This window comes from Shewanella amazonensis SB2B, from assembly GCF_000015245.1.
GTDB lineage: Bacteria > Pseudomonadota > Gammaproteobacteria > Enterobacterales > Shewanellaceae > Shewanella > Shewanella amazonensis.
Map to the genome: position 1 here is coordinate 2,284,798 of NC_008700.1, position 115,343 is coordinate 2,400,140.

The 115,343-nt window shown below is 52.2% G+C and carries 100 protein-coding genes and 1 tRNA gene (2 of these 101 only partly in view); 53 read left to right on the forward strand and 48 right to left on the reverse strand.

Going from position 1 to position 115,343, the window contains the following annotated elements; genetic code table 11:
• From SAMA_RS09800 to SAMA_RS09830, 6 genes are all read left to right on the forward strand, one after another.
• Positions 1-1,977: the 3' portion of a ligand-binding sensor domain-containing protein gene (locus SAMA_RS09800; RefSeq protein WP_011759985.1), read on the forward strand. The gene continues 1,164 nt to the left of window position 1, outside the view; only the last 1,977 of its 3,141 coding nucleotides appear in the window; its start codon lies beyond the left edge, outside the window; the stop codon is at positions 1,975-1,977.
• On the forward strand, positions 1,967-2,614 hold the full coding sequence (locus SAMA_RS09805; protein WP_011759986.1) for a response regulator: 648 nt from the start codon (positions 1,967-1,969) through the stop codon (positions 2,612-2,614). Before SAMA_RS09800 ends, SAMA_RS09805 begins: the two co-directional genes overlap by 11 nt.
• Positions 2,615-3,218: 604 nt before the next feature.
• Positions 3,219-3,839 carry a hypothetical protein gene (locus SAMA_RS09810; protein WP_011759987.1) on the forward strand — a complete coding sequence of 207 codons (621 nt, stop codon included), beginning with the start codon at positions 3,219-3,221 and terminating at the stop codon, positions 3,837-3,839.
• The gene (locus SAMA_RS09815) at positions 3,839-6,286 is read left to right on the forward strand and encodes a zinc metalloprotease (protein WP_011759988.1); all 2,448 of its coding nucleotides are present in this window, start codon (positions 3,839-3,841) and stop codon (positions 6,284-6,286) included. The genes SAMA_RS09810 and SAMA_RS09815 overlap by 1 nt, the downstream gene beginning before the upstream one ends.
• A gap of 194 nt (positions 6,287-6,480) precedes the next feature.
• On the forward strand, positions 6,481-8,304 hold the full coding sequence (locus tag SAMA_RS09820; RefSeq protein ID WP_011759989.1) for a S8 family serine peptidase: 1,824 nt from the start codon (positions 6,481-6,483) through the stop codon (positions 8,302-8,304).
• 123 nt (positions 8,305-8,427) lie between these two features.
• Positions 8,428-9,584 (forward strand): IS3-like element ISSham2 family transposase gene (locus SAMA_RS09830; RefSeq protein ID WP_086015248.1). Its coding sequence is split into 2 segments (ribosomal slippage): positions 8,428-8,665 and positions 8,665-9,584, totalling 1,158 coding nucleotides; the frame shifts between segments, so codons are not numbered across the junction.
• Positions 9,585-9,732: 148 nt separating this feature from the next.
• Here SAMA_RS09830 and SAMA_RS09835 read toward each other — a convergent pair.
• From SAMA_RS09835 to dnaQ, 3 genes are all read right to left on the reverse strand, one after another.
• Positions 9,733-9,809, reverse strand: a tRNA-Asp gene (locus SAMA_RS09835).
• Positions 9,810-9,922: 113 nt separating this feature from the next.
• Positions 9,923-11,164: a TIGR03503 family protein gene (locus SAMA_RS09840; RefSeq protein WP_232280547.1), complete on the reverse strand. Its 1,242-nt coding sequence runs from the start codon at positions 11,162-11,164 to the stop codon at positions 9,923-9,925.
• 59 nt (positions 11,165-11,223) lie between these two features.
• Positions 11,224-11,952 carry a DNA polymerase III subunit epsilon gene (gene dnaQ / locus SAMA_RS09845; RefSeq protein ID WP_011759993.1) on the reverse strand — a complete coding sequence of 243 codons (729 nt, stop codon included), beginning with the start codon at positions 11,950-11,952 and terminating at the stop codon, positions 11,224-11,226.
• Between the two features lie 71 nt (positions 11,953-12,023).
• Between dnaQ and rnhA the strand changes: the two genes are divergently transcribed.
• A complete protein-coding gene (gene rnhA, locus SAMA_RS09850; RefSeq protein WP_011759994.1) occupies positions 12,024-12,494 on the forward strand; it encodes a ribonuclease HI in 471 nt (156 codons plus the stop codon).
• 41 nt (positions 12,495-12,535) lie between these two features.
• Here the strand turns inward: rnhA and SAMA_RS09855 are convergent, their stop codons facing one another.
• Positions 12,536-13,444, reverse strand: a complete 909-nt coding sequence (locus tag SAMA_RS09855; RefSeq protein ID WP_011759995.1) for a LysR substrate-binding domain-containing protein — start codon at positions 13,442-13,444, stop codon at positions 12,536-12,538.
• Positions 13,441-14,163, reverse strand: coding sequence for a class I SAM-dependent methyltransferase (locus tag SAMA_RS09860; RefSeq protein ID WP_011759996.1), 723 nt, complete (start codon positions 14,161-14,163; stop codon positions 13,441-13,443). The genes SAMA_RS09855 and SAMA_RS09860 overlap by 4 nt, the downstream gene beginning before the upstream one ends.
• A 182-nt stretch (positions 14,164-14,345) precedes the next feature.
• Here SAMA_RS09860 and gloB point away from each other — a divergent pair, with 182 nt between their 5' ends.
• Together gloB and SAMA_RS09870 are read left to right on the forward strand one after the other, a co-directional pair.
• Entirely contained in the window at positions 14,346-15,122 is a 777-nt protein-coding gene (gene gloB / locus SAMA_RS09865; protein ID WP_011759997.1) for a hydroxyacylglutathione hydrolase, read from the forward strand.
• 132 nt (positions 15,123-15,254) lie between these two features.
• Positions 15,255-16,742: a lytic transglycosylase gene (locus tag SAMA_RS09870; protein ID WP_011759998.1), complete on the forward strand. Its 1,488-nt coding sequence runs from the start codon at positions 15,255-15,257 to the stop codon at positions 16,740-16,742.
• Positions 16,743-17,220: 478 nt separating this feature from the next.
• Here the strand turns inward: SAMA_RS09870 and SAMA_RS19150 are convergent, their stop codons facing one another.
• The 3 genes from SAMA_RS19150 to SAMA_RS09885 are packed head-to-tail and all read right to left on the reverse strand — an operon-like array spanning position 17,221 to position 20,066.
• The gene (locus SAMA_RS19150) at positions 17,221-17,748 is read right to left on the reverse strand and encodes a BsuPI-related putative proteinase inhibitor (RefSeq protein WP_011759999.1); all 528 of its coding nucleotides are present in this window, start codon (positions 17,746-17,748) and stop codon (positions 17,221-17,223) included.
• Positions 17,745-19,559 carry an AsmA family protein gene (locus SAMA_RS09880; RefSeq protein WP_011760000.1) on the reverse strand — a complete coding sequence of 605 codons (1,815 nt, stop codon included), beginning with the start codon at positions 19,557-19,559 and terminating at the stop codon, positions 17,745-17,747. Before SAMA_RS09880 ends, SAMA_RS19150 begins: the two co-directional genes overlap by 4 nt.
• Before the next feature lie 12 nt (positions 19,560-19,571).
• Positions 19,572-20,066, reverse strand: coding sequence for a putative 4-hydroxy-4-methyl-2-oxoglutarate aldolase (locus tag SAMA_RS09885; RefSeq protein ID WP_011760001.1), 495 nt, complete (start codon positions 20,064-20,066; stop codon positions 19,572-19,574).
• A gap of 174 nt (positions 20,067-20,240) precedes the next feature.
• Between SAMA_RS09885 and SAMA_RS09890 the strand changes: the two genes are divergently transcribed.
• The 3 genes from SAMA_RS09890 (at position 20,241) to SAMA_RS09900 (ending at position 23,340) form a co-directional block, all read left to right on the forward strand.
• Entirely contained in the window at positions 20,241-20,561 is a 321-nt protein-coding gene (locus tag SAMA_RS09890; protein ID WP_011760002.1) for a hypothetical protein, read from the forward strand.
• A 476-nt stretch (positions 20,562-21,037) separates the two neighbouring features.
• Positions 21,038-22,024: an ABC transporter substrate-binding protein gene (locus SAMA_RS09895; RefSeq protein WP_011760003.1), complete on the forward strand. Its 987-nt coding sequence runs from the start codon at positions 21,038-21,040 to the stop codon at positions 22,022-22,024.
• Between the two features lie 8 nt (positions 22,025-22,032).
• Positions 22,033-23,340, forward strand: coding sequence for a GGDEF domain-containing protein (locus tag SAMA_RS09900; protein WP_011760004.1), 1,308 nt, complete (start codon positions 22,033-22,035; stop codon positions 23,338-23,340).
• On the opposite strand, the gene msrQ is transcribed toward SAMA_RS09900, so the two are convergent.
• Both msrQ and msrP read right to left on the reverse strand, forming a co-directional pair.
• The gene (gene msrQ, locus SAMA_RS09905) at positions 23,293-23,919 is read right to left on the reverse strand and encodes a protein-methionine-sulfoxide reductase heme-binding subunit MsrQ (protein WP_011760005.1); all 627 of its coding nucleotides are present in this window, start codon (positions 23,917-23,919) and stop codon (positions 23,293-23,295) included. The two genes, SAMA_RS09900 and msrQ, sit on opposite strands and share 48 nt — an antisense overlap.
• On the reverse strand, positions 23,919-24,938 hold the full coding sequence (gene msrP, locus SAMA_RS09910) for a protein-methionine-sulfoxide reductase catalytic subunit MsrP (protein WP_041409806.1): 1,020 nt from the start codon (positions 24,936-24,938) through the stop codon (positions 23,919-23,921). Before msrP ends, msrQ begins: the two co-directional genes overlap by 1 nt.
• Positions 24,939-25,112: 174 nt before the next feature.
• Between msrP and rmuC the strand changes: the two genes are divergently transcribed.
• From rmuC to SAMA_RS09965, 11 genes are all read left to right on the forward strand, one after another.
• Entirely contained in the window at positions 25,113-26,675 is a 1,563-nt protein-coding gene (gene rmuC, locus SAMA_RS09915; RefSeq protein WP_011760007.1) for a DNA recombination protein RmuC, read from the forward strand.
• A 19-nt stretch (positions 26,676-26,694) separates the two neighbouring features.
• Positions 26,695-28,611, forward strand: a complete 1,917-nt coding sequence (locus tag SAMA_RS09920; protein ID WP_011760008.1) for a transglycosylase SLT domain-containing protein — start codon at positions 26,695-26,697, stop codon at positions 28,609-28,611.
• 227 nt (positions 28,612-28,838) lie between these two features.
• A complete protein-coding gene (locus SAMA_RS09925; protein WP_011760009.1) occupies positions 28,839-29,627 on the forward strand; it encodes an EAL domain-containing protein in 789 nt (262 codons plus the stop codon).
• Positions 29,628-29,659: 32 nt separating this feature from the next.
• Positions 29,660-30,589 carry an AAA family ATPase gene (locus SAMA_RS09930; RefSeq protein WP_011760010.1) on the forward strand — a complete coding sequence of 310 codons (930 nt, stop codon included), beginning with the start codon at positions 29,660-29,662 and terminating at the stop codon, positions 30,587-30,589.
• Entirely contained in the window at positions 30,589-31,617 is a 1,029-nt protein-coding gene (locus tag SAMA_RS09935; RefSeq protein WP_011760011.1) for a DUF58 domain-containing protein, read from the forward strand. Before SAMA_RS09930 ends, SAMA_RS09935 begins: the two co-directional genes overlap by 1 nt.
• Positions 31,618-33,687, forward strand: coding sequence for a transglutaminase TgpA family protein (locus SAMA_RS09940; RefSeq protein ID WP_011760012.1), 2,070 nt, complete (start codon positions 31,618-31,620; stop codon positions 33,685-33,687).
• Positions 33,688-33,779: 92 nt separating this feature from the next.
• On the forward strand, positions 33,780-37,271 hold the full coding sequence (gene recC, locus SAMA_RS09945) for an exodeoxyribonuclease V subunit gamma (RefSeq protein WP_011760013.1): 3,492 nt from the start codon (positions 33,780-33,782) through the stop codon (positions 37,269-37,271).
• 1 nt (position 37,272) lies between these two features.
• Entirely contained in the window at positions 37,273-40,947 is a 3,675-nt protein-coding gene (gene recB / locus SAMA_RS09950; protein ID WP_011760014.1) for an exodeoxyribonuclease V subunit beta, read from the forward strand.
• Entirely contained in the window at positions 40,944-42,839 is a 1,896-nt protein-coding gene (recD, locus tag SAMA_RS09955; RefSeq protein ID WP_011760015.1) for an exodeoxyribonuclease V subunit alpha, read from the forward strand. The genes recB and recD overlap by 4 nt, the downstream gene beginning before the upstream one ends.
• Before the next feature lie 99 nt (positions 42,840-42,938).
• Positions 42,939-43,949, forward strand: coding sequence for a D-alanine--D-alanine ligase (locus SAMA_RS09960; RefSeq protein WP_011760016.1), 1,011 nt, complete (start codon positions 42,939-42,941; stop codon positions 43,947-43,949).
• A 256-nt stretch (positions 43,950-44,205) separates the two neighbouring features.
• Complete coding sequence (locus tag SAMA_RS09965) at positions 44,206-45,927, forward strand: AMP-binding protein (protein WP_011760017.1); 1,722 nt, start codon at positions 44,206-44,208, stop codon at positions 45,925-45,927.
• A gap of 91 nt (positions 45,928-46,018) precedes the next feature.
• On the opposite strand, the gene SAMA_RS09970 is transcribed toward SAMA_RS09965, so the two are convergent.
• From SAMA_RS09970 to dapA, 4 genes are all read right to left on the reverse strand, one after another.
• Positions 46,019-49,123, reverse strand: a complete 3,105-nt coding sequence (locus SAMA_RS09970; RefSeq protein ID WP_011760018.1) for an efflux RND transporter permease subunit — start codon at positions 49,121-49,123, stop codon at positions 46,019-46,021.
• The gene (locus SAMA_RS09975) at positions 49,120-50,205 is read right to left on the reverse strand and encodes an efflux RND transporter periplasmic adaptor subunit (RefSeq protein WP_011760019.1); all 1,086 of its coding nucleotides are present in this window, start codon (positions 50,203-50,205) and stop codon (positions 49,120-49,122) included. Before SAMA_RS09975 ends, SAMA_RS09970 begins: the two co-directional genes overlap by 4 nt.
• Positions 50,206-50,590: 385 nt before the next feature.
• Entirely contained in the window at positions 50,591-51,655 is a 1,065-nt protein-coding gene (bamC, locus tag SAMA_RS09980) for an outer membrane protein assembly factor BamC (RefSeq protein ID WP_011760020.1), read from the reverse strand.
• A gap of 42 nt (positions 51,656-51,697) precedes the next feature.
• Entirely contained in the window at positions 51,698-52,579 is an 882-nt protein-coding gene (gene dapA, locus SAMA_RS09985; RefSeq protein ID WP_011760021.1) for a 4-hydroxy-tetrahydrodipicolinate synthase, read from the reverse strand.
• Between the two features lie 172 nt (positions 52,580-52,751).
• Here dapA and SAMA_RS09990 point away from each other — a divergent pair, with 172 nt between their 5' ends.
• Together SAMA_RS09990 and bcp are read left to right on the forward strand one after the other, a co-directional pair.
• Positions 52,752-53,279 carry a glycine cleavage system protein R gene (locus tag SAMA_RS09990; protein WP_011760022.1) on the forward strand — a complete coding sequence of 176 codons (528 nt, stop codon included), beginning with the start codon at positions 52,752-52,754 and terminating at the stop codon, positions 53,277-53,279.
• Positions 53,280-53,305: 26 nt separating this feature from the next.
• Positions 53,306-53,770, forward strand: coding sequence for a thioredoxin-dependent thiol peroxidase (bcp, locus tag SAMA_RS09995; protein WP_011760023.1), 465 nt, complete (start codon positions 53,306-53,308; stop codon positions 53,768-53,770).
• Between the two features lie 99 nt (positions 53,771-53,869).
• Here the strand turns inward: bcp and SAMA_RS10000 are convergent, their stop codons facing one another.
• Together SAMA_RS10000 and SAMA_RS10005 are read right to left on the reverse strand one after the other, a co-directional pair.
• Positions 53,870-54,988, reverse strand: coding sequence for an AI-2E family transporter (locus tag SAMA_RS10000; protein ID WP_011760024.1), 1,119 nt, complete (start codon positions 54,986-54,988; stop codon positions 53,870-53,872).
• A gap of 57 nt (positions 54,989-55,045) precedes the next feature.
• Positions 55,046-55,276: a sulfurtransferase TusA family protein gene (locus SAMA_RS10005; protein ID WP_011760025.1), complete on the reverse strand. Its 231-nt coding sequence runs from the start codon at positions 55,274-55,276 to the stop codon at positions 55,046-55,048.
• Between the two features lie 103 nt (positions 55,277-55,379).
• On the opposite strand from SAMA_RS10005, the gene bepA reads away from it, so the two are divergent.
• From bepA to SAMA_RS10020, 3 genes are all read left to right on the forward strand, one after another.
• Complete coding sequence (bepA, locus tag SAMA_RS10010) at positions 55,380-56,849, forward strand: beta-barrel assembly-enhancing protease (protein ID WP_011760026.1); 1,470 nt, start codon at positions 55,380-55,382, stop codon at positions 56,847-56,849.
• Positions 56,850-56,941: 92 nt separating this feature from the next.
• Entirely contained in the window at positions 56,942-57,292 is a 351-nt protein-coding gene (gene arsC, locus SAMA_RS10015) for an arsenate reductase (glutaredoxin) (RefSeq protein ID WP_011760027.1), read from the forward strand.
• 8 nt (positions 57,293-57,300) lie between these two features.
• Positions 57,301-57,693 carry a DUF2069 domain-containing protein gene (locus SAMA_RS10020; RefSeq protein WP_011760028.1) on the forward strand — a complete coding sequence of 131 codons (393 nt, stop codon included), beginning with the start codon at positions 57,301-57,303 and terminating at the stop codon, positions 57,691-57,693.
• 164 nt (positions 57,694-57,857) lie between these two features.
• Here the strand turns inward: SAMA_RS10020 and hda are convergent, their stop codons facing one another.
• Positions 57,858-58,568: a DnaA inactivator Hda gene (gene hda / locus SAMA_RS10025; protein WP_041409807.1), complete on the reverse strand. Its 711-nt coding sequence runs from the start codon at positions 58,566-58,568 to the stop codon at positions 57,858-57,860.
• An 87-nt stretch (positions 58,569-58,655) separates the two neighbouring features.
• A complete protein-coding gene (locus tag SAMA_RS10030) occupies positions 58,656-59,810 on the reverse strand; it encodes a DUF2066 domain-containing protein (protein ID WP_011760030.1) in 1,155 nt (384 codons plus the stop codon).
• Positions 59,811-60,017: 207 nt separating this feature from the next.
• On the opposite strand from SAMA_RS10030, the gene SAMA_RS10035 reads away from it, so the two are divergent.
• A complete protein-coding gene (locus SAMA_RS10035) occupies positions 60,018-61,247 on the forward strand; it encodes a uracil-xanthine permease family protein (protein ID WP_011760031.1) in 1,230 nt (409 codons plus the stop codon).
• A 111-nt stretch (positions 61,248-61,358) separates the two neighbouring features.
• Here SAMA_RS10035 and grxD read toward each other — a convergent pair whose 3' ends face one another.
• Positions 61,359-61,691, reverse strand: a complete 333-nt coding sequence (grxD, locus tag SAMA_RS10040) for a Grx4 family monothiol glutaredoxin (protein WP_011760032.1) — start codon at positions 61,689-61,691, stop codon at positions 61,359-61,361.
• A gap of 242 nt (positions 61,692-61,933) precedes the next feature.
• Here grxD and sodB point away from each other — a divergent pair, with 242 nt between their 5' ends.
• The 4 genes from sodB to SAMA_RS10060 all read left to right on the forward strand — a co-directional run bounded on the left by sodB (position 61,934) and on the right by SAMA_RS10060 (position 67,562).
• A complete protein-coding gene (gene sodB / locus SAMA_RS10045; protein WP_011760033.1) occupies positions 61,934-62,518 on the forward strand; it encodes a superoxide dismutase [Fe] in 585 nt (194 codons plus the stop codon).
• 253 nt (positions 62,519-62,771) lie between these two features.
• Positions 62,772-64,706 (forward strand): PrkA family serine protein kinase, encoded by a 1,935-nt coding sequence (locus tag SAMA_RS10050; protein ID WP_011760034.1) that lies wholly within the window; start codon positions 62,772-62,774, stop codon positions 64,704-64,706.
• Positions 64,707-64,757: 51 nt separating this feature from the next.
• Positions 64,758-66,029, forward strand: coding sequence for a YeaH/YhbH family protein (locus SAMA_RS10055; protein WP_011760035.1), 1,272 nt, complete (start codon positions 64,758-64,760; stop codon positions 66,027-66,029).
• A 9-nt stretch (positions 66,030-66,038) separates the two neighbouring features.
• The gene (locus SAMA_RS10060; protein ID WP_011760036.1) at positions 66,039-67,562 is read left to right on the forward strand and encodes a SpoVR family protein; all 1,524 of its coding nucleotides are present in this window, start codon (positions 66,039-66,041) and stop codon (positions 67,560-67,562) included.
• 44 nt (positions 67,563-67,606) lie between these two features.
• On the opposite strand, the gene fadR is transcribed toward SAMA_RS10060, so the two are convergent.
• A complete protein-coding gene (gene fadR, locus SAMA_RS10065) occupies positions 67,607-68,329 on the reverse strand; it encodes a fatty acid metabolism transcriptional regulator FadR (RefSeq protein WP_011760037.1) in 723 nt (240 codons plus the stop codon).
• A 307-nt stretch (positions 68,330-68,636) separates the two neighbouring features.
• Here fadR and nhaB point away from each other — a divergent pair, with 307 nt between their 5' ends.
• Positions 68,637-70,223 (forward strand): sodium/proton antiporter NhaB, encoded by a 1,587-nt coding sequence (gene nhaB, locus SAMA_RS10070; RefSeq protein WP_011760038.1) that lies wholly within the window; start codon positions 68,637-68,639, stop codon positions 70,221-70,223.
• A 100-nt stretch (positions 70,224-70,323) separates the two neighbouring features.
• Positions 70,324-70,833 carry a disulfide bond formation protein DsbB gene (gene dsbB / locus SAMA_RS10075; RefSeq protein WP_011760039.1) on the forward strand — a complete coding sequence of 170 codons (510 nt, stop codon included), beginning with the start codon at positions 70,324-70,326 and terminating at the stop codon, positions 70,831-70,833.
• A gap of 75 nt (positions 70,834-70,908) precedes the next feature.
• On the opposite strand, the gene SAMA_RS10080 is transcribed toward dsbB, so the two are convergent.
• From SAMA_RS10080 to SAMA_RS10090, 3 genes are read right to left on the reverse strand one after another with little or no spacing between them, the layout of a single operon-like run.
• Positions 70,909-71,349: a YcgN family cysteine cluster protein gene (locus SAMA_RS10080; RefSeq protein ID WP_011760040.1), complete on the reverse strand. Its 441-nt coding sequence runs from the start codon at positions 71,347-71,349 to the stop codon at positions 70,909-70,911.
• Positions 71,350-71,393: 44 nt separating this feature from the next.
• Complete coding sequence (locus SAMA_RS10085) at positions 71,394-72,389, reverse strand: lytic murein transglycosylase (RefSeq protein WP_011760041.1); 996 nt, start codon at positions 72,387-72,389, stop codon at positions 71,394-71,396.
• 39 nt (positions 72,390-72,428) lie between these two features.
• Complete coding sequence (locus SAMA_RS10090) at positions 72,429-72,707, reverse strand: YcgL domain-containing protein (RefSeq protein ID WP_011760042.1); 279 nt, start codon at positions 72,705-72,707, stop codon at positions 72,429-72,431.
• A 122-nt stretch (positions 72,708-72,829) separates the two neighbouring features.
• Between SAMA_RS10090 and minC the strand changes: the two genes are divergently transcribed.
• Genes minC through minE form a run of 3 tightly spaced genes read left to right on the forward strand, consistent with a single transcriptional unit; the run spans position 72,830 to position 74,603 of the window.
• Entirely contained in the window at positions 72,830-73,504 is a 675-nt protein-coding gene (gene minC / locus SAMA_RS10095) for a septum site-determining protein MinC (protein ID WP_011760043.1), read from the forward strand.
• A 29-nt stretch (positions 73,505-73,533) separates the two neighbouring features.
• On the forward strand, positions 73,534-74,343 hold the full coding sequence (gene minD, locus SAMA_RS10100) for a septum site-determining protein MinD (protein ID WP_011760044.1): 810 nt from the start codon (positions 73,534-73,536) through the stop codon (positions 74,341-74,343).
• A gap of 2 nt (positions 74,344-74,345) precedes the next feature.
• Entirely contained in the window at positions 74,346-74,603 is a 258-nt protein-coding gene (gene minE, locus SAMA_RS10105; protein ID WP_011760045.1) for a cell division topological specificity factor MinE, read from the forward strand.
• Positions 74,604-74,816: 213 nt separating this feature from the next.
• Here the strand turns inward: minE and rnd are convergent, their stop codons facing one another.
• From rnd to SAMA_RS10145, 8 genes are all read right to left on the reverse strand, one after another.
• The gene (rnd, locus tag SAMA_RS10110; RefSeq protein ID WP_011760046.1) at positions 74,817-75,932 is read right to left on the reverse strand and encodes a ribonuclease D; all 1,116 of its coding nucleotides are present in this window, start codon (positions 75,930-75,932) and stop codon (positions 74,817-74,819) included.
• Between the two features lie 61 nt (positions 75,933-75,993).
• Positions 75,994-77,670, reverse strand: a complete 1,677-nt coding sequence (gene fadD / locus SAMA_RS10115) for a long-chain-fatty-acid--CoA ligase FadD (protein ID WP_011760047.1) — start codon at positions 77,668-77,670, stop codon at positions 75,994-75,996.
• A gap of 172 nt (positions 77,671-77,842) precedes the next feature.
• The gene (locus SAMA_RS10120) at positions 77,843-78,778 is read right to left on the reverse strand and encodes an alpha/beta fold hydrolase (RefSeq protein ID WP_011760048.1); all 936 of its coding nucleotides are present in this window, start codon (positions 78,776-78,778) and stop codon (positions 77,843-77,845) included.
• Between the two features lie 170 nt (positions 78,779-78,948).
• Complete coding sequence (locus SAMA_RS10125; RefSeq protein WP_041410337.1) at positions 78,949-79,761, reverse strand: class I SAM-dependent methyltransferase; 813 nt, start codon at positions 79,759-79,761, stop codon at positions 78,949-78,951.
• Between the two features lie 81 nt (positions 79,762-79,842).
• A complete protein-coding gene (locus SAMA_RS10130) occupies positions 79,843-80,553 on the reverse strand; it encodes a M50 family metallopeptidase (protein ID WP_011760050.1) in 711 nt (236 codons plus the stop codon).
• Positions 80,546-80,839 (reverse strand): hypothetical protein, encoded by a 294-nt coding sequence (locus SAMA_RS10135; RefSeq protein WP_011760051.1) that lies wholly within the window; start codon positions 80,837-80,839, stop codon positions 80,546-80,548. The genes SAMA_RS10130 and SAMA_RS10135 overlap by 8 nt, the downstream gene beginning before the upstream one ends.
• Before the next feature lie 17 nt (positions 80,840-80,856).
• Positions 80,857-81,567: a tRNA (adenosine(37)-N6)-threonylcarbamoyltransferase complex dimerization subunit type 1 TsaB gene (tsaB, locus tag SAMA_RS10140; protein ID WP_011760052.1), complete on the reverse strand. Its 711-nt coding sequence runs from the start codon at positions 81,565-81,567 to the stop codon at positions 80,857-80,859.
• 118 nt (positions 81,568-81,685) lie between these two features.
• On the reverse strand, positions 81,686-83,683 hold the full coding sequence (locus tag SAMA_RS10145; RefSeq protein WP_011760053.1) for an ATP-dependent DNA helicase: 1,998 nt from the start codon (positions 83,681-83,683) through the stop codon (positions 81,686-81,688).
• A gap of 460 nt (positions 83,684-84,143) precedes the next feature.
• Between SAMA_RS10145 and hisG the strand changes: the two genes are divergently transcribed.
• From hisG to hisIE, 8 genes are read left to right on the forward strand one after another with little or no spacing between them, the layout of a single operon-like run.
• Positions 84,144-85,037, forward strand: a complete 894-nt coding sequence (gene hisG / locus SAMA_RS10150) for an ATP phosphoribosyltransferase (RefSeq protein ID WP_011760054.1) — start codon at positions 84,144-84,146, stop codon at positions 85,035-85,037.
• A gap of 3 nt (positions 85,038-85,040) precedes the next feature.
• The gene (gene hisD, locus SAMA_RS10155; protein WP_011760055.1) at positions 85,041-86,348 is read left to right on the forward strand and encodes a histidinol dehydrogenase; all 1,308 of its coding nucleotides are present in this window, start codon (positions 85,041-85,043) and stop codon (positions 86,346-86,348) included.
• On the forward strand, positions 86,345-87,433 hold the full coding sequence (gene hisC / locus SAMA_RS10160) for a histidinol-phosphate transaminase (RefSeq protein ID WP_011760056.1): 1,089 nt from the start codon (positions 86,345-86,347) through the stop codon (positions 87,431-87,433). The genes hisD and hisC overlap by 4 nt, the downstream gene beginning before the upstream one ends.
• Positions 87,434-87,452: 19 nt before the next feature.
• Positions 87,453-88,520, forward strand: a complete 1,068-nt coding sequence (hisB, locus tag SAMA_RS10165; protein WP_011760057.1) for a bifunctional histidinol-phosphatase/imidazoleglycerol-phosphate dehydratase HisB — start codon at positions 87,453-87,455, stop codon at positions 88,518-88,520.
• Positions 88,520-89,233: an imidazole glycerol phosphate synthase subunit HisH gene (gene hisH / locus SAMA_RS10170; RefSeq protein ID WP_011760058.1), complete on the forward strand. Its 714-nt coding sequence runs from the start codon at positions 88,520-88,522 to the stop codon at positions 89,231-89,233. The genes hisB and hisH overlap by 1 nt, the downstream gene beginning before the upstream one ends.
• The gene (gene hisA, locus SAMA_RS10175; protein ID WP_011760059.1) at positions 89,230-89,967 is read left to right on the forward strand and encodes a 1-(5-phosphoribosyl)-5-[(5-phosphoribosylamino)methylideneamino]imidazole-4-carboxamide isomerase; all 738 of its coding nucleotides are present in this window, start codon (positions 89,230-89,232) and stop codon (positions 89,965-89,967) included. The genes hisH and hisA overlap by 4 nt, the downstream gene beginning before the upstream one ends.
• On the forward strand, positions 89,949-90,728 hold the full coding sequence (hisF, locus tag SAMA_RS10180) for an imidazole glycerol phosphate synthase subunit HisF (protein ID WP_011760060.1): 780 nt from the start codon (positions 89,949-89,951) through the stop codon (positions 90,726-90,728). The genes hisA and hisF overlap by 19 nt, the downstream gene beginning before the upstream one ends.
• A gap of 6 nt (positions 90,729-90,734) precedes the next feature.
• Positions 90,735-91,361 (forward strand): bifunctional phosphoribosyl-AMP cyclohydrolase/phosphoribosyl-ATP diphosphatase HisIE, encoded by a 627-nt coding sequence (gene hisIE / locus SAMA_RS10185; RefSeq protein WP_011760061.1) that lies wholly within the window; start codon positions 90,735-90,737, stop codon positions 91,359-91,361.
• 117 nt (positions 91,362-91,478) lie between these two features.
• Here the strand turns inward: hisIE and SAMA_RS10190 are convergent, their stop codons facing one another.
• From SAMA_RS10190 to pheS, 5 genes are all read right to left on the reverse strand, one after another.
• The gene (locus tag SAMA_RS10190; RefSeq protein ID WP_011760062.1) at positions 91,479-92,462 is read right to left on the reverse strand and encodes a GGDEF domain-containing protein; all 984 of its coding nucleotides are present in this window, start codon (positions 92,460-92,462) and stop codon (positions 91,479-91,481) included.
• Between the two features lie 56 nt (positions 92,463-92,518).
• Positions 92,519-93,445 carry a lauroyl-Kdo(2)-lipid IV(A) myristoyltransferase gene (gene lpxM / locus SAMA_RS10195; protein WP_011760063.1) on the reverse strand — a complete coding sequence of 309 codons (927 nt, stop codon included), beginning with the start codon at positions 93,443-93,445 and terminating at the stop codon, positions 92,519-92,521.
• Positions 93,446-93,526: 81 nt separating this feature from the next.
• A complete protein-coding gene (gene ihfA / locus SAMA_RS10200) occupies positions 93,527-93,823 on the reverse strand; it encodes an integration host factor subunit alpha (protein ID WP_011760064.1) in 297 nt (98 codons plus the stop codon).
• Between the two features lie 3 nt (positions 93,824-93,826).
• The gene (gene pheT / locus SAMA_RS10205; RefSeq protein ID WP_011760065.1) at positions 93,827-96,214 is read right to left on the reverse strand and encodes a phenylalanine--tRNA ligase subunit beta; all 2,388 of its coding nucleotides are present in this window, start codon (positions 96,212-96,214) and stop codon (positions 93,827-93,829) included.
• Between the two features lie 15 nt (positions 96,215-96,229).
• Complete coding sequence (gene pheS, locus SAMA_RS10210; RefSeq protein ID WP_011760066.1) at positions 96,230-97,213, reverse strand: phenylalanine--tRNA ligase subunit alpha; 984 nt, start codon at positions 97,211-97,213, stop codon at positions 96,230-96,232.
• Positions 97,214-97,632: 419 nt separating this feature from the next.
• Here pheS and SAMA_RS10215 point away from each other — a divergent pair, with 419 nt between their 5' ends.
• Together SAMA_RS10215 and SAMA_RS10220 are read left to right on the forward strand one after the other, a co-directional pair.
• The gene (locus tag SAMA_RS10215) at positions 97,633-99,147 is read left to right on the forward strand and encodes a methyl-accepting chemotaxis protein (protein WP_011760067.1); all 1,515 of its coding nucleotides are present in this window, start codon (positions 97,633-97,635) and stop codon (positions 99,145-99,147) included.
• 117 nt (positions 99,148-99,264) lie between these two features.
• Positions 99,265-101,814 (forward strand): PAS domain-containing protein, encoded by a 2,550-nt coding sequence (locus SAMA_RS10220; RefSeq protein ID WP_011760068.1) that lies wholly within the window; start codon positions 99,265-99,267, stop codon positions 101,812-101,814.
• Here SAMA_RS10220 and SAMA_RS10225 read toward each other — a convergent pair.
• From SAMA_RS10225 to SAMA_RS10240, 4 genes are all read right to left on the reverse strand, one after another.
• Positions 101,811-102,680, reverse strand: a complete 870-nt coding sequence (locus SAMA_RS10225) for a putative ATP-dependent zinc protease (RefSeq protein ID WP_011760069.1) — start codon at positions 102,678-102,680, stop codon at positions 101,811-101,813. The two genes, SAMA_RS10220 and SAMA_RS10225, sit on opposite strands and share 4 nt — an antisense overlap.
• Positions 102,681-102,784: 104 nt before the next feature.
• A complete protein-coding gene (locus SAMA_RS10230; RefSeq protein ID WP_011760070.1) occupies positions 102,785-103,153 on the reverse strand; it encodes a SpoIIAA family protein in 369 nt (122 codons plus the stop codon).
• A gap of 35 nt (positions 103,154-103,188) precedes the next feature.
• Entirely contained in the window at positions 103,189-103,539 is a 351-nt protein-coding gene (locus SAMA_RS10235) for a DUF3802 family protein (RefSeq protein WP_011760071.1), read from the reverse strand.
• 93 nt (positions 103,540-103,632) lie between these two features.
• Positions 103,633-104,208, reverse strand: coding sequence for a YceI family protein (locus tag SAMA_RS10240; protein ID WP_011760072.1), 576 nt, complete (start codon positions 104,206-104,208; stop codon positions 103,633-103,635).
• Positions 104,209-104,391: 183 nt separating this feature from the next.
• Between SAMA_RS10240 and SAMA_RS10245 the strand changes: the two genes are divergently transcribed.
• Positions 104,392-104,604 (forward strand): cold-shock protein, encoded by a 213-nt coding sequence (locus tag SAMA_RS10245; RefSeq protein ID WP_011760073.1) that lies wholly within the window; start codon positions 104,392-104,394, stop codon positions 104,602-104,604.
• On the opposite strand, the gene pdxH is transcribed toward SAMA_RS10245, so the two are convergent.
• From pdxH to SAMA_RS19690, 5 genes are all read right to left on the reverse strand, one after another.
• Positions 104,605-105,243: a pyridoxamine 5'-phosphate oxidase gene (pdxH, locus tag SAMA_RS10250; protein WP_011760074.1), complete on the reverse strand. Its 639-nt coding sequence runs from the start codon at positions 105,241-105,243 to the stop codon at positions 104,605-104,607.
• Positions 105,244-105,521: 278 nt separating this feature from the next.
• The gene (locus tag SAMA_RS10255) at positions 105,522-106,451 is read right to left on the reverse strand and encodes an adenosylmethionine decarboxylase (RefSeq protein WP_011760075.1); all 930 of its coding nucleotides are present in this window, start codon (positions 106,449-106,451) and stop codon (positions 105,522-105,524) included.
• 73 nt (positions 106,452-106,524) lie between these two features.
• Positions 106,525-108,435 carry a biosynthetic arginine decarboxylase gene (speA, locus tag SAMA_RS10260; protein ID WP_011760076.1) on the reverse strand — a complete coding sequence of 637 codons (1,911 nt, stop codon included), beginning with the start codon at positions 108,433-108,435 and terminating at the stop codon, positions 106,525-106,527.
• 28 nt (positions 108,436-108,463) lie between these two features.
• The gene (gene speE / locus SAMA_RS10265) at positions 108,464-109,339 is read right to left on the reverse strand and encodes a polyamine aminopropyltransferase (protein ID WP_011760077.1); all 876 of its coding nucleotides are present in this window, start codon (positions 109,337-109,339) and stop codon (positions 108,464-108,466) included.
• Positions 109,340-109,444: 105 nt separating this feature from the next.
• Positions 109,445-109,588, reverse strand: coding sequence for a hypothetical protein (locus SAMA_RS19690; RefSeq protein ID WP_011760078.1), 144 nt, complete (start codon positions 109,586-109,588; stop codon positions 109,445-109,447).
• A 500-nt stretch (positions 109,589-110,088) separates the two neighbouring features.
• On the opposite strand from SAMA_RS19690, the gene SAMA_RS10270 reads away from it, so the two are divergent.
• The 4 genes from SAMA_RS10270 to SAMA_RS10285 all read left to right on the forward strand — a co-directional run bounded on the left by SAMA_RS10270 (position 110,089) and on the right by SAMA_RS10285 (position 113,438).
• Positions 110,089-110,919 carry a CvfB family protein gene (locus SAMA_RS10270; protein WP_011760079.1) on the forward strand — a complete coding sequence of 277 codons (831 nt, stop codon included), beginning with the start codon at positions 110,089-110,091 and terminating at the stop codon, positions 110,917-110,919.
• Positions 110,920-111,041: 122 nt separating this feature from the next.
• Positions 111,042-111,674, forward strand: coding sequence for a YceH family protein (locus tag SAMA_RS10275; RefSeq protein WP_011760080.1), 633 nt, complete (start codon positions 111,042-111,044; stop codon positions 111,672-111,674).
• Between the two features lie 22 nt (positions 111,675-111,696).
• Positions 111,697-112,536, forward strand: a complete 840-nt coding sequence (locus tag SAMA_RS10280) for an ABC transporter permease subunit (RefSeq protein WP_011760081.1) — start codon at positions 111,697-111,699, stop codon at positions 112,534-112,536.
• The gene (locus tag SAMA_RS10285; protein WP_011760082.1) at positions 112,533-113,438 is read left to right on the forward strand and encodes an ABC transporter ATP-binding protein; all 906 of its coding nucleotides are present in this window, start codon (positions 112,533-112,535) and stop codon (positions 113,436-113,438) included. The genes SAMA_RS10280 and SAMA_RS10285 overlap by 4 nt, the downstream gene beginning before the upstream one ends.
• Positions 113,439-113,918: 480 nt before the next feature.
• Here SAMA_RS10285 and SAMA_RS10290 read toward each other — a convergent pair whose 3' ends face one another.
• From SAMA_RS10290 to SAMA_RS10300, 3 genes are all read right to left on the reverse strand, one after another.
• Positions 113,919-114,128 (reverse strand): cold-shock protein, encoded by a 210-nt coding sequence (locus tag SAMA_RS10290; protein WP_011760083.1) that lies wholly within the window; start codon positions 114,126-114,128, stop codon positions 113,919-113,921.
• Positions 114,129-114,415: 287 nt separating this feature from the next.
• Entirely contained in the window at positions 114,416-115,255 is an 840-nt protein-coding gene (gene rlmA / locus SAMA_RS10295; RefSeq protein ID WP_011760084.1) for a 23S rRNA (guanine(745)-N(1))-methyltransferase, read from the reverse strand.
• Positions 115,255-115,343, reverse strand: the 3' portion of a protein-coding gene (locus SAMA_RS10300; protein ID WP_011760085.1) for a hypothetical protein. 814 nt of this gene lie beyond the right edge of the window; 89 of the gene's 903 nt are visible here — the last part of the coding sequence; its start codon lies off the right edge, out of view; it ends in the stop codon at positions 115,255-115,257. The genes rlmA and SAMA_RS10300 overlap by 1 nt, the downstream gene beginning before the upstream one ends.

A 115,343-nucleotide genomic window follows, 5' to 3' on the forward strand; every position in this document is an offset into this window, starting at 1 on the left:
AGTACATCAGCCAATAACATTAATGGCGTGCTGAGCATTGCTTCCTTTGGAGCGGACGAGCTACTGGTTGGAACATCGGAAGGCTTATGGCATCTGATTGGCAATGGCACGGTGAAAGCGCATTTTTCTCACCAGCCTGAAGAGACGGGCTCAATTGGCAAGGGCTTTGTTAGAGTGCTGCAACCCGATGACAGTGGCGATGTCTGGGTCGGCATCGGAGGTGATGGCCTATACAAATACCATCCCGACAGCGGAACATTCAGTTCATATACGCACGACCCTTCAGTACCGGATTCCCTGAGTGGAAATTACATCACCTCACTTCTGATAGATGGTCCTTACCTTTGGGTGGGCACCCGCTCAAATGGCTTGAATCTCTGCCAGAAAGACAGCATGTCCTGTCAGCGTCTTCAGGTACATAACAGTGGGTTAAACCACTTTTACATCTCCGATATCGCAAAGGACGACCTGGGTAATATTTGGGTTGGTACCGATGGCGGCGGTTTACACAAGGCTGAATTCCACCGGACTGGTGTCAAGACAGAAGTTCGTATCACGCCAGAGCCGGGATTGGCTGCAGACTCGATTAAATCCATTTTACCGGGAGCATCAGGCGAAGTTTGGTTTACAACAAGTGATGGACTATTCAGCTATCACTCAAACCAAAAGCGCTTTCACAAGGCAACAGACAGGGTACTGAACGGCCTGGGTGGATTTTCGCAACGTTCTCGAGCAAGCACTGGCGAGTTCAACCTGCTTGGCACCAATAATGGTGTGTATCTCTTTTCGTCGATATCCAACGTCGAGCCCGAGACCCAATTCCCTGTCCGATTCACTCAGATTGTATCTGATAGCCTGGCAAACCCAATTTTAAACACTGCAATTCAAGACCCTTTCCAAATGTCGGTCCCCTGGGGTGGCTGGCTGAATGTGGAGTTTGCCCTGCTGGACTTTGGCTCATCGGCTCATAGCTATCAATATCGCATGTCTTCTGAGAGCCAATGGATATCGCTGAATAACATGCACCATTTGAATTTCTATAAGCTCGATCCAGGTGTACACCGTCTTGAAGTGCGGGGAAGAGGCATAAACCAGGCATGGAGCCAACCGGCAACACTGCACCTCACAGTGATCCCCCCCTGGTGGCGAAATACCACCTACATCGGCTTATTACTGGTGTGCATCGCATTAGTGGCGGTGAGTTATCACAGGTTTCGGATGGCAAGATGGGAAAGATATACCCGTCATCTCAATGCGCTGAAAGAAGAGAAGCTCGCTGTGATTGAAAAGCTCAGGCAAAACGAACAACATCTGAAATCCGCGTTTGAAGGAATGCGTAATCTGGCCACCCGCCTGCAATATGCCAAGGAAGAAGAGCGTAAATCCATTTCCCGGGAACTTCATGATCAATTCGGTCAATCACTCACTGCCACTCAGATAAGCCTGCAACTGTTCCGGCGCCAACACCCCGGTGACCCGAAACTGATAGATACCTGTATTACGACTATCCAGGCCATGATTAAGCAGGTACGCGCAATCTCGTTCGATTTACGTCCCAGTCTTCTGGACGACGTTGGTTTGGTTGCAGGTCTTCACCACCAGCTCAATAAGATGTCATCGTCATTGACGCACCCCATTATCTTTAATGCAGACACAGATATACCTGAACTTAGCCCCGAGCTGACCATTACTCTATTCAGGGTAATTCAGGAGTCAGTCACCAATGCCATTCGCCATGCAAATGCCACGCGAATTGAAGTAAAGCTTTACCCAGACGGTGACAAGATCAAGGCCGAGGTTTCTGATAACGGCGTTGGCTTCGAACCCGGTGGCATTTCCGCTAAAGTCAGCAAAGGTGGCCATTTGGGCCTATTGGGTATTGAGGAGCGGGTAAAGTCCCAAAACGGTAATTTGAATATCAAAGCCATTCCCCATGGCGGAGTCTCCATTTCAGTTGAGTTTCCTTATGAAAAGTAACAATAGCGTCGTATTGGTAGATGATCATGAACTGGTTCGCGCTGGAATACGCACCTTATTACATACCATTGACTCAATCGAAGTGATTGGTGAATGTGGGGATGGCCTCGAGGCAGTGGCATTGGTAAGGCGGCTTAAGCCCAAGCTGCTGGTATTGGACATCTCGATTAAAAGCTTAAGTGGAATGGAAGTTGTCAAACTGATTTCAAACCAGGCAATACCGGTAAAGATCTTAATTCTTTCCATGCACAATAACGTCGAATATGTGGCCAAATGCTTAAAAAACGGGGCACATGGTTATCTCTTAAAAGATGCTGCGGTCGATGAGCTTGAGCCGGCTATCACAAACGTCCTGCTGGGCCACAGCTACATCAGCAAAGAAATTGATATCAGCCTCCTGGAGCAATTACTGTCTACCAATCAATCGGCTCCATCCCTGCTTGAACTCTTAACCAACAGGCAAAAGCAAATCCTTCAGCTCATAGCTGAAGGTTATTCCACACGACAAATTGCCGAGTCTATCAGTGTCAGTATCAAGACGGTCGAGACACACAGGGCCCACATAATGGCAAGATTACAAATTTTTGATATTGCGGGACTGGTACGATTTGCGTTACAAGAAAAACTTATCCCCTGAAACGACAACATGCTTAACATCAAGCGTGTTATGTAAATGAATAATAATACCTTTCGCTAACTCCCATTGCCGGTTGGGTGTGTTGCAGTGAACCTCATGGGTGCTATTTTTTGCAGTGCTTATCCTATGCTACAACCTACATCGGCGATACACTGTGTAACAAATGAAAAACAACTTCAAAACACTTTAAGTTGTTGATAAATATGAATAGAACTCACGACCAGCAGGAAATCAAAAAAGATATAAATCCTGAATGCTAGCGAAAAAACAGTCTCACTATCTAACAATGACATCATCTTAAGTGTTTTTATACATCAACAAAAGAAATCACACCTTTAAAGAAATTCGCAAAACCAATACACTGACCTAAACAAGCCTAATTAATCAGCAAAATAATTCACAACATCCCCACTTAATCAGGCATATCATCTGCCTGGTAGAGATTACACTTAAGAGCATCAAACGCCAATTCTATCTCCCCTAACGTTTAATAATCAAAAAATCAGGGATTCCCTGATATATGCCAAAAGTCCGAATTGCTAGCTTGAAACCATGGTAGTACCCCCTACCAAAGCTCAAGTCATAAAAACAATTAGGATACTTCATGAAATTCAAACCCTACCTGTTGGCGCTGCTCCCAGCGCTGGTGTTGCTTGGCTCGCCGGCTCAAGCAGCAAAACTTAAACCACAAAATTTGAAACAACTTATCAGTGAATCCGAAAGCATTCTGTCCGGGCAGGTTCAATCTGTCACAGACGGAATTTCGAACCAGGGTGTTCCCTACACAGAGGTCACAATCAAGGTGAATAACGCGGCCAAAGGCCAGCATGAGAAAAACTCCATCTACACATTTCGTCAATTTGGATTAACCAAACCCAGGGCCAATGCAAACGGCACCAAGCTGCTGGCCGTATCGCCAGAGGGCTTTCCCCGCTGGAATGCCAATGAAACTGTCATTGTATTCATGCACAAAGCAGCAAAGCTGACTGGACTGCGTACCACTGCGGGTATGGCTAACGGTAAGTTCGTGGTTCAGGGCGGCAAAGTCAGCAACGAATTCAATAACTTTGGCGTGTTCAATGACATTGAATTTGCTCAGGGCCTGTTGTCCGAGTCAGAAAACACCATGCTGAAAACGACCGGTGCCTTTAGTGCGACAGACTTTATGAGCCTGGTTGGAAAAGCGGTTTCAGAGCAATGGATCAGCAATGGGAAGATGAAATAATGAAACTCAATAAATTTACTGTTGCAATACTTGGCATGCTGAGTGCGGGCTCCGCACTGGCCGCTGGCCCACTGCTCACGTCGGATGACACCAATCCCAAGCCCTATGTCTGGGACACGTCAAAAGGGTCGATTCCCGTTTATGTCGATGGCGGCGCCGCGTTTACCTACGATTACGATGGCAGCGTGTTTTTGTCTATCGATCGCGCCAGAGAGATTACCCAATTTGCCTTTGATCAGTGGAACAACGTAGAAACATCCACGTTCCGGGCTGATATTGCAGGCACAATTCAGGACAAAACCGGCATCGCCGATGTAACAGGTGCCAATGCCGCTGAAATCTATACCAAGCAAAATGGTTATGGCTTCTGGGTACTGTATGACACAGACGGCAGTATCCTCGAAGACTTTTTCGGGGTACCGAAAAGTGCCGTACTGGGTATCGCCTTCCCAGAAATTGCCGATGAAAACAACGTGATTATCGAAGCCACCGCGGTACTTAACGGTTGGAACGTCTACGTTAACGATACCGAAGGCAACCAGGTAGCCGGTGTGTTTACCCATGAATTTGGCCATGCGATTAACCTGTCACACTCCCAGACCAATGGCCAATTGGGTTACATCAGCAACACCTTTGAGCCTCTCTACCCCGGCGTTGCCGGTTGCGGTGTAGAGCCGATACACGCCTATAACTGGCCGGATTGGTATGCCCCAACCAATCCTGCAGATCCCGAGATCATTGAAACCATGTTCCCCTTTATCAGCCACAACGGCGCTGGCGGAACAGCCCAAAGCACGGTCAATGTGCTGGATGACAAAGTCTCAATTTCCAATCTCTATCCAACCGATGCCTACAAAACCGGCTTTGGCGCAATCGAAGGCAAACTTCGTCTCAAGGATGGCCAGACCGAATACAGTGGCGTCAATATCATTGCCCGTAACCTCAGCGATCCGCTGATGGATGCGGTGTCCGCTCAGTCGGGTTATCTGACTCAGGGGAAGGTGGGCCCCGATGGCTATTTCAAAATCAACGGCCTGACTCCTGGACAAAGCTATGTGCTTTACACCGAAGAGATCCAGGTTGGCGGATATCCAACCCGTCAGATGCCCATCGTCTCGGTGGCCGAATACTGGAATGAGAATGAGGGAAGCGATCCAGTCACTGATAATCAGTGTGATTTCACCCCGATTGTTGCCGAAGCCGGCAAAACCAAGCAGGCCGATCTCACCTTTAACGGCTATGACGACGGCATCAACTTCCGCCCCATCGTCAACGCATTCCTGACGGATCTTGCCAAAAATGGCCGCTCTTCCATGGGTACCATCATGGGGTATGGCTTTACCTGGAATGAGACCAAGGGCTTTGAAATGCTGCCCGATTATGTCACGGCTGAGACAGGTCGCATGAACCGCAACGGCAGCAAAATTCTTGTGAATGCAGATCAGGATCGCAACGGCGTCAGCGCCCCGGCAATCTGGTCTGATTCCAAAGGCGTGATGCCTCTGGGCGACTTCACCGGTAACAGCTGTGGCGGTGGCACGCAACATGGTACCGAAGCGGCTTCCGCGTGGGATATTGACGACGCCGGTAATACGGTTGTGGGCTTGGCTTACAAGGATGTCGACGGCAATGGCATGTGCTACGAGTACGACAAAGGCGAGCTGGTTCCTTTCATCTGGACACCGAAAGCTGGCATGCATGAGCTGGACACCCAGGATGTTGACTGGAACATCAACTCCTGGGTACGAGCCCATGCCATTTCAGGTAATGGCGAAGTGGCTCTGGGATCACTCGATGGCTGGGAAGCGGTCGCTTGGGTAAATGAAGGGAAAATGATCAACCTTTACCAAAAGGCCGGTGCAACTGAAGCGAACGCCGCATCTTACGATGGCAAAACCATCGCTCTGGCGACTGAAGCAGGCAATGTACTGCTTTGGGATCACAGCAAACCCGACAGCAATGCCTTCACCGATATTGGTGGTCTGAAATGGTGTGAAGATGTGCCCTTTGTACTCTGGGGTCAGAATGCCTGCGACGAAATGGGTGCTGAATGGGTTCACAGTATTTTTGGTGAATTCGCAGGTTTGATCCCATTCGATATGAGTGACAACGGCGATGTCATCATAGGTCGCGCAGGTGACTTCTGGGCGGGCTTTGTTGGCGCTATCTACATCAAAGAGCTCGGCTGGATGACGCTGGATAACTTCTTCGCCAAACAGGGCGTGATGGAAGCGCTCAACTCCTCAATGAATAACCCACTGTCCATCAGCGCTTCTGGCAGCAAAATGGTGGGGGGTATCGCTGGTGCCATGATCTCATACCATGTTGATATGACAGAGGTTTATGTCTGTGAAAACGGTAACTCAATCAAGACAGGCTTCCCCAATGGTCTGATAAACAAAGTGAAATCCGGTGCTCAGTTCGGTCGCTGTGAACACTTGAATTAATAGCAGGTGTGGAGAGGCGCTAATGCAGGCGCTCTCCTTTTCACAAGACTTAAATCCAGAGGGCCATGTCAGTTGGCACTGAACATGGCCAGACATTTCAGGAAATCGCAGTGTCAGAGCAACAGCCGATGGAATTGACTACAAATGCGTTGCGCAACTGGCCTGCTATTTACCAACAACTTTCAGGAACACAAATGAAAACAGTGAATAAAACCCTATTAGCACTGGGTATTGGTATGGCCATGGCCGCCAATGCCGCCGATGACAGATACGTTATTCAGGTAGATGCCGGGCATAAAGGCGTGGTGAAGGCCCTCGCCAAACAACTGGGCGGTAAAATTCACGCCGAGGGCAATCGCTTTTTCTCAGCCACCTTCAGCGGCAAAGATCTTGCGACCGTAAAAGGGTTATTGAACAACCCACACATTCAACTCATCGAAGAAGATGCCAAACGGGAACTGATGGGCTACAGCGACGATGTGGGCGATCCGCGCAATACACAAATCACCCCTTATGCAGTCTATCAATCTCAGGCTAATCAACTCACGCTCCAGGCAAACTCAGGCGTCAAAGTCTGTGTAATTGACTCAGGGCTCGATCGTTCAAACCCCGACTTCCTATGGCAAAACATCACGGGTGACAACGACCCCGGCACCGGCAATTGGGATCAAAATGGTGGCCCCCACGGCACCCACGTTGCCGGCACCATAGGTGCAGCCGATAACGGCTTTGGCGTGGTTGGCATGGCGCCGGGTGTCGACATGCACATCATCAAGGTATTTAACGCCAATGGCTGGGGCTATTCATCCGATCTTGCACTTGCCACCGAGAAGTGTGCTGCAGCAGGGGCAAACATCATCAATATGAGTCTGGGTGGTGGACGTCCCAACAGTACAGAAGAGAATGCCTTCAAGGAGTTCACCAAAAATGGCGGCCTGGTGATTGCAGCAGCAGGTAACGACGGTAACAACGTCAGAACCTACCCGGCTGGCTATGAGTCAGTCATGATGATTGGCGCCAACAATGCCAATGATGCAATCGCGGACTTTTCCCAGTTTCCTGCCTGCACCATTATCTACTCAGGTAAGGGCAACAAGAATAATCAGCAGATTATTGATACCACCTGCGTGGAAGTCACCGCAGGGGGCGTTGATACCCTGTCCACCTACCCTGCCGATATGGCGGTAGCGTCGGTATTAAACGCTGATGGTCAGGTACTTGGCTCTACCGGAATGGGCTACGCTGAACAAGGCAATGTCACCGGCAGCGGCTATTACATGGGCCTTGGCAAGGCAATAGATTCAGGCGCCGACGGAAAGGTCTGCCTGATTGATAGAGGCGAAATATCTTTTAATGACAAAGTCATGAATTGCCAAGCCTCCGGTGGTATTGCTGCCGTTATCATCAATAACGTTGCGGGTATGCTGTATGGCACCTTGGGCGCCGACACCACAACCGGTATTCCGGCCGTTGGCGCCACACTGGAAGACCGCAGTGCTATCCTGGCTGCAACCTCAGTTGGCGTAGAGATCAGTAGCTCAGATTATGGCTTTATGAGCGGAACCTCCATGGCGACCCCAGCCGTGAGTGGTTTGGCAGCCTTATTGTGGTCGAACCATCCAGAATGCAGTGGCAATGACATTCGCGCAGCGCTTAAAGCAACAGCCTTTGATGCCGGCGCCACCGGGAGGGATGACTACTTTGGTTATGGCATCGTCAAAGTGGCCGACGCCCATCAATACCTGTTGAGCAACCACTGCAGTGCCAAACCCATGGTAGACATCCAACTCACCACGGCTACGTACTCAGGCAAACGCGGAGAACAGGTTGAACTTAATTGGTCGGGCGCCTCAACCCGCAAGGTCAATGTGTTTCGTAATGGCGTGGTAATTACCGCCACTGCCAACGATGGTAACTTTGTTGATACGCTCAACAACCCTTATGGCATCTACACTTACCAAATCTGTGAAGATGGCACCGCGAACTGCTCTGACATTTCAAGCGTGACATTCAACTAACTGCTAAGCCGTATTAAAAGAGCGCCTGAAGGCGCTCTTTTTGTTAATGATACAACGTTATGAATCGCCACTGATTTCCTAGACACCTTTGAGTTAGATAGACTAGCGAAAAAAGAGGTGTCCATGAGCCATAAACGTTACCCCGAACAATTCAAAATCGAAGCAGTTAAACAAGTCACTGTTGCCGGCCATTCTGTTGCTGACGTTGCTCAGCGTTTAGGTACTACCACCCACAGTCTTTATGCCTGGATTAAGCGCTATGGCCCTGATTCTGAGGAACACCTTCAGCAGTCTGCTGAGTCCGCCGAAATTCGACGACTACAAAAAGAGCTTAAGCGCGTTACTGAAGAACGTGACCTGTTAAAAAAAGCCGCGGCGTACTTCGCAAGCCACCCCGAGTAAGATACGCCTTTATCCAAGAGCATCATCACAGCCACTCTGTGCGGCAACTGTGTCAGCTGTTTGATGTTCATCCGAGCGGGTATTACGCGTGGAGAAGTTGCGCCAAGTCGAAGCGACAACGCGATAATGAACGACTTACAGGCCAACTCAAACAATGTTGGCTTGAGTCTGGTGGCGTCTATGGATATCGCAAACTCCATCGAGATCTACGTGATCTTGGTGAGCAATGCGGTATTAATCGCGTATATCGCCTGATGCAGCGAGCAGGATTGCGAGCACAAGTTGGTTATCGCAAGCCTAGAGCTCGTAGTGGTGAGCCGCATGTTGTAACGCCAAATCGTTTAGAACGGCAATTTAACCCCTTAGCGCCAAACCAAGCGTGGGTGACGGATATTACGTACATCAAAACGCATGAAGGTTGGCTCTATCTTGGCGCAGTGATGGACTTGTTCTCACGTCACATTATTGGTTGGTCAATGGGCAGTCGAATCACCAAAGAACTTGCGTTAGATGCCTTATTGATGGCGGTTTGGCGTCGTAAACCTGATGGAAATGTCCTGGTTCACTCAGATCAAGGAAGCCAATACACGAGCCATGATTGGAATGAATTTCTAAGCGCTCATGGTTTGGAAGGTAGCATGAGCCGTCGGGGCAACTGCCATGATAACGCAGTAGCGGAGAGTTTCTTTCAACTGCTGAAACGTGAACGAATTAGGCGAAAAATCTATGCGACTAGGAACGAGGCAAAGATGGATGTGTTTAATTATATTGAGATGTTTTACAACCCGAAACGACAGCATAGTTCCAATGATGGGCTATCACCGTTAGAGTATGAGCGTAAGTATTTTAATGAGGCTAAAAGTCGTCTAGTGAAGTAGTGGCGATTCCCCCCCTCAAGTAATGCACCTCGGCCACAATCTGCCTTGGGTCAGAGAAAGGTCACGGTCACAAACCGCGATATGAGGAAGTGGAAAGCATAAAAATCAAAAAGCCCAAGCTATTTAAAAGCCTGGGCTTGATGAATGTTGGCGGAGCGGACGGGACTCGAACCCGCGACCCCCGGCGTGACAGGCCGGTATTCTAACCAACTGAACTACCGCTCCCCAATTGATGCGCGCATCATACCCGCAACATTTTGTTTGGGTCAATGGCTTTATATTTGATAACAGAACGTTAGCTTAAATTTTAAACAGTCTTTTAGGTGCAGCGCACTCTGCTAATCATCAGGCAACGTCAGGTCGATATCATCCAGAGTTTCTTTCATGGATTTCGATGATTTGTCCTGATTGGCGGCATCCAGAGCCGCGGCTTCAAGGGCCTTTTTCAAGGCCTGACGCTTACGCCAGAAGATAATGGCAACTATGCCAAGCAGCAGCAACACCAGATTAACACCAATGAGGACCATCATGGCACTTTCTTTGGCTTTGGCCTCTTCAGCTGCTGCAATTGCTGCTTCGCGCTCTGCTATCTCCTCCGGACTGGGCGGTGGCGCAGGTGGTTCGATAAGGTTGAAAAATTTTTCCGGCAAACTCAGGACAATTTCGCGGCCGGTCACAGTGGTCGAGAACGCTTCCCCTTTGATGCGGTAACTACCGAACTCATGGACTTCAGGAAGCACAAATTCATTCTGCCCTTCTGTCAGTCCGGAAAAGGTGATTGGTAACTGGAGTCCTGCCGGGCCAACCAATTCCAGTTCCAGGTGAGTTTCTGCCAGTTGCAATGCTTCAGCATCGATGCTGACGCTCATACGATAAGGTGATGTGAGCGGGTCGTCCGGCTCAATAAGCTGAAGATTGATGGGATGCCTGGAGAGAATAACCGCCATCTCTTCTTCACGGTCGAATACATTGTTGCGGGCCTGAACGGTAAATTTGTAATGGCCCCAGGGTTGATTCAGGTTAATGGTGCCGGTAAAGATGCCGTCATCGGGTCGTTCATCCAGGCCTTCACCGTCATCTTTATAGCTGCCCACGGTCACTGTACCGGCCGCAAAGTTTTCATCCCCTGGCTGATGATCGCTCACAAAGCGGGCCACCCACTCTACCAGATAGTCCAAACCCGGCATTCTGAGCCGCTGTTCATCTCCCATGAGTCTGGCGGTAATTTTGATGCGCTCTCCCTGAAACAAGGGCTGGGGCAAAGGGTCTATTTCCACCGAGAGCTTACTTAACATGTGCAGCGTTGAGCCCTTGGACACCTTGCCTACCAACTGCCAGGGACCGGGCTGGGGATTTTCGATGGAAATGATGTCACCCGTCACCCCATCGGTCCATTTAACCGTTTCTGGGTGTCTGGAGGCATACCATTTGCTGCCATCCGGCAACACGACCACCACGGGTGCACTGCCGTAGTCACGCTGAATAACCAGCGTCAGGCTCTCCACCATATGGTCGATGCGAAAACGATTTTTAAGCTCCCGCGCCTGCTCTTTGGGCACGACGCCAGCAAGCACGGGCATGGCCTGCAAACAGACCAGCGCAAACAACAATAACAGTTGCAAGGCTTTCAACAAGGTGATTATCCCCGCCAGAGGCATTTGCCCGATTTGCCTACCAAATCAAGCCGTTTTTCATGATTACCCAGTTCATCGGCCGTGGCTCGGACAACTTTAAGGCTTGGGCGATTGGAATCCAGGCGAATGATCCCGCCCTGCTCCTGAGAGCCTTCATCGGCGTGCAAATTAAATTTGGTCTGGCCGCCTGTCATCACCAGATAGACATCGGCCAGGATCTCGGCGTCGAGCAAAGCGCCGTGGTAAGTACGGCGGGTATTGTCTATGCCATATCGTTTACAGAGCGCATCGAGGTTGTTTTTCTGCCCGGGGTGCAAAAACTTGGCAATGGCAAGGGAGTCAAGCACGGTGCAGATGTCTTCAACCTTGGGTCCCTGAGGCACCAACATCGAAAACTCGTGGTTGATAAAGCTCATATCGAACGACGCATTATGCGCCACCAACTCGGCCCCGCGGATAAAATCCAGAAATCCGCCAACAATCTCATGGAATCGGGGTTCACCGGCAACCCTGTCGTTGGTAATGCCGTGTACCGCAATGGCTTCTTCATCAATCGCCTGGCCGGGATTGATATATTGATGGAAGGTGCGTCCGGTTAAGCGACGGTTTACCACTTCCACACAGCCAATTTCAATGATCCTGTGCCCGAGGTACACCGCACCGGCGCCCTGATTCATACCTGTGGTTTCGGTATCGAGGATGATCTGCCTTTCGGCATTTGAAATGATATTCATAGGTAATTCTGGCCTTTAGGAGGCAAAAAACGGTTATACTCGCCGGGAATTCTGACTATGGTAACAACTTGATGAGCGAACTGAAACAGATCCGTATCTACACCGACGGTTCCTGTCTGGGTAACCCCGGTCCCGGTGGATACGGCGTGGTCATGATCTATAAGCAGCACCGCAAAGAACTCGCGGATGGCTTTGCCCTGACAACCAATAACCGTATGGAGCTGCTGGCCCCCATAGTGGCATTGGAAAGCCTTAAGGAACCCTGCGATGTGATCCTGACCAGTGACAGCCAATATATGCGTCAGGGCATTACCGAATGGATCCATGGCTGGAAGAAAAAGGGCTGGGTGACTGCCAGTAAAACGCCGGTCAAGAATGTGGATCTGTGGCAACGCCTCGATGCCGCAGCCGCCAAGCACAAGGTGGATTGGCGCTGGGTGAAAGGCCATGCGGGCCACGCCGAAAACGAACGCTGTGACACTCTTGCCCGTGAAGCGGCCGAAGCAAAACCGACTCAAATTGATAAGGGCTATCAGCCCTGACAACCACTGGCATCATCCAGAGGCGATGCGGCGTATCGCCGCTAGACTACCGGCCTTTCCTGAATATTGAAAAAGTTCTGACAAAACTGCACAAACGCATTGGCAAGTGCCGTTGATTGCCGGCTTTTGTGGCGGATAAGAAAGAATGGCCGGGTAATGGAAAGGCCGGTCACTTCAATCAGGGCGAGCTCACGGCGGGCAAGTTCCCGCTCAAGTGCCAATTCAGATAACACGCCAAGCCCTGCCCCCTGTTTTACCGCGAGTTTGATGGCATCAGCGGTTGAAAAACAAAACCGCGCCTCGGGATGCAGCCCGAGTGCATGGGCTGCGTTGACAAAATGTTCCCGCGTACCAGAGCCCTCTTCCCTCAGCACCCAGTATTGCTGCCTGACCTCATCGACCGAGACCTTTCGCCCTGCCAACGGGTGGGCCGGATGACAAAAAACACACAAATGGTCTTGATGCCAGGCGCGGACATCCAGTCTGCGATCCACACAGTGGCCTTCAATAAAGCCAAGCTCCACCTCAAAGTTAGCCACCTGTTCGATAACCGCAGAGGTATTGTGAATAGACACGTCCACCAGAGCATCCAGATGCTGCTGACCGAACGCCACCGCGGCCTTGGCCAGCAGAAAATTGCCAATAGTGGTACTGGCACCGACTTTAAGCTCACCGGCCAACACTGCGCCGCTGGCATTAAACAGGGCTTCAACTTTGGATGCCTGAGCCAACAGCTCGGTGGCAAGAGGCAGCAGCTGTGCGCCCTGAGCATTAAGTCGCAGCCGATTGCCAACACGTTCAAAGAGTCGCACTGACAGTTGCTTTTCAAGCTCTGCGAGAGCCATTGAGGCTGCCGGCCCCGTCATCCCAAGCCACTGAGCGGCTTTACTCACCTGCCCCGAGCGGGCAATGGCTTCGAACACCTCAAGCTGCCTGAGGGTCATTTTCATCGCTCGTTTGCTCCGACAACCCGACCGGCACGGCCTGCAGTGGCTGCGGTCGTCCATTTGGGTTGGGCGACTTTCCACTTATCGGCAAGTGGGGTTAGCGGTATGTCCACTTTACGGGCAACCAGTAAATACAGGCTGCCTGCACCGGGTAGCCAGGCATGCAGGACATCCTGCCAAAACGCGAATCTGTTGGGGTCGCCTATTAGCGGATGGTAGAAGAAGCGCTCATCGCTGATCACCTGATAGCCAAGAACACTAAGCCAATCCCTGACCCTAGAAGGTAAAAAGAAGCGGCCATGCCAGGGCGCACGCTGTCGTAAGGAAGGCAGCAACTTTCCAAAAAACAGGCTGCTCAGGGGATTAAAACCCACAATAAACAAATAACCACCGCTGATGAGTACCCGGTCTGTTTCACGAAGGATCCGGTAAGGGTCCTCTTCAAACTCAAGCAACAAGCTCATCAGTGCGGCATCTATACAGGCATTTTGAAAAGGTAACTGATGGAAATCGGCCTGAACTCCACCGCCCGGGGCACAGTCCAGTGAGATTTGGTGACTGATACTGCATCTATGGGTGTCGATGGCCGAGGAAAACGCACCCATTTTAAGCAAATGATAGCCGAACACCTTTGGCCACCAGGCATTAAGGGTATTTTCAACCGCCGCCTGCAACTGGGGATGCGCTGGCAAGGCCTGCCATGGTGTCGGCGAATCTGTCATGGGAGCTCGATAAAAAGCCTAAACTTGGCAATAGCATACATTAATTCTTTTACCTATTGCACCAACCCCTTCCCTATTAAAGGACTCTGTTTCACCTCATCCATTAATGGATTTTCACTGTACTTTAATTACGCAGACATGACACACTCACGCCCAGCATTTTTCACCACAAGAGCCAAAGCATGTTGGATATTCGCCCCATTCCCGCGTTCGCGGACAACTACATTTGGATGATTGTACTGCCTGATGGTGGTGCTGTTGTGGTCGACCCAGGCGATGCAATGCCTGTGATAAACACCCTCCAACGCTTGAACCTGCAATTAACTGCGGTGCTTTTGACCCATCACCATAGAGATCATAATGGTGGCATAAACCAACTACGTGACTGGGCAAAGTCAAATGGGCAATCGTTCACTGTCTATGGCGCTGTAACCTCCGATTACAGTGACGTTCTTTGCCGTGACGGCGATACTGTCGACATTTCGGGCTTGACCAGCCCTGTCAGAGTACTGTCGGTGCCGGGCCACACACTGGACCACCTGGCCTTCGTGGTAGACAACGCCCTTTTTTGTGGAGACACCCTGTTCAGTGGCGGATGTGGCCGGTTATTTGAAGGTGATGCGGGTCAACTTTACGATTCACTGGCAAAGTTAGCATCTCTTCCCGATGACACCCTCGTTTATTGTGCCCACGAATATACCCTCTCCAATCTGAGGTTTGCGCTGGCAGTGGAGCCACAAAATCAATGTCTTCAGGATTACGTTAAGCAGGTGAACAACCTACGTGAAGCCAACAAGCCTTCACTGCCAAGCACCCTTGGAACCGAGAAGGCAATCAACCCTTTTTTGAGGGTAGATACAGCAACTGTTCACGCCGCTGTCGCGGCACAAGCTGGACAAAAAGTGCCAGATGAAGTGACCTGCCTCGCCCTTTTGCGCCGTTGGAAAGACAATTTTTAACTTTTGCGCTACTATGTCGGCCATTTTGCTTATGACATGGAATGACTGCATCGCCTACCCGGCGATTGTGCGGCCCGAATAATGACGGGAACGGCATAAAACATAATAAATAACGAGGGTTTGCCTGTTTTCATGCGAAACATTAATTACTTTTTTGCCGGCAGCTTACTGCTGCTTTCCGGCTGTCAGTTGATCCCTAATGGGGACATCCCAGCTGATGATGAGACCAATATCAATCCGACGTTAGAAGTTGTCTCCCCCACCGAATCTGACACCCGGGAGCAGGTCGTTGAAGCACGGGATCTGTGGCAACGTATGCAGGAAGGTATGCACTGGGAAAAGCCCAACGAAGCCTACGTCGCACCTTTCCGTCAGAAGTTGCTGGCCAATCCAAGGCACCTTGAGCAAGTGTTCAGCCGTGCCGAGCCATTCCTGTATCTGATAGTCGATGAACTCGAACGACGGGGATTGCCCCTGGAACTGGCGCTGTTACCCGCCATCGAAAGTGCTTTTGATGCAGACGCTATTTCCCATGCCAGTGCATCCGGCTTATGGCAGTTAACGCCGCCCATGGCCCGTTATTTCGGACTGAAGATGAACTGGTGGTATGACGGCCGCAACGACGTGGTAGCGTCCACCCGAGCAGCGGCGGATTTCCTGGAATACCTGTACGATCGCACCGGCAACAACTGGCACTATGCAATTGCAGCCTATAACAGCGGCGAAGGCCGGGTATTGAGTGCCGTACGTCATAATGAAAAAGCGGGCAAGCCGACTGATATCTGGGCGTTAAAGCTACCTCGGGAAACCCGAAATTATGTGCCAAATCTATTGGCGCTGGCCGATGTTGTCAAACACGCAGATAAATACGGCGTCTCCTTACCTCGCATCAAAAACGAACCTGTAGTCGATGTCGTAGAGATAGGCAGCCAGATAGAACTTGCATTGGCAGCAGAGCTCGCGGGGTTGAGTGTCAGTGAACTTAAGTCACTGAATCCCGGATTCAAACAGTGGGCAACCGCCCCCAAAGGTCCTCACCGCTTGGTGGTACCTGTCAGCAACGCGCCTGATTTTGTCGTGGCACTGGCGCAAACCCCGCAAGAGCAGCGGGTACAGTGGGCCAGATACCAGATTAAGCGTGGTGACAGTCTTAGCGTCATTGCCCGCCAATTCGGCACCACACCTCAGGTGCTCAAGCAGGTGAATCAGATGAAGAACAATCAGCTGATTGCCGGCAAAGAATTGGTAGTGCCAGCCAATGGCCGCACAAATGCAAGTGCGCAGCTGGCATCGGCAACGCCAAAACAAAGCTACAAAGTAAAATCCGGTGATAGTCTGTGGAAAATCGCCCAGGCCCACGGTATCAGTGTGAATGACCTGAAAAAATGGAATTCCCTGGGTAGCAAAGCAATCATCCGTCAGGGGCAGCTCCTGACAGTTTGGCCAGGCTCTAAAGCCGTCGCCAACACGCGCTCGACCACCTATCAAGTCAAACGCGGCGACTCTCTGTCGCTGATTGCGCAGAAATTTAAGGTCAAGATCTCTGAGCTGATGAGCTGGAACAAACTCTCCAGCAGTGCCCTGCAGCCCGGACAGACCCTGACCGTCATGCTGCAGTAAGCCGTGCCCACCCAATAAAAAAGCAGCCACAGGCTGCTTTTTTATTGGGCGAAGGAATAGCCTCGACAAAGCCATTGGGTTGGCCCATAAGTCCATTGGGTTGACCCATAAGTCAAAGGTTACCAACTATCCCCGGGGTTGAAGCTTAACTCGCACTCTCAAATCACGAGATTCTAATGACAAGATTCTCAAATCCCGCCGGAAATGTCGCTCCAGAATCGATGTGACATAACCCCAGCTGTTCATGCAAATAAATCGAACGGAAACTACAACCATCCAGCAAGTTGGCATACAGATATGGCGGTCTGTTCGTTGACACGGGGTCATTGACATTAACAGTGACCCGCTGATTTGATGCTATTAAAAATCGTCCGCTATCGATAGCTGTCGTAGCTCAAGACCCGAAATAAAAAGGAGCGGCCACGCCGCTCCTTTTCCTACACCCCAACGTACTTTTTCCTGAGTACTGCCGCTGCTATCAGCTGCGAGGGGGGATGACTGGCACCGCCAACCCGGATACATTCATGCTGACAGGGGCCATCAATGGGCTTCGCCCCTCCGTGGTGCCAGCAAAGATTGCCTCAAACTGGCAGGGTCCCTGACAGCTCGACAGCGCTTGTTGAGGCACAGCAAACTTATGCGTCAGCACCTCACCGGGGGCGATTTGGGTTTGTCTCAATGCCTGAGTAAACATCATTTCCTGCGACCAGGCCCATACCTTGCGATGCCCCTTATCCATAAGCCAGAGATCCGCGCCCATTCCTGAGGTGAAGTGCGCGGTAATCACACTGCTGCCCTGGTGAGTGACAGTGAGCGTAACCAAAAGTTTGCCACGTTTGTCAGTGCCTTCTACTGTCAGGGCTCCAATAAGTGGCATGTCCATGGTGTTTTCCTTAAATCCGTTTTGCTGTTGACGTAAGTTGGTATCCTCCGTCACAGGCGTTACAACCGCCTCGGCGCAACCAGCGCCGAGCAGCAAACTTAGCATCAGCAGTGGCAGTTTCATTGATTACCTCCCAACTTTTTGAACAGGGAATCTTTCAACTTATCTTTGAGTTTATCAGTCTCGCCCTTCAGTTGGCCTTTGAGCAGAGCCTCGGTATCCAGGGCAAATTTGGGCTCGGTAAAGCTGCCGGTAATAGCGAGCGGAATTTCTATGCCTGCCAACGCCGTATCACCGCCCTGTCCTTCCAGTGAGCCAACCACCTTGGTGGCGAGCTTATAGTCGAGGGTTTCGGCCATAAGATCTGCGCCGCCCTGCCCGGAAATTCGCAGTAGCGGTGAGAGCATCAACAAATCAGGATTATTGGCTTTTCCTGCGGCGATATTCAAAGAACCTGTAAGGCTTGAGAAATCAGTCTTCTTCTCTTCGCCACCGGCGGCCGCATTCAAATCACCTTTGAGCTTGGCCTGTGCATCACGGATCATTTGTGGCACGTTCACACCATAGAGCGCACCATCGGCCACTTCAAACTTACCATTGGCATTGAGGTTGCGCTTGATGTTGTCTGCCAGCAAACCTGCGCCCTTACCCTGAATGTCAAAGTTGGCCGTACCTGCAAGCAAATCAACTTCGGCAGCATCTTTCAGTAGTGGCAATATCTGTACGCCAGTGATGGCTTTATTAAAGCTATAGACCGCCGGTACTTTGCGGCCATCGAGGGTGGCGCTCGCCCCCACTTTGCCGCCATACAGGGATGCTTTGAGTTCATCGACTTTAAGCACGCCCCCGGCAAGATTGGCTCTGAGTGCCCAATCAGCAGTAGACAGACCTGCCACTTTCACGGCGGCAATGTCCAATTTGAGTTTGGCATCAACGGCCTTCATCCCGGACAAGTCCGGCTCTTTCTGCGCGGTATCGGGTGCGGTCGAATCTGCCTTGGTTTGCGACTTTTCGGTACCGAGAATGGCGTCGACATCGATTGCACCAAAGGCCAGCTCAACATCCACAAAAGGCACTTTTTTGCCATAGTTTGCTGCAATGGCGCCTTTGCCTTCAATGTCCATCAGGGTTAGTTTATCCACGGTCAGTTTGGCGGTTTTGGCTTCCAATGCCACATCGGCTCCACCGGCAAACTCAACTGTTACAGCGCCCTTTGGCAGCGAGTTGCCCTGAGCATTAACCTCCAAATTCAATCCGACAAGTGACAAGGCATTAAAAGCTTCACTCACCGTCAGTGTCGCCTCACCCTCACCTTTTACCTTCATATCAGGCAAATCAGCGCCGAACGCAAATGCCAGTGGTGCGGCTTTTCCAGGGGTAAACTCACCCAGTGTTAATGACGACAGCGTAAAGGTTTGGCTGCTGCCAGCGGCTTCATCAATTAGGGTAATGCTGGTATCACTGATGTTTATTCCGCCAATGCTGATGGCATTGAGCCCCGGGCCCTGCTTTACGTCTGCCGGTTTATCAGCAGATGTGGTGTTGCCAGTCAGGCCATCGAGGCTTGATTTGCCCTGCTTGGTGGTGACCAGGGTTAACTTGGCGCCGTCGAGACGCAACTGATCGATTTGTACATCCCGGCTGAGCAGGGGCAGAAGTTTAACCTCGGCAACCACCTCTTTAACCGCCATCATATGGGCTTCTTTAAAGCCTTCGGGGTTAGACAGGCTCACCCCCGCCAGACGAATGCCAATAGAGGGGAAAAATTGCCATGACAGCGGCTCTTCAATAACAAGGTCGCGACCTGTCTGCTCTTTTACAGCATCCACCAGCATGGGTTTAAAATCATTGGGGTCAAATATGAGAGTAATGTACAGCACCACTAAGACGGCAATCGCAGCGATGCCAGCGAAGATCCATTTGATCAATTTCATCCTGGTTTTCCTTTAATCCTGTTCAATAATCGGCAAGGCCTCTCGGGAAACGGCTATGCCATTGTCATCAGCATATATCCAGTCACCGGGATTGACGGTGACGCCGACCAGGTTAAGTGTAACACCTGTGTCCCCCAATCCACGACGTTCAGTTTTTATGGGCACAGAACCCAACGCTTGAACGCCTATATTTAAGGTGGCGAGAGTACCTACATCCCTGATGGCACCGTAAACAACAATGCCAGCCCAGCCATTGTCCAGAGCTGACTGAGCAATCAGGTCGCCGACCAGGGCTTTACGCTGTGAGCCACCGCCGTCAACCACCAGGACCCGGCCCATTCCGGGGGTTGCCAAAAGCTCCTTCACCCTGGAGTTATCCTCAAAGCAGCTTACGGTGACCACCTGTCCGTAAAAAATCCGTTTCGCACCAAACTGACGCCAGGGCGCCGCCACTAAGGTGAGATGTTCGGCAAACTCATCAAACAAATCCGGTAACAGGTCGAGCATGTCCTTACTCCCATTATCATTTTCCTGCAGAGACAGGGATTACTCTAGCCTGATGAATATTCACACTCAAGCAATCAACACGGCCTTTATCTCAATTGCACTATTCTTTATAATCATTCCCCTTAATATTGCCTGCACTCAGGCACCAGAGTATTTACAGAAAGCGAAGCTGAGATGACAACCGATATAGATTTGCAACGTGCAATTGCCGCGCTGGATGAATATGGCTACGACAAAAAGCTTTCAACGGATCTTGAGCAAGCAAGAAATAAGCAACAGATGCGCAAATATCTGGACTCACTCGACTATAGCCTGCGCCGCATGGAACTGTTGCAGGAGTCGGTAAACGAATGGGTCGCTGAACGTAAAGCACTGTTAGCTCAGCAAGAAAATATCCAAACCTATAAAACCAAAATTATTAACCTCTCCAAAGAACTGAATCTTTCCTATAACGAAGTGTTGGAGATAATGAGCAAGCTGGATAGCAAAAACTAATTCCAAGGCCTTTATTTAAGGCCTTGGCGTTTCTTACCTCAGGTATGTTTGATGTTACTGCTCACTTAAAATATACGGTCATCTGCCCTTTATAACGCGTTGCCACACAATAAAAGCTTCTATCTTCACATTGCTCTCCATTCCTTTACTGCTTTACGAATGACACATTGTTGAGCAGCCTTGTTGTTCACTGCCCTCCTCTCTAGCAGCCTGTACCCCACGTGGTCTCTCGGTATAAACGTGGTTATCCTGTAGCCACTTGACACAAAATTCTTACATACCTCTGTATTTAAAAGCTATTTTTCGAACTCCTGAAAAATTTCCTCTGTTTTCTTCAGCAACAGGATTGTTGTCGAAGGGTTAATCCCACCCAGGGCCTTTTCTTAAGAGGTTTCTACTGAAAACCCGTCAGGCACCTGTGCGATCAGGATTAAAGCCAACTACACTCAAATCAGCGTGGGGAGGATGTCGACAACATGAAGAGATTGGTTGCAGCCTTGGCAATGTCAATCGCTGTAGTTTGGTATTTGATGGTTTCGGTAGACCAGGGTTCGGCCAATGCCACCAACTCCCTGACTATCGCCGTATCGGCTACCCCGCTGTCGAGCCCCATTATCGTCGCCGAAAAGAAGGGGCTCTTTCAAAAACACGGCCTGAAAGTGCAGTTAAAGCTCCTGCAGGGCGGTCACCGATGCTTTGATGCCTTGATAAAAAACGAAGCGGATTTAGCCACAAGCTCTGAATCCGTGGTGATGTATAACGCCTTTAAACGTAATGACTTTAGTGTAATTACGAGCTTTGTCACCTCGGATAACGACGTTAAAGTGATTGTGCGTAAAGACAGCGGCATAACGTCGTTGACGGATATTTCAGGCCACAGTGTGGGTATGGTCAAAGGCACTTCCAGCGAGTATTTTTTCAATTCCGCGTTACTGCTTCATGGTGTGGAAAACGCTCTGATTTCCGCCCGTTTTATGGCTCCTGAAGAGCTGGGAAAGGCACTGCTTGATAAACAATTGGATGCAGTCTCTCTGTGGGAGCCTTATGCCAGCGAGCTGATGCAGTCTCTTAAAAGCGATGGCAGCCAACTCAGCACGAAAGGCCTTTACCGTTTGTCTTTCAATTTATTATCTATGCGGGGCGATATTCAGAGTAAGCAGGACACCCACGTGCGTGTACTCAGGGCGCTGGATGAAGCCGTTGCCAGTATCATCACCAGTCCGGCGGAAGCCAAACAGCTTGTCAGTGACTATCTCAACGTGCCTTTGCCTGAGATAGAAGGTTTTTGGGCGGACTACCACTTTCATCTTGGGTTAGATAAAACACTCCAATTAGAGCTGCTGTCCCAAGCCCACTGGGCAATAGATTCTGGCTATGTGGACCAGTCTCAAGCACCTGATTTTCGTGATTTTATCGATAAAACTGCACTCAGCCAGATTAGGGATACGTTCCGCTCACATTGAGGTGAACCATGACACTTTCCAAACGACTCAAACTCAGCGTAGTGATTTCAGGACTTTTGCTGTTTCTGCTGATGGGTATATTGCTTTACTTGGTCGGAATGGATGTACGCGGCTATCGTCACAGTTATTCCTATCAACAGGCCCAGGTCACCCTATCCCGGATGTCCGGTGAACTATGGCAGCTCAATCGTTATGAAGATCTACAGGCCTTGGACAAGGCGCGCGAATTAACCCAATTACTGGATGAGCAAATTGGTTTTCTCGAAAAGGACGCCCAGTACAACCCGTTACTGAGCCACATAAAAAAAACCAATCACAACCTGAAACTGTTAATGCAATTGTATCCTTCAGCCCCCAGAGAAAATGTAGAAACCGCCGCCATGCTCAACGCACGATTCAACACCCTTCTACTAACCATGCAAGACGAAATGGGGGAAATACGTCACCGCCTGGTGGAGGAGCAGTTCTATTCCAAACAGTACCTGCTGCTACTGATTGCGGTGATCCTTTTTCTGTCGATGTCGGCGGTCATTCTGTTCAATCTCAAGACCATGTCAGTATTCAAACAGGGAATGCTGTCCCTCGAATCAGGAATAAGAGATCTCGCCAAAGGCAATCTGGAGACACGGGTATGTGAAGATTCGGGCTCCGAATTTACCGAGTTGTCCAAACACTTTAATTGGATGACACAGGAGTTACAGCAAATTACGGTCAGCAGAGATAAGCTGCAGGACGAAGTCAATAAACGCACCGAAGTGCTGCAACTGCAAAAGGACAAATTAAAGTACGAAGCGGAACATGACTCGCTCACCCGGGTGTACAGCCGTTATGCGTTTCATCGATTACTGGAGCAAAGTTTGAAACGCCTTGCTCGCTCAAATGGCACAGGCGCTCTGCTGTTTATCGATATTGATAAGTTCAAACCCATCAATGATAACTACGGCCACAGCATTGGTGATCATGTGCTGGTCACTGTTGCTCAGCGGATCTCCCATACCCTTCGTGAATCGGATATGGTTGCCCGTATAGGAGGAGATGAATTTATTGTGTGGCTGGAACCCATAGAGCATACCCTGCAACTGGAGGTGGTAATCAAAAAGCTGCTGGATAAACTTCATCTGGACATTAATTTTGCTAATGTCCACCTGCTGATTGACGTCAGTATCGGTGCGGCTTGCTATCCCCAGGATGGTACAGGCATAGAAGAGCTTATCAATGTTGCCGATCGCAACATGTATGCCTGTAAGCGAGGCGATCGCGACATCAAATCAGCTCGACAAGGGGCTGAAAACCTTGCGGATGAAGGCGGTGTTTAGGAGCTTCTCACGCCGCAGCCACAATAACCACAGACAAAGCAGCAAATACAGGCTGGGCTCGATGATCTCAGATTTTACCGACCAAAGGTAATGTACAGGAGCAAGCAAGGCGACTAGATACACCCAATTATGCAGCCTTTGCCAATGGGGCCCCATGCGCCTTTGTAGGCTTTTTAAGGAGGTTACGGCGAGCGCCGTTAAAATCACCAAGCCTGCCATCCCCACCAACAAATACGGGCGCTTTAAAATTTCCGTCAACAACATGTTCCAGGCAAACAGTAAGTCCAGGCTGACAAAGGCCAGTAGATGCAACACACCATAGCTAAAGGTCCACAAACCAATCAAACGCCGGGTTTGCATTAACGGTCCCATCTTTAAACGCTTTGCGAGCGGCGTTATCAGCAGTGTCAGCATCAGCCCGTGAAGCGTGCCTTTACCGGTAAAGTGAATCAGGTACTGAACCGGGTCGCCGCCCAATTGGTTAAGTGCAACACCCCATCCAAGCCACAACAAAGGCAAAATAAACCCCGTATGCAGTGCGCACTTTAGCCAAAACAGTCGTCCCGGGGTCAATCGCATTAAAAATACCTTTTCAAATCCAAGTCTTTATAGAGATGCGCTACCTGCTCTTCGTAACCGTTGAACGGACGTGTCGCGATACGCTCGGCAGAAAAAAGCCCTCCCGGACCTATTCTGCGCTCAGAGGCCTGAGACCACCTGGGATGATCCACATCGGGGTTTACGTTCGCATAGAATCCATATTCGTGGGGAGCTAGCTGATTCCAGCTTGTAGGTGGCTGCTTGTTCATCACCCTAATTTTCACAATGGATTTAATACTCTTGAAGCCGTATTTCCAGGGTACCACCAAACGAACCGGGGCCCCATTTTGGGGCGGCAGGGTTTTTCCATAGAGCCCTACGCTCAGGAGAGATAACTCATTCATGGCTTCAGCGAGGGTCAGCCCTTCCACGTAAGGATAATGAATGCCACCGCCCACATAAGTATTTTTTTGTCCCGGCATTTGCGCCGGATCGTACAGGGTTTCAAACGCCACATGGGTAGCCCCAGCCTTTACACCGGCCTTTTTTAACAGTGCCGCCAGTGGAAAACCAACCCAGGGCACCACCATTGACCAGGCTTCAACGCAGCGCAGTCGATAGATACGCTCCTCAAGGGCGAAGCTTTGCAGCAAATCATCATAATCAAGCTGCAATGGCGTATCTACCAGGCCCTCTACCGACAGGTGCCAGGGGTTCACTTTAAACGACTGGGCATTTTCAACCGGGTCGGTCTTGGCAGTACCAAACTCGTAAAAGTTGTTGTGACTTATGACCTTGTTTTCCGGAGTGAGAGGCTCGGAAAAATCCTGAAACGCAGCGGGCTTATTGGCAGACAAGGGGGCTTGAATAAAAACTGGCTTGGGTGCTGAGGAAAACACATCAAATATACTGCCATGCACTGCGCCGGGAAGGCTCGCGCCAATGGCGCCCAATCCCAGCGCTTTTACGATGGCACGTCGGTCCCTGAACAAAGGCTCGGGCGTGACCTCGGCCTCAGACAGTTGCCAAGATGGGCGTGTCACTCTGCGTCGTTTCACCTAAGGCTCCTTAAAAATTCGGTGGCTGCTGTTAAACAAGACAGCCGTATGGTCTGACTTCTTTCAGTAATACGTGATTTTTTCTTCAGCTGACCAATTATCATTCTTAAGCCCCTTGAAGGCGGTATTCGACCATGCCAAGCTTAGCGCCATCAGTCCGGTTTAAGGAATACCATGACGCCGCTTGACCTTTTTTCTCTTCCCCAATGGATAGCCATTTCCGCCCTTTGTTTTCTTTTTCTGATGATCGGGGCTCTCATTAATCAGATCCTCACCCGTAAACGCTGGGAAAGCCTTGATGCACTGCGTATTGAGCAGCATCAAGCCGCCATCTGCGCCCTTGAATCACAATTGGACGAGCACAAAAACCAACTCGACGATAAAGAAGACCGACTGAGCTTTTTTCAAAACCGCATTGAGGAAGTCAGCCAACGTTACGGTGAAGCCAAGGCTGAGGCACAGCGGTTACCCGAACTTGAGCAAAAGCTGGCCGACACCCATAGACAATTGATGGAAGCCCGGCTGGAAACCGCCAAGGCCATCGCCATGCAACAGAGCATCAGTGCCAAGTTTGACGCCGAGCGGCAGGCGTTCGAAGAAAAGCTGGCCCTGCTGGAATCAGCAGAAGCCCGGTTAAAATTGCAGTTTGAAAACCTTGCAAACAAAATTTTTGAACAGAGAGCGGAGCAGCTTAAAGGGCAGAATTTATTGCAGCTTGATGCGGTAATCGGCCCTCTAAAACAACAAATTGACGGTTTCAGAAAACAAGTCAATGAATCCTATTCAATTGAACAGGCCGAGCGCAGTAGCCTTAAACATCAGCTCGAACAACTGGCATCCCTTAATGTGAAGATGAGCCAGGACGCCATCAACCTGACCAACGCCCTCAAAGGTGACAATAAACAGCAGGGCAACTGGGGAGAAGTCATACTGGAGCGGGTGCTCAGTGAAAGCGGCCTGCGTGAAGGTCACGAGTACCACACCCAGCAAGAATTGAAGGCCGAGAATGGACAAAAGTTCAAACCCGACGTGATAGTCCACCTGCCCGGCGAAAAAGACGTGGTGATAGACGCCAAAATGTCGCTCACCGCTTATGAGCGCTATTTTAACGCCAGCGAGGATGCCGACAAGGCACAGGCCCTCAAAGAGCATGTACTGTCGGTCAGAAGCCATATCAAGTTGCTCTCACAAAAGGATTATCAACACCTCCACGGCCTTAAAACCCTCGATTATGTGTTGATGTTTATTCCTGTGGAACCCGCCTTTTTATTGGCACTTGAGCAGGAGCCGGGACTGGTTGGCTACGCCCTTGAACACAATATTATGCTTGCCAGCCCAACCAATTTGTTGGTTGCCCTGCGCACAATTCACAATATCTGGCGATACGAATATCAGAATCTGCATGCACAGCACATCGCTAAGGCCGCGGGCAAAATCTACGACAAACTCTGTATTTATGTGGACGAAATGGACAAGTTAGGTCGCTCGCTGGACACGGCGCAGAAAAGTTTTCAATCAGCGATGGGCAAACTCTCCACCGGCCGCGGTAATCTTATTCGTCAAGCCCATCAAATGCGCCAGCTTGGCGTTGAAAGCAGTAAACAGCTAGACAAGCAACTGCTTGACAACGCCCTTGACGACAGCATGGAAGCCGGAGAGGACGACGATACTGTAGCCGACACTCTGGCCGTCAATGGTTCAACGCCAGTGCCACATCTGACTAACCAGAGACAGTAATCACGGAGGAACTTGCACCATGCTGAAGCAGTTTTACGGCATTTGTCTCACATCACTCATCTTCATCAGCCCGCTGGTGTCTGCCGATATCAAGGATGACCGGCAACAGTTTCTCAAGGCGGAAAAAGCCCTGCGGGAGGGTAATAAGGCCCAGTATGCCAAGTTGAGAAAAGGCCTGGATGATTACCCCCTGGCCGTTTATCTCGACTTTGATGCCCAAATCGACAGTCTGGTGATGCTGCCGGGGAGTAAAGCCCAAACGGCGATTCAGGCATTTCAGAATACGCCTTTTTATGGCAACGCCCGCTACCGTTACCTGCTCACCGCAGCCAAGGGGGCTCGCTGGGAAGATTTTCTGGCCATTAGCCCGGACGCGCCAAAAGATACCGCGCTCCAATGCCACTACTATCAGGCCTTACTGGCCGTGGGTGACAAATCCCGAGCCAATGAGGGGGCCCGCCGCTTATGGCTAAACGGCAGCTCAATGCCGGATGCCTGCGATCCCTTGTTTACAAAATGGGCCAAAGCAGGCCATCGCAGTCAGGAGCTCATCTGGAGCCGTATGTTCCTCGCCTTTGATGCCCGGGAAGCGTCACTCCTGAGCTACCTGGCCCAAAAGGTTACCAATTACCCCAAAGAAGCCCAAAAGCTGCTTGCCCTGTACAAAGATCCGAGAAACCTCAGGCACATGGACAGATACAAGGCCAAAGCGCCTGTCATGGCCGAAATGGTAGAGTTGGGACTCAAGGCGCTGGCACGCAAAGATTTAAAAGAAGCCGTGTCATTGCTGGGTAAATACGAAAAATCAGGCCGTTTCACCAAGGTACAGGCACAAAGCCTGCACGCCTTTATGGTCCGCCGAGTGTTACTCAGACAAGAAGAGTCTCTGCTGAGCTATGCCGAAAAACACCTGCCACCACTCGCATCGGACGATCTGACAGAGCTGAGGCTTCGCTGGGCGATACGGGATGGTGACGAAAAAGCCATAAAGCAGTTTCTGCCGCTGTTAAGCCGTGAAACGGCTGCCAAGGAACGCTGGCAATATTGGCGTCTCAGGTACGAGACCAGCGCTGGCGAGAGTGACACCCTCTCGGCGCAGCTGGCTGCCGACAGAAGTTTTTACGGATTTCATGCTGCGCAATCTCAGGGCATGAGCCCAGCGCTCAATGAGGTTAAAGCGAGTGATGTATCCGCTTCCTCTGATGCCAATCTCACGCAGGGAGCAGATCCCGCTCTGGCCAGGGTAAAAGAGCTCCTGGTCTTGGAGCGGCCACGTCAGGCTCGTGTGGAATGGCTAGGACTGCTTGGTCGGGAAGATGCTGCCGGCAAGGCAAAATATGGCAACTGGGCGCTGGAAAATGGGCTGTTCGCCCTCTCCGTTGATGCGTCTATTCAAGGCAAATTCTGGGATGATTTGGGCATGCGCTTCCCTCCCGCCGAAGAGCAAAGCTTTGCCAGAGCCGCTAAACGCCATAAGCTCAATGCGGAAGAACTGAGAGCCATCGCCCGCCGTGAAAGCGCGTTTAACCCCATAGCGCAGTCCGCTGTGGGTGCCCGGGGGTTGATGCAGTTGATGCCAGCCACAGCGAAACAAACCGCCAAAAAACAAGGCATAAAGTACAGCGGCGAGGGATCGCTGTACGAGCCAGCACTGAATATTCAGCTGGGCAGTGCCTATTACGCAAGTTTACTCGAGCGGTATAACAATAATCGGGTACTGGCAACGGCGGCCTATAACGCCGGACCATCGAGGGTGAACGCCTGGCTTGCTCGCAGTGAGGGTAAACTGGATGTGATGGCCTTCATCGAATCCATCCCATTCACCGAGACCCGGGAGTACGTGCAGGCCGTATTCAGTTATCGATTAATTTACGAGCATCGAAAAGGCAATACCACGCCCCTTTTCAGCGAGGCTGAGCTGAAATTCAAATACTGAGTCGACCCAGTAATGCGTCAGGGGGCAAGTCCCCCTGTTACGCCTCGACTTTACCGGCCCCTGTGCAAGTCACCTTGTGCCAGTCCCCTGTAACCAGTCCCATCGGCTTAACCACCTGAATACATTTACGGCATACGGCGCACAATAGACGAATAAAGGTCACAATGGGGTTGCAAAATCGAGGTTAATGAGATTTATTTGCATTAATCTCATTCCCGGTGTGTACCATGACCTCATTCTCCGCCCCATGTCCCCGCCCTATTCTGATGGGCTGTGAATACCAACCGTTAATTTGTCTGGCCAGCGGTAACACTGTCGCCTACGAAGCCCTATCACGCTTTTACAGTAGCGACGGCCAGGCCATTGCCCCGAACAGGATATTTGAAGTGCTGCACGAGCGTCCGCAGGCGCTGGCCGAGCTTGAACTGGCAGCAAAAACCTTTCAGCTGCAGCACGCGCCAAAAGGTATGCCACTGTATCTCAATCTGGACCCACACAGCTTGGCCGCCCAAAGCCCAGTGAGCACTGCGCTGTCCGCCTTACTGAGTCAACCCCAAAAACCGCACACGCTGGTTATTGAGCTGATTGAAAATACCTGTATTAACGATGCCTTGATGGCCTCACAGCTACTGAATTCTCTCCAGAGCGCAGGGATGCAGGTCGCGCTGGATGATGTCGGGGCCCCCCACGCAATGTTATCCCTTGAGTTGCTATCCCGCGTTGATTGGATTAAGTTCGACCGCCACTGGCTGAGCCGGTTGGACGTGGCAACGGATGCCAATTTGCTTGATTCGCTGGTGTCCTATGCCAAAGTCACCGCCAAGGGGACAGTACTGGAGGGGATAGAAACCCAGGCTCAATTGCAGCGCGCCGCTACGCTGGGGATCAACCTGGCGCAGGGATTTCTCTTTCAAGACAGGTTCTTACAACCTGATGACAAGTCAGTTATTTCGGCGTCGATTCTGCGAGCATTTGATGACTGTAACGCTGGATCACTCATCGAAAATTGCGCATAGTAAGGTTTTGAGTTCCCCCTGAGGATGAAAGGATGCAGGAAAACACCGCAGCCCAAAATGCCACCGAACTGGAAAATCTGATTGCCCAATTACAGCGGGTTCTGCTGGGTAAACCCAAGCAAATTCGCCTGGCACTTTGCTGTGTACTGGCCCGCGGACACCTGCTGATTGAAGATCTGCCCGGGATGGGAAAAACCAGTCTGAGTCAGGCCATGGCAAAGAGCCTTGGTCTCACTTATCAAAGGGTTCAGTTTACCAGTGACATGTTGCCTGCCGATATTCTCGGTGTATCCATCTACGATAAAGCAATGAACCAGTTTGTATTTCATCCCGGCCCCCTGTTTCGCCAGATGGTGCTTGCCGATGAGATTAACCGCGCCAGCCCCAAGACCCAAAGCGCGCTGCTGGAGGCAATGGCCGAAGGCCAAATCACAGTCGATGGTAATACCCATCCACTGCCAAAACCGTTTTTCGTGATTGCAACGCAAAACCCCACCGACCAATCGGGCACCTTCCCCCTGCCCGAGTCTCAGCTTGACCGTTTCATGATGCGAATATCCCTGGGGTATCCGAGTAAAGAAGCCGAGCTTGCCATGCTAAAAGGGCAAGGGGAAAACCCGGCTTCAGCGTTGCCTCAATGCATCAGTCCCCTGGGTCTGATGCAACTTCAGGCAGAGGTAGACAAAATCACCAGCTCAGATGCGGTGCTGCACTACTTATTGGCATTGGTAGAGGAAACCCGCACTCAAGGTGAAGGCTACGGCCTGTCCCCCAGAGCCACCAAGGCCCTGCTCGCCTGTGGCAAGGCCTGGGCGTTTCTCAGTGGCCGCCAATTCATGGTGCCGGAAGATCTGCAGGCTGTGTTTGTGGCGGTTGCACAGCACAGGCTCAGAGCCAGCAGCCAGCATCAGGGCCAAAGTCTGGCCGAACGTGTCCTTGGCGCCGTGAATCCCATCCGCTGATGGCCAGGGGCATATCTGTCAGGCTTGAGCCATTCCTTGCCAGGCGTTTACCGCCCGCACGGGAGCAAACCCTCAGCCACAAGGGGATCTTTATTTTGCCCAGTGGTTTTGGGCTTGCCTGGCTGGTGTTAACGACCTTGCTGTATCTGCTTGGCACCAATTATCAAAACAATCTCATCATTGGCATCAGTCTTTTGCTCGTCAGCCTCTTCGTCAGTTGCATTATCTACAGCTATCGCAATCTCGAGGGCCTGACTCTGAAGCGTTTAACGCTGCCCCCCATCTATGCCGGCGAAACACTCGCCATGCCATTACAGCTCAGTACCCAAAGAGATGCTCATCAAATCGCCCTTGCCTATCCCGACATCAATCCTGTGTATGCGTCGGCAAATACCACTCCTAACGAGGTGCTGATCCCTATCCCCACTGAGAAGCGTGGCATATTAAGCCCCGGACGGCTGAAAGTTGAGTCCCGCTTCCCGCTTGGGTTAATGCGCACCTGGACCTGGGTTGATCTCGACATCGCTCACCCGGTGTTTGCCGCCCACAGACAGGATACCCTTATTCAAACACCACAATCGGACGGGGATACCCAAGAGCAAGGCTCTTTGGTCAGCGGCATGGATGAATATCAGGGGCTAAAGAACTACATCCCGGGAGAATCCCTCAAACAGGTCGCCTGGAAACAACTGGCACAGGGACGGGGCATGTTATCCAAAGATTTTGCCATGCCTCAGGGGGCGCCCCGTTGGCTGAGTTTGCCTCTTCAGATGCCCGAAGGCCGGGAACACTGGCTCTCGGTACTGTCTTATTGGGTGGATGAGTTAAGCAGTCGACAACAGATCTTTGGGCTCAGCTTACCCGGATTAAACATTGCCCCCTCGTCCGGGGATGCCCATCGTCTGGCCTGTCAGGTGGCAATTGCCACCTTCGATTCAGCCCCAGTAACTCTCAGAACTGCCGGAAGCGATCCTGAACCAACCCCCGAAGGCCCGAACTCCCGCGCAACATCACATGGAAGGATATAAATGATGGGACCTTCCACCAAACACCACGCAGAAATTATCGGCCGCAGTACACTCTTTTGGTTGCTGCTGACTCACTTTGCGCTCATAGCTCCCCTCGCCGAAAAATCGACCCCATGGACCCTCGCCATCAGCGCCATCTGCCTGGTTTGGCGGGTTGGGATTTTCTATGGCAGGGTCGCGCGGCCACCGCGGCTCTTGGTAACAGGGCTCGGCATTGCCTCTGCTATCACACTGGCCTTGGTTGGCAAACAGATAGGTCTTCTCAACGCCTTGATGAACCTGCTAATCCTCGGCTACTCATTGAAAACCATTGAAATGTTGGGTAAGCGAGATGTGCGCACTGTCATTCTGGTGGGGTATTTCCTGATTGCCATCAACCTCATTGATAATCAGGGAATAGGTGCCATGGCACTGGCCTTGACGCTGTTCTGGCTTAATACCCAATCGCTGCTGTCTCTTTATCGCGATCCTGGGAGCAAACGCGATGCCCTGGCCGTAAAACTGGTATTGCAAAGCCTGCCATTGGCCATACTGCTATTTTTAGTGTTGCCAAGACTGCCACCACTTTGGATGGTACCCAGCCTCAAGAGCAGTATCACGGGCCTTGGCAGCGAAGTCGGATTTGGTGATATCAGTAAACTGACCCAATCCGATGCGTTGGCATTCAGAGCCAGATTCGATGGCCAGGTGCCGGCCAATCCGGACCTCTATTGGCGCGCGCTGGTGCTGGAAGACTACGATGGTGCCCATTGGCGACAACACATTGGGATAAAACGGCTCGAACGGGAGGCCTTTCTACTGGGCAGCGGCCGCGCAGCGCCCGCAGATGGACCGCAGCAGACATCAAACCGTCCCCGAAAAGACCGGTTGAATTACGAGGTCATTGCCGAGCCAAGCGGTCAACGATGGCTGTTCGGTTTGGATGTGGCACATTCCGATACCCAGGGTGTGGTTAACCTGCCTGATTATCGCCTGTTTGCATTAAGACCGCTGGATGGACGTTTTCAATATCGCGCCAGCGCCTTTGATGCCCGTATGGACTCAAGGCTCCCAGACAGTGTGAGGCGCCTTAATCTTTCGCTTCCCGATGGGATTAATCCCCGCACCCGTGAGCTGGTCAGTCAGCTTAAGGCCCAAAGCGATTCACCACAGGACTTTGTCCAAAGGCTGATGACAAGGTTTCGTACAGAAGCCTATTTCTACACCCTGTCACCGCCGCCGGTGGGCACCGCCCAGATAGATGATTTCCTGTTTGATAATAAAAAAGGCTTTTGTGTGCATTACGCCACCGCCTTGACGTTTATGGCCAGAGCCGCAGGTATTCCGGCACGCCTTGTCTCGGGTTATCAGGGTGGCGAGCTGAACCCTGGGGCCGGTTATGTCAGCGTCTATCAGTATATGGCGCACGCCTGGAGTGAAGTTTGGTTTGAAGGCCGGGGTTGGGTTCGGGTAGACCCCACCGCCATGATAGCCCCTTCCCGTATCCTCGATGGCTTTGATGCCACTTTCAACCCGGATGAGAGTTACCTGGCAGAAAACCCTTTCAGTGGGCATAGAGTGAAGGAGATCCCCTGGCTGAATAATCTCAGGCTGAAGCTCGCCAGTATTGATTATTACTGGAGTGTATGGGTACTGGGTTTTGACAATGAACGCAGGGAAGGTTTGCTTAAAGGTCTCCTTGGCGGCCTTAACCCCACCCGCCTAGTCCTGTTTGTATTGGGGATATGTGGCGCCATTTTGCTGTTTGTGGCCTGGCAGGCGGGCATTTTGCGATTACCCGGCAGGCAACCCCCCTTGCTTATGGCGTTCGCACGGATTGAAAAGTCCCTGACCTCTATCGGGCTGCCACGGAGAATTGCCGAAGGCCCCGCGGATTATGCGGCCCGAGTGGGCGCAGCGATGCCGCCACTGGCGATAGACCTTAGCCGCTGGGCCCTGCAGTTCAGCCACCTGAGATATAGCAGTGACAAACCAAGCCCGAGGGCACTGCAACGCTTTGTCAAAGATAGCCGTGTCCTTGCCAGAGGCATCCGTAAACAAAGCAAAATTTCAACGACCACCCCTGACTGAGTTGAATGGGCTAAGTCAGTCTCATACAATGAGTTTTCTTTGCTCCAGGTAGCAAGGCCCTTTCTCGGGGACGCATTTTTCAAAGGGATAGCATGTTCACACTCGTTCAGTCCAATCACATGGAGCGCCTTGCAAAACGCCTGGCAGACGAACTTAATCAGGCATCAGGCAATGTGCTGGCAACGGAGCAGATTTTGGTACAAAGCCCGGGTATGGCGACCTGGCTCAGATTGGAAATCGCAGCCCACAATGGCATAGCCGCCGCCCTGAGCTTCCCCCTTCCCTCGAATTTTATCTGGTCACTCTGTTATGCCTTGCTGCCGGGTGTCCCCAAGGAAAACGCCTTTACCAAGGACGCCATGACCTGGAAGTTGATGGCGCTGTTGCCAAGACTGATTGAAAAGCCCCATTTCGAGCCGCTGCGGGACTATTTAAGCAGCGACTCTCCGCTCAAATTGTTTCAACTGGCCAGCCGGGTTGCGGACATTTTCGACCAATATCTGGTTTACCGCCCCGATTGGATAGTGACATGGGAACTGGGTGAAAATGACCTTAGCCCAACTGGCAGCCCCCTCACCCAAGGTGCTGCGCTGCCCGATAATTGTTTGTGGCAACCCCTGCTCTGGCGAGCCTTGGTACAATACAACCGGGATGAACTGGGGCAAAGCCATTGGCATCGCGCCAATTTGCATCAGGCACTGGTGGCTGCACTCTCCAACCCAAACACAGATATCAGTGCCCTGCCCAGGCGGCTCTTTGTCTTTGGTATTTCATCACTACCACCCCAAACCCTGGAAGTGCTCTACGCCCTTGGCAGCCGCATTCCTGTGACCATGCTCAGCCTCAGTCCCTGCCGCCAATATTGGGGCGACATAGTCGACAGCAAACTCAGGGCCAAGCTGGCGCTGAAATACAAAGCCCACAAGATGCTGCCGGAACATTGGGAAGAAACTCTCGAAGTGGGCAACCCCTTGCTCGCCGCCAACGGCAAAATGGGCCGGGAGCTGCTGGATCTGGTACTTTCGCTGCCCCCGGAGCATTTCACTCTCGACGACAGTGGCTATGAAACGAACGATGACAGCCATCTGTTGGGCAGGTTGCAAAACGATATATTGGATATGGAGGTTGCAGGTGCGCCGCTTTGTGCGGATCTCGCCCGCTATCAGTCCAACGAGGGCAAGTTTCTGCTGGATGAACAGGATAACAGCCTGGTACTGCGAAGTTGCCACAGCCCGCTTCGGGAAGTCGAAACCCTGCACGACCACCTCCTTGGTCTGCTGTCAGACCGTCAGGGCCGGCTCTCTGCCAAAAACATAGTGGTGATGCTGCCCGATGTTGCCGCCTACGCGCCCTTTATTGATGCCGTATTTGCCTCACGCAGGGGCGAACACTACATCCCCTACGCTATTGCCGATCGGGGAGCAGTAGAGGAGTCTCCCCTGATCCACGGTTTCCTGACCTTGCTCGACATCAATCACAGCCGCTTCGGCTTGTCAGAAATTCTCGGCTTGCTGGAAATTCCCGCGGTTATGGCGAAATTTAAGCTGGATGAGGAAGAGCTGTCCCGTCTCGGAAACTGGCTCAGTGAGGCCGGTGTACGCTGGGGGCGGGATGCCCAAAGCCGGGAAAAACTGGGCTTACCCGCCTTTGATAAGCATTCCTGGGCCTTTGGTATCCGCAGATTACTGCTGGGCTTTTCCCTTGGCGACGAGGGGGATTTCTATCACGGCACCCTGCCATTTGCAGGTGTTGAGGGCCAGCAAGCGCAGTGTGTTGGTAAACTGCTGGATTTTATTGAGCATCTCGATGAATTTGCAGCACGATTTGCTGCCGCCGATAGCCTTACACTCAAGTTCGCAGAACTCAGCCGCCTCACCGATACCCTGTTTGCACCACTGCCGGAATATCAGGAAGAGCTTAACCTCATCCGTGAAACTCTCTGTGATACCCAAAAAGCCCTTCAATCGTCGGCAAGCAGCGAAAGCAGCCTCAGCGATATTTCACTTGAGGTTATCTGCCAAACCCTTGGCAGCAAGCTCACCGATGCCCGGGTCGGACAACGTTTTCTGGCGGGTTCGGTGAATTTCTGTACCCTGATGCCCATGCGTTCTATCCCCTTTAAAGTGGTGTGTTTGCTCGGCATGAATGAAGGCATTTACCCCAGGGTGCAACATCCCGTGGGATTCGACCTGATGGCGAAAACACCCGCACGACGTGGCGATCGTTCACGGCGTCTCGACGACAGATACCTGTTTCTGGAAGCCCTGCTGTCAGCGAGAGAGCAGCTTTATATCAGCTTTATTGGCCGCAGCGAGCGCGACGACAGCGAGCGCCTGCCTTCCATGCTGGTCAGTGAATTGCTGGACTGCTGTGAACTGAGCGCTTATGTCTCCCAGGGGAAGCTGGTTAACCGTCTGGTGAAACAGCAGCCGCTACAACCCTTCGACCACCGGCTCTACCTGACCAATCAGGACATCACTGCGAGCTTTGCTGCCCAGTGGTGCCCGCAGGAAACCCGTCCGCCGAAGCCCTTTATCGACGCAGTACTGGACGAAGTGGATGAAGATGAGCATAAAGTGCTGGAGCTTGCATCCCTCATCCGCTTCTACCGGGATCCAGCCCGCTTTTTCTGCCAGCGACGACTCAGACTCGACTTGAGCCACAGACTCGATGCGCTGGATGACAGCGAACCCTTTGATGTCGATGCCCTCGGGCGCTATCAACTGCAGGATAAGATGCTCAACGCCGCGTTGGAAGCCGATGAAATCAGGCAGCAACTGGCTGTAGATACGCTGTGTGACAGACTTGCCGGGGCCGGTGTTTTACCCATGGCACCGTTCGACAAGCTGCTCTTTGCCAGTTACCAACGGGATCTGGCGCCCATTCTCGACCGCTGTCGCTTTATCATGGGTGAAACTGAGGGACAAAGCCTGAGGATATCACTCGTCCTTAATCAAGGGCACAAACTGGTCGGCACCATAGACAAGGTCTTTGCAAAAGGCCTTCTGGTGGCAAGACCGGGCACCGCCAAGGCCAAAGACGTGCTGGCGCTGTATCTGCGACACCTTTGTCTGTGCGCCTCAGGCTACCGGCAGAGCAGTTTCTTGTTGGATGTGGGTAACTTCCATGCCTTTTTACCCCTCACGCCCGATAACGCCCTGACAAGCCTTGAGGATTTTATCAGCCACTATTTCGAGTCAGTGCGCACGCCATCTCCGCTGATCCCTGCCCTTGCCATGACCTACATTGAGGCACTTGCCGAAGGCGCCAGTGAGGAAGAGTCGTTGGCAGAATTGAGTACCAAATGGGATGACGGCAATGGAATGGGCGAAATTGCCGAGCCCCACAACGAGCGCCTGTTTGAGTTTCCTGCAAGCTTTGCCACGCCTGCATTTACCGTCGTCGCTGAGCGGTTGTGGAAACCGCTCCTTTGCCGCTGCCATAGGGGTAAACTCGGTGAACTTGCTGACTTTGTCAGCAACCCATCGTCAATACCGCCCATATTGAGCCACGAGGCCGACGCTTATCGGTGCGAAGCTGATGAAAAAGCCGATAAGGTCACGCACCAGAGACAGGGAGAATAAGATGCAAGCCTCAATGCCTTTGGATGCCTTTACCTTGCCTTTCGACGGTGCTCGCCTGATTGAAGCCAGCGCCGGCACGGGCAAAACTTACACCATTGCCAATCTGTATTTGCGCCTCTTGCTGGGCATTGGTCAGCAGCGTCCTTTCAAGGTGGAAGAAATCCTGGTGGTAACCTTCACCAATGCCGCCACCAGTGAGCTTAGAGACAGGATCAGACGCCGAATTCAGGATGGCTTTCGCCTCTGCCTCGGAGAGCCCAGCGAAGACAGGTTTCTCACCCAGCTGCTTCACGCACTCCCCGACAGACAATTGGCCTTAAGGCAGCTGGACCTCGCGCTCAAGACCCTGGATGAAGCGGCCATCTACACCATCCACGGCTTTTGCCAGCGGGTCTTGTCGGATATGGCCTTTGAGTCTGCGCTCCTGTTTGAAAGCGAATTTACCCTGGATGACAGCGAACTCTTGTCCATGGCAGCGGCAGATTTCTGGCGTGCACACTGTTATCCCCTGAGTGCAGACATCGCGGCCATGGTACAGGCAAAATTTGCCTCGCCCAAAGCGCTGGAGCAGGAGCTTAAGTCACTCCTTGGGGCAAGAGACGCCGTGGTCGAGCTCCAGATGGAGGACTTCAGTAAGCTGGCGAGTGGCTTTAGCGCCCGTATCGCAAGGCTTCGCCTGGCCTGGCAACGTCAGGCAGAAGACACCCTCACCACACTCTGTAAGTTGCCCCTCAATGGCGTCAGCTACGGTAAGGCCGCAGATGGGTTCCCAAAGCTTAAAAATCATTGGGATACCATGACAGCATGGTCGCTTCGCTGTGAAGGTACGCCACCTGAAAAAGCCATGCAGGCCGTCGCCTACGGCAATATCAAGCTCAACAAAGGCGGGCAATTGCCGGGCCCTGAGACACTTTCGCTGCTGGTACAAATTGATGAGCTGCTGCACGCGCAGGAAAACCTGATGCCGGCATTCCTGGTGCTTGCCAAAAACGAAATACAGGCCCGATTCGATGGCCTCAAGGCCGAACGCAATCTGATGGCACCGGATGACCTTCTCAAGCACCTGGCCAAAGCACTTGGCGTTCAGGGTTCCGGTTCTGGTTCCGGTTTCGAGCCCGCGTCGGAAATCGATAGGGAGATAGCCCTCAGACTGTCTTCAGAAGTCGCCAGCCGTTTCCCCATGGCCTTGATTGACGAGTTTCAGGACACAGACCCACTGCAATTTGCCATTTTCAGTGCCCTCTACCGCCAGCAGCCAAGGGCTCAGGGTCTGCTGATGATTGGCGACCCCAAACAAGCCATTTATGCCTTCCGGGGCGGTGATATTCACACCTATCTTGGGGCCAGACGCACCGCTGCTGCCCACTATAGTCTGGGTACCAATTACCGCTCATCCAGCGCCATGGTGCAGGCGGTCAATACCGTTTTCAGCGTCAGGGAAAGAGTGTTTTTAAGTGATGAAATCCCCTTCGAGCCTGTGGCAGCCTCCGATTCAGGTGCCAAAACACTGCTGATTGATGGCAAGACCCAGGGACCTGCGCTGCAAATCGCCTTGCTGGGTGAAGACCCCGACAAGGGATTGAATAAACAAACGGCCAGAGCCCTGATGGCAGAAGATGCCGCTGCCCATATAGGCCAGTTGCTCTGTCTTGCCACAGAGGGCCGTGCGGTGCTTGCCGACAAACAAAGGCCGCTCCTGGCAAAAGACATTGCCGTGCTGGTCAGAGACAGAAACGAAGCGGCATTTATCAAAGACGCCCTCACCCGGCGCAATATTGGCGCCGTATTTTTGTCCCGCGACAATGTGTTTGCCACCAAAGAAGCCTCGGAGCTGCTGCATGTGCTGGCCGCACTCGCTCAGCCAAGGGATGAAAAACGCCTTCGCGCAGCTATGGCCACCCGGCTGATGGGCTGGAGCCTCAGTGAGATAGCGGCGTTCAATCAGGACGAAGAAGCCCGTCGCCAGGCTCTGGAGTGTTTTGAGCGCTGGCACCAGCGCTGGCAGAAGCAGGGCGTCATGCCCGCCTTAATGGCCTTTGCCGACGATACCAAACTGCTTGAGCGTCTTGGTGGAGATAAAGAAGCCGACCGGCGCCTGACCGACTTTCGCCACCTGTGCGAATTGCTCGAGCAGGCCGGTGCATCGCTCGATGGCATAAGTGCGCTGCTCGGCTGGTTTGAGCAGGCGCTGCTGGACCCCGGCAGTGATGAAGCCATGCAGTTGAGGCTGGAGAGCGAACAAAACCTGGTACAGATAGTGACCATCCACAAGAGCAAGGGGCTGGAATATGGCCTCTGTTATATCCCCTTTTTAAGTCTGGCCAGAGACAGCCGCGGCAAACCGTCGCCACTTCTGTACCACAAGGATGACCGTCTGGTGTGGGACCTGCTGCAAACCGATGAAGGCGTCGAATGCTATGATGCCGAACGTCTGGGTGAAGATCTGCGTTTGCTGTATGTGGCGCTCACCCGCCCCGTCTACGGCTGCCGTCTGGGCCTTGCCAATCACAGCCGCATGCTCAAAGCCGGGATAAGCAGTGAAGTGTACAAGACTGCATTGGGCTTCTTGCTTGGCATCGACAGCAAGGATTGCGACATCAACGTGCTGCGCCAGGCCGCAGAGCGCGTCAGCAGCCATGCACATGGCAGCGAGATCATCGGGGTGGTGGACATTATCCAACATGATCTGACGGTACTGGAAAGTGCACAGCACGAAAGCACAGAGCCACCAAGCCCACGAAAGCCAAACCGCATTGGTGAAGAAAGCTGGCGTGTTGGCAGCTATTCGGCGCTGATTGCTCAGGGGGCTGGTCATACAGAACACCCTGGTGATATCGCCAGGACCCACGAAGAAACCACTGCCGCCGCCATTCCCGGAGCCGGTGATGAGTCTTTTTCAGTGCTGGAGCTGCCGCTCCCCGATGAGCCCGAGCCCGCTTCTCAAGATACCGGGGCGCTGAGCCGTTTCTCTTTCCCCCGAGGCGCAAACGCCGGCAGCTTTATGCACCAGGTGCTTGAGCTTATCCGCTTTGATGCAGTGGCCGAGACCTTGCCCGAGGTGCTGCCCGATGCCATGGCCCATTTTGGCATCGACACCCAATGGCAACCTGTGTTGGATACCTGGTATCAGGACCTCATGGGGGCGCCACTGCAGGATGAGAAAGGCCAGTTTGCGCTGGGCGACCTGTCGCCAGCCCAGCTGCTGGTGGAAATGGAGTTCTACTTACCCGTCAGTCGGCTTAAGCCCGGGGCTTTGGGAGATTTGCTGGCACTCTACGGTTATCGCAGTGACTTTGGGTTCGACACCCTTAACGGCATGCTCAAGGGCTTTATTGACCTTTGCTTCAGCCATGACGGCCGCTTTTACATCGCCGATTACAAGTCCAACCATCTGGGTGACACCCTCGACCACTATCACAGGGACGCCATGCACACTGCTATCCAGGATCATCATTACGATTTGCAATACCTGCTCTATACCCTGGCGCTGCACCGACTGCTGAGAAGCCGCCTCGCGCAATACGACTATGACAAAGACGTTGGCGGTTGTTTTTACCTGTTCCTTAGAGGCATGTCGGCCTCATCTCCCGGCACCGGTGTGTATTTTGACAAGCCGCCCAAGCTATTGATCCAGGCGCTGGACGCCTTGTTTGAGGGTAAGGAGATACGGCTATGATAGAACTTTCAGGCAAGCCCTGTAGCAGTGATGCCCTCAAAGCGCAGCTCAAACTGTGGCAATCACAGGGAGAGCTGTCGGCACTGGATCGCCACTTTGCCCTGCAGATGGCCGAGCTTCACAGTGACGATTCACCGTTGATGCTGCTGATGTGCGTGTTGGTGTCACGGCAGCTTTCCCGTCAGCATCCCTGTCTTGACTTAAGCGCATTGATGCTTGGCAACCCAATGGGCACCCGTCAGGCGCAGCTGCGCATTCTGGCTGATTACCCTGCACTGTTGGGTGCCGTTGCCAATCTCGATGCCGTTGGCAGCCCGGATGAAAACAAGCCACTGATTTTAGAAGGCAAACGTCTCTACCTTAAGCGCTATCAAGGCTTTGAGAGCCGGGTCGCGGCGCGGCTTAATGCCATGGCTGGAACTGAGCTCAGTACTCATGCCCACACGGCGGCGCTGCTGGAGGCGCTGTTCCCGGTAGGCAAAGAGGCTATCGACTGGCAAAAAATCGCGGTGGCCACCGCCGCAGGAAAGCAGCTGACTGTCATCACCGGCGGCCCCGGCACGGGTAAAACCACCACGGTGACCAAGTTACTGCTGCTCTTGTCGCTGTCATCCTCATTGAATATTCGCATGGTGGCGCCCACGGGCAAGGCCGCTGCCAGACTGTCGGAGTCCATCAAAGCCAGTAAGCAGCGACTGACTCAGGAGTTAAACTCGCCCCTTATCTCCCAGGACGCCATTGCAAGCCTGCCGGAAGATGCCTCGACCCTTCACCGTCTGCTTGGCTTTCAACCTGGCAACCACAAATTTCGCCATCACAGAGACAATCCGCTGGATTTGGACTTATTGCTGGTGGATGAGGCCTCCATGGTGGATTTACCCATGATGGACAGGCTGCTTGATGCCCTGCCAGGCCATGCCCGGCTCATTTTGCTGGGCGATCAGGATCAGCTCGCTTCAGTGGAAGCCGGTGCAGTGCTTGCTGATATTTGTGAAGGCGCGCGCCAGGGTTACCGCTACAGCGCGGTACAAACCGCACGCATCGAGGGGCTCACAGGCACAAAGCTTGCCCCACGCGCAGACGCCCCCGGGCTTGGCGATAACCTGTGCCGACTGCTGCATAGCCACAGATTTGCCGAAGACGCCGGTATTGGGCAGCTCGCCATGGCGGTAAATGAAGGCGACAAAGAGAAAGTCGCTGCTGTGTGGCAAAAAAACTACGCAGAGCTGAGCTGGATCCCGGGTGATAACAGTGATGGGCTCGCAGCCTTGGTGCAACTGGCCAAATCCGCCTACAGCGAGTATTTACAGGCGATGAAACAGCAGGCCGAGCCTAAAACCATACTGCAAAAGTACAATGAATTTCGGGTACTCTGCGCCATGAAAAACGGCGAGTATGGCGTGGATGGTATCAATAGGGCCATTACCGCAGCCCTTGCCAGAGCCGGACTGATAGAGCCAAGCCAGGAGTTTTATGCAGGCCGCCCGGTCATGATCCAGAGTAACGATTACAGTCTGGGGCTCTTTAATGGCGACATTGGCATACTGCTTCCGGTAGAGGGGGATAACCAGCGCCTGATGACCCATTTTATTCAAAGCGATGGCCAGGTGCTTAAAGTCCTGCCGGCGAGACTACCGGGACACGAGACCTGCTACGCCATGACAGTGCACAAGAGCCAGGGCAGTGAATTTGCCTCGGTGGCACTATCCTTACCGCCACAGCCAACCCCATCCCAACAGAGCTTGATTGGCCGAGAGCTGATTTACACCGCCATTACCCGGGCCAAGTCGAAGTTTACCTGCCTTGGGACAGAGGCTTTGTTTGAGGCCGCGACACAGCGTCGCACCGAGCGGGCGTCGGGGCTGGCAGACCGCTTATGGCATGAGGATTAAATCTCTGTCATCTTCCTTGCGCCCCCCACACGGGCTCATTACACTGCTCCTTTTGCCGGGACAAGTCTTTACGCCGGTTTTACGTCTTTTGGAGACAAGATGAACAAATACAATCTGGTGCTGCTCTGTGGTGGCGGTGGCAGCGAACACGATATCTCTTTGCTTTCGGCCAAATACTTCGAGTCCTGCCTGGCTACCCTGCCCCGTTTCAATACCCTGTGGCTTGAGCTGACCGCTGAAGGCCAATTCCGCACCCGTGAAGGTGAGATTGTAGAGCTGACCAACCGCCGTGAAATTCGTTTCGCCGACGAGGCAAAAGCCCCCTGGTCAGTGGATTATGTCATTCCCTGCATTCACGGCTACCCAGGCGAGACCGGCGATATTCAGTCATGGTTCAATCTTATCCGCCTGCCCTATTTTGGCTGCGGCTCAGAGGCCTCCAGCAACTGCTTTAACAAGATCACCGCCAAAATGTGGTTCAGTGCCCTGGGCATACCCAATACGCCTTATCTGTACCTTGATGAACCAAGCAATGACGCCATCGCCAGGGTGGAAGCGGCGTTTGATGAATGGGGCAGCGTGTTTATCAAGGCCGCGAGTCAGGGCTCATCGGTGGGCTGCTTCCCTGCCCATCGTCGTGAGGATATTCCAGGGCTTGTCCGCAAGGCCTTCGAATACGCCCCCTTCGTGGTAGTAGAGAAAACCATCAAGGCCAGAGAGCTGGAAGTGGCGGTGTATGATTATCAGGGCGAAATCGTGGCGACCCGTCCCGGCGAAATCGTCTGTGCCGCCAATACCTTCTACAGCTTCGAAGAAAAATACGACACCAAGAGCCAGGCTGTCACCCATGTGGAAGCCCCGGACGTGGACGAAGAGACGGTTGCCGCCATTCGGGACTATGCGCTGCGGGCCTTTAAAGGCATGAAGCTGCGCCACCTGTCGCGCATTGATTTCTTCCTGACGGAAGACAATCAAATCCTGCTGAACGAGATCAATACCTTTCCTGGATTGACTCAAATTTCCATGTTCCCCAAGATGCTGGCCCATCACGGCCATGATTTTGCGACCTTCCTGGAACAGGCCATATTGGCAGAGCTCGAAGGGCGCTGATACCACAGCCTTAAATACAAGCCAGCAGAATTGCTGGCTTTTTTATTGCGTGTCGCATCTAAATTCGGGTTTTTCACACAAGATCATCGCATTAGCCTTTAGTATAAAGCGGCATTGTGGCGCTTGTCCTTTGCATCGCCTTTTGGCTAGAGTCAGAGTTCATCGGTTTGGCTGCTCAGGAATGGGCAGCAAACCGACACAACAGGAATAAAGACAAGAATAACGACAAATCAACAAGCAACGCCATGGAGGCTTTATGCACATGCCCTCAGACCACACAGCGCCCAACCCTCTTCCACTTACCCAGAGCCATTATCTCGGCAGCGATGCCCCTGAGCTGATTCAGGACACCATAGGCCGCTACCTTGAATGCATTGCCAACCGCTATCCAGATCACGAAGCCATTGTCATGCATCATCAGAACATCCGCTGGAGCTATCGACAGTATCTGACCGAAATCGACCGATTGGCTACAGGCCTTTTAGCGCTGGGGATAGGTCCCGGTGATAGGGTCGGTATTTGGTCACCCAACAATATTGAATGGTGTTTGACCCAATTCGCCACCGCCCGCATCGGCGCCATCATGGTGTGTATTAATCCCGCTTACCGCCCCGAAGAGCTGGAGTACGCGCTGGTCAATGTGGGCTGCAAGGCCCTTATCACCCACGACAAATTTAAAAGCAGTGATTACCTGGCGATGTTGCAATCGCTGGCGCCGGAGCTGGCTCACTGTGAAGCAGGACAGCTGCAATCGAGCCGCTTACCGGACCTTAAATTGGTGATCCGTACCGGCAGTGAGGCAACGCCGGGCATGCTGAACTTTGATAAGGTGTGTAGCCTCGGAAGCGATGCCGAATATGCTGACCTTCAAGGGATAAGCGAAAAACTCTCCCCTTTCGATCCCATCAATATCCAGTTTACGTCGGGCACCACGGGTAACCCCAAGGGCGCGACCCTGTCTCACCACAATATCCTCAATAACGGCATGTTGGTGGCAAAGGGAATGCGCTTCAGTCATCTGGACAGGCTTTGCATTCCGGTGCCGCTCTATCACTGCTTTGGTATGGTGCTGGGTAATCTGGTGTGTGTCGCCACAGGTGCCACGGCCGTTTTTCCCGGCGATGCCTTTGACCCAGCCACTACACTTGCCGTCGTCGAAAAAGAGCACTGCACGGCACTGCACGGCGTGCCCACCATGTTTATTGCCGAGTTGGAGCTCGCCAACTTCAACGATTACGATCTCTCAAGCCTGCGCACCGGCGTTATGGCCGGCGCCACCTGCCCCGAGGAAGTGATGAAACGGGTACAGACCCTGATGCACATGCAGGAGGTGGTGATAGGTTATGGTCAAACCGAATGCAGCCCCATCAACAACCTCACCGAAATCGACTCTTCATTGGAGCTCAGAGTCACCACCGTGGGCCGGGCGCTCGCCCACACCGAAGTAAAAATCGTCGATGTGTTTGGCAAAACCCAACCCATTGGTGAGCCGGGCGATGTATGCAGCCGGGGTTATTGTGTGATGCTGGGATATTGGAATGACGATGCCAAAACCCGCGATACCATAGACAGCGAGGGTTGGCTGCATTCAGGTGACCTTGGCGTGATGGATGAGCACGGTTATGTACGCATTGTCGGGCGGATAAAGGACATGATCATCCGCGGCGGCGAGAACATCTATCCCCGGGAAATCGAAGAGAAGCTCTTTACCCATCCACAGGTGCAGGACGCCGCCGTATTCGGGGTGCAGAGCGATAAGTATGGCGAAGAGGTTTGTGCCTGGATAAAGCTGCGCCCGGGCGCCAACCTGGACGAGCAGGAAATCCGCCACTTCCTCACCGAAAAAGTGGCCTACTTCAAGGTGCCAAGGTACATCAAGTTTGTTGAGAGCTATCCGATGACAGTGACCGGCAAACTGCAAAAATTCCGCATGCGCGAATTGATGTACGAAGAGCTTTATCAGGATATCAATCGCTAATCTGATGATGCTAATCCCAATAAAAAGGCCTGAACTCAGTTCAGGCCTTTTTGCTGTCATTCAAGCTCAGAGCTTGTGAGCTCCTTTAAGTTCAATGTTTCGCCTTGCCCGCAAGTTCTGCTTCCAGCTTTTGCGCCACCGCATCGGGCGAGCCCGAATGTCTGGCGAACAGTGCATAGGCAGTTGGAATGACCATCAGGGTAAAGATGGTGGCCAGAATGATGCCTGACAGCACCACCACACCTATCACAAAGCGGGTTTCAGCACCGGCGCCCTGTGCCATCACCAACGGCACAGCACCGGCAGCCGTGGTGATACCCGTCATCAGAATAGGTCGCAAGCGTTGGGTCGATGCGGTGAGCAGTGCTTCGATAAAATCAACGCCCCTGTCACGCAGCTGGTTGGCAAACTCAACGATAAGAATACCGTTCTTCGCCGCCAATCCCACCAACATGATAATGCCTATCTGGCTGTAAATATTGATGGTTTGCCCAGTGAGCCACAGGCCAATCAAGGCGCCCAGGGTCGCGAGCGGAACTGTAAGCATAATCACCGCAGGGTGAATATAACTCTCAAACTGAGCGGCCAGCACCAGGAATACCACACCGAGGGCCAGCACAAACACAAAGTACATGGAATTGCCGGACTCCTGATAGTCAAGGGACTGTCCCTTGTAGCTCACCACGGCTTCGGCAGGCAAATAGGTGCGTACTGTGTCGTTCAGGTAATCCAGCGCCTCACCCAGGCTATAACCATCCGCCAGGTTGGCTTCAATGGTGATGGCCCGCATCCGGTTGTAGCGGTTAAGACTGGAAGCGTCGGCAAACTCCTGTACATGCACCAGGTTGGAGAGCGGAATTAGCTCACGGGTGCGGTCAGAGCGAACATAGATGTTCGACAGGTCCTGCGCCGTATTCTGCTTGGCCCGATCACCTTCAATGATGACATCATACTCTTCACCATCACGCATAAAGGTGGTCACCAGACGGGAGCCCAGCATGGATTCCAGCGTACGGCCGATGTGGGAGATGGATACGCCTAAATCGGCGGCTCTGTCTCTGTCAATGACCACGCGAAACTGGGGTTTGGTTTCCTTGTAGTCGTGATCCAGTGCCAGTAATTTGGGGTTTTCTGCCGCCTTGGCCATCAGAATGTCCCGCCACTGGGCCAGTTCCTCATAGCTAGGGCCACCAATCACAAACTGCACCGGTTTACCCACGCCGCGACCAAATCCCTGACGCATGATGGGGAATGCCTGCACACCCGCCAGATCAGAGAGTTTGCCGCGAATATCATTCATGATGTCAAAGGCGTTACGGCGGGCCGACCAATCTTCGAGCACGATAATTGCCATACCGTTGGAAAAGTCAGCAGAGCGGCCAAAACCTCGGGGAGCACGAATAAGCAAACGCTTGATTTCGCCACTCTCTACCATGGGCATCAGGCGCTCTTCCACTTCGTTCATGTACTTTTCGATGTACTCATAGCTGGCGCCCTGGGGGCCATTCACCATGAGGAACATGGAGCCCCTATCTTCGCGGGGAGCGAATTCCTGAGGCACCTTCTGCATCATCCACACGCTGAGCCCGAGGGCGGCGATAACGGTGAGGCTCACCGCCAGTGGGTGGCGAATGGTGCGCTCAAGTGAACTGCGATAGGTGTGCTCGAGCCAATCCATGCCTTTATCGACTTTCTTCACCAACCAGGAGCTTTCACTGGTGGGGCGCAGCAGCTTGGAGCACATCATGGGGCTTAAGCTTAAGGCCACCAGACTTGAGAACATCACCGCGGCGCTCATGGTCACCGCAAATTCCTTAAAGAGTTTGCCCAAGTCGCCCTCAAGGAAGGTGATTGGCATAAACACCGCGACCAACACCAGAGTGGTTGCCACCACCGCAAAGGCCACTTCACGGGCCCCGAGGAAAGAGGCCACCAGCGGGCTTTCCCCTTCTTCTATACGGCGGTGTATGTTTTCCAGCATCACGATGGCATCATCCACCACCATACCAATGGCGAGGATCATCGCCAGCAAGGTCAGCAGGTTAATGGTGTAGCCAAGGGCGTAGAGCACGATAAAGGTTCCCAGCAGCGACACAGGCACTGTAACTGCGGGGATAAGCATGGCGTGAACGCTGCCCAGAAACAGGTAAATCACCAGAATAACCAGAAGCATGGCGATGATAAGCGTGGTGTATACCTCTTTGATGGAGGCTTCAATAAACACCGAGCTGTCATAGCTGCGCTTGATTTCCATACCGGGAGGCAGGGTCGGATTGATTTGGTCTACCAGCTTGTTTACCGCCCGCGCCACCTCAAGAGTGTTGGCGGTGGACTGTTTGGTGACCCCAAGGCCAATCATGGACTCGCGGTTACCGCGGAACATGATGCGCTCTTCCTCTGAACCGAGTTCAATCTTGGCCACATCGCCGAGTTTCACCAGATAACCATCGTCACCCTGGGCCAATACCAGGTTGGCAAAGTCTTCCGAGGTTCTGAAGGTACGTTCGAGGCGCACAGTAAAGTGACGTTCTTTGGACTCGACTGAGCCTGCCGGCAGCTCCACGTTTTCCGAGCGCAGTTTGGACTCGATGTCGGCGACAGTCAGATTTCGCGCCGCCAGCGCCTGACGGTCAACCCAAATCCGCAGCGCATAGACCTTGCCGCCACCGAGACGGAGCATGGCCACCCCGTCAACCGCCGAGAAGCGGTCGGCCAGATAGCGGTTGGCATAATCGGTAAGTTCCAGGGTGTTCATGCTGTCAGACACCAGATTGAGCCACATGATCACTTCATCGCCGCCGTTGGCCTTACGGATCTCCGGCGGGTCAGCCTCTTCCGGGAGGTTGTTGAGCATACTCGATACCCGGTCACGGATATCGTTGGCAGCCGCTTCAATGTCGCGGTTGATGTTGAATTCCAGGGTTACGGACGAGCGACCGTCACTGGAAGACGAGCTGATGTGCCGAATCCCCTCTACCCCGCTGACGCGGTCTTCCACCAACTGGGTAATGCGGCTTTCCACCACTGAGGCACTGGCGCCCCGGTAATTGGTTTCGATGGACACCACGGGCGGGTCGATATGGGGATATTCCCGCAGTGGCAGCTTGTCAAAGGCCACCAAGCCAAAAGCAATCAGCAGCAAGCTGATTACCGAGGCGAATACCGGACGTTTAACAGAGAGATCTGTCAGGATCATGCAGCGTTCTCCTCATCGGAGGCAACGGATGCGCTGAAGTGTTCTTTAAGTTCAGGGGTCACCTGGTCGCCGGGGCGAACCTTGAGGATCCCGCGGATCATGATGGTTTCGCCAAGCGCCAAACCATCAACAATTTCGGCCCAGCCGCGCTTACGAAGGCCGATGGTCACTTCACGACGATCCACCTTGTTGTCGGCGCCCACCATATATACATAGTGGCGGTTTTGCAGCGGTATAATGGCCGATTCAGGCACCATAATGGCTTCGCGACTGGTTTTGATGAGGCGAATTTTCATCAGCATCCCCGGCAGCAGTTTGGCATCGGGGTTGGGAATTTCGGCGCGTACGGTTACGGCACGGGTAGAAGGATTAACCCGACTGTCGATGGAGGTTACCTTGCCGGTAAAGAGCTGGCCTTCGTAGGCAACAGCCTGGGCTTCCACCGCTTTACCGGGATGCAGCTGAGGTAAAAAGCGTTCGGGAACCGCAAAGTCCAGCTTGATGGTGGAAATGTCATCGAGGGTTGTGACCGCTGTGCCGGGCGTCACCAGCGCGCCGGGACTGACCTGACGCAGACCAAGGCGGCCGGCGAAGGGGGCTGTGATGGCACGATCACGCAGTGCAGATTCCGCCTGCTCCAGCTCGGCACGGCTGGTATCAATCAGGGTTTGCAGCCGGTCACGTTCAAGCTCGGCCACGGTTTGACTGGTCACCAGCGAACGGATACGGTCAAATTCGCGCTGATTGTCGATAACCTTAACCTTGGCAACCTGAACCCGGGCGCGCTGCTCGGCATCCTGAAGCTGAACCAACAATTGTCCTGCGCGGACGATATCGCCGTCGCTGAAATTCACCTTGGTGGCAACGTCGGTAACCTTGGCAGTAATGGTAACAGACTCGTTGGCGTGGGTTGTGCCGAGGGCTTCAACCTCATCCCGTACTTCCTGGGTAGCTACCTTGGTCACGACGACATTGGGCACAGGGCGAGGACGAGCGGGACCACCGGTGGACTCATCCAGAGAATACAGATACCAGGCACCCGCACCCCCTACAAGGGCTAAAAGAAACGCTATCTTTTTCATGTGACTTCCGAAGTTCAGGCTGTGTTATCGTTATCGCCCACCAATAGGCGGACGCCGGCTTTCCGGTTAGAGGCTAGTTTACCTGCGAGCAACCGGGCTTCAACACGTTTTACTTTTCCTTACAAAATACGCTTTTATGACAGTTTTGGTTCAAAAGTACGTCGTGCGGCCTCATCTGGCTTCAAAAGTGACTTGTGCTTGATGTCGAGCAGACCTCAGAGCATCTCCCTTTAGCCTCTACTAAGGAAAGCGGATTGACTGATTAGGCTGCCAGCCGCTAAAACCCCAATAAAAAAGAGGCCTTAAGGCCTCTTTTTTATTGGCTGCTTTAAAAGCAAGCGGATTTATTGGAGCGAGTCTGTCAACCAGAATTACGCATAGGTAATCAGCGGACTTTTCGCTCTTCTTTCATTAACTCGGCAAGCGCACGGTAAATCTGAGCGACCTTCTCGTCGGCCAGTGGGCTGTCTTCCTTATCGAGGATATGCAACTCGCTGGTGCCCTTGGTTTCACCATCTTTGACGTTAAGCTTATAGGTGCCCTTACTCAGCTCAAGCTTGGCATCGCCCCACAGCGAACTCCAGAATCCGGAATTGTCGCTGTAGTTCAGGAAGTAAACCCCTTTGCTGCTGTCCATATCAGCAATTTCGAAGCCCATTTCGGGCAGTACCAGGCGCAAACGACCCCATACCTGATTGAAATCGCCTTGGGCCAAATAAAAGGCATCGCCCTCTTCAGCGCCATCCACCAGCTCTACACCAATGCCCAGACTTTCGCGGACGCGCTTGGCCTTGATGGCCTGTTCACGCTTCACTGCCATATAGGCAATAGAGTTGTTGAGCATATCAATGGCGTAACGACGCTTATCGTCAGCGGAAAGCGCAGTCTTCAAATCATCGCCATCATAGCTTTCCTGATGGTCAACCAAGTTAATGATCACAGCACCGGTGCGGCCATGTGGGCGAACTTCCACCTGATACTGGTAACGCTGTTTCAGGTTAAAGACCTTGTCTGAGCCCCAGAGACTGGACTCCAACACTTCCTGGGTTTCAATCCAACCGGTTTCCAGAGTGCCTGAAGCAAAGTCTTCTTTTACTATCTCAATGTTACGGCTTTGCAGATGATCTTTGAGCAGACCAAAAATCTCCTGTTTCAGATCCAGGCTGTTGTCGAACGACTCAACAATGACCTTTACGTTATCCGAACCTTCTTCCACCCGCGTGCCTTCCGCCATTGGCAGCACCTGCAGCGGTGGACGTATATCGAGGTTTTTACCAACCAATTCACGATTGGCCTTGGCACCCAGAGTCGGAATATCGTATTCACGGCTGTAGTTGGGGGACTTGAGCCCTTCAGGTACTTTCAGTGGCGCTGTGGTTTGTGCGTTCACGTACTCATCGTTCCCGTTGGCCTGACGGCGCTCCATTGGCGTGGTGCAACCAGCTGCCATGGCAACGAGAACGAATGGGGTAATTTGTTTCAACTTCAAGACTTAGACCTCCAGTCCAGCTTTTTTCATGGCATCGAGCAGTAGACCATGGCAGGACTCAGAAAGTTCAGTCAGTGGCAAACGAATAAAACCCTCCTTGATGAGTCCCATACGATGGGCAGCCCATTTCACCGGGATAGGGTTGGCTTCGCAAAAGAGTGTGCTGTAGAGACCACGCATGGGTTCATCGGCCGCCAAAGAGCCCTCGATGTCACCGGCCAGCGCCAGTGCGCACATCTTTTTAAACTGAGCAGGCACTATGTTGTTGGCAACCGAAATCACCCCATCACCGCCAGCCAGCAAAAACTCACGTGCAGTGGCATCATCGCCGCTGTACAGCAAAAAGTCGGGGCCGCAGAGTTCACGCAGGCGGGCTACACGGCTCACATCACCCGTGGCTTCTTTGATGCCGATGATGTTAGCCACGTCGCAAAGCTCAGCAACAGTCTCAGGCTTCAAGTCCAGCGCAGTACGGCCGGGCACGTTATACAGAATTTGCGGAATGTCAGTAGCTGCAGCCACCGCTTTATAGTGGGCAACCAGGCCTTTAGGCGTGGGCTTGTTGTAATAAGGCGTCACCCCCAGCATGGCCGCAACACCAGTTGCAGACAGGGCCTGGGTCAGCTCGATTGCCTCGGCAGTGGCATTAGCGCCGTTGCCGCCGATAACCGGAATACGGCCCTTGGCAAACTCAACGGTTTTGGCTACCACATTGATGTGTTCTTTCATTGGCAGAGTAGCCGATTCGCCCGTGGTCCCCACGGCCACAATGGCGTCGGTGCCATTGGCGATATGAAACTCGACTAAACTCTCAAGACTTGCAAAATCCACTGAGCCATCACTGTTCATAGGCGTGATTAAGGCTACGATGCTTCCGTTTATCATCTGACTTCCCCAAGGTTGCAGGATTCGCTATGGTACTGACCCCTATGGCGATTGACAAGCCATTTACAGGGCTCTCAAAAGGATTTGTTTGTGGTAGCATTGGCGCGCGTCAAAACCACTGCCGATGTGGTTAAAAAGACGCCATGACAACGACACAATAAGAGGAACCTACATGACCAATTACCTGGTCGTCACCGCCATGGGATCCGATCGTCCCGGTATCGTCAGCAAGCTCGCCCGTCTGGCCAGTGACTGTGATTGTGATATCGTCGACAGCCGCATGGCGCTTTTCGGCAATGAATTTACCTTGATCATGATGGTGTCCGGCTCCTGGGCCGCCATCACCAAAATTGAAGCCGCCCTGCCCCCATTGTCGGTGGAAATGGAACTGCTGACCGTGATGAAGCGCACCTCGCGCCACACCCCACAAAACTATGTGTCGCGAATTGAGGTGGAATTCCACGGAAAGGACCAGCGCGGCACCATGAAGCGCATCACTCAGTTTTTGGCCGACCGTTCGCTGGATTTGGCGGCGGTGCGCTCAAACGCCGAGGAAACGGCAGCAGGCGAATCTATTCAGCACGTGTTCCTCGCCATCAATATTCCTGAAAAAGTTGAACTGGATAAGCTCGAAAAGAGTATTCATGAACTGGCAAGCGACATGTCGCTGGCATGCCAGATTAAGAGAATGCAAAGCTAACCCGGTGTTAACCAAAAGGACGACTAATGAATACCTTAAAAGCAGGCGATAAAGCCCCGCATTTTACCTTGCCCAATCAAAATGGTGAGATGATTTCCCTGGCTGAGTGCCTTAAGAACGGGCCAGTGCTGGTGTATTTTTATCCCAAGGCGCTGACGCCCGGCTGCACCGACCAGGCCTGTGGCCTTCGCGACAGCAAGCCGCAACTGGATGCCAAGGGCGTGACTGTATTTGGCATCAGCCCTGACCCTGTGGCCAAGCTGAAAAAGTTTGAAGAAAAGCATGGTCTTAATTTCCACTTACTGTCCGATGAAGACCACGCCGTGGCCGACGCATTTGGTGTCTGGGGTGAGAAGAAATTCATGGGTAAGGTATACGATGGCATCCACCGTTTGAGCTTTATCGTAGGAACCGACGGCACCATCACTCAGGATCTCACCAAGTTCAAAACCAAGACCCACCATGAAACCGTACTGGAAGCCCTTGGCTGAGTGAACTGGCGATAAAACTCGCGGTAAAATATGACATTAAAAAAGGCCCTGATGGGCCTTTTTTAATGTTACACAGAGTGACACGTCTACACTGCAAGCTTATTCACTGACGGTTTTATCCGTTATGCCGTTACCCGCAGGGCCGTCGCCATCTGATTTATCGGACGTATGATTCCGCGGCCACACATTGACCACCGCTTTTACGAGAGATGCCAACGGGATGGCGAAAAACACCCCCCAAAAGCCCCACAGGCCGCCAAACACCAATACCGCCGCAATGATGATAACCGGGTGTAAATCCACTGCGTCAGAGAACAACACAGGTACCAGCACGTTCCCATCCAGCGCCTGAATAATGCCGTAGCCCAACATCAGGTAACCAAATTCCGGAGAGAAACCCCACTGAAAAAAACCAACCAGAGCAATGGGCAGGGTCACCAGGGTCGCGCCCACATAGGGAATAAGCACCGACAAACCGGTCAGAACCCCCAAAAGCGCCGAATACCGCAAGCCCATAAAGGCAAAAAACACGTAGCTCACGGCGCCAACAATAATGATTTCAATCACCTTGCCGCGAATATAGTTGAAAATCTGTTGGTTCATCTCCCCCCACACCTTGCGGGCAAGCTCGCGGTTACTGGGGAAAAAGCGTTTGCTGCCACGGATAAGTTCTTCCTTGTCTTTCAGGAAGAAGAACACCAGCAGCGGCACCAAAATGGTGTACACCATCAGCACCAACAGCGACGCCGAGAAGCCCAGGATCTGCTTACCGATATCCAGTAGATGCTGAGTGTCCAGCATGCGCTTAAGCTCGGTTTCCATGGCTATCACCTGTTCGGCACTGACGTATTGAGGGTACTTCTGGGTGAGCTCCTCAAGGTAACCCATGCCTTTATCGAGCATGGCAGGCAGCTCGGTCAAAAGTGACATGCCCTGCTTCCAGAGGCTTGGCACCAAACCAAACACCATTAACAGCACTATGCCGGCAAACAGCACCAACATCAGCGATGCCCCTGTGGTGCGGTTTACACCGATGCGGGACATTTGTGCCACCGGCCACTCGAGCAAAAAGGCCAGCACCAGCGCCACCAACAAGGGGGCGAGCAGACCACCGGCAAAATAAATCAGCGCCCAGAGGCCAAAAAGGATAAACAGCAGGGTCACTGCCTGGGGGTCACTGAACTTGTCCTTGTACCAGCGAGTCACGAATTCGAGCATTGGGGCTCCTTACAGATAAGATCGCTATGGTTACTGAATATGGGTTACTGAATACGGCTACAGCGTATGGGACACGTGGCTGATAAGAAGTTTAAGGCAAGTGTTGTCGTCCTGGGTACACTCTACCCCGTAACCCTGTTTTTCCAAAAACGCGGGAACATCACGGCGGGATCCATTGTCCAATAGAGCAACTTCAAGTGTTTCATCGGCCGGTAATTTTTTTAACGCCAGCTTCACCTGCACCAGAGGCACAGGACATCGAAATGCTGTTAAATCGATAAAAACCATAATGAACTTGCCTTCGCTAAACCGGGGCTATTATCCTTGCTTGCACGCGAAACCACAAGCGACTTGCCCAAGGCCGGACACCAACACAGGGACCTTTATCCTCTTGCGTAATTTGACACTTTCCAGACTGACAAAAACGCTCGCTGCGGCGGGTTTATCCATCATGCTCACCTTACCGGCAGCCAAGAGTTTTGCGAGCAACGATTTACCTGATCTGGGTACGGCAGCGGTTAACACCTTCAGTCTGGAAAAAGAAATGATCTACGGGGATGCCTACATGCGAGTCATTCGCTCGTCGGCGCCCCTGCTCAACGACCCTGTACTGAGCCAATACCTTACAGAACTTGGCAACAAACTTGTCGCCAATGCCACCGGCGTGAAAACGCCTTTTTACTTTTTCTTGCTGCGTAACGACGAAATCAACGCCTTCGCGTTTTTCGGGGGCCATGTGGGCGTGCATACGGGGCTCTTTTTAAATGCTGACACCGAGAGTGAACTGGCATCGGTACTGGCCCACGAAATCACCCACGTCACCCAGCGCCATTTGGCGCGATCGTTGGAAGCACAGCAAAAATCGGGGCCTGCCACCATTGCCGGTCTCCTTGGCGCGATATTACTTACCATCGCCGCTCCCCAGGCAGGCATGGCCGCTCTCGCCACCACCCAGGCGCTCGCTACCCAGTCAAAAATCAACTACACCCGTCAGCATGAAAAAGAAGCCGATCGAATAGGGATGCAAATTCTGGTGGAGGCTGGGTTTGACCCCGAAGCGGCAGCAGACTTTTTCGGTAAGATTGCCAGTCGTTACCGCTTCACCACCAAGCCGCCACAAATGCTGTTGACTCACCCCTTGCCTGAGTCACGCATAAGCGAAGCCCGCACGCGGGCGACCCAATACCCTCACAAGTATGTGCCGGACAGTTTGAACTACCATTTGGCAAGAGCCAGGGTACAGGTCAGGTTCTCCAGTTACAGTGAAGAAGCGGCACTGAATCTGTTTGAAAAACAACTCTCACGCCACAGCTATACCTTTGAAAGTGCAGCCCTCTATGGCAAGGCACTGGCACTGTTTCGCCTGAAGCGCTTTGAAGAATCGGAAGCCATCATCGACAAATTGCTTGCTCGGGATGACAACAATCTGTTCTATCTCGATACCAAAACCGATTTGCTCGCTGAGCGCAAAGACTTCCAGTCAGCCATCAAGCTGTTGGAGGCCAAGCGTAAACTCAAGCCTACCTCTCAGGTAATCAATGCCAACCTCGCTAACGTGTATATTGAAGCGGACGAGGGTGCGAAGGCCATTCCCCTCCTGGAAGACATGGTGTTCCTCGACAGGCAAAATCCACTGCCTTACCAGCTGATGACCCAGGCCTACCGAAAAGCTGGCAATAAGGCACTGGAGCACTTTTCCACCGCCGAAACCCTGGCACTTGCAGCAGATTACAAGGGCGCAGTCGATCAGCTCAACTTCGCCTATCGCTACACCAAGGACGATGCCTTGCAGCTGGCGCGTATTGAAGCCCGCATTCGCCAGTTTAAAGATGCCGAAAGAGCCCTGGACGAGCTAAAGTAGCCGGATTGTCAAACAGGCCCCGCCGCTGACGGGGCCTGTTTTTTTTGATATCATCTGCGCCAATTTTTATGGCATAAAAATCGGAATCCCTAATGAAAAAAGCCATTATTTTGCATAATCCTCGCTGCTCAAAGAGCCGCGAAACTCTGGCGCTGCTGGGTGAACAGGGTGTTGAGATTGAAGTAGTCGAATACCTGAAAGATACCCCTGATGCCGCAGAAATAGCCCGCATCTTATCACTGCTTGGGATTGGGGCTCGGGAGCTGATGCGAACCAAAGAAGAAGAATATAAGGCCCTTGGCCTGGATAATCCGGCGTTGGATGAGACCGCGTTAATAGACGCCATGGTTGCCAACCCCAAGCTTATCGAGCGCCCTGTGGTGCTGGCTAACGGTAAGGCCGCCATTGGCAGACCTCCCGCCAACGTGCTTGAAATTCTTTGAGGTGTCCTGTGCTGTCAAACACCGCGTTACTGCTGACCATTAATCGTGTGGGTTACCTCGCGCTGCTGCTGGTGATGGCCTACTGGTTTGTGCTCGGACCCAACAGTCAGGAATACTCCCTGGTTTTTAACCTGTTGTGGTTGGTGCCCCTGCTGCTGCCGCTCCCCGGACTGATGAAAGGCAATCCCTACACCCACGCCTGGGCAAGCTTTGTGCTCTGTCTGTATCTGCTGCACGCACTGACCCTGGTATACATCGCGGGTGATTGGTTGTGGTTTGCCTGTCTGGAGCTGGCGCTATTGGTGCTCCTGTCAGTCACCTTCCCGTTTTACGCCCGCCATCGCGGCCGCGAACTCGGTCTTGGGCTCAAGAAAAAGTCCAGGGACAAAGGCGACGAGTAAGATGCTTTCAGGCACAAAAAAACGCGGCAATATGCCGCGTTTTTTTGTGAGTTGAGGTCATTGAAATTCTTTCATTGAACGCTGCTTTATAGCGAATAGATTTTAAATATTCTCAATATGCTCAATTAATTAATCGATCGCACTTATTCACTGATAGGCGCATGTTACAGCCTCAGCATCTCTTTGACAAAAGGTATGGTCAGCTTGCGCTGATGAACCATGGACGCCTTATCAAGCCGGTCGAGGACATCAAACAGTGTGCGTAAATCTCGCGCCATGCGATTAAGTAAGAACCGCCCCACGTCTTCAGGTAACTGGAGTCCGCGCATGGCAGCACGGCGTTGCAATGCCGCGAGTTTCTCATCGTCCATCATAGGCTGGAGCTGGTAAGTCAGCCCCCAATGCATTCTGGACACGAGATCCGGCAGCACAAAACCCGCCTCCATGGGCGAAGCACTGGCACTGACTATCAAACTGCCACGTTTTTGCTCTGCTACCCGGTTGTAGAGATCAAATATCGCCTCTTCCCACAGGGGGTGACCAGCCACCGCATCTACATCATCGATACAGATAAGGTCAAACTGCTCCAACCCTTCCAACAAGGCCGTGGAAATACTGGCGTGAATTCCGAGCGGAATATAGAAACTGCGGCGCTCCAGCTCATTGGCACGGGCGCAGGCCGCATGGATAAGATGGGTGCGTCCCGACTTGACCGGTCCCCACAAATAAATAGCCTGCACCCCATCGCCACTTGCCGCCGATTTCAGCGCACCGATAAGCTCGTCGTTACCCGCCGCGGGGTAATAACTGGTAAAGGTCTCATCGTCTGGCAAATGTACAGGCAGGGACAACTGCAATGGGGGATGTTGTGTCACTCGGTTACTTCTCAATCTATCTTGTGGCACCTGAATAAAAACGGCGTCAGTGTATCACGGACGCCGTTAAATTCCGAGCCGCAAGGCTCATTGACCACGCCATTGGTAACGATTTGGCTGCACAGGCACACCGGGCACTTCCAGGATCTCACCGGGCTGCACAGCGGTGGCGAATGGGTCGACAATGGTACCTTCACCCTGTTGGCTGTTATTTTCAGTTCCGCCTTGGGGCTGAAGACGTGGTTCCAGCGCCAGGGTTCGCCTGAGCTCATCCTCACTGCCAAAGAGTGTCAGCGCAAAGCGCAGAGAATCGCCTTCGATACTCACCAAACGGGCAGATTTGACCATAGAAAGCTGCCCCAGATAAGTCTCTATATCCACCACAGCTTTAAGGCGGTCCACACCGGTAAACACCAACTCGGTTTCACTTTCCTGACTGGTTCCGGTCACAGCATAACGTGACACGTAAAAGGAGCTCATACCGGATAGGATGGCACTGATGGCACTGTCAAGATTGTCAGCACTGCCTTCCACCTGAGTTACAGATTGCAGCGGTGTTGCGATATCGCTCTGAGCCTGCCTTGGGTAGAGAGCCAGACGATATTCGTAACCCGAACCGGCTGCTTCAAGGGTCGCCAGTGCAAAAAAGTCCGACTGATATCGGCGGGATGCCTGGGCTACTTCATCTGCAAAAAAACCTCTGACAGAATTGATGTTAGCCGCCATCATGTCGTCCAAGTCCAGCAAGGGAAACAGTAAAGGCACCCCAGCCTGAGCGCTGGCATCATTGAACTGACTGCGAATAGCCAAATCCGATTGGTCGCCCAGCAACACCTTCTCCCCTTCACCATCGGTGGCCAGCCACAGCAAGGTCAGGGGACGCTGTTTGCCCCATACAGGCAACTGCGCGCTGCGAAGGGTTGAGGTGACCCGGGTGTTATCGAAACTCGCCCGAACGTATAAGCGCCCATCATTTTCGACATAGCCATATTGGCTCAGCACAGATCGTGCCTGAGCAATCAGCGACTGCACTTCGGCATTAACAAGTGTTTCCGTGCTGCCACTGTTTTTTACCAACACCTTGGCCAAGGCATCTTTAATGGCTTGTTCAAGCTCAGCACTGCTTCTTGAACTGACAGCCACATCGGCCTCGTTCAAACGGCTGACCTGAACTGCCTCGGCGCCAACATGGCCAAACAGCAGCCCAAGACCTAATGCAACTTTGAGAAAGGATTTCATCATGAAAAATGGTCGTTCCCAACAATGATAGAGCGGCAGTGTAACATACTTACAGCGCGGCAACACAGCGACAAAAAGACGCGGCCGGGTCAGTTATTGGCCAATTTTGTCCTTGTAAGCCAAGGAGTTCACAAAAAAACGATCCTGACTTATCAAAATGCCAACAACTGGTAGAATGGGAAGATTTTTAACCCTACAGGATATAACAAAATGAATAGACTCCTGCTTCCCCTGCAGGGCGCACAAATGTTGTTTGTCGCCTTTGGGGCACTGGTGTTGATGCCGCTGTTGACGGGCCTGGATACCAGTGTTGCGCTCTTTACCGCCGGCATAGGCACCTTGTTGTTTCAGCTGATCACCCGCCGTCAGGTACCCATATTCCTCGCTTCCTCCTTCGCGTTCATTGCCCCGATCATGTACTCAGTGCAGATGTGGGGTGTGGCTGCAACTATGGGCGGCTTGGTCGCGGCTGGCTGTGTGTATCTGGTATTGTCCACGCTGGTAAAACTGCGGGGAGTTGGCTTTATCCATCGCCTGTTACCCCCCGTGGTGGTTGGTCCCGTGATCATTATCATTGGCTTGGGACTGGCGCCCGTCGCTGTGAATATGGCGCTCGGTAAGAGTGGCGATGGCAGCCTGGTATTGGTTGAAGGAAACACAGCCCTTATCATCTCGCTGCTGTCCCTTATCACCACAGTCTTGGTTGCCGTGCTGGCAAAAGGCCTACTAAAACTCATGCCCATTCTCGCCGGGATTTTGGTGGGTTATGTGGCCAGCCTTTTTTATGGCGTAGTAAGCTTTGATGCCATGACCAATGCCCCCTGGTTTTCCCTGCCAAGCTTTACAGCACCGGAATTCCACTGGCAGGCCATCCTCTTCATGATCCCCGTGGCCATTGCTCCTGCGGTCGAGCACATCGGCGACATCCTGGCTATCTCCAACGTGACCCGTAAAGACTTTATGAAAGACCCTGGCCTGCACCGCACCCTTGCCGGCGACGGGGTAGCCACCATTGCTGCAGCCGCCTTTGGCGGACCACCCAATACCACCTACTCGGAAGTGACAGGCGCGGTCACCTTAACCCGCAACTTCGACCCCAGGATCATGACCTGGGCAGCGATTGTGGCCATTTTGCTGGCCTTCGTTGGCAAACTTGGTGCCTTGATGCAAACCATACCCGTGCCTGTGATGGGCGGTATCATGTGCTTGCTGTTCGGCTCGATTGCCGCAGTGGGCCTTAATACCCTCATTCGCAATCAGGTGGATTTGGCCTGCCCACGCAATCTGGCCATTGTAGGCGTGACCCTGGTATTCGGTATTGGCGGCATGGCCTTTGGTATTGGCTCATTCAGCCTCACCGGCATCAGTTTGTGCGGCATTGTGGCGATTTTAATGAATCTGGTATTGCCACCGTCAGCGCCCGAGCCTGAAAGCCCATAATCCCCAAAGCCGATGCGCGATGTCACTCAGTGCCAAAGATTACTACACTGAATTACAGCCACAAAAAAGCCCCGCTTGGCGGGGCTTTTCTTACAAGGCAAAACCTGAAGCTTATTCTTCCGTTTTGTACTTGGCGGCCACTTCTTTGATAAGCGGCTGCAGTTCGCCTTTTTGGAACATCTCGGTCAGGATGTCGCAACCGCCGATCAGTTCACCTTCGACCCACAGCTGTGGGAAGGTTGGCCAGTTGGCATACTTCGGCAGCTCAGCACGGATATCCGGATGTTGCAGGATATCCACATAGGCAAACTGCTCACCAATGTTAATCATCATCTCGGCAACGCGGGCAGAGAAACCACAGCTTGGCAGCTTTGGAGAACCCTTCATGTAGACAATGATTGGGTTTTCAGCAATTTGCTGCTTGATTCTTTCTACTGTTTCCATTTTGATTCCTGACTTGGCATCCCCATAGGGGCTTTGATGTCTTACACGTGGCCTATATTGTACGCCAGCGGGCGGCGGAACAAAATCCCACAGTTTGTAAGGTTATGTCACTATTTGATTTTTCGATAAGCACTATCGCCCGAAAACCCCAAAGAATGATTCACATCACAGATTTTCCGAGTACAATATTGGCCAGTGAGCAAGAACGTGAAAAACGTATAATCGTCCATGGAGAGATACTAATGGCTTTCGAATTACCCCCACTGCCATACGCAAAGAACGCACTGGAACCCCATATTTCCCAGGAAACTATCGAGTACCACTACGGCAAGCACCACAACACCTACGTGGTTAAGCTGAACGGCCTGATCCCAGGTACCGAGTTCGAAGGCAAGAGCCTGGAAGAAATCGTAAAGACCTCCACCGGTGGTGTGTTCAACAACGCAGCTCAGGTATGGAACCACACCTTCTACTGGAACTGTCTGGCCCCTAACGGCGGTGGCGCTGCCACTGGTCCGGTTGCCGATGCCATCAATGCAGCTTTCGGTTCTTTCGAAGAATTCAAAGCCAAGTTCACCGACGCCGCAGTGAACAACTTCGGTAGTGCCTGGACTTGGTTGGTTAAGAAAGCTGACGGCACAGTTGCTATTGTAAACACCAGCAACGCCGCCACTCCGCTGACCGATGATTCTGTTACTCCGATCCTGACTGTGGATGTGTGGGAACACGCTTATTACATCGATTATCGCAACGTACGTCCTGATTACCTGGCCCACTTCTGGGAACTGGTAAACTGGGACTTCGTAAACCAGAACTTCGCTGGTTAATACAAGCCGTTGCCTGATTAAAAAGGAGCCTTGGTGGCTCCTTTTTTATTATAATTTTTCCTTAGTCAATCGCACTACATCCCCTATTCCCTCGAATCAACGCACTTGCAACTGTTGCTTTTGCAACTATTTGTCATTGTTTTTTCAGGATTTTTTTGACACAGCGCAAGATTTTGTGTCTAAGATTACAGGTAGGGAGCAAAATCAGATCGCCGCTCCTTGCATCACATCAATGGCGTTTCAGGGGGTTATCATGGGCATCTTTGAACATTACCAACAGCGCTATGAAAAGAAACTCGAAGAAGAATATTCACTGCAAGAGTTTCTTGAAATCTGCAAGCAGGATAAAAGCGCATACGCCACCGCGGCCGAACGTTTACTCTTGGCTATCGGTGAGCCCGAACTTATCGACACTTCCAAAAATTCAGTTCTGAGCCGCATCTTCTCAAATCGGCTTATTTCCCGCTATCCGGCCTTCAAAGACTTCTTCGGCATGGAAGACGCCATAGAGCAGATAGTGGCTTACCTTAAACATTCGGCTCAAGGGCTTGAAGAGTCGAAGCAAATTCTCTATTTGCTGGGTCCTGTGGGCGGCGGTAAGTCCTCTCTGGCCGAAAAACTCAAGGCGTTGATGCAGAAAGTCCCTGTGTATGTGCTCAGTGCCGACGGGGTACGCAGCCCGGTTAACGATCATCCATTTTGCCTGTTCGATGCAGACGAAGATGGCAAACTGCTTCAGGAAGAGTACGACATTCCAACCCGTTACCTGCGTACCATCATGTCGCCTTGGGCTGTTAAACGCCTGCACGATTATGGCGGCGATATCAGTCGCTTTAAGGTGGTCAAAGTCTTCCCCTCGGTGCTCGATCAAATCGCCGTGGCAAAAACCGAACCCGGAGATGAAAACAACCAGGATATTTCGTCGTTGGTAGGTAAAGTGGATATCCGCCAGTTGGAACACTTTGCCCAAAACGATGCCGATGCCTACTCCTATTCAGGTGCGCTGTGCCGCGCGAACCAGGGCCTGATGGAATTTGTGGAGATGTTTAAGGCGCCCATCAAGGTACTGCACCCGCTGCTGACTGCCACTCAGGAAGGAAACTACAACGGCACCGAGGGCCTGTCGGCTCTGCCCTTCAGCGGCATTATCCTTGCCCACTCCAACGAATCTGAATGGTCGAGTTTTAAAAATAATAAAAATAACGAGGCCTTCCTCGACCGTGTTTATATCGTTAAGGTGCCCTACTGCCTGCGGGTATCGGAAGAAATCCAAATCTACAAAAAACTTATCATCAATTCAGAGTTGTCCGAAGCGCCATGTGCCCCGGGCACTCTGGAAACACTGGCTCAATTCAGCGTACTTTCACGGCTGAAAGTCCCTGAAAACTCGTCTATTTATTCCAAGATGCGGGTCTATGATGGTGAGAGTCTCAAGGATACCGATCCCAAGGCCAAGTCCTATCAGGAGTACCGAGACTACGCCGGTGTTGACGAAGGCATGAACGGACTCTCGACCCGCTTTGCCTTTAAAATCCTCTCCAAGGTATTTAACTTTGACCATACCGAAATCGCGGCTAACCCTGTGCACCTATTCTATGTACTGGAGCGTCAGATTGAAGCCGAGCAGTTTCCCGGCGAAACCGCCGAGCGCTACCTTGAGTTCCTGAAAGGATATCTCATCCCCAAATACGTCGAATTTATTGGGAAAGAGATCCAGACAGCTTATCTGGAGTCTTACTCCGAGTACGGACAGAACATATTCGATCGTTATGTCACCTATGCTGACTTCTGGATCCAGGATCAGGAATACCGTGACCCTGAAACAGGTCAACTGTTTGACCGCGCTGCACTCAATGCTGAACTTGAGAAAATCGAGAAACCCGCCGGGATCTCTAATCCCAAAGACTTCCGTAACGAAATCGTTAACTTCGTACTGCGGGCACGGGCCAACAATGAGGGTAAAAACCCCACCTGGACCAGCTATGAAAAACTCAGAACTGTCATCGAGAAGAAGATGTTCTCCAACACCGAAGATCTGCTGCCGGTGATTTCCTTCAATGCCAAAACCTCCACAGACGATCAGCGCAAACACGATGACTTTGTCAATCGCATGATGGAGAAAGGCTACACCAAAAAACAAGTGCGTCTGTTGTCTGAATGGTATCTGCGGGTTCGTAAATCGTCTTGATACCAATACCCGCCTGCTCGCAGGCGGGTTGCTGGATTTGGGGAGGTGCGTATGGCGAACTTTATCGACAGGCGACTGAATGCCAAGGGTAAGAGTACCGTTAACCGTCAGCGTTTTATTAATAGATACAAAAAGCAGATAAAAAAAGCCGTCAGTGACGCGGTAACCCGTCGCAGTGTGACCGATGTGGACAAGGGGGAACAAATCAGTATCCCGACCCGGGATATCACTGAGCCCATGTTCCATCAGGGGCGGGGCGGATTCCGTGAACGTGTCCATCCAGGGAACGACCAGTTCACCCGGGGCGATAGAATAGACAGACCCCCTCAGGGCGGTGGCGGTCAGGGAAGTGGTCAGGGTGATGCTTCTGATTCCGGTGACGGTCAGGACGACTTTGTATTCCAGATCTCCAAAGATGAATACCTAGAATTGCTGTTTGAAGACCTTGAACTTCCTAATCTTCAACGTAATCGCCTGAATAAACTGGTGGAATATCAGGTTCAACGAGCGGGTTACACCAATGATGGCGTACCGGCCAACATCAGTATTGTGCGGTCGCTTCGTTCATCGCTCGCACGCAGGACAGCCATGACTGCGGCGAAAAAAAGACATCTTAAAACACTTGAGGCTGAACTTGAGGAGCTGGAAAACACGCCAGGCGCCAACGCCGACCGCATACTGGCGCTTAAAACCGAAATTGAAGCGCTTCGTAAAAAAATCGATGCGGTTCCTTTTATTGATACCTTCGATCTGAGATACAACAACTTTACCAAACGTGAAGTGCCATCCAGCCAAGCGGTGATGTTCTGCTTGATGGATGTGTCCGGCTCAATGGATCAGGCTACAAAGGATATGGCCAAGCGCTTTTATATCCTTCTGTATCTCTTTCTCACCCGGACTTATAAAAACCTGGAGGTGGTGTATATACGTCACCATACCCAAGCCAAAGAGGTCGACGAGCACGAGTTTTTCTACTCTCAGGAAACCGGTGGCACCATCGTCTCGAGCGCCCTTAAGTTGATGGTCGAGATCCAAAAAGAACGCTATCCGGCAGAGGAATGGAACATCTATGCCGCCCAGGCCTCGGATGGTGATAACTGGGCTGATGACTCCCCTACTTGCCGGCAAATACTGGAGAAACAAATACTGCCAACTGTTCGCTATTTCAGCTACATAGAAATTACAAACCGTGCCCATCAAACCCTGTGGCGCGAATATGACTCCCTAAGACAAGTGTATGACAACATGGCCGTACAGCACATTCGCCAGGCAGAAGATATCTATCCTGTGTTCCGAGAGCTGTTCAAAAAGCAGGCGGTATAAGGGGGCTTTATGGGAAAACGCACACCTTTAAGCGACGGACCGGATTGGACCTTTGAACTGTTGGAAGAGTACCAACGGGAAATTGAGCGGGTTGCAGCGCACTATCGGCTCAACACTTACCCAAATCAAATTGAGGTTATCACTGCCGAGCAGATGATGGATGCCTATGCTGGCATCGGTATGCCCATAGGCTACACCCACTGGTCTTTTGGCAAACGTTTTATTCAAACAGAACAAAGCTACAAGCGAGGCCAAATGGGGCTCGCCTATGAAATTGTTATCAATTCCAATCCCTGCATCGCCTATTTGATGGAAGAAAACACCATCACCATGCAGGCATTGGTGATGGCCCATGCTTGCTACGGCCACAACAGCTTTTTCAAAGGCAATTACCTGTTCAAAACCTGGACCGATGCCAGCTCAATTATCGACTATCTGGTCTTTGCCAAAAATTACATTGCAGAATGCGAACAGCGCCACGGTGTCGATGCCGTGGAAAATGTAATCGATTCCTGTCATGCCCTAATGAACTATGGTGTTGACCGCTACAAACGCCCGTCCGAAATATCATTCCGCGAAGAAAAAGCCCGCCAGAAAGAGCGTGAGGAATACCTGCAAAGTCAGGTGAATGACCTTTGGCGCACCATTCCGGTCAGCCAGGTCGAAAAAGTCCAGCCCAAAAAACGTTTTCCTGCTGAGCCTCAGGAGAACATTCTCTATTTCATTGAGAAGCACGCACCACTGCTTGAACCATGGCAAAGGGAAATCGTACGCATTGTCCGCAAGATGGGGCAGTATTTTTATCCCCAGAAGCAAACCCAGGTGATGAACGAGGGCTGGGCCACCTTCTGGCACTACACCATTTTGAATCACCTCTATGATGAAGGTCTGGTGACCGACCGTTTTATGCTGGAATTCCTGCAAAGCCACACGGGTGTGGTCGCACAACCCGCTTACAACAGTCGCTATTATTCCGGCATTAACCCCTACGCCCTCGGATTCAATATGTTCACCGATATCCGCCGGATCTGTGAAAACCCCACAGAGGAAGACAGAGCCTGGTTCCCTGAAATTGCCGGCAGCAATTGGCTCGATACCCTGCACTTTGCCATGGAAAACTTTAAAGACGAGAGTTTTATCAGCCAATATCTGTCGCCGGCCATGATAAGACAGTTCAAGCTTTTCGGGATTGTGGACGACGAGCGAAAAAACTATCTGTCTATTTCAGCTATCCATGATGAGGTCGGCTATCGGGAAATTCGGCAAACCATGTCACAGCAATACAACCTCTCCAATCTTGAACCCAACATTCAGGTGCACAGGGTTGAGGTAATGGGCGATCGCTCCATGACATTAAGGTATGTTCCTTTCAACAATATTCCACTGGCAGACGATTACAGGGAAGTGCTGAAACACCTTCATCGATTGTGGGGTTTCACCGTGGTGCTTGAACAGGAAGAAAGTGATGGCACCATCAAGGAGCTGGCACGCTGCCCCCCACGAGATGAAGAGGGACACTCGGTGAAAATATAAAAAAACGCAGCCTGATGGCTGCGTTTTTTATGCCGCTGAAAGCATTAACCGTGTGGATCCTGATTAATATCAGCGGGCATGGCGTCTTTCAGCTTTTGCCACATTTTGCCGCTGTTAATGCCATAGCTTCGCATCAGCGCCGGTACTTCCCCGTACGCATGACGCTTTGCCAGCTTTTCCAGCTCAATATAAAAATCCATCGCCAACTTTCGTGCTTCAGCGCTGGAGAAGTAATAGCGGCCTACCCGACTGTAAAGTCCTTTAAAACCGTTCAGGATTAACACATAAAGCGGGTTACCCGATGAAAAGGCTAGCGTGTGATGCAAATCGTAATCGAACTCAGCATATGCTTCAGCCGAATCTTCCATACCATGGATACGGGCAAGGATTTCTACTGCGGTTTCTGGATTGTGACGCAGTGCGCCACGGAAATAGATAGCGCTGACATTCGTTCGGGCCGATAACAACTGGTCAACCAACACCGGAAACCCCTCAGGATTCAAGTCCGCAATGGTTTCCAAAATATTCAGGCCTGACGTTTCCCAGAAATTATTTACCCGGGTTGGCTTACCGTGCTGGATAGTGAGCCAGCCATCGCGGGCCAAACGCTGCAACACTTCCCTCAATGTGGTACGGGTTACACCGATAAGCTCTGAAAGCTCACGCTCGGCAGGAAGAATGGAGCCAGGGGGAAATTTATTTTCCCAAATGGAACGCACTATGTATTTCTCTGCGAAACTCGCAGGACCTTTGGCATTGATTATCATCAGCCCCAATTTCCAGTGGTTTAACCTCGTGTTGGGCACTGATCATACCAGAGCGGTAAAAAATGAAAACCTAAAGCGTGCTATTGAACAATTTGAATTGGCCTCAAATCACATTGTTGTTTAAAAAGACATCGAACGATGTCGTTTATCTGCATTTTTTGTAATTGAGATCAGTTTTTTGCCACCTTCTGTTGTGGTTAGCGGATTACTTTAGGTTAAGGTTTAGGCTAGACTGAAGTACGTGTCAGTTCCGCTATACTAATAAATAATAAACCTCATTAATTATCAAGCATATGGAGAGGGGAAAATGCCATTGACTCTTGGGCAGTCACTGTTTGCCAACTTTCTGGGTAATTCGCCCAGATGGTATAAGTTCGCGATCCTGTCGTTTCTGGCGATAAATCCGATACTCTTTTACCTGAACCCCTTTATTGCAGGTTGGGTTTTGGTTATCCAGTTTATTTTCACCCTGGCCATGGCCCTTAAATGTTATCCCCTGCAGCCCGGTGGTTTGCTTGCCATTGAAGCCGTGATCATCGGCATGACCAGCCCCACACAGGTGTTACACGAAATCCAGGCCAATCTGGAAGTACTGCTGCTTCTGGTGTTTATGGTCGCTGGCATCTACTTTATGAAACAGCTGCTGCTGTACGCCTTCACCAAGATGTTGACCAAGGTACGTTCGAAAATCGTCGTATCCATGCTGTTTTGTATTGCGTCGGCGTTTTTGTCGGCCTTCCTCGATGCCCTTACTGTCATTGCGGTGATCATTACAGTGGCTGTGGGTTTCTACTCTATCTACCATAAAGTGGCATCGGGTAAAGACTTCAGCTCCGATCACGACCACACCTCGGAAGCACCGGAGCAGCTTAACGAAAGCGAGCTTGAGTCATTCCGTGGATTTTTGCGTAACCTCTTGATGCACGCCGGTGTGGGTACTGCCCTTGGTGGCGTGTGCACCATGGTTGGCGAGCCCCAAAACCTCATTATCGCAGCTCAGGCCAACTGGCAATTTGGCGAATTTGCCATTCGCATGTCACCTGTCACTGTGCCGGTGTTTTTTGCCGGGATCTTGACCTGTTTTATCGTGGAAAAATTTAAATGGTTTGGTTACGGCGCCAAACTGCCTGAGGCTGTACATAAGATCTTGAGCGAATACGATGCATACGAAGATGCCCGCCGCACACCTAAAGATAAGGTCAAGCTCATCGTACAGGCATTGGTGGGTGTTTGGCTGATTGTAGGTCTTGCATTCCACCTCGCATCAGTAGGCCTGATTGGTCTCTCTGTGATTATCCTTAACACCGCCTTCAACGGCATTACCGACGAGCATGCTCTGGGTAAAGCGTTTGAAGAAGCCCTACCCTTTACGGCGCTGCTGGCGGTATTCTTTGCAGTAGTAGGGGTTATTATTGACCAGCAACTTTTCGCGCCGGTTATCCAGTGGGCACTCAGCTACGAAGGCAATGTACAGCTGGTTATCTTCTACATCGCCAATGGCCTGCTCTCTATGGTCAGTGACAACGTGTTTGTGGGTACCGTGTATATCAACGAGGTGAAGGCTGCGCTGCTTAATGGGCAAATTACCCGTGACCAGTTTGATTTGCTGGCCGTTGCCATCAACACTGGCACCAACCTGCCATCTGTGGCCACCCCAAATGGTCAGGCTGCCTTCCTGTTCCTGCTGACCTCAGCCCTGGCTCCGCTCATTCGCCTGTCCTATGGTCGCATGGTGATGATGGCTCTGCCATACACCATAGTGCTGTCTATCGTAGGCATCCTGGCCATTGAATCGGGCTTTCTCACCGATATGACCCAGTATTTCTATGACAGCCATCTGATTAACCATCACACCGCAGCGGAAGCTGCAGGCAAGGCTCTGGGTGGACATTAATTCTCTGGATTGACTGAACTTAGCTGCTTAAGTAAAGTCAGAAATAGCCCGCACTCTTGTGTGCGGGCTTTTTTATGGACATTCCACCCATGGAGACCCTATGCAAAGCCTGATTTCGTTTGCCCACAGCCGTCTGTCCTGGGGCATTCTCGCCTTAAGCGCCCTCGCCCTGGAATCTGCCGCACTCTATTTTCAGCACATTATGAAGCTCGACCCCTGCGTCATGTGTATTTATCAGCGAGTTGCCGTATTCGGTCTGCTTGGTGCAGGTCTATTTGGGTTCATGGCGCCGGCTAATAGGGTTATTCGCGCGCTTGGTGCGCTTCTGTGGGGGATTTCCGCTGCATGGGGACTTAAGCTTGCGCTTGAGCTGGTTGATATGCAAAACAACCCTAACCCATTTTCAACCTGCTCATTCCTGCCGGAATTTCCGAGCTGGTTACAATTGCATGAATGGCTACCCAGTGTGTTTATGCCCACAGGTATGTGCACCGATATTCCCTGGGAGTTTGCCGGGGTCACCATGGGTGAATGGATGATAGTGGCTTTCAGCGTGTACTTGCTTGCCTGGCTCGCGTTTATCGTGCCAATGCTGAAGAAGTCTGCCTGAAACACACCTTGTTGATTTTATTTGGGTGTGGTCAACAAGGCCCTTCAATAAAAAACGCCCTCTATGGGGCGTTTTTTAATCGACATCTTTAAGTGGCCAAAGCACGATATGGTCTTCCAGATATCTCACCTTGGTTTCGCAAACGGCCTTGCCTTTCACCGACATACCCGCAGCATGCATCGCCTCTTTTGAACCTGTGACAAGCGGGTGCCAGCTGGGCAAATCCCTGCCTTGAAACAAGCGGACATAGGCACAGCTATCCGGCAACCAGGTCAAACTGGCGATATTATCAGGTGTAATAGCCGCGCAGCCCGGAACGAAAGTAAAGCGTTCGCTGTAATGACGACAATGACAGGCATCCCGGTCAAGCAACTTACAAGCCGCGTTGGTGTAATACAGCTCATCAGTTTCGTCATCAATGATTTTATTGAGACAACATTTACCACAACCGTCGCAAAGAGATTCCCATTCTTCAGGATTCAGCTCTTCCAGACGTTTGGTTTTCCAAAATTCCATCACAACAGACTACCGGCATACGTGAACAAACGCAGCATTATACCTTATTCGCCCAGTTGAAACTTGATGCGATCCGAAAGATGCACCACCGCCAGGGCAAAATAGTCACTGTCATGCCAACGTTTGAGCGCAAGATAGTTGTCGTAAACCAAATAGACCCTGCCTTTAGGTCCATCGGGCATGACCATCTCGACCTTCATATCGGCCCTGGCAGGTAAATCGGTGCCATCAAAGCGCCTTACCCCCAAGGCCTGCCACTGGGAAAAGGACTTCTTATTCCCTGCGGCAGCCTGAGACATATCAAAATCGCCAGGAATTTTAACCTGACGTCCCCAGGTTTCATCTTCACGCCAACCGGCCTGTTGCAGCGAGTAAGCAAGCGTTGCAAATACATCCGCAGGATTGCTCCAGATATCGGCTTTGCCATCATCATCGCCATCTTTTGCTGCTGACAAAAAGGCCTGAGGTAGTAACTTGGGCTGCCCCATGCGGCCATCGGGTGTCGCAAGCAAGTCATCGGGCTGCCAACTGCTGCTGTCGATTATTTTGAGAGCAGCAAAAAACTGTTCACGAAAAAAGGCTTCCTTCTCTTTATTGAAGGCCTTTGACGCGGTGACAGACAATACAGGGTACACACCGGACTCTCGGCCATAGCGGGACTCAAGCCCCCAAAGCGCTACGATAAAGCGCGGCTGAACACCATATTGCTTACCAATACGGTTCAGGGTTTCTGCATGCCCCTGATATTGAAATTTTGCTTCGTCTACGAGGGCATCATTCAGGGTTTGTGGCAAAAAAGTATCGAGATTAGTCGCTGGCGCTGCTGCGGGTTCACCCGTATCACTCTTCGCGAGGCGAAACTCCTTAATCTTTGGGAAAACAGTATCTAAGGTTTGCGGACGGATTTGGTTTTGGCTGGCGGCCACGTCTTTAAGACCAGCCAGATAGTCGGCGAAACCGCCACTGTCTGCGCTTTGCGCCATCACAGTGGCAGACATCAGTGCCAACGCTGATAGGGAAGTACAGAATATTGACTTCACAGTTTCAAACGCCTCCTGATGGGTATGATGAATCCTTTATCAATCCTCTATGCCTAAATCGCGGCGGTGTTGCGTCAGTAAATTATCTTTAGGGGGTGGCAATTGCAAATAATAGCCTTTTTGAGCGAGTTCGCTGCGCACTTTGTCGATATCGGCAATCCCAAGCTTCTCTTTCCTGTCGAGCGGCAACAGCATTACCAGCAAAGGTGTACCAAACATCTGTAATAAAGGCTCTGGCACCTGGCTGAAATCATCTCTTTTGGGTACGAATAAGTAGGTTTCTTGCTTACGGCTGCTTTTATAAACGGCACATATCATAGGTGGGTCAATTTCCGAAAATATCAAACTTGCCAGTGATTGGGGCACACTATAACATGGGCTCTTTAGAAAAAAATGCAGATCAGCGCGAGACTGATTAATTTCTGGAGCAGATTACGGGGATGCGAAAAGCAAGCCTTGAATTAAAGGGATCTTCTTTTACGCTGTCGGTATTGCATATCAATACCTCCGATTTGGACAGCATCACCTTGGACCTCGACAAGAAACTGGCGCAAGCGCCACAGTTTTTTATCGGAGCCCCTTTGGTACTGAATCTATCCGCCGTCGAAGACGGAAAATTGGACTTGGCAGCACTTAAAGATCTGCTGGTATCACGTCAACTGGTGATTGTTGGTGTGACCGGCGCCAGTGAAGCACTGTCTGAGCAGGCCAAGGCCTGTGGGCTTGCCTCGGTCAAAGCCGGTAAGCAGACACAGATGCCCTCTCCCCCATCCGAGCCCAGAACCACCCGTATCGTGCGGCAAAACGTCCGTTCCGGGCAGCAGATCTACGTTAAAAATGGCGATTTGATTATCTTCGGCGCCGTCGGAAACGGCGCCGAGGTGATTGCCGATGGCAGTATTCATATTTACGGCGCACTCAGGGGCAAGGCCATGGCCGGTGCCAATGGCGAGCGGGATGCAGTTATCCTGGCCAGCCACCTGGAGCCCGAACTTATTTCCATCGCGGGTCAATACTGGCTGACTGAAAATTTACAAAAGCATGGTGTGACCGCGAAAAGCGGCTGTGTGCGCCTCGATGGTGACTCACTAACAGTAGAAGCACTGCCATTGTGATGGGGCAGAATTAAGGGATAAAAATTAGCATGGCACAGATTATTGTTGTCACTTCCGGAAAAGGCGGCGTAGGTAAAACCACATCAAGTGCCGCCATTGCCACAGGTTTGGCCCTCCGTGGTCATAAAACTGTGGTGATAGACTTTGATATCGGGCTGCGTAACCTTGACCTTATCATGGGCTGCGAGCGCCGGGTAGTATATGATTTTGTTAACGTAATCAATGGTGAAGCCAATCTTAATCAGGCAATGATCAAAGACAAGCGCAGTGAAAATCTGTTTGTACTGCCAGCTTCGCAAACCCGCGATAAAGATGCCCTCACCCGCGAAGGTGTCGGCAGAGTACTGGATGACCTCGCCAAAGACTTTGAATACATCGTCTGTGATTCGCCAGCCGGCATCGAGACAGGCGCCCTGATGGCACTGTATTTCGCCGATATCGCGATTGTTACCACTAACCCTGAAGTCAGCTCAGTGCGTGACTCTGACCGCATTCTTGGCATACTGCAAAGCAAGTCACGCAGGGCTGAGCAAAATCTTGAGCCAATCAAGGAATACTTGCTGCTGACTCGCTACTCCCCAACCCGGGTGAAAAATGGTGAGATGCTGAGCGTCGCAGATGTTGAAGACATTCTGGCCATCGATTTGCTGGGCGTGATCCCCGAGTCTCAGGCCGTACTTAAGGCGTCGAACTCCGGGGTCCCTGTGATTGTTGACCAGGAAAGTGACGCTGGTCAGGCGTACAGTGATACCGTTGCCCGTTTGTTGGGTGAAGAACTCCCACTTCGCTTCGTCACCGAAGAGAAGAAGGGCCTGTTGAAAAGGATTTTTGGTAGCTGATTATGTCTTTACTCGATTACTTCAGAAGCAACAAAAAAGCCAGCTCAGCGTCCCTTGCCAAGGAACGTTTGCAGATTATCGTGGCACATCAACGCACTGAACGCGGCGCACCGGACTACTTTCCGCAGATGAAACAGGAAATTATCGAAGTGATCCGCAAGTACGTTTACATTTCGGAAGAACAGGTCTCTGTGCAGCTGGAGCAAAATGACGACAACCTGTCAGTGCTTGAGCTTAACGTTACCCTGCCGGAACGTTAATCGACTCAGTGGTTTATGTTGCTCATAGCTGATTTCAAGGCAGCCCTCAACAGGCCGTGAAGTCGCTGTGCTTAGGCTAACATTGACGGGTTACAAAAAAGCCGCCCTTCGGCGGCTTTTTTACTGTGTTTTTCTGATATCCCAACTGATTGCTATGACGTGAAGCAGCTTAATCATCGCGGCTTAAGCATTGCAGCATATCTATCACCGAGGTTAGGGTTCCAGTACCAAAGCTTGCAGTACGTCAGTTGCGAGTTTCCCGCGCCATCCCTGCAGCAACAGCGGCGTATCCTCTGCATCACCTTGCCAGCGATACTCGAGATATTCGTGGATATGACGTTTTGAGCAGAAAAGCTCGCTCGGTAACCCTTCACGCTCACAAATCTCGGTGAGCGCGGCCTTGATGTTTTTAAACGCCTGCTTATAAGCGGGCTTGAGTGCAATCACATCAATGGCGGCCGGTGGATTCTCCACATCGGCCTTTTGCAACACTTTCAGGATGTCCTTGCCGTGAATGCGTTTCTCATGCTCAGAGAGATCGTTGATTTTCAATAAATCACTGATGGAGCGAGGCGGCTTTTTCGCAAGGGCAATCAGGGCGTGGTCTTTAATCACAAAGCCAAGCGCAAGGTCCCGGTCAAGTGCGCGCTCCAACCGCCAGGCTGCCAGCACTTTCAGGTAGGCCAATTGCTTCGGGGTCAGCTGAAATGCGTTCTTCACCTTAAGATATGCCGTTGCAGCCTCAGGGCGCTGCAAACGCCCTTCTGTCAGGCGGGCGCCTTCCTCCAGTACCCAATCGAAGCGGCCCAGCGTTTTAAGCTTTTGTTCAAGCTGAGGATAAAGCTGGTACAGATAGAACACATCATTGGCGGCGTACTGCAGCTGGGCATCGGTCAGAGGGCGCTTTATCCAGTCTGTACGGGATTCTCCCTTGTCCAGGGTCTGCCCCAAACATTCTTCGACCAGTTTGGCATAGCCAAGTCCATGGCCCATCCCACTGAGCGCGGCCGCAATCTGCGAATCAAACAGGGGGGTGGGCTGAACCTTGCCATAACGGGCAAAGACTTCCAGATCTTCAGAGCAGGAATGAACCAACTTAAGGATATTCGGGTTGGTAAGCAGCGCCCAAAAGCCAGATAAATCCTGAATATCGAGCGGGTCTATCAGGGCCAGAGTATTGCCATCGTATACCTGAATTAGACCCAACTTGGCGTAATAGGTACGGGTACGCACAAACTCGGTGTCCAATACCAATAATCGGCTTTGGCTGTATTGGTCGACCAAAGCGGTCAGCGCTTCATCGTCCTTTACGTAGTGAAACTCCAGCAAACCCCTCTCCCCTTATCTTGGCTCATGGCAATAAAAAACCGGCTTTACGCCGGTTTTTCTATCACGCCTTGTTAAGCTCCTCGTTTCTAAGCTCTCGGCGCAATATTTTACCCACGTTGGTCTTAGGTAACTCATCGCGGAATTCTACCAGCTTAGGAACCTTATAGCCCGTTAAATGATGCTTGCAGTGCTTGATAACATCGCTTTCGGTCAAAGATTTGTCTTTGGCTACCACAAAGACTTTAACGATTTCACCACTGGCGTCATTGGGCACGCCGATGGCGGCGACTTCAATCACTTTCGGGTGCATGGCAACCACATCTTCCACCTCATTGGGAAACACGTTGAAGCCCGACACCAGGATCATGTCTTTCTTGCGATCGACTATGTAGAAAAATCCCTGTTCATCCATGTAACCGATATCACCGGTGGCAAGCCAACCATTGGCATCTATTACTTTGGTGGTTTCTTCCGGGCGTTGCCAGTAGCCTTTCATCACTTGGGGACCTTTGGCGAAGAGTTCACCTGTTTCGCCCTGGGGCAGAACATTCCCATCATCGTCACGCACCTGCATCAGGGTCGAAGGCGCCGGGAAACCAATAGAACCGTTGTAACCTTCAAGGTTATAGGGGCAGCAGGCCACCAGCGGCGAAGCTTCTGTCAAACCATAGCCCTCAAGCAAGCGGGTTTTGGTGATACTCTGCCACTTGTCGGCGACCGCGCGCTGCACCGCCATACCGCCGCCAATAGACAGTTTAAGGCGAGAGAAATCCAGCTGGGTAAACTCTTCGTTGTTCACCAGGGCGTTAAAGAGCGTATTCACCCCGGTCAGCGCGGTAAAAGGATACTTGCGCAGGTCCGATATAAAGGCCGGAATGTCACGGGGGTTGGTAATAAGCAGGTTTTGTGCGCCTTTATGCAGGAACAGCAAGCAATTCACCGTTAAAGCAAAGATGTGATAAAGCGGCAGAGCCGTGACCACAAACTCCTTACCATCGGCCAGCAGCGGCGCATAGGCTCCATTAGCCTGTAATACGTTGGCAACCACGTTACCGTGGCTCAGCATGGCGCCTTTTGATACGCCCGTAGTGCCACCTGTGTATTGCAAAAACGCCAGTGTATCTATGTCGAGCTCTGGCTTGACATACTGCATACGGCGGCCTTTTTGCAGGGCGCTCCTGAAGGAAATAGCATGTGGCAAATCGTACTTGGGCACCAACTTTTTGATGTACTTCACCACAAAGTTCACCAAGGTACGCTTGGGCGCGCTCAGCAAGTCGCCAAGCCCAGTAATAATGACGCTTTCTACCGGCGTGTCGTCCACAACCTCTTCAAGGGTGCGGGCAAAATTTGACACGACTACGATGGTTTTCGCTCCAGAATCAATCAGTTGATGCTTAAGCTCCCGCGGGGTATACAGCGGATTGACGTTCACCACCACTAAGCCTGCACGCAGCACACCAAACAGTGCAATGGGGTATTGCAGCAGATTGGGCATCATCAGCGCGACCCTGTCACCCTTCTTAAGACCAAGCTCGTTTTGCAGGTAGGCGGCAAAGGCGCGGCTGCGCTCTTCCAGTTTACGGTAGGTCAACACCGCACCCATGTTAATAAAGGCTGGTTGATCGGCGTAATCCCTCACCGCCTGTTCAAACATGTCGACCAAACTGTCAAATCTGCCCGCATCAATTTCAGCAGGCACATCGTGTGGCAAATGATTAATCCAAGGCTTGTCCACAAAAGTCTCCTAAAACCCCGAGGTAACGGCGACGCTTGTCCAAGCGTCTAAGGTTCGCCGATACGGTTGTTTTAACTTGTTATTATTACTTACGCACGAAAATCATACGGGCGTTTAAATTTTTGACAATCATCACATAATTGCGCTTAAAAGCCCAGCCCCTTTTTAAGGCTTATCCGCAGGTGCTCAGAAAGTGACGAATAGCATCGGCGGTGGTCTCCGGGTCGGACATATGAAGATGATGATCGCCTGCGATAGTGTGCACCTGCAGCTGCCGATAGAGGGGGCGTGCATGCTCCAACGCCTCGTGCAGCTTAGCAAATCCCTGCTCTCCCATCAGTAACAGGGTTGGCATTTCCAGACCTCTGATAAACGCCTCAGCGTGAGCCGGTGTGAGCCTGAGCGGTGAATCGAGCTTGAGTCGGGGGTCAGTTTTGTTATACCAGCCTGCGTGGTCGCCCCCACTGCGATATTCAAAATTACGTGCCAGAATCAACTCACAGGCCGTTTTATTGAGTCCGGTCAATCTGTGTCTTGCCTCGACTATGGCATCCAGACTGGTATAAGCCTTTGCCTGCTCGCCTGTGGTCTTTTTTTCGGATAAGGCTGTGTGAGATGCAAAACTATCCACCAGCCGCTTCTGACTCTTGCCCGGCCTCTCACTGAGCGGCCCAAGCGCTTCTATCAGGATCAGCTTTTTACAGGCATCCGGGTGGGCGGCTACGTAAGCGCTGGCGACTATACCGCCCAGTGAATGACCAATAATGGCCACAGGCCTGTCACCGCGAACCATTAAAAACTGTAACAGTGCGTGCAAATCATAAAGGTAGTCTATCCAGTGCAGGGGATACTCCCCTGGCCTGTGGGCTGACCGTCCATGTCCCGGCCAGTCAATGGCCAACAGTCTGACATCCTTCAATGAGGCCGCGAGCGGCGCAAAACTCTGGGCGTTATCAAGCCAACCGTGAAGTGCCAGCACCAGTGGCTTGGATTGCCCATGCCCCTGCGAGTCCGGTTTGGCACCGTCACTCGCCGTGGAACCATGTTGCCACCCGGCCAGCCTGATATGAGGCAAGGCGAGTTCCAGCTCTTGAAACTCATTCGTCATTAAAACTCTCGCTTAGTTATTACTGCCGCTCTCTCATCCCAACACTGACCTACAGTGAAAAATGCCGACACCGGCGGTGTTCCGGTATCGGCATTTCCCGGCATGGGCAATGACTTAAAGTCGTGTTAACGGTGCTCATAGGCCCCTTTAAACACGTGAGTCAATCCAGCTCAACGCTCGGCCGGTTTCACAAACTTAAGGGTCATACGGTCACTCTCGCCGATGGCCAGGTAACGGGCCTTATCCGTATCACCTTTACGGAGTGATGGCGGCAAAGTCCAGACACCATCAGCATAGTCTTTGGTGTCACGGGGATTCGCGTTAACTTCACTCTTATCTGCCAGCACAAAGCCTGCCGCTTTGGCTAAACGGATCACTTCGTTTTCTTCCATGTAGCCTGACTTAAGACTCATACCCGGCTTGGCCCTGTGTTCCACTACGCCGAATACACCGCCTGGCTTTAATACATCAAAGGCGGCGCTGAGCACCATCTCCGCTTGACCGGCCATAGCCCAGTTATGCATGTTGCGGAACGTCAGCACCACATCGGCGCTACCGCTTTCACCCAATGACGTTTTATGAGGAGGGTCGAAGGTTACAGTTTTCGCATTCCCTACCTTATCGGCATGGGTTTCGAGCCAGCCTTCCAGCGCCTTACCGAGACGAATACGATAGGCAGGGCTATTAGCCTCGGGGGCGGGGTTGGTTTCAAAATTCGCAGCGACATACTGGCCATTTTCATTAAGCAATGGTGCCAGAATTTCAGTATACCAGCCGCCACCGGGCCAGAACTCCACCACGGTTAGGTTGTCCTTTACACCGAAAAAGCTCAGCGTCTCAACAGGATGACGATACTGATCGCGCTCAACATTGGCGGGTGTACGCAGACTGTTTAGAGCCGCCTCTTCCAATGTCATGGCATGTGCCATCCCTGTCAGTCCGGCCCAGGATACCAGGCCCGCTACCAGCAATTTTTTCATCATGTTCTCCTTGAAATACATCGAAATACCTTACTAATACTGGCACCGAAGCTAACAAGGCTCAGGGGGTTTTCCAAGGGGAATTCATAATTTGTTGCAATTGACCAGGGCATTAACCCGACGCCAACAAAGCCAGAGACATGCCGCAGCAAGCACCAGCCAGGATGCAATCCACAAGGCAGGCGGTAACCAGATAAAGTTGCTCAGAAGCACGGCATCCCCCTGCTCCTCAAGCCCCCACAGATAGGTTGGACTATTAAGGGCGTTCAAAAGCACTATGAGAGCCAACAGCCTTAGAAACATAACCAGCCACGGCGCACTTGCAAGCTTCAAAGGCAGAAAAAATAATCCTGCCAAAACCAGTAAAATGCCCATGGTCAGCACATCACGGGCGTAAAACAGCAAGACCACCAACACCATCACCCCAAGCAAAGCAAACGCTGGCTTTATGCCCCTGGGCCAGGTCGCCATAACAAACAGCGTCAGTCCCCAAAAGGCCGCGCCTGCATAACCGCTGAACCCTATGACCACAGGCATTCCCCCGCCTGAGAAACACAGCCCAGCACCGTTAGGAAACAACTGGATATGGCTTACTGTTCCACCTGTCAGAAGGGTCGCCAACGCATGTGACAGCTCATGAAAAAAGCTTTCCAGCCACTTGAAGGGGATGCCGAGGTAGGGAATATGGGTGATAAAAGCTGCGACAGCCAGTTCCAGCAGGAATACACCACGTCCGGGATGAGGGCTTATGGCAGTACGCTCAGAGGTTAGATTCACTTTTTTGATGTCAGGCATAGAGATCTATGCCGACCATGGCACGGATTTGATCCCGCCGCTCGCCGTGCTGAGTTAACAAATACTCAGCAATGGCGCCGCGGCTTTGGGGCGTTTCATCATAGTTAAGCTGTTGATTAGGCGTGAATCCGCTATCCCAGGCCGCCATGAGTGTGCTTGCCTGCGCGCCGATAACGCTGGGGGACTGCTCAAGGCTTTCGTCACCTTGGGGTGAAGACGCAGGCAAAGCGCGCGGTATTAGGGCACTTGCCCCAAAAAACGCAATTTGTGCAGCGTTAATCACCATATCAGCGAGTCCTCAACTCATTCCCGGCCGGGCAATTTCTTCCAGGCCACAGTATCGCGCAGATACACAGGCGCCAAATCATCCACACTGGTGTGCAGCCCCTGTGCGATGCCTTGTTTGGCTAGCGTCAGCATAGCCTCTGCGGCAGGAAATTTCACCTCAGTGCTGAGCTCAAGGCCATGCCCCAGGGTCAAAAGCTCAGGGTAAGCATCAAAACCGGTGCCGCAGGCAAGCCTTACTCCATCAGATACTTTCACCATGGCTGGCGGCAATACAGCTTCTTCACCCACCAAGGTTGCTACGCCATCATGCATCCGGTACTCACCCACATAGACTTCCGCCATGCGCGCATCGATGGCGCACAGCACCCGGGTTTCACCGCTCTTTTCCATCGCTTCCTGCGCCATGGCGGCCAGGGTAGAAATACCAATCACCGGCAGCTCGCGACCAAGTGCCAGGCCCTGGGTCATGCTGGTACAGATACGAATGCCGGTAAAACTGCCGGGGCCACGGCCGTAGGCAATGATGTTGACATCGCTAATGCTGAGCCCGGCATCGTTCAAGAGCCCATCTATCATGGGCAGCAGGCGCTGGCTGTGCTCACGGGGCGCGTCGGCCATATCGGCATAGGTTACCCCCTTGGCATAGAGCGCGGCGGAGCAGGCTTCGGTGCAGGTATCGAGCGCGAGGATCACCGGGTTTTCAGGCAGTGCAATAGGCTGCGTCATGGGCAATGAGTTTCCAATATCGTTTGGCCACAGAAAGGTGGCCCTATCGTTAATAGCAATGATTTTACCCGATAAAACACGGCCCATAAAACGGCTAACGCCAGCAGTCGGACTAAATTCAGTCAATAGCGGCTAAAAAAGCGCAGGCCTCATCCAAATCACGGGTGCGGGCCATGGGCGGCAGCGATTGCAAAAATGCCTGACCATAGGGCCGGTTGACCAGGCGGTTATCGCAGATCACCAGTACCCCACGGTCGGTTTCATCGCGGATAAGCCTGCCAGCCCCCTGTTTCAGCGCAATCACCGCCTGGGGCAGCGAAATTTCCAGAAAGGGATCGCCACCTCTGGCCTCAACCCGACTGGCGCGGGCTTTGTAGAGACTGTCATCCGGCGAAGCAAAGGGGAGCTTATCGATAATGACGCACGACAGCAGCTTACCACGCACGTCAACCCCTTCCCAAAAGCTGCCAGTGCCAAGCAGCACGGCCTCTCCCAACTGTCTGAATTTGGACAGCAATTGCTGCTTACCGCCCTGCCCCTGCACAAGCAAAGGGTAATGGCAGCGGCCCACCAACGAGCGCGCCACGGCCTCCATCATCCTGTGACTGGTAAAGAGGATAAAGGTGCGGCCCTTGGCGGCCCTGATCAGCTTGAGGCATACCTCGGTGAGCTGGCACACCATAGCGTCCTGATTGGCCACACTGCCTAAACGGCGCGGCACGCACAAAAGCGATTGCCTGGGGTAATCAAAGGGACTGTCGAGCAGCACTTCTTTACACACTGCGGATTTGGCACCTGCCCCGGATTGGCTGCGTTTAGCTGATACAGGCTTCGCAGAAGTCAGCCCAAGCTCTCGGGTAAAAAATTGCAGGCTTCGTTCCACCTGCAAGGTCGCAGAGGTAAACACCCAGGCGGTGTCTTCGCTGAACAACTCGCTGCACGCCTTCGCGATGTCGATGGGTGAAATACGCAGCATCAGATGACGCTCACCGATATCTATGCTGTAGGCAGAGCCCGGATCGTCACAGGCAATGAAGCGCTCAAGCTTTTGCTTAAGCTCCGGCAGCTTAACGGCAAAGTCATCAAGTGGCTCACTGCGGCCCACATTGGCAAGCAGCAAGGCTTCCAGTGCCGATAACTCGGCAATCAGCTCGCCTGCCGCCAGCGCCGCCGTCTTATCTTTCAGCAGTTGCCGAAAATCACTGCTGCCAGCATCCAACAAGCAATTTTGCCAGGCATCCAACTTAATCCGGGCACGTTGTGGCAACAGCTTAAGTCCCTGGGTATCGCCAAGCTCGCCTTCGGTAAGCCGCTCTATCCCGTCCAGCAGCCGCCGCAGGCTGCCGGTAGAAAGCTGAGCGCCAAAATACTGCATAGCGATATCAGGTAGCAGGTGCGCCTCATCGAAAATCACCGCATCCACATCGGGTAAGAGTTCGGCAAAGCCTGTGTCTTTCAATACCCTGTCTGCAAAAAACAGATGATGGTTCACCACAATCAAGCGAGCATTCATCGCGCGGGCGCGGGCTTTCCGGGTAAAGCAATCTTCATAGAAGGCGCAGCGCTGGCCGGTGCAGCTATCCTGTGTGCTGGCTACCAAACTGATGGCACGGGCATCTTCGGCCACTCCGGTCAGATTGCCAAGGTCGCCATCTTCAGTGGTTTGCGCAAACTGATTGAGTTTGAGCAAATCATCCAAAAGCTTCTCATCGTGACTGAAAGCCGCTTCCATTTGTGCTGCCATCAGCCGCTGGCACAAATAATTGCTGCGGCCCTTTAAAATGCTCACTGGCAGGTGGAGCTTAAGCATCTCCAACAGGGCTGGTAAGTCTTTATAAAAGAGCTGCTCCTGCAGATTTTTACTGCCGGTACTGACAATGACCTGCTTGCCACTTAAAAGCGCGGGCACCAGATAAGCAAAGGTTTTTCCCACACCGGTGCCCGCCTCGAGCACCAGCTTATGGGTATGACTCAAGCAGGACGCCACTTCCTCAGCCATCTGCTGCTGCACCTCACGACGCCGGTAACCGCGGATAAAACGCGACAGCAGCCCACCTTCATCGAAGACGGCCTGTGTGCGGGTTATCAGGTTGTTGGCAGCGGATTGGGAAGACAAGCAGGCTCCAGCATTGAAGTGATTCACCTTTTGGTTGAATGCATTATGCCGATTTCACTGACTGCCACAAGAAAAGTGTTCAACACACACCAAAGACAGCTTCTTATGTATGAATATTCATGCAAAGCTGAACTTTTTTAATATTGACGAAAAACGCCCTTGCAAAGCATCCTGAAAGCCTTTAGTGTAAAAAGCGTCCGATAAATTCGGCCAGACACTAAATGTAAAGAGCGCACGGCGCCATACACAGGATTAAAGACACATGTTCCAGCTTTCGACTGCCAAGCACCATCATCACCATCATAAGCGGTAGCCTTCGGAAGCTCACTGCCGAAGGTGCATTCCTTCTGGCGGTCATGATCTAAAGTTTCAGGACAACCCCCGGAAGGAATTCCGGGGGTTTTTCTTTGCACCAAAGTTTTTGATTTTAAACATTACTTTAGATACAGGATATTTCGCCATGACTGCCAGACTGAGAATCGCCATTCAAAAATCCGGACGCCTGTCCACCGAGTCCCAACAGCTGCTGAAAAGCTGCGGGGTAAAATTCAGCGTGAATGAACAGCGGCTTATCGCCCACGCCGACAATATGCCCGTGGATATTTTGCGGGTGCGCGACGATGACATCCCCGGCCTGGTGATGGATGGTGTGGTCGATTTAGGCATAGTCGGTGAAAACGTGCTGGAAGAAGAGCAGCTTGAGCGCGACTGCCTGGGCAATGCCTCTGACGTCGTTAAGCTCAGACAACTGGACTTTGGCGCCTGCCGTCTGTCGCTGGCGGTACCGACCGAATTTGTCTATGGCGATGCCAGCTCACTGGAAGGCCTTAGGATCGCGACCTCCTACCCCAACCTGCTCCGCCGTTTTATGCAGAATAAAGGCATATCCTATCAGGACTGCCAATTAAAAGGATCTGTGGAAGTGGCGCCCCGTGCTGGCCTTGCCGATGGTATCTGCGATCTGGTGTCGACCGGTGCCACCCTCGAAGCCAACGGCCTGTACGAAACTGAAGTCATCTTCCGCTCCATGGCTTGTATTATTCAGTCCACTACACCGCAAAGTGATACCAAGCAGGCACTTATCAACAAAATCCTCTCCCGGGTCAATGGGGTTATCCGTGCCCGTGAAAGCAAATACATCCTGCTGCACGCCCCAACAGAAACCCTGGAGCAAATCGTCGCCCTGCTGCCCGGCGCCGAAAACCCAACCGTACTGCCGCTGAACGACGAAACCAACCGTGTTGCCATCCACGCGGTCAGCACCGAAGACTTGTTCTGGGACACCATGGAAGAACTGACGGCCCTCGGTGCCAGCTCGATTCTGGTGATGCCAATCGAAAAAATGATGGGGTAAGCGATGGAAACCTTGGTCTGGAACACCTTAAGCGAGGATGCCAAGCGCCAGGCGCTGTCCCGCTCACCTCTGGTGGGGGATGATAGTCTGGCGACATCCGTCAGTGACATTCTTTGCAATGTGAAGCGTCGCGGCGACAGCACCCTGATTGAATACGCGGCGCGCTTCGATAAAGCCGAAATCGATACGCTGGCGCTGAGTGCGGACGAAATCGCAGCAGCCTGCGAGCGTGTAAGCCCTGAGCTTAAAGACGCCATCAACGCCGCCCGCACCAACATTGCCCGTTTTCATAGCGCCCAGCAGTTCAGCGAAATCAGCCTGGAGACCCAACCGGGAGTTCGCTGCGAGCTTAAAAGTGAGGCCATTGAAAAGGTGGGGCTTTATATTCCGGGCGGTAGTGCCCCCCTTATCAGCACAGTGTTGATGTTGGCCGTGCCTGCCGCTATCGCTGGTTGTACCAAGCGGGTACTGGTAAGCCCACCGCCCATTGATGACGCCATTCTTTATGCTGCCAGCGTGTGCGGCATTACCGATGTGTTCCAGATAGGCGGCGCCCAGGCCATTGCGGCGCTCGCCTACGGCACTGAGAGCGTACCAAAAGTGGACAAGATTTTTGGGCCCGGCAATCGTTACGTGACCGAAGCCAAGGCCCAGGTGGCAAGGGATACCCAGGCTGCCGTCACCATCGACATGCCAGCCGGTCCTTCCGAAGTGCTGGTGATTGCCGATGATGCCGCCAACCCCGAGTTTATCGCAGCAGACCTCTTGTCTCAGGCCGAGCACGGCAGTGACTCACAGGTGATTTTTGTCACCGACTCCCGCACCCAGGCAAACGCGGTTGAAGCGGCCCTTGAGCGCCAGCTCACCCTGCTGCCCAGAAGAGAAACTGCAGAAGGGGCGCTGTCATGCAGCCGTATTATCATTACTGCCACCCTGGATGAGGCGGCAATCGTGTCTAACCTCTATGCCCCTGAGCACCTCATTATTCAAACCAGAGAGCCAAGGGCGCTGCTGCCACGTATTCGTGCGGCTGGGTCCGTATTTTTAGGCGCCTATACGCCGGAATCGGTTGGCGACTATGCCTCCGGCACCAACCACGTGCTGCCCACTTACGGTTACAGTAAGACCGTCTCCAGTTTGTCGCTGGCCGATTTTTGCCGCCGCTTTACCGTGCAGGAGTTGAGTGCAGAAGGACTGAAGGGACTCGGTCAAACCGTGATGACTCTGGCTGCGGCCGAGTCGCTGGATGCCCACAAAAATGCAGTAAAAGTCAGGCTTGATGCCATCGCACGTGAGGAGAATCGTCAATGACATCTCAGGTAAACGCAGTGCCAACGGATAGCCTGGCAGCCCGCCTCGCCCGCCCTGAGCTTTTAAGCCTTGAGCCCTACCAGAGCGCCCGGCGCATCGGCGGCAGCGGTGAGATCTGGGTGAATGCCAATGAATCGCCCTTTAACCGCACCGGCATCGATGGCGCCAACCGCTATCCGGAGTGCCAGCCACCGGGGCTGATAGCGGCCTACGCGGCTTACGCCGGCGTTGCGGCCCATGAGCTGGTATGCGGCCGCGGCGCCGACGAAGCCATTGAACTGCTTATTCGCACCTTTTGTGTGCCCGGCCAAGACAGCATCGGCATTTTCAGCCCTACCTATGGCATGTACGCCATCAGTGCCGCCACCTTTAATGTGGCGGTTAACACCCTGCCGCTGGCAGAAGATTTCAGCCTGCCTGACGATATCTCGGCCTTAACAGGCAGCAAATTGGTGTTTGTCTGCAACCCCAATAACCCAACCGGCACCCTGCTGCCGCTTGGTGAAATCGCGCGGGTGGCGAAAACCTTCCCCAATGCGCTGGTGGTGGTTGATGAAGCCTACATCGAATTTGCCCACAATGCTGATGGCTCACCCGCCCAAAGCGCCACCAGTTTGATGGCCGAGTTTGAAAATCTGGTGATTTTGCGCACCCTATCAAAAGCCTTTGGCCTGGCCGGTGCGCGCTGCGGTTTTCTGCTGGCGAAGCCCTCGGTGTGTGAGTTGGTGATGCGGGTGATTGCACCCTATCCTGTACCTGTTCCCGTATCAGTGATTGCTGAGAAAGCCCTTTCCGTTATGGGTATCGCTCAAATGCGCGCCGATGTGGTACTTCTTAATAAACAGGGCGCACGACTCGCTCTGGCGCTCACCGAGGCGGGTCTTAGCGTCCTGCCAAGCGGCGGTAACTATGTACTTGCCTTCAGCAATGATGTGGAAGTACTCGCCAGAGCCCTTACCAAGGCTGGCATAGTCGCCAGACGCTACAGCCATCCAAGGCTTAAAGATGCCATTCGCATCAGCTATGCCAGCGAACAACAAACGGATTCCATTATCGAGGCCATCGGCCGTATCGACAGCAAATAATCACAAGGACAGAGTACCCATGCCCCAGAAAATGCTTTTTATCGACCGCGATGGCACCCTGATTGAGGAGCCGGTAACAGATAAGCAGGTCGACAGTCTCAGCAAGCTGGTGTTTGAACCAACCGCCATTCCCGCGCTGCTGCGGCTGCAAAAAGCCGGTTACCGCCTGATTATGGTCAGTAATCAGGATGGCCTCGGCACCCCATCTTTCCCTCAGGAAGACTTTGACGCCCCCCACAACCTGATGATGCAGGTTTTTGAAAGTCAGGGCGTTAAGTTTGATGAGGTGCTGATTTGCCCGCACTTCAACGATGAAAACTGCAGCTGCCGGAAGCCCAAACTCGGTCTGGTAAAATCCTTCCTGACCCAAGGTCTGGTGGATTTTACCGCCTCAGCAGTGATTGGCGATCGCGACACCGATGTCGAACTTGGCAACGCCATGGGCATCAAGAGCTTTAAGTATCAGCGTGAAACCCTCGGCTGGAACGCCATTGCCGATTCGCTGCTCGCCAAAGGCCGCTGCGCCACCGTTGTGCGCACGACCCGCGAAACCGACATTAGGGTCACGGTGGATTTAGACACCCCGGGCAACAATCAAATCGACACCGGCATCGGCTTTTTTGACCATATGCTTGATCAAATCGCCACCCACGGTAATTTCAGCCTCAAGCTTAACGTCGATGGCGACCTTGAGATTGACGATCACCACAGTGTGGAAGACACAGCATTGGCCTTGGGTGATGCCCTGCGTCAGGCCCTTGGAGATAAGCGCGGCATCGGCCGTTTCGGCTTTGCCCTGCCGATGGATGAAGCCTCGGGCCAGTGTTTGATGGATATCTCAGGTCGGCCTTTTATCAAGTTTGAGGCGAGCTTTAGCCGCGATAAAGTGGGCGAAATGGCCACCGAAATGGTGCCGCACTTCTTTCGCTCCTTCGCCGATGGTCTGCGCTGCACCTTACACATCGGCTGCGATGGCGATAACGATCACCACAAGGTAGAAGCCCTGTTCAAGGTGCTTGGCCGCACCCTACGCCAGGCCATTGCCATCGAAGGTGATGCCCTGCCATCGTCAAAAGGAGTGCTTTGATGAGTGAGGAGGCTATTCCCAACGCTGAGACCGAGAAATCGGCGCCCGAACTGGTCATCATCGACACCGGCTGCGCCAATTTAAGCTCGGTGAAGTTTGCCTTTGAGCGCCTTGGAGCAAAGGTGCTGGTAAGCCCAGACAGCGAAGTGCTTCGCGCCGCACCACGTTTGGTGCTGCCCGGCGTTGGCACAGCAGCGGCAGCCATGGATGCCCTGAGAGCCAGAGCGCTTGATAAACTGATCCCAACCCTGCGCCAGCCTGTGCTCGGAGTCTGCCTTGGGATGCAGCTGTTGATGACCCGCTCACACGAGCGCGGCGCCAAGGGCGAGGATATTGATTGCCTTGATATTATCCCAGGTGAAATCCGTGAGTTGGACGCATCAGGCCACCCCCTGCCCCACATGGGGTGGAATCAGCTAACGGTGTCCAATCATCCCCTATTTGCAGGCATTGAGCCCGGCGAGTGGGTGTATTTTGTGCACTCCTTCTGTGCGCCAACATCCGCAGCCACCATCGCCAGCTGCGAATACGGTGAAACCTTTAGCGCCGCCATCGCCAAAGACAACTTTATGGGGGTACAGTTCCATCCGGAGAAAAGCGCCACGACTGGCGCCAAAATCCTCAGGAATTTTCTGGCAATCACCCTGGCCGACCTGGGGCTTGATGACCATTTTCGAGCGCAATCACATGCTGGCACCTTGGAGCAATCATGATCATTCCTGCAATTGACCTTATCGATGGTCAGGTGGTGCGCCTGTTTCAGGGCGATTACGCCAAAAAGACCGAATTTTCACTGGACCCCAAGAACCAGCTGCTGAGTTATCAGCAGGATGGCGCTGCACTCTTGCACCTTGTTGATCTAACCGGCGCTAAAGATCCGGACAAAAGGCAAACCAAGTTAATCGAAGAGATTGCGGCCAGTTTGTCCACCCCGCTGCAAGTCGGCGGCGGCATTCGCAGCGCTGCAGACGTGGATGCCCTGCTGAATGCGGGCGTTGCCCGGGTGGTTATCGGCTCGCTGGCTGTCAAATCACCTGAGGTAGTACTGCGCCTTTTTGATAAGTATGGCGGCGATGCCATTTGTCTTGCCCTTGACGTCAATATAGATGCCGACGGCAACAAGATGGTGGCGGTTCACGGCTGGCAACAGGGCGGCGGCAAGTCGCTGGAATCCTTGGTGGATACCTTTATGCCCGCAGGCCTTAAACATGCACTGGTGACCGACATCAGCCGCGATGGCACCATGACCGGCGCCAATACAGCCCTTTACTGTGAACTGGCCGAGCGCTTCAACGAGGTACAGTGGCAGGCCAGTGGCGGCGTGGCGACCCTTGATGACGTAAAGGCCGTCAAAACCTCTGGTGCCAGTGGTATCATTATCGGTAAGGCGCTGCTAACCGGCGTGTTCAGTGCAAAGGAGGCAATTGCATGCTGGCCAAACGTATAGTGCCTTGCCTGGATGTGAAAGACGGCAAAGTGGTTAAGGGCGTGCAATTTCGTAACCACGAGATTGTCGGCGATATAGTGCCGCTTGCTGCCCGCTACGCCCAAGAAGGCGCCGATGAACTGGTGTTTTATGACATCAGTGCCAGCGCCAAAGGTGCCATAGTGGATAAATCCTGGGTAAGCCGCATTGCCGAGCGCATCGACATCCCCTTTTGTGTGGCCGGGGGAATTAAAACTGCTGAGCAGGCGCGGGAAATTCTGGCCTTCGGCGCCGACAAAATTTCAATCAACTCACCTGCGCTCTCCGATCCCAGCCTTATCCGCAGGCTACACGATGAATTTGGTCGCCAATGCGTGGTAGTGGGCATCGACAGCTTTTATGATGCAGGCAGCGGTAACTACACCGTAAAGCAATTTACCGGCGATGAAGCCGCTACCAAAGACACCCGCTGGCACACGTTAGATTGGGTTGAAGAAGTGCAGCGCCAGGGCTGTGGCGAGATAGTGCTGAACGTGATGAATCAGGACGGTGTACGCCAGGGATATGATATTGAGCAGCTGCTAAAGGTGCGTGCCATCTGTGATGTGCCGCTGATTGCCTCAGGTGGCGCCGGCACCATGGCCCACTTTGCCGAGGTCTTTACCGATGCCCGAGTCGATGCAGCCCTTGCCGCAAGCGTGTTTCATAAAGGCATCATCAATATTGGTGAGCTTAAACAATTCCTTGTATCACAGGGGATTGCCATCAGGTTAACGGAGTAATGGCCCATGGCTGACGAAACCCTTTTAAACCGTCTCGATTGGGACAAACAAGACGGGCTCATCCCCGCCATCGTGCAAAACCATTTAAGCGGCAAGGTGCTGATGCAGGGCTATATGGACAAGGCCGCGCTGGAAAAGACCCTGCAAACCGGCATGGTGACCTTTTTCAGTCGCAGCAAGCAGCGACTGTGGACCAAGGGCGAGTCATCCGGCAATGTGCTTAGCCTTATCAGCATCGCCGCCGATTGCGACAATGACAGCCTCTTGGTGCAGGTTCTGCCCAAAGGCCCCACCTGCCATACAGGGACCGAGTCTTGCTGGCAAGATGGCAGCCACAGCTTTATTGCCGGGCTCGAGAGCTTAATTCAGGGTAGGAAAAAAGCCTGTGGTGCCGGCGAAGGCGGCAGCAGTTATACGGCATCCCTGTTTGCCAGTGGCACCAAGCGCATGGCGCAAAAAGTGGGTGAAGAAGGGCTGGAGACGGCGCTCGCCGCCGCAACCCACGATAAAGAAGAGCTGGTAGATGAAGCATCGGATTTGCTGTTTCACCTGATGGTACTGCTGGAGGACCAGGGGCTGTCCCTTGCGGATATCACCGAAAATCTCTATAAGCGTCATCAGGCCAGAAGCTAAGACTCTGGTTTCCACCCACGTAAAAACGCTGCCATGGCAGCGTTTTTTGTTTGTCTTTTCAAATGGTATTTCTTTCGTCCGACACCGACGGTGACCGCTAAGGTGTCTGGCCCTGATTCAGTTCTGCTCGTCATGCTTTTGGTGATGAATTTGCTTTTCGCGGTACATATGGATGTCCGCATCTTCAAGTAACCGCTCAAGAGAGCTTGGTAACAGCGCATCAAAACGGGCAGTACCGCAGCTGAATTCCAGCTGATAACCAATGGGAGTATCAATATTGTGCCTGGCCAGGTTATGACGCAAGCGGCTTAAGATCCCCGCCGCTGGCGACATTGACCGTTCATGGCTAACCAGCGCAACAAACTCATCACCGCCTATACGGGCAATCACATCGTACTCACGAAATGCTTCTTTAAGCAGGCTGGCGAATGCCACGAGGGCACTGTTGCCTTCCTGATGCCCAAATCGGTCATTGATTTCCTTGAAATAATCAAGGTCCAGAAAAAACAGGGTCGCATCCTGCTGTTGCCGCTGACACTTGGCAAGGCACTGTTTGGCGAGAAGATCGAACCCGCGCAGATTTGACAGGCCCGTTAAGGGATCCAGGGTCGCGGTTTGTACCGCTTCGAGCTCCGATACCACCAACTTACCGAGATCTTCCAGATCGCAATAATCCTCAGGCTCAAAACGACGAGCTTTCCGGTCAATAATGCACAGAGTGCCAACTCTGTGACCGTTACTCAAGGTCAGCGGATAGCCTGCATAAAAACGAATATGGGGCTCCCCAGTCACCAGAGGATTATCGGCAAATCTTAAGTCTTCGAGCGCATCTTCAATTACAAAGATATCGGCTTGCATAATGGCATGGCCGCAAAAGGAGATGTCACGGCGGGTTTCAGACTGGGACAAACCGATACAGGATTTAAACCATTGCCTGTCAGAATCGACCAGGCTTATCAGGCAGATTGGGACATCAAACAGCCTGCGCGCCAAGCGGGTGAGGCGATCGAAACGCTCTTCAGCCTCTGTGTCCAGTACATTCAGGCTACGAAGCGCCTCAAGCCTTTCGGCCTCATCGAAGGGAATGGGTGCGGGCAACATGAAGACTCCGAAAGGCTAACTTCGGGTAAGTATAGTTGCCCGCAAGGAATTTAGCGTCAATCGTAAATAGACGCCTGGCCCTCTGGCCGGGTTTTAAGCAGCTTTAAAAACCACATATACTGCTCAGGGTAGGCCGAAATAACCTGCTCAACAGCGCGGTTGAGCGCCAGTGCTTCATTTTCTTTGCCTGCCATGGTCGCTTCGTCGATAGCGGGCAGCACGGTGAGTGAAAACCGGTGAGCCTTATCATCGTAACCAATGGTCACCGGCATCACCTGGGCTTTACCGGCTGCAGCCAGCCTCCCTACCACTGGTAATGTGGCCTTAGTGGTAGCGAAAAGCGGTGCAAATACGCTTTGATCTGGCCCTAAATCTTCGTCAGGTAAGTAAAAGAAGCTGTTCCCCTGGCGCATCTCGCTGATTAGCACTCTAAGACCCGCCTCACGCATGTAGACATGGCCGCCAAGGCGACTGCGGATACGGTTGGAAAACCAATTAAAGAGTTCATTACGATGCGCCTTGGCCATGGTCGCCATCGGTACCTCAAGGTTTAACCTAAGCCCGGCGTAATCTATACCCCATACATGGGGCATAATGAAAATAATTGGCTGCCCAGCGTCGCGGGCAGCTTTCACGTGCTCAAAGCCGTGCAGCGAAACGCGGCGGCGTAAATGAGCGTCACTGCCGAACAGGAGCTCGGCCTGCCCAATCAGGATCATCACGAACTGCGCTACATTCTCACGAATTAGCGCCTCCACTTCCCTATCTGATTTGTCAGGGAAACAAGCCTTAATATTGGCCCTTGCTACCCGGATTGGCTTTTTAGCGATACCCAGTACCAGCCCGGACAGACCACGCGCGATGGGATCGCGAATAGCGGCAGGCAAGGCGCCAAAAAAGAGCAAGACGCCGATGGCAACCCAGGTTCCCCACAGTCTTGGATGCAGGAGTCCCCAGTAAAATCGTCTGTCAAAATAACGCATTGTCTTAACTTAGAATCTCTTTAGAGCACACAAACAGGAAAGCCACTCAGATGAGTGGCCTTCCCTCAGTGTATTCCGATGTTACTTTTCGGAGTTGGATGACTCGACGCGGCTTTTCAGCTTCTGACCGGGGCGGAATGTCACCACACGACGGGCAGAGATCGGGATATCCTCACCGGTTTTTGGGTTGCGGCCAGGTCGTTGGTTTTTGTCCCTGAGGTCAAAGTTACCAAAACCGGACAGCTTGACCTGCTCACCACTTTCGAGAGCGCTTCGGATTTCCTCGAAAAACGTCTCTACCATCTCTTTTGCGACCCGCTTGTTAATGCCAAGCGTTTCAAAAAGATGCTCTGCCATTTCGGCTTTGGTAAGTGCCATACTTTAATCCCTCAACGATGCGTTGAACTCGGACTTGAGTGCTGAAACCACAGTGTCTACTGCTTCTGCGATCTCTTTTTCTTCAAGTGTGCGAGTGTTGTCTTGTAACGTCAGTGCAATTGCCAGGCTCTTTTTACCGGGCTCAACACCTTTACCCTGGTATACATCGAACAAGTTTACGCCAACCAACTGATTTTCGCCAACTTTTCTTATCACTTTTATCACATCAGCCGCAGCAACGCTTTCATCTACGACCAATGCAATATCCCGGCGATTAGCGGGGAACTTGGAAATCACCTGAGCTTCGGGCAATTTCGCATGTAGCAATGCATCCAGTTCCAGCTCAAATACGATGGTTTTACCATTGAGCCCAAATGGCTTCTCAAGGCTTGGATGAACGGCACCTATATAGCCAATAACGCGATCATTCCTTAGAATTTCAGCACATTGGCCAGGGTGAAGCGCCGAATGTGTCGCTCTTCTAAAACTAAATTCGGATCCTGAAACTGTCAAGCCAATAATTGCCTCCAAATCACCCTTAAGATCGAAGAAATCAACGGTTTTGCTCTCCATTGACCAATGTTCTTCGTTCTGAAGGCCTGCAATCACGGCACCAAGCATAGGTTGCTGCCTTACGCCGGATTCTGCATTGGCATCAGGCACAAAGCGCAATCCTGTCTCAAACAGGCGCACACGTCCCTGCTGGCGAGCCTGATTGTAGCCAACCGCGGTGAGCAAACCGGTGAACATGGACAGGCGCATGGCTGACATTTCACTGGAAATCGGGTTAGGCAGGATCATCGCCTGCTCGCCTGGATGCACCAATTGCTGCAATTTGGGGTCCACGAAGCTGTATGTCACGGCCTCCTGGAAACCGCGGGCGACCAAGAGGCTACGCACTTTCTTCAGGCTGATGTCAGCTTCCTGATGGGTAGACATCCTAAGATGCGCCATGGGCGCCTTGTTGGGGATGTTGTTGTAACCGTAGATACGGGCAACTTCTTCAATCAGGTCTTCTTCGATGGCCATATCGAAACGATAGGTCGCCGTGGTCACCTGCCACTCACCCTCGCCTGCTGTCACGGCAAAGCCCAGACGGGTCAGGATTTCAACGACGTCACTGTCGGGTACATGGTGGCCAAGGATTTTGTCGAGTTTGCTGCGACGCAGCAGGATCTCTCTGGCTTTTGGCAGATGTTCATCGGACTTGGCTTCCACCACAGTGCCGGCTTCACCGCCGCAGATATCCAGTACCAAACGGGTAGCACGATCCATTACCTTGTGCTGCAGCTCTGGGTCAACGCCACGCTCAAAGCGGTGCGATGAGTCTGTGTGCAGGCCCAGTTTACGGGCTTTGCCCATGATGGCCAGAGGAGCAAAGAAGGCACACTCGAGTAATATGTCCTGAGTGCTTTCACCCACACCGGAGAACTCCCCACCAAACACACCGGCAAGGGCCAGGGGCTTGCTGTTGTCTGCGATAACGAGAGTGTCGTTTGGCACTGTGATTTCGCTACCATCCAGCAATGTCAGCTTTTCATCACCCTTGCCCAGACGGACTTCAATCTTGCCGTCAATTTTGGCGAGGTCAAAAGCGTGCATAGGCTGGCCGAATTCAATCAGCACATAGTTGGTGATATCCACGATAGGGTCGATTGAACGAATGCCACTGCGGCGCAGCTTTTCTTTCATCCACTCAGGTGTCGGCGCTTTTACGTTAACGTTACGCACGATACGACCCAGGTATCTTGGGCAGGCAGCGGGGGCTGAAAGCTGAATATCGATGGCATCGCCAATGGTAGCCACAGCCGGAGTCCAGCTTGGCTCTATCACTTCGGCGCGATTAAGTACGCCCACTTCGCGGGCAAGACCGGCCATACCCAGACAATCGGCACGGTTGGAGGTCAGGTCAACGTCGATAACCGCATCGTTCAGGTCGAGGTATTCACGGATATCGGTGCCAATAGGCGCATCCAGCGGCAACTCGATAATGCCATCGCTTTCGATATCAATACCCAGCTCGCTGTAGGAACACAGCATGCCTTCGGACGGCTGACCGCGGAGCTTGGCTTTTTTGATTTTGAAGTCGCCGGGCAGAACAGCGCCCACAGTGGCAACAGCCACTTTAAGGCCCAAACGGCAATTTGGCGCTCCGCAAACGATATCCAGCAGGGTATCGCCACCCACGTTTACTTTGGTCACACGCAGTTTGTCGGCATCGGGATGTTGGCCACATTCCACGACTTCGCCCACAAACACGCCGCTGAAGCCGGCAGCAACTGCGTCAACGCCGTCCACTTCCAGGCCTGCCATGGTGATTTGATGGCTTAAGTCTTCACGGCTGATGGCTGGATTAACCCATTCACGAAGCCAGGATTCACTGAATTTCATTACTAATTTGCTCCGTTATTTGAATTGCTTGAGGAAACGCAGGTCGTTTTCGAAGAATGCGCGCAGATCGTTTACGCCATAGCGCAGCATGGTCAAACGCTCAACACCCATACCAAAAGCAAAACCGGAATACTTCTCAGGGTCGATACCCACGCTGCGCAGTACGTTGGGGTGTACCATGCCGCAACCGAGCACTTCGAGCCACTTGCCATTTTTGCCCATTACGTCCACTTCGGCTGAAGGTTCGGTAAATGGGAAGTAAGACGGACGGAAACGTACCTGCAGGTCTTCTTCAAAAAAGTTACGCAGGAAATCATGCAGAATGCCTTTAAGCTCTGCAAAGTTAACGTTTTCATCCACCAAGAGACCTTCCACCTGATGGAACATCGGGGTATGGGTCATGTCGTAGTCGTTACGGTACACACGGCCGGGAGAGATAATCCGCAGCGGTGGTTTTTCCGTTTCCATGGTGCGAATTTGCACGCCCGAGGTTTGGGTACGCAACATCACCTTGGGATTGAAATAAAAGGTATCGTGGTCGGCACGGGCCGGATGATGTTCAGAAATGTTCAGCGCATCGAAGTTGTGGAAGTCATCTTCGATTTCTGGACCTTGCTTAACGGTAAAACCAAGCTCGCCAAAGAAAGATTCAATACGTTCAATGGTGCGGGTCACTGGGTGCAGGCCGCCATTATCCAGAGTACGCCCTGGCAGAGTCACGTCGATTTGCTCTGCGGCCAGTTTGGCTTCCAGTTCGCGGGCTTTAAACAGCTCCATCTGCTCACCGAGTTTGGCCTGAACGCTCTGTTTGGCATCGTTTACTGCCTGACCGAACTTGGGCTTCTCTTCTGCACTCAGGGTGCCCATCAGTTTCATTAGGTCGGTGATCTGGCCTTTTTTACCGAGATAATCAACCCGGATATCGTCCAGAACCTTCAGATCTGTCGCCTGTTCGATGGCGGCCAGAGCCTGTTCCACAATCTCTGTTAATTGCTGCATCTTCTCTTCCACTGCTCTCGTGCCTGACCTTTTTGGGCAGGCTGTTCACGACATGTCGACGTGCTTGCCGCGTAAATTTGTCAAAATAAACAAAAGAGTGAAATTTTACGGCAGGCATCTTTATTTGACTAGGGATAAATCTGCCCAAATGTTGAAAAATCCCGGGAAATTCCGCTGCATTTTCCAGCGTATTCCAGGAATTTTCATACAGGGTTCGTATTTTCCCTACAGGGTGACTGGCGGCCCATGTTGACGAGATGTAAAATTGTCGCTGTGCTCTATGCTGAGAATACAGAACACAGCCAAGGCGCTGATTAAAAAGTATTCATTCACAAGCATAATTCGGCTGCAATAATAAAGTTCGGTCATCAAGAACCGATAAACATAGGGTCACACGCAGCCCCGCTCCGAGGTAATTCATGAAAGAAGTGAAGTTTCGCTGGATAGATCAATATCTCATCCACATGACACTCAAAACCAAGTTTGCCATTTTGGCTATTGTCCCGGTGCTGATGGTGCTGTCCCTGGCACTGGTGCTGAACATCAAATTTAACGAGACCTTGCTCGAAACCCACCTGACACAAAGCCAAAAGCATACCAATGAGGTCAATCAGCTGGTATCGCAGGCGCTCAATTATATTCCCGCTGAGCAGCAAGGCGCATTTTTGCAAAGTCTCTCCGGTAACACTCAGGTAGTGCCGGTCAATAACTTGGGTAATAAGGCCCAGCAATTGGCCCGCAGTGGTGGCGGCAGCGACCAGGCTAACGCTAACGCCCGTTATCAAACAGTCAGTGCCATCAGCGACAAGCAGTTGGTCGCAGTGAATATGCTTGATGCCAAAGCGGTAGCACTGGAATCCGGTAACGATACCTGGTTCGTCATGGGCGCCATCGCGCTGGTGCTCTTTATCATCTTTATCTTCAGCTACTACATCTCCACCTTTGTTGGTGGCGCCCTGTATACCACGGTAATGGCGCTTAAACGTGCCGCCGATGGCGACCTCACAGGCAGACTTAACTTCTTCCAGGTCAAAGATGAGTTCAGTATTCTGGCCATCAGCATCGACTCTTTGGTTGAACGTCAGCATAACCTGGTGAAAAGCATCAACGACGCCACCCGCCAAATCCGTACTGTGGTGGAGTCCTTCCGCACCAATGCACGGGACGGTCAGGCCCTTGCTGCCAGTCAACGTGCCCATCTCGACTCCCTTGCCACCGCCATGGAGCAAATGACCGCTGCAGTGCGGGAAGTCGCAAGTAACGCCGAGCATTCATCCCAGGAAACTCAGGAAGCAAACCAGCAAGTGGCGGCCGGCTCCAAGGATATTGCAACCACAGTGAGCGCCATAGGTCAGCTTTCCAATGAAATCGCCAGGGCATCAGATGCTGTAACCGTACTCAATGAAAACGCCAGCCGTATCGATGAGGTGGTAACCACCATTAACGCCATTTCCGAGCAAACCAATCTGCTGGCGCTTAACGCCGCCATCGAAGCAGCACGCGCCGGTGAACAGGGACGAGGCTTTGCGGTAGTGGCAGATGAAGTGCGTACCCTCGCGGGTCGTACGCAGGCAGCCACGGTGGAAATCAAATCCATGATTGAGGCACTGCAATCCGGCTCCCGTAACCTCACTCAAGTGATGGCGCGGACCGTTGAGCAAGCCGAAGAAGGCAAAAAGCATGTGATAAAGACCGGTGAGGATCTCGACAGCATCGCCCATCACAGTGCCAAGGTGTTTGAGATGAGCGTGCTGATTGCCACCTCCGCAGAAGAGCAGTCCGCCGTTGCCAACGAAATTGCCGGCAATCTGATGGAAATCCGTAACCAGTCCCACGATGTGGAACAGTCGGCGAACCAGTCGGTATCGGGTTGTGATGAACTCCATGCCACCGCCGAAAAACTCGATAAGCTTTTGGTCGGATTAAAACTCTGACCACGCAAAAGGCACCCGGAAGGGTGCCTTTTAGCTTTAAGCTAATGGCAAACAAGAAATTATCCGTTAGACTGGCTGCTGAGAATGTCATTTTCAGCCCAAAGGATCCGGCCTGTCATGAATCGTTCCAAGGCCTATGTATCACATACATTGCACCCGAGGTGGCGTAATAGCCTGCCCTTTCGGGTGGGACTGCTGCAAAGCCTGATAGCCACCCTGCTTCTTCTGGCCACCTTGTGGATCCTCCTTGGCAGCCAAAAAGAAGAGCGGCTGGCACAGGAAATGAACCTCAATCTCTCGCAGGGGCAGCTAGTCCAAGCCAGATTACGGGATTTAACGGCCCAGCTCGATACCTTGGTGGTTGCCATTGCGGACGTCGCTGGGACCCAACGAAACGATATCGCCACCATTGAAAACACCATACCCAGCCTGCTCTCATTACCTAACCATAAAGATGTGGTCGCCAGTGGCGGAATTTGGCCGGAAAAGGGGCATCCTCTCGGTCAGGAAAATGAGAGCAGAAGCCTTTTTTGGGTCAGAGACTTGCTCGGGCAGCTGCGTAAAAACGACGGTTACAACCAAAGCAGCGACCATTATTTTGATGAACTCTGGTATAAGCCCATGCGGCTATTTCCGGCTGGCAGGGTATTTTGGTCCCCTTCCTACATAGACCCCCATACTCAGGAATCCATGGTCACTGCATCGGTGCCCATCTGGCAAGAGCATGAATTCCAGGGCGTCGCGACCATAGATGTAAGCCTTTCCAGCCTCTCAAGTTACCTTACCGAGTCCCGCAAAGAACTCGGGGGCTATGTGATCCTGTTGGACCAATTTAATCAGGTGTTGTCGGCTCCCCTGCCCGGCGCAGAGCAAAGTTTACCCGAACACGCAAGCTTGCCCGATTTAGCCACACTCACCCAACGGTATCCTCAACTGTCAGCGTTGCTCTCTCTGGTAGAGGACGCTGACACGCTATTTATCAAGGACGCGCAAACACACCAGGTCATCACTCAGGAACAGTTTCTGACCATGACCCCCAGCAATTTCCCTCTGGGAAAACAGATGTACCAGGCCATAATCAACACCAGCGCCCTGGCCATGCCGCAATCGCCTGTATTATTGGCAACCCTGGCCATCGACGCAGACCCGCTGATTGCCGCGCCTTCACTGGTTTCCGTCTATCGGATGCCGGGCACATTTTGGAAGGTGATCACGGTAACCCCGAAAAGCTCTTTCAAAAATGAAGCCTTGCTTCTGGTTGAGCGCGCAGGACTTTATCTGCTGCTGGCGCAGGTGCTGGCACTGCTGCTGATGATTTTTGTACAACACAAACTCTATATCAAACCGATTGCCCGCATGGTGTCGGCGTTAAAGGCGGAAGATGCAGCCCATCTGGAGCTGCAAGCGAGTCAGCGTGAGGATGAAATTGGGGTGTTGGCAAGTGCCCTAGTTGCCCGAACCCATCAGCTGGAAATCGCTATGGCCAGTCTCGATGCCTCAAATTTGGCGTTGGAACAGCAGCTGGAGGTTCAGCAAGAGGCGCAGCAGGATTTGCTCGCCCACAAAGAGCGACTGACCGCCTTGCTCAAATCATCCCCCAACCTCATTTTTATCAAGGATATCGCTGGCCGCTACCTGATGGTGAACGATAAGTTTTGCGAAACCATAGGCCTTGACCGACACAGGATCCTGGGTGCCACCGACCGACAACTCTTTTCGTCGGATCTTGCCCAGGCCTATGGCGAGAGCGATCAGCGAGTAATGACCCAGGATGCCCCGCTGCAATTTGAAGAGACACTGCCAACACGTTTGGGAGAGATACGTTTCCAAATGACCAAGTTCGCCATTCGCGATGACGACGACAATCTAAGGGGAACCGGTGCCATCGCCTTTGATATTCAAAATCGCAAGCGCATTGAAAAAGAATTGCTGGAGAGGATAACGACACTCGAGCACAGCCTTAGTCTGTGCTCAAGTGAAAACGGCAAACTGCAGCAAAAGCTGCAGCTTGCCGAATTTGAGCTGTCGCAAAAAACACAAAACATAGAAGAGACCAAAGCAAAGGGCGAGGCGTGGGGTACAGAGAGAAGATTATTTAAAAGTTGGCTTAGGGATTTGGTGAGTCTAATTGCCCGTGAGCAGGAAAATCTTCTGGCAAAAGCCTGCAACCCGGGTGCAACCCCCATGGAAAAGCTAAAGGATGCGCTGAGCGAACACGCAGAGCGGCTGCGGGTACTGGAGCTGTTAACCGGGAGACATAAGGCAAGCCAACGCGCCGTTCCCATGGATGTGTTACAGCAGTTGACCCACCTGTTTCAATCAGAACTCGCCGGACGTGATATCCAAATTCGGCTGGAGGGCGAACGTAATGTCAGTGTCCAACTTGAGACCTGGCAGTTAACACTGCTGATATTCAGCTTGTTAAAACTCCTTTGCACTCAGACTGATAACGCTCCTCAGGGCAATATAGTCACTGTGTGTGTCGACGGATCCGGACCTGATTGTCTCATCAGGTTTGATAGCCAGGGCGCGAGCTCTGACATTATCGCGCCCGAACTCAGCGCCCTAACCGCCTGGCTTGAAAGACAATTTGGCGGGTCGCTGACGCTCTGTCACTCACTGACTGTGGCTACCATAGTGGATTGCAGATTACCCTTTGCAGATTAGCGGCTGACATCAACGATGTAATGCCCCTGCAACCAGTTGCGGCCGATTAGCAGCTTATGGGTCATTTCGCTTCGGTCTCTTAAGTTGACTTTCACCTTAAACTCTTTACCGGGTTCCCCCAGCGTCAGCTCCACCATGTAGCGAACTTCACTTCCCTGAGCATTTCGTATGAGCGACGTTTCGGTAATTCGGCTATGAATGCGCCGTTTTTCACCTTTTTCATTTACCGTGGTAAAGCTGATGGGTTTGCCGACATTGGCTTCCATATCGCTGGGATGTTCATTTTCTATCTGAATATCGGTGGCATGGAGGCTATTCTCTACAGCCCCCGTATCGATACGGGTATCAAAGGTGATATCACCTTCTAGCAGGTGAATGGGGGCACGCTCACCGATAACATTTTTTTCGGCAACATCGACCATGTAATGACCTTCAAGCCAGTTGCGACCGAGCAGCAGCTTGTAATCCATGTGGCCCCGATCTCTGAGGTTCACCCGGATGTTACGCACATCCTTCTCATATTGCAGCTCTAACTCAACCGTATAACGACTCTCAGTTCCCTGAGAGTTGGACACTGTGGTGACTTTCACGATTTTGGCTTCAATGGCTTTGGTCACGCCTCCCAGGCCTTCGGTGGTAAACTTCACCCGTTTGCCGATATTGTCTTTCATCGACTCAGCTTCGCCCCCAAGCACTTCGATATCGACCGCGTGGATTGAGCTTATAGAGGCGCCCGTATCTACCCGGGCGATAAAGCTAAGCCCAGAGGCGGGTTGATGGATCTCGACACTCTGCCCTACAGTGGATTTGGCAAAAGCAGCGCAAGATAACAGGAGTAATGAAATGGCGATCCAAGATCTAAACATAAATAACATCCTGAAAAACAATTAATTACAAGCAAGCGAGGGTAACGCCTAACCTGAACCACCATAACGGAAGCGCTGGCGCTTGCCAATAAAAAGCACCGATTTCAGCGACTTTGACACAACCAGATTTTGGCGATTTGCACCTCATCCAAGGAGAACACGCAGACGGGGCATGGCATGAATAAGCCAATGAGTTCGCCCATGCGGCGAAAAGCGGGACGATTGGTGAGAATGGCGATACGCCTGAAGTCATCGAGATGAAAGAGCCCAAGCAGCACGTCCTGCCATAGCGACAGCAGGCTGACACCCCGGCATCCATCAGCAATTTCGTACCAGATACGCACCGATGCATGATCTTTGAGCGCTTGTTCGAGGGCGGGGATCAATACTCGGCTGTAGTCATCGGCCTCAATCATCCCTGATGCTTCTAAAGCAATGGTATCGTGGTCAAATCCTGGTTTGAGTCTTATCATGTTCACCCCATCAGAGTGTGAACCACGACGGCGCATCATGCGGTCAGCTTGACAATTTCCTGGTCGAATAAATTTTTGATGAGCCCAGAGAAATCAGCAATAAAGTGCGTTTGTTCCGGCGTGGCTTTTTTGTTTCCAACATGGGCCAGGATTTCTTCGAGATCGTAAACGATGGCGTCGATTTCCCGAATGACCATGTTACGTTGGGCAAAACTTAATTCGGGATTTTGACCGCAAACCATGATGATCTGCGCGGACAACTGCTCTTCAAAGAGCTCCATCACTGTCTCATCAGCTAAACCCTTTCCCTCAGGCGCTTCGAAAAGCCCCAAGTTTTCAGTTAAGTACTGTATGAGATGCACGTAACCTTCTTTATCAGTGACCATGTCAAATCCCGTATTGCATTAATGTCGGGTTTAAGCCCGCATTTTTATTATGGAACAAGTTGCTTTCTTCTTCCTTAAAGCATGCAATTCCTGTTATTTCTCAAGTGTTAGCACGAATGAAACCGGTACGGCACTGCTGATGGCCGATAATCCCGCCAATTCACGCAACTTTTCAATCCCGGCGGTTAAACCAAAATTGGCTGCGTTAACGATTAACATGGCACTGCTGCTGACCATCAGGGTGTTATCAGAGACTCTTGCCACAGTCACTTCGACATTGAGCTTGTCTGATTTACCATGCAATTCCACAGTCGCTGGAATTTCCGCTTTTGTGATTTCACCGGGTTTCAATGCGTTCACCAATGACGGCTCTATCTTGGCAGAAAGTGTTAATGAGGGAAATTGCTCCACTTCAAATAACATGCTTTTCATGCGCTCATCGCGAATTTCAATACCTGTATCGACAGACGCCAGTGGAATATTGAGGCTGAAATCGCCTTGTTCGGACAGTTTGCCTTCAAGGCTTTTAAATTTGTGAACTTCAGCAACATCGCCCTTCTTGACCGAGATGAAGCTGACGTTGGAATTGGCTGCATTCAATTGCCAATCGGCCATGGCACCCGAGGCAGATACCAGCAGGGCTGCGCCCAACAAAGTACGAATAAACATCACTTGTCTCCTTGTGTTTCGTTGCGTTCAGGCCATTCCTGAATTGCTAAATTAGTGACAACACAAACAATAAACCAAACGGCCACTATAACTCTAGCTGCAAATTCCTGTCAGGGCTGTCAATTGACTGAAATATCTGCTTGTTAAAGTTCAGATACATTATCAATCCCTTACGAGGTTAACATGTCGGCCCCACAGCACACTGGTACAGTAAAATGGTTTAACGACGAGAAAGGTTTTGGCTTCCTGAGTCGCGATAATGATTCAGATGTATTTGTTCACTACCGCGCTATCAATACTCAGGGAAGACGCACTTTAAAAGAAGGTCAAAAAGTCAGCTTCAGCCTGGTTGAAGGCCAAAAGGGCCTCCTGGCAGCAAACGTCACGCCACTGTGATCAGGGCGCCAGGCGCTCAATATCCCAACCCGCCGCCGTTTTTTCATAAATAAAGCGGTCGTGCAGCCTGTGTTCCCCGCCCTGCCAGAACTCAATACTGGCGGGACGGACCAGATAGCCGCCCCAGAAAGATGGCAATGGCACTTCACCGGCGGAAAACTTCTGCTTCATCTCCATAAACTTGGCTTCCAGGACCTGCCTGGCACTGAGTTTGGATGACTGAGCAGATACCCAGGCTGCAATCTGGCTGTCTTTCGGTCGGGTAACGAAGTACTTGAGTACCTCAGCCGTTGAAAGTGGTTCGGCAATGCCTGTCACAGCCACCTGTCGCTCCAGAGGGTGCCAGGGAAAGAGCAAGCTGATGTGGGCGTTATGCTTCAGTTGAGTCGCCTTGCGGCTACCCAGATTGGTGAAAAATACAAAACCCTGCTCGTCGAAGCGTTTGAGAAGCACTATCCGTTGATAGGGTTGGCCTAGCTCATCGACTGTCGCCACACACATGGCCGTGGGGTCGGTAAGCTCTGCGGCCTTGGCCTGCTCCATCCAGCGCTCAAACAATGCCATGGGGTCTTCGGGCAATTCGCTGCGCCTGAGGCCGCCTTTGGTGTATTCACGGCGAATGTCGCTGAGATCTGTCATGGTGATTCCTTATGGGCACTGTATCGTTTGAGGCATTCTAGCCGCTTGACGTGCAACAAAAAAGCCGACAGTGAGGTCGGCTTTTGATTTTATCCGCCAATCACCCCCAGGAAAGAGTCAAAGGCGATACCCGTATTAATGAGCTGTAGACCTAAGGTGCACCAGCCTGACGGCCTATGGCTTCGGTATCCGCTGATTACACGGAGTAATCAACACAATTCTCTGCGTATAGCCAGAGACCTCAGGCGCAAAGGGGATAACGTCTGGCGGGGCGAAGATTACATGGGCTCGGGAATAAGCACTTCATGACACAACTGCTGATAGTGGCTGAACTCCACCCTATACCCCTGGGACATGGATAAGGCACAGCTTCCCAGGCACAGGTGCGCGGGGTAGTTTTCGGTATGACGCTGGGCGTTAAACCCAATCTCATCCCAACTGCCCGGATTTAGAATACCCAGCAAACGAGAGAAGATTTGACGATATTCGCCTTCCAGCGGCAAGTTGGTTTCAAAGCTCACGTAGGAGCTGTTTTCCTGGGGCGTAATATGAATGGTCATGTAGCGATCGCCACGGATGCCATTGATAGAATACCCAAAAGGTTCAAACAAAAAGTCGTCAAATACAAACCCGGGTAACATGGCATCCAATTGCAACAGGCGGCGGATTTCAGCAGCACTCTGATGTTCACTGCGCAAGTAATCGGCAGCCTCACCACGGATGTGGTACATCAAAAGCTCACTGGTATGGTCATCTGCAGTTGCTTCGTAAGGTTTGTTGCTGGTGAAAATATAGTGATGGTGGGAATCCAGATGTCCGATTCTGAATGCATCCCCCGGCAACAACGCGCGGATGGCGGTTAAATCGTCGGTAAAGGCACTGCTTTGCAAGTGTGACAGATACTCGTTTTTGCGCTGATAGCTGGCAAAAGCAATCTTTTCAGCACCGACTTCATTGATAAAACGGACAACGGCTTTAGCGAGGGTTGTGGTGCCGCAGGTCAACATCAGGAACCTGTCGTCCCAGACAAACAAACTCGATTCGCTGAGCAAGTAGGCATCGCAGTGTTCATTGTTGATACTGGAGAGGATTTCCGCATTGGCGCAGGCCACCATCTCTTTCCAGAATTCACGCCCCAGTGCTCTGAGTGAGCCGAATTCGCGGGTGACTATGACTTCTATTTTTTTTTCTGAACCTTCAAAAAACATTTTTCTCTACCTGAGGGCCGGGAGGGCTTACGCCCTGGTTCCCCGGCCTGGCTTCACCTTGCCTTAGTATGGGTTAAAAGTCTTCCAGATAGGTGTAGCCCTTGAGGCCCACCTGGAGTTCTTCGAGGATCATCGCGCGCTCGTCTTCTGCGATGTGTGAATTCACCAGCTCCTCGTAGGTGCGCATGAAGGACACGGCATCGAGGTTCACATAGCGCAGTACGTCGGCTACCGTATCACCGGCAAGTACAGACTCGATATTGGTCTGGCCTTCTTCGTCGATACGCACCACTGCTGAGTTGGTATCACCAAAGAGGTTGTGCAGGTCGCCGAGGATTTCCTGATAAGCACCCACCAGGAAGAAGCCAATCAGATACGGATCTTCAGCTGACCAGTTAGGTACCGGCAGCGTGGTTTCAATACCCTGACCATCTACGTATTGGTCAACAATACCGTCTGAGTCACAGGTGATATCCAGCATCACAGCACGGCGCTCAGGCACCTTGTCCAAACCTGACAGCGGCAGCACAGGGAATACCTGGTCGATACCCCAGGCATCGGGCAGTGACTGGAATAAGGAGAAGTTAACAAAGAATCTGTCAGCCAGTTTCTCGTTCAGTTCATCGATGATCGGGCGCTGATAACGGTTACGGGCGTTCATCAAGCCCTGCAACTCGTGACACACAGCAAGGTTACACTGCTCGGCCCAGGCGCGGTCTTCCAGGCTCAGCTGTCCCAACGCAAAGAGGGATTGGGCCTCGGCCAGATCAGACTGAGTATCGTGGAAGATTTCAATCAGAGCACGCTGATCGAGACGTGAGCTGATTTCATTCCAGCTACGCCACATGTTGTGCAGCAGCTGAGGCGCTTCTTCTTCCGGCGCAGGAATGTCTTCCGGGCTGTATGCCTCGGTGCCAATCACGTCGGTGATGAGTACCGCGTGGTGGGCAGTGAGGTAACGGCCTGACTCAGAAATAATGCGCGGCATTGGCTGTTCGTTCTGATTACACACATCGGTGAGCACAGATACGATGTTGTTGGCGTATTCTGCCAGCGCGTAGTTCATGGAGTTGTTTGACTGACTGCGGGTACCGTCGTAATCCACGGCCAAGCCGCCGCCCACGTCAAAGCAGTTAACCTTGGCGCCCAGTTTACGCAGTTCACAGTAGAAACGTGCGGCCTCACCTACACCGTGGCGAATATCACGGATGTTGGCGATTTGCGAACCCAGGTGGAAGTGCAGCAACTGCAGCGATTCCAGCATGTCTTCATCTTTCAGACGCTCGACGACCTTTAAGATTTGCGCAGCAGACAGACCAAACTTGGACTTTTCACCGCCGCTGGCCTGCCACTTACCCTTGCCCTGAAAAGCCAAACGGGCGCGCAGACCCAGGCGTGGGGTAACACCCAGCTTCTTGGACTCTTCGAGCACCATCTGCAGCTCGGACATCTTCTCGAGCACTATGTATACACTGTGGCCGAGTTTCTCACCAATCAGCGCCAGGCGAATGTATTCTTTGTCTTTGTAACCGTTACACACGATTACTGAACTGGCCTTTTGCGCCATGGCAAGCACAGCCATCAGCTCAGGCTTACTGCCAGCCTCAAGACCCAGCTGAGGCACAGTCTTGCTTACCTGGCTTGCGAGGATTTCCTCAACCACGGTCTGCTGTTGGTTTACCTTGATGGGGTACACCAGCAGGTAGTCAGATTGATACTCGTATTTCTGAATGGCCTGATTGAACATCTGGCACAGGTGATCAACTCTGTGGTGCAGAATTTGCGGGAAACGCACCAACACTGGCAAACTCACACCGGCTTTAACCATATCCTTGGCCAGCGCGTTCAAACCAATTTTGAAGGTGGGATTTTTAGGATCCGGGGAGACGGTTACCTCACCCTCGTCGCTGATCCCATAAAAACCCTGACTCCAGTGGGCAACGTTGTACCCGGCGCGGGCGTCGTCAATTGACCATTCGTTCATCTCAATTGTGCCTATATATAGAGAGATATTAAGCGGTCACGGTCATGGCTGACCGGATCGCCTGTTCGACGTATTTAGGCAAGGCAAAGCTTGCCTGATGCACTGCGGGCGTGTAGTAACGGGTACTGATCCCAGCCTCGTTGAAACGCGCCTCGAGGGTTGCAAGGTCAAGCTTGCGCGCCTCAGGATTGTCGGTGGCCCAGGCAAATGCCATGGAACCACCAATGTACGTTGGGACTGCCGCCATGTAAAACCAACACTCCCGGGTATAACTGCTCATACGGCGCACCGTGTCCTGCAGGGATTCAACCTGCATAAAGGGCACCCCATTTTGGGCCACAAAGATGCCGTTTTCATTAAGGCATCGTTTACAGCCCGCATAAAAATCAGAGCTGAACAGCACTTCGCCGGGGCCAACCGGGTCGGTACAGTCAGAAATAATCACATCAAACCGCTCTGCGCAGTTGGCAACAAAGTCCATGCCATCGGCGATAACCAGCTCCACTCGTGGATCGTCGTAGGCGCCGGCAGAATGATTAGGCAACCAGGTTTTGCACATGTCCACAACGGCGCTATCAATTTCCACCATCACGATACGCTCAATAGCCTGGTGTTTCACCACTTCACGGAGCATGCCGCCATCGCCACCGCCGATAATCAGCAGGCTTTTAACCTGTCCATGTGCCAACACCGGCACGTGGGTCAACATTTCGTGATAGACAAATTCATCCGCTTCGGTGGTTTGAATGGCGCCATTGAGGGCCATCACCCTGCCAAAACGGGCATTTTCAAAAATTGATAAATGCCACTGACTGGTCTTTTGCTCGAAGAGCACCTTGTCTATCTCGAAATATTGACCATAGCCGCTGTGCAGCGTCTCGAAATATAGATTGTTGTCTTGCATTTAACTGAATCCGATGGTGTCGGTTTGAAAAGTGTAGAATACCCAGTCCCGTGCACTTCGAAGGAAAGACGGAAAAAGGAAGCCGTAAGGTCCAATTAGACCGGCTTATTGGGGACTATTGGCCTCTTCGCGGCCAGAATTGATGCGGATAAGGGTAAGGTGTTTTACGTCTGTGTCGATAGCAACCAGGTCCTGAGTGAGACAAGAAGCCAGCTTGAGGCAATGTGCAGAAAGCAAATGATAGTGCATTAGCCAACTCCCCCTTCCGTTAAACCGTACCTCTTGCGTCATTTGATGTGCAAGATGACACAGCCCGTGACTCATCCAAAATATCCAGACCGATAAACTGACCTGTAAACAGGCGCCAGACTTTGGGAATAGACCCAAAAACGGCGCAATTAAACCCCGCATACCACAAGAATGCAAGCAAGAATTCGCATTTGTTCAATGAGTTGCAAGATATACTACAAAGCGAACAAAGCCCCCAGGTGCAAAGTCATAAAATACTTTTTAATATCATAGGCTAACGAGTTAAACCTCACACAGTTTTCAGAGTATGTGTTCAATATATTTAAATAGCTCAGACTCACTTTTTGACATGCAAAAAACCTTGTGAAAGAAGCGGTTTTTATCAGGCGCGTATATCATGAACAAATCCCGGTGTGGCTAAAGCCTAAACTGAGGTGAATCCCGCCGGTTTGGGGTATAATCAGCGCCGTAATGCCCAATCATCTGAAATCAGGTACTCAATGATCCAATTAGGAAAAACTTGCCGGCTGGCGGTTGTTAAACAAGTTAATTTTGGTTTTTATCTCAATGCCGGTGACTTCGGTCAGGTGCTGTTACCCAATAAGTTTGCACCCGACAACCTGCAAGTGGGTGATGAACTTGATGTCTTTCTGTACCTGGACTCCGAAGATACGCCCATTGCCACCACGCAAAAACCCCTGGCGCAGGTCGGTGAATTCGCCAACCTGAAAATAGTATCGGTCAGCCGGGTAGGCGCCTTCCTCGATTGGGGATTGGACAAAGACTTGCTGCTGCCCTTTGCTGAGCAAACCCGTCCACCGGAGGAAGGCAAATATCAGTTGGTACACCTGCATATCAACCGTGCAGATGACAGAATTGTCGCCTCGGCGAAGCTGGATAAGTTCCTCGATAAGACGCCTGCATCATACAAGCCAGGCCAGGAAGTGAAACTGGTTATCGCGGGCCGCACGGATCTCGGTTATAAGGCGATTATCAACGATAGCCACTGGGGGCTTATCCATCAAAGCGATGTGTTCAAGCCACTGCGTGCGGGTAATAAACTCAAGGGTTACATCAAGCAGGTACGCCACGACGGTAAAATCGATTTGGTGCTCAACAAAGGCACCCGCGATGAATTGGATGCCCATTCAGGCGTCATCCTGAAAAAACTGCAGGCTGCCGGTGGCTTCCTGCCCTTGGGCGACAAGACTGACGCCGATGTGATTTACACTGAGCTGGGTATGAGCAAAAAAGCCTTTAAAAAGAGTATTGGCGGCCTCTTCAAACAGGGTAAGCTTCGAATCACAGACGATGGACTCTATCTGAACTGATTGATTAAAACGGTGGCATGGCCACCGTTTTTTTATTGGCGAAATGGTAACAAAGTGCGTTGCCTATGGGCACAAGCAGCTTGCTCTGATATAACAGATTCAGGAAGTTAAAGGAGTTTTCAATGTTGCTTGATGCCATCGAAGCCAGAATCATTGGCTGTTTATTGGAAAAAGAAGTTACCACCCCGGATCAATATCCCCTTTCGCTCAATGCCCTGACACTGGCTTGCAATCAAAAAAGCAGCCGGGCCCCCGTCATGGACCTCTCAGAAACGCAGGTTCAGGCTGGCATTGATGAACTCACCAAAAAAAGGCTGGTAAGCGAGCAATCCGGATTCGGCAGCCGAGTCGTCAAATATAAACACAGGTTTTGTAATACTGAGTTTTCAGATCTTCAGCTTTCCAGCGCACAGGTTGCGGTACTTAGCCTGCTGCTGCTAAGGGGACCGCAGACACCAGGCGAGCTGAGAACCCGCGCCGGTCGTCAACACGACTTCAAAGACATTGCTGAAGTCGAAGCGACCCTGACCGCGCTGGCATCCCGGGAAACGCCGCTAGTGGTGCAACTTCCCAGAGAGCCGGGTAAAAGGGAGTCGCGATTCAGCCTCACCATAGTCGAAGCCACAACAGGCATGACAACACATTCGGTTGCGTCCCAAGTTGACGAACGGGACGATAGCCGCATAGCTGCCCTGGAGGAGCGAGTCGCGCAGTTGGAAGCGCGCCTGGATGCACTCTTATTACAAACACACTAATCCGTGACGACAGGATGTTAGCATGTCTCAAGTTCAGCTCGCCCATCCGGGTCCTATGACCCATGTCTGGTTGATAGCCAGACAGGAAGTTATCAAAGGTTTTTTTAATCTCAGGGGGCTCATTGCCCTGGTCGCATATTGTCTGGTGTGGGGTCTTATTCTCTACTATCCCATCCGTAGCGCCGCCAAATATATTGCCGATCCCCACATGCGTCAGACCCTGTCAGAAATGCTTGGAGTGGTCAGTCCAAAGTATTTGCTCTCTTGGGATGTCCCTGAGCTGTCACTGTTTTGGGTTATCAGTCTCTATTGGTTTCCGCTGTTTGCTATTTTAAGCAGTGCCGATCAATTCGCCTCGGATAAGAGTCGTAAGACCTTTCGCTTTTTGGTGCAGCGCACCGGGCGTGAAGCCCTGTTTTTCGGCCGGGTAGTCGGGCAATTATTATTGCAAAGTGCTTATATCGTCACTGCCGGACTCGCTACCCTGATGCTGACGCTGTTTCGTGAACCCGATCTTGCCGGTGCAGCGATTTCTGACGGTATTGTGGTGCTGTTAAACCTGCTGATTGTGATAATGCCCTACATAGCGCTGATGGCCTTGCTATCGCTTTATGCCAACAGCGCCCGCCAGGCGACACTATTCGCCGTGTTGGTGTGGTGCGTTCTGGCTATTGTGTCGGCGTTGGCCGCTTATTATCTACCTTCTCTGCCGAGCCTTGACTGGCTGTTGCCAGGAAGCCAGATTGAGATGATTGTCGATAACACACCATTGGGGGCCCTGCTCCATGCGCCACTGCCTTTAGTGCAAACCGCTGTGCTGCTGTTTCTTGGACTGGCATATATGAAAAGGAGCGCACTGTGAGCCTGATAGTTACCCGAAATCTGACCAAACGCTACGGCAGCAAAACTGCACTGGATGATGTATCTCTGCAAGTGGAAGCCGGCGCCCCGGTTGCACTCGTCGGTCCTAATGGTGCAGGTAAAACCACCCTGATGAGCCTGATGTGTGGTTATATTCAACCGGACGGCGGGAGCCTCGAAATTCTGGGTCATGTTCCGGGAAGTCGACAACTGTTGGGCAAGGTGTGTGCCCTGCCGCAGGACGCCTTGCTCGATCCCAATTTCAGCGTAGGCGAACAACTTTCATTTTTTGCGTCTCTACAGGGATTCTCTGCCAAAGACGCCCGCCGGGAAGCGGAGCGGGTATTGGAGCTGGTTGAGCTGAAAGACGCAGCCAGACACAAACCCACTGCGCTAAGCCATGGCATGGGCAAGCGTGTTGCCATTGCACAGGCCCTGATCGGCACCCCTCAGCTTGTGCTGCTGGATGAACCCACTGCCGGCTTAGATCCTGCCAACGCCCGAGCCGTAAGGGAGCTGATATCCCATGCAAGCGAACAAACAACCTTCCTGATTTCATCACACAATCTCGAAGAACTCGAACGTCTGTGTGACACAGTCCTTTATTTGGATAAGGGGAAACTCAGCCAGTCCCTGTCGATAAAGTCAGAGAGTGTTGAGCGCTTTTTAACACTGAGCCTCCAGGATAGTGCTGGGGAGGAACTTGGTGACAAACTGAGCACACTGCCTGGGGTCCACAGCGTGAAACGTCAACACAATGGCCGAGAGTTTATCATCGGATTTGAGCCTGCATCGAGGGACTACGGCCTGGAAAAAGCCGCGTTGGAGTTACTTGCCATAGAAGGCATTCGCTATCGACAACTGTTGAATGGCAAAAGTTTGGAAGACAAGCTCTTTTCCTGATGTTTTCCTTAGCAGCGTAAATAAAAAGCACCCACAGGGGTGCTTTTTTATACCATTGTGCAATGGCAGGGATGATCATCGCCAAACAAAAAGCCGGGCATCATATAAGTGTCACTGTCGCCCGTGTTCTGCACCGGTCAAACGCCTCAACTGAGCCTAAGAGTAACTGTCAGGCTCCGAAAAGTCCGCGAACTTTGTCTATCAATAACATGCAATAACCCAACCTACACCGTGACCTTAAGCTCGACTAAAGGTCGTTCGCACATTTTATCGTTCGGGATCGCTCAGGATTGCCTCTTCTGTGCTTACTACCGCTCAAATGAATCCCGACATGCCTCAAACGTCATCATCAGTTCTCGTTTGAACGATTAAAACATGCCAGAAATCGTTACATGGCATGAAAAAAGCCGGTACTGACAAATTCGAGGCAACAAAAAAGCCGTGGCATTTGCCACGGCTTTTATACATCTCTTGGGAGAATTAACCGATTACGGTTACGTTCTCAGCCTGAGGACCTTTCTGACCCTGGGTCACGGTGAAAGACACCTTCTGACCTTCGTCCAGAGTCTTGAAACCGTCAGTGTTGATGGCGCGGAAGTGAACAAACACATCTGGGCCAGCTTCCTGAGCGATAAAACCAAAGCCTTTATCAGCGTTGAACCACTTAACTACACCAGTCACTTGAGACATATTGGTATCCTGTAACATTAAATATTTAAACAATTGCCGGTTAGGGCGGTGGAGCGGGAAAAGCCGGTATTACTTAATGTTTACAGGACAAACTGGTCGTGCGGAACACAAAATAAATCCAACCTTCAAGCTTCATCGACTATACTCCATCCTAGACATAAGTCAACAAACCTTTGTGTATGTCGTTCTGATTTTTTACTTACATTTCTGGAATTTGGCTTAAGACCTGTTTAAATATCATACAGACAGCCTCTCAAGCCCATGCCAAGCTATTCTATTTCCAAGTTTTACAGCACCCGACGCTGTAAATTTATCCGAAAATCCAGTTCGCAACTGAATGGCTCGCCAGCAAGCTGTGTGCGTGCCTCTGGGGTAAACTTCCAAGCGTAGGGAGTCATTTCAAGAAATGCGAGTATGAGCTCGGGGTTTTCCATCTCGAGCTGCCATTGCAAGCGCTCTGAACTCACGATTTCAAATCCATCGATTTGCTCTACGCTATCTTCATGCAACCTTGGGGTGTCGTATATGCGCTGCTTGACGGCGAAGTGATGCATGGGCCCGGCTGACACTGTCAGCAAATGGCCACCCGGTTTAACCAAGCGCTTGAGTTCTTCAGGTTTTGAGGGCGCATAAATGCGTACTACTAGGTCGAAAAACTCACTTGCAAACGGCGTGTCAAAACTGCTGGCAACACAAAAATGAATTTGCGGATATCGTTTGGCTGCCGCCTTCAGGGCAGCCCTGGAAATGTCCAGGCCGTAAAGTTGGGGCCAAATGTCTTCCTTTGCCAGAACCTGTTGCAGCCTGTGGGTGTAGTAGCCCTCCCCACACCCGAGATCCAGTATGGTTGCTGGACTTACCGGTAACCCAAGTACCAATTCCCCCACCCTGTCACTCAGTGCTTGGTAAGAGCCCGACTCCAAAAACAAGCGACGGGCCTGCATCATCTCCTTGTTGTCGCCGGGGTCCTTTGACTTTTTTTTCTGTACCGGTAACAGATTGACATAGCCCTCTTTTGCCTTGTCGAATCTATGACCTGCGGGGCATACCAAGCCGGTTGTTTCCGACTGCAAGGACGCTTTACATAAAGGACAAAGGTAAATCGGCTGAATGTTCTGGGCTACCATTAATCTTCCTCTGCGATAGCCAACACCATCGCGTTAACCTCTGGTGTTGATAAAAGCTCGTAACACTCCAACAGACGTTTGAGTTTGT

What these genes read in the sequence shown, in the direction of transcription:
- SAMA_RS09805 (WP_011759986.1), top strand. Translation starts at nt 1,967, where the DNA reads ATGAAAAGTAACAATAGCGTCGTATTGGTAGATGATCATGAACTGGTT.
- SAMA_RS09810 (WP_011759987.1), top strand. Translation starts at nt 3,219, where the DNA reads ATGAAATTCAAACCCTACCTGTTGGCGCTGCTCCCAGCGCTGGTGTTG.
- SAMA_RS09815 (WP_011759988.1), top strand. Translation starts at nt 3,839, where the DNA reads ATGAAACTCAATAAATTTACTGTTGCAATACTTGGCATGCTGAGTGCG.
- SAMA_RS09820 (WP_011759989.1), top strand. Translation starts at nt 6,481, where the DNA reads ATGAAAACAGTGAATAAAACCCTATTAGCACTGGGTATTGGTATGGCC.
- SAMA_RS09840 (WP_232280547.1), bottom strand. Translation starts at nt 11,164, where the DNA reads ATGCCCGTGCTTGCTGGCGTCGTGCCCAAAGAGCAGGCGCGGGAGCTT.
- dnaQ (WP_011759993.1), bottom strand. Translation starts at nt 11,952, where the DNA reads ATGAATATCATTTCAAATGCCGAAAGGCAGATCATCCTCGATACCGAA.
- rnhA (WP_011759994.1), top strand. Translation starts at nt 12,024, where the DNA reads ATGAGCGAACTGAAACAGATCCGTATCTACACCGACGGTTCCTGTCTG.
- SAMA_RS09855 (WP_011759995.1), bottom strand. Translation starts at nt 13,444, where the DNA reads ATGAAAATGACCCTCAGGCAGCTTGAGGTGTTCGAAGCCATTGCCCGC.
- SAMA_RS09860 (WP_011759996.1), bottom strand. Translation starts at nt 14,163, where the DNA reads ATGACAGATTCGCCGACACCATGGCAGGCCTTGCCAGCGCATCCCCAG.
- gloB (WP_011759997.1), top strand. Translation starts at nt 14,346, where the DNA reads ATGTTGGATATTCGCCCCATTCCCGCGTTCGCGGACAACTACATTTGG.
- SAMA_RS09870 (WP_011759998.1), top strand. Translation starts at nt 15,255, where the DNA reads ATGCGAAACATTAATTACTTTTTTGCCGGCAGCTTACTGCTGCTTTCC.
- SAMA_RS19150 (WP_011759999.1), bottom strand. Translation starts at nt 17,748, where the DNA reads ATGAAACTGCCACTGCTGATGCTAAGTTTGCTGCTCGGCGCTGGTTGC.
- SAMA_RS09880 (WP_011760000.1), bottom strand. Translation starts at nt 19,559, where the DNA reads ATGAAATTGATCAAATGGATCTTCGCTGGCATCGCTGCGATTGCCGTC.
- SAMA_RS09885 (WP_011760001.1), bottom strand. Translation starts at nt 20,066, where the DNA reads ATGCTCGACCTGTTACCGGATTTGTTTGATGAGTTTGCCGAACATCTC.
- SAMA_RS09890 (WP_011760002.1), top strand. Translation starts at nt 20,241, where the DNA reads ATGACAACCGATATAGATTTGCAACGTGCAATTGCCGCGCTGGATGAA.
- SAMA_RS09895 (WP_011760003.1), top strand. Translation starts at nt 21,038, where the DNA reads ATGAAGAGATTGGTTGCAGCCTTGGCAATGTCAATCGCTGTAGTTTGG.
- SAMA_RS09900 (WP_011760004.1), top strand. Translation starts at nt 22,033, where the DNA reads ATGACACTTTCCAAACGACTCAAACTCAGCGTAGTGATTTCAGGACTT.
- msrQ (WP_011760005.1), bottom strand. Translation starts at nt 23,919, where the DNA reads ATGCGATTGACCCCGGGACGACTGTTTTGGCTAAAGTGCGCACTGCAT.
- rmuC (WP_011760007.1), top strand. Translation starts at nt 25,113, where the DNA reads ATGACGCCGCTTGACCTTTTTTCTCTTCCCCAATGGATAGCCATTTCC.
- SAMA_RS09920 (WP_011760008.1), top strand. Translation starts at nt 26,695, where the DNA reads ATGCTGAAGCAGTTTTACGGCATTTGTCTCACATCACTCATCTTCATC.
- SAMA_RS09925 (WP_011760009.1), top strand. Translation starts at nt 28,839, where the DNA reads ATGACCTCATTCTCCGCCCCATGTCCCCGCCCTATTCTGATGGGCTGT.
- SAMA_RS09930 (WP_011760010.1), top strand. Translation starts at nt 29,660, where the DNA reads ATGCAGGAAAACACCGCAGCCCAAAATGCCACCGAACTGGAAAATCTG.
- SAMA_RS09935 (WP_011760011.1), top strand. Translation starts at nt 30,589, where the DNA reads ATGGCCAGGGGCATATCTGTCAGGCTTGAGCCATTCCTTGCCAGGCGT.
- SAMA_RS09940 (WP_011760012.1), top strand. Translation starts at nt 31,618, where the DNA reads ATGATGGGACCTTCCACCAAACACCACGCAGAAATTATCGGCCGCAGT.
- recC (WP_011760013.1), top strand. Translation starts at nt 33,780, where the DNA reads ATGTTCACACTCGTTCAGTCCAATCACATGGAGCGCCTTGCAAAACGC.
- recB (WP_011760014.1), top strand. Translation starts at nt 37,273, where the DNA reads ATGCAAGCCTCAATGCCTTTGGATGCCTTTACCTTGCCTTTCGACGGT.
- recD (WP_011760015.1), top strand. Translation starts at nt 40,944, where the DNA reads ATGATAGAACTTTCAGGCAAGCCCTGTAGCAGTGATGCCCTCAAAGCG.
- SAMA_RS09960 (WP_011760016.1), top strand. Translation starts at nt 42,939, where the DNA reads ATGAACAAATACAATCTGGTGCTGCTCTGTGGTGGCGGTGGCAGCGAA.
- SAMA_RS09965 (WP_011760017.1), top strand. Translation starts at nt 44,206, where the DNA reads ATGCACATGCCCTCAGACCACACAGCGCCCAACCCTCTTCCACTTACC.
- SAMA_RS09970 (WP_011760018.1), bottom strand. Translation starts at nt 49,123, where the DNA reads ATGATCCTGACAGATCTCTCTGTTAAACGTCCGGTATTCGCCTCGGTA.
- SAMA_RS09975 (WP_011760019.1), bottom strand. Translation starts at nt 50,205, where the DNA reads ATGAAAAAGATAGCGTTTCTTTTAGCCCTTGTAGGGGGTGCGGGTGCC.
- bamC (WP_011760020.1), bottom strand. Translation starts at nt 51,655, where the DNA reads ATGGCAGCTGGTTGCACCACGCCAATGGAGCGCCGTCAGGCCAACGGG.
- dapA (WP_011760021.1), bottom strand. Translation starts at nt 52,579, where the DNA reads ATGATAAACGGAAGCATCGTAGCCTTAATCACGCCTATGAACAGTGAT.
- SAMA_RS09990 (WP_011760022.1), top strand. Translation starts at nt 52,752, where the DNA reads ATGACCAATTACCTGGTCGTCACCGCCATGGGATCCGATCGTCCCGGT.
- bcp (WP_011760023.1), top strand. Translation starts at nt 53,306, where the DNA reads ATGAATACCTTAAAAGCAGGCGATAAAGCCCCGCATTTTACCTTGCCC.
- SAMA_RS10000 (WP_011760024.1), bottom strand. Translation starts at nt 54,988, where the DNA reads ATGCTCGAATTCGTGACTCGCTGGTACAAGGACAAGTTCAGTGACCCC.
- SAMA_RS10005 (WP_011760025.1), bottom strand. Translation starts at nt 55,276, where the DNA reads ATGGTTTTTATCGATTTAACAGCATTTCGATGTCCTGTGCCTCTGGTG.
- arsC (WP_011760027.1), top strand. Translation starts at nt 56,942, where the DNA reads ATGAAAAAAGCCATTATTTTGCATAATCCTCGCTGCTCAAAGAGCCGC.
- SAMA_RS10030 (WP_011760030.1), bottom strand. Translation starts at nt 59,810, where the DNA reads ATGATGAAATCCTTTCTCAAAGTTGCATTAGGTCTTGGGCTGCTGTTT.
- SAMA_RS10035 (WP_011760031.1), top strand. Translation starts at nt 60,018, where the DNA reads ATGAATAGACTCCTGCTTCCCCTGCAGGGCGCACAAATGTTGTTTGTC.
- grxD (WP_011760032.1), bottom strand. Translation starts at nt 61,691, where the DNA reads ATGGAAACAGTAGAAAGAATCAAGCAGCAAATTGCTGAAAACCCAATC.
- sodB (WP_011760033.1), top strand. Translation starts at nt 61,934, where the DNA reads ATGGCTTTCGAATTACCCCCACTGCCATACGCAAAGAACGCACTGGAA.
- SAMA_RS10050 (WP_011760034.1), top strand. Translation starts at nt 62,772, where the DNA reads ATGGGCATCTTTGAACATTACCAACAGCGCTATGAAAAGAAACTCGAA.
- SAMA_RS10055 (WP_011760035.1), top strand. Translation starts at nt 64,758, where the DNA reads ATGGCGAACTTTATCGACAGGCGACTGAATGCCAAGGGTAAGAGTACC.
- SAMA_RS10060 (WP_011760036.1), top strand. Translation starts at nt 66,039, where the DNA reads ATGGGAAAACGCACACCTTTAAGCGACGGACCGGATTGGACCTTTGAA.
- fadR (WP_011760037.1), bottom strand. Translation starts at nt 68,329, where the DNA reads ATGATAATCAATGCCAAAGGTCCTGCGAGTTTCGCAGAGAAATACATA.
- nhaB (WP_011760038.1), top strand. Translation starts at nt 68,637, where the DNA reads ATGCCATTGACTCTTGGGCAGTCACTGTTTGCCAACTTTCTGGGTAAT.
- dsbB (WP_011760039.1), top strand. Translation starts at nt 70,324, where the DNA reads ATGCAAAGCCTGATTTCGTTTGCCCACAGCCGTCTGTCCTGGGGCATT.
- SAMA_RS10080 (WP_011760040.1), bottom strand. Translation starts at nt 71,349, where the DNA reads ATGGAATTTTGGAAAACCAAACGTCTGGAAGAGCTGAATCCTGAAGAA.
- SAMA_RS10090 (WP_011760042.1), bottom strand. Translation starts at nt 72,707, where the DNA reads ATGATATGTGCCGTTTATAAAAGCAGCCGTAAGCAAGAAACCTACTTA.
- minC (WP_011760043.1), top strand. Translation starts at nt 72,830, where the DNA reads ATGCGAAAAGCAAGCCTTGAATTAAAGGGATCTTCTTTTACGCTGTCG.
- minD (WP_011760044.1), top strand. Translation starts at nt 73,534, where the DNA reads ATGGCACAGATTATTGTTGTCACTTCCGGAAAAGGCGGCGTAGGTAAA.
- minE (WP_011760045.1), top strand. Translation starts at nt 74,346, where the DNA reads ATGTCTTTACTCGATTACTTCAGAAGCAACAAAAAAGCCAGCTCAGCG.
- SAMA_RS10120 (WP_011760048.1), bottom strand. Translation starts at nt 78,778, where the DNA reads ATGACGAATGAGTTTCAAGAGCTGGAACTCGCCTTGCCTCATATCAGG.
- SAMA_RS10125 (WP_041410337.1), bottom strand. Translation starts at nt 79,761, where the DNA reads ATGATGAAAAAATTGCTGGTAGCGGGCCTGGTATCCTGGGCCGGACTG.
- SAMA_RS10130 (WP_011760050.1), bottom strand. Translation starts at nt 80,553, where the DNA reads ATGCCTGACATCAAAAAAGTGAATCTAACCTCTGAGCGTACTGCCATA.
- SAMA_RS10135 (WP_011760051.1), bottom strand. Translation starts at nt 80,839, where the DNA reads ATGGTGATTAACGCTGCACAAATTGCGTTTTTTGGGGCAAGTGCCCTA.
- tsaB (WP_011760052.1), bottom strand. Translation starts at nt 81,567, where the DNA reads ATGACGCAGCCTATTGCACTGCCTGAAAACCCGGTGATCCTCGCGCTC.
- hisG (WP_011760054.1), top strand. Translation starts at nt 84,144, where the DNA reads ATGACTGCCAGACTGAGAATCGCCATTCAAAAATCCGGACGCCTGTCC.
- hisD (WP_011760055.1), top strand. Translation starts at nt 85,041, where the DNA reads ATGGAAACCTTGGTCTGGAACACCTTAAGCGAGGATGCCAAGCGCCAG.
- hisC (WP_011760056.1), top strand. Translation starts at nt 86,345, where the DNA reads ATGACATCTCAGGTAAACGCAGTGCCAACGGATAGCCTGGCAGCCCGC.
- hisB (WP_011760057.1), top strand. Translation starts at nt 87,453, where the DNA reads ATGCCCCAGAAAATGCTTTTTATCGACCGCGATGGCACCCTGATTGAG.
- hisH (WP_011760058.1), top strand. Translation starts at nt 88,520, where the DNA reads ATGAGTGAGGAGGCTATTCCCAACGCTGAGACCGAGAAATCGGCGCCC.
- hisA (WP_011760059.1), top strand. Translation starts at nt 89,230, where the DNA reads ATGATCATTCCTGCAATTGACCTTATCGATGGTCAGGTGGTGCGCCTG.
- hisF (WP_011760060.1), top strand. Translation starts at nt 89,949, where the DNA reads ATGCTGGCCAAACGTATAGTGCCTTGCCTGGATGTGAAAGACGGCAAA.
- hisIE (WP_011760061.1), top strand. Translation starts at nt 90,735, where the DNA reads ATGGCTGACGAAACCCTTTTAAACCGTCTCGATTGGGACAAACAAGAC.
- SAMA_RS10190 (WP_011760062.1), bottom strand. Translation starts at nt 92,462, where the DNA reads ATGTTGCCCGCACCCATTCCCTTCGATGAGGCCGAAAGGCTTGAGGCG.
- lpxM (WP_011760063.1), bottom strand. Translation starts at nt 93,445, where the DNA reads ATGCGTTATTTTGACAGACGATTTTACTGGGGACTCCTGCATCCAAGA.
- ihfA (WP_011760064.1), bottom strand. Translation starts at nt 93,823, where the DNA reads ATGGCACTTACCAAAGCCGAAATGGCAGAGCATCTTTTTGAAACGCTT.
- pheT (WP_011760065.1), bottom strand. Translation starts at nt 96,214, where the DNA reads ATGAAATTCAGTGAATCCTGGCTTCGTGAATGGGTTAATCCAGCCATC.
- pheS (WP_011760066.1), bottom strand. Translation starts at nt 97,213, where the DNA reads ATGCAGCAATTAACAGAGATTGTGGAACAGGCTCTGGCCGCCATCGAA.
- SAMA_RS10215 (WP_011760067.1), top strand. Translation starts at nt 97,633, where the DNA reads ATGAAAGAAGTGAAGTTTCGCTGGATAGATCAATATCTCATCCACATG.
- SAMA_RS10220 (WP_011760068.1), top strand. Translation starts at nt 99,265, where the DNA reads ATGAATCGTTCCAAGGCCTATGTATCACATACATTGCACCCGAGGTGG.
- SAMA_RS10225 (WP_011760069.1), bottom strand. Translation starts at nt 102,680, where the DNA reads ATGTTTAGATCTTGGATCGCCATTTCATTACTCCTGTTATCTTGCGCT.
- SAMA_RS10230 (WP_011760070.1), bottom strand. Translation starts at nt 103,153, where the DNA reads ATGATAAGACTCAAACCAGGATTTGACCACGATACCATTGCTTTAGAA.
- SAMA_RS10235 (WP_011760071.1), bottom strand. Translation starts at nt 103,539, where the DNA reads ATGGTCACTGATAAAGAAGGTTACGTGCATCTCATACAGTACTTAACT.
- SAMA_RS10240 (WP_011760072.1), bottom strand. Translation starts at nt 104,208, where the DNA reads ATGTTTATTCGTACTTTGTTGGGCGCAGCCCTGCTGGTATCTGCCTCG.
- SAMA_RS10245 (WP_011760073.1), top strand. Translation starts at nt 104,392, where the DNA reads ATGTCGGCCCCACAGCACACTGGTACAGTAAAATGGTTTAACGACGAG.
- pdxH (WP_011760074.1), bottom strand. Translation starts at nt 105,243, where the DNA reads ATGACAGATCTCAGCGACATTCGCCGTGAATACACCAAAGGCGGCCTC.
- SAMA_RS10255 (WP_011760075.1), bottom strand. Translation starts at nt 106,451, where the DNA reads ATGTTTTTTGAAGGTTCAGAAAAAAAAATAGAAGTCATAGTCACCCGC.
- speA (WP_011760076.1), bottom strand. Translation starts at nt 108,435, where the DNA reads ATGAACGAATGGTCAATTGACGACGCCCGCGCCGGGTACAACGTTGCC.
- speE (WP_011760077.1), bottom strand. Translation starts at nt 109,339, where the DNA reads ATGCAAGACAACAATCTATATTTCGAGACGCTGCACAGCGGCTATGGT.
- SAMA_RS19690 (WP_011760078.1), bottom strand. Translation starts at nt 109,588, where the DNA reads ATGCACTATCATTTGCTTTCTGCACATTGCCTCAAGCTGGCTTCTTGT.
- SAMA_RS10270 (WP_011760079.1), top strand. Translation starts at nt 110,089, where the DNA reads ATGATCCAATTAGGAAAAACTTGCCGGCTGGCGGTTGTTAAACAAGTT.
- SAMA_RS10275 (WP_011760080.1), top strand. Translation starts at nt 111,042, where the DNA reads ATGTTGCTTGATGCCATCGAAGCCAGAATCATTGGCTGTTTATTGGAA.
- SAMA_RS10280 (WP_011760081.1), top strand. Translation starts at nt 111,697, where the DNA reads ATGTCTCAAGTTCAGCTCGCCCATCCGGGTCCTATGACCCATGTCTGG.
- SAMA_RS10290 (WP_011760083.1), bottom strand. Translation starts at nt 114,128, where the DNA reads ATGTCTCAAGTGACTGGTGTAGTTAAGTGGTTCAACGCTGATAAAGGC.
- rlmA (WP_011760084.1), bottom strand. Translation starts at nt 115,255, where the DNA reads ATGGTAGCCCAGAACATTCAGCCGATTTACCTTTGTCCTTTATGTAAA.